Origin of the sequence: Propionibacterium sp. oral taxon 192 str. F0372, from assembly GCF_000413315.1 — a bacterium.
Lineage (GTDB): Bacteria > Actinomycetota > Actinomycetes > Propionibacteriales > Propionibacteriaceae > Brooklawnia.
In genome coordinates this window covers 1,620,581-1,735,923 of sequence record NZ_KE340297.1, presented here as the reverse complement: position 1 = coordinate 1,735,923, position 115,343 = coordinate 1,620,581, and the positions used below count along the sequence as shown (strand labels likewise).

The 115,343-nt window shown below is 61.0% G+C and carries 109 protein-coding genes and 1 riboswitch (1 of these 110 cut by a window edge); of the genes, 59 read left to right on the top strand and 50 right to left on the bottom strand.

The genetic code is table 11. From position 1 onward, the window contains the following. Positions 1–547 carry the 3' portion of a PspC domain-containing protein gene (locus tag HMPREF1531_RS08150; RefSeq protein ID WP_036897564.1) on the top strand. Its footprint begins 494 nt before the window's first position, so the window shows 547 of its 1,041 coding nt (coding positions 495–1,041); its start codon lies off the left edge, out of view; its stop codon occupies positions 545–547. Further along, a complete protein-coding gene (locus HMPREF1531_RS13685; RefSeq protein ID WP_016669467.1) occupies positions 544–729 on the top strand; it encodes a hypothetical protein in 186 nt (61 codons plus the stop codon). The genes HMPREF1531_RS08150 and HMPREF1531_RS13685 overlap by 4 nt, the downstream gene beginning before the upstream one ends. Positions 730–801: 72 nt before the next feature. Here HMPREF1531_RS13685 and HMPREF1531_RS13680 read toward each other — a convergent pair whose 3' ends face one another. Continuing rightward, a complete protein-coding gene (locus tag HMPREF1531_RS13680; protein WP_198011021.1) occupies positions 802–1,968 on the bottom strand; it encodes a hypothetical protein in 1,167 nt (388 codons plus the stop codon). Between the two features lie 179 nt (positions 1,969–2,147). Here HMPREF1531_RS13680 and HMPREF1531_RS08130 point away from each other — a divergent pair, with 179 nt between their 5' ends. The 3 genes from HMPREF1531_RS08130 to HMPREF1531_RS08120 all read left to right on the top strand — a co-directional run bounded on the left by HMPREF1531_RS08130 (position 2,148) and on the right by HMPREF1531_RS08120 (position 5,166). Further along, positions 2,148–3,482 carry an MATE family efflux transporter gene (locus tag HMPREF1531_RS08130; protein ID WP_198011020.1) on the top strand — a complete coding sequence of 445 codons (1,335 nt, stop codon included), beginning with the start codon at positions 2,148–2,150 and terminating at the stop codon, positions 3,480–3,482. A 327-nt stretch (positions 3,483–3,809) separates the two neighbouring features. After that, the gene (locus HMPREF1531_RS13675) at positions 3,810–4,004 is read left to right on the top strand and encodes a hypothetical protein (protein ID WP_016669463.1); all 195 of its coding nucleotides are present in this window, start codon (positions 3,810–3,812) and stop codon (positions 4,002–4,004) included. Positions 4,005–4,131: 127 nt separating this feature from the next. Then, positions 4,132–5,166: a threonine aldolase family protein gene (locus tag HMPREF1531_RS08120; protein WP_016669462.1), complete on the top strand. Its 1,035-nt coding sequence runs from the start codon at positions 4,132–4,134 to the stop codon at positions 5,164–5,166. A 38-nt stretch (positions 5,167–5,204) separates the two neighbouring features. Here HMPREF1531_RS08120 and HMPREF1531_RS08115 read toward each other — a convergent pair whose 3' ends face one another. Continuing rightward, positions 5,205–8,852, bottom strand: coding sequence for a hypothetical protein (locus HMPREF1531_RS08115; protein ID WP_016669461.1), 3,648 nt, complete (start codon positions 8,850–8,852; stop codon positions 5,205–5,207). 199 nt (positions 8,853–9,051) lie between these two features. Here HMPREF1531_RS08115 and HMPREF1531_RS08110 point away from each other — a divergent pair, with 199 nt between their 5' ends. Continuing rightward, positions 9,052–10,725 (top strand): MFS transporter, encoded by a 1,674-nt coding sequence (locus HMPREF1531_RS08110; protein ID WP_016669460.1) that lies wholly within the window; start codon positions 9,052–9,054, stop codon positions 10,723–10,725. An 88-nt stretch (positions 10,726–10,813) separates the two neighbouring features. Here HMPREF1531_RS08110 and HMPREF1531_RS08105 read toward each other — a convergent pair whose 3' ends face one another. Next, positions 10,814–11,275, bottom strand: coding sequence for a zinc ribbon domain-containing protein (locus HMPREF1531_RS08105; protein ID WP_016669459.1), 462 nt, complete (start codon positions 11,273–11,275; stop codon positions 10,814–10,816). A 105-nt stretch (positions 11,276–11,380) separates the two neighbouring features. Then, positions 11,381–12,928, bottom strand: coding sequence for a glutamine-hydrolyzing GMP synthase (gene guaA, locus HMPREF1531_RS08100; protein WP_016669458.1), 1,548 nt, complete (start codon positions 12,926–12,928; stop codon positions 11,381–11,383). A 99-nt stretch (positions 12,929–13,027) separates the two neighbouring features. Between guaA and cysE the strand changes: the two genes are divergently transcribed. From cysE to alr, 3 genes are all read left to right on the top strand, one after another. After that, positions 13,028–13,555 (top strand): serine O-acetyltransferase, encoded by a 528-nt coding sequence (gene cysE / locus HMPREF1531_RS08095; RefSeq protein WP_016669457.1) that lies wholly within the window; start codon positions 13,028–13,030, stop codon positions 13,553–13,555. Positions 13,556–13,785: 230 nt separating this feature from the next. Continuing rightward, the gene (locus HMPREF1531_RS08090; protein WP_016669456.1) at positions 13,786–14,925 is read left to right on the top strand and encodes a YkvI family membrane protein; all 1,140 of its coding nucleotides are present in this window, start codon (positions 13,786–13,788) and stop codon (positions 14,923–14,925) included. A 15-nt stretch (positions 14,926–14,940) separates the two neighbouring features. Beyond that, complete coding sequence (alr, locus tag HMPREF1531_RS08085; RefSeq protein WP_016669455.1) at positions 14,941–16,107, top strand: alanine racemase; 1,167 nt, start codon at positions 14,941–14,943, stop codon at positions 16,105–16,107. Positions 16,108–16,130: 23 nt separating this feature from the next. Here the strand turns inward: alr and HMPREF1531_RS08080 are convergent, their stop codons facing one another. Then, the gene (locus tag HMPREF1531_RS08080; RefSeq protein WP_036897555.1) at positions 16,131–16,457 is read right to left on the bottom strand and encodes a chorismate mutase; all 327 of its coding nucleotides are present in this window, start codon (positions 16,455–16,457) and stop codon (positions 16,131–16,133) included. A gap of 1 nt (position 16,458) precedes the next feature. Continuing rightward, on the bottom strand, positions 16,459–17,562 hold the full coding sequence (locus HMPREF1531_RS08075) for a GuaB3 family IMP dehydrogenase-related protein (RefSeq protein WP_016669453.1): 1,104 nt from the start codon (positions 17,560–17,562) through the stop codon (positions 16,459–16,461). Between the two features lie 496 nt (positions 17,563–18,058). Here HMPREF1531_RS08075 and ald point away from each other — a divergent pair, with 496 nt between their 5' ends. Continuing rightward, positions 18,059–19,177 (top strand): alanine dehydrogenase, encoded by a 1,119-nt coding sequence (gene ald / locus HMPREF1531_RS08070; protein WP_016669452.1) that lies wholly within the window; start codon positions 18,059–18,061, stop codon positions 19,175–19,177. Positions 19,178–19,190: 13 nt separating this feature from the next. After that, on the top strand, positions 19,191–20,621 hold the full coding sequence (locus tag HMPREF1531_RS08065; RefSeq protein WP_016669451.1) for an amino acid permease: 1,431 nt from the start codon (positions 19,191–19,193) through the stop codon (positions 20,619–20,621). A gap of 347 nt (positions 20,622–20,968) precedes the next feature. Here HMPREF1531_RS08065 and guaB read toward each other — a convergent pair whose 3' ends face one another. From guaB to groES, 4 genes are all read right to left on the bottom strand, one after another. Beyond that, a complete protein-coding gene (gene guaB, locus HMPREF1531_RS08060) occupies positions 20,969–22,453 on the bottom strand; it encodes an IMP dehydrogenase (RefSeq protein ID WP_016669450.1) in 1,485 nt (494 codons plus the stop codon). A 47-nt stretch (positions 22,454–22,500) separates the two neighbouring features. After that, positions 22,501–23,901, bottom strand: a complete 1,401-nt coding sequence (gene mptB, locus HMPREF1531_RS08055; protein WP_016669449.1) for a polyprenol phosphomannose-dependent alpha 1,6 mannosyltransferase MptB — start codon at positions 23,899–23,901, stop codon at positions 22,501–22,503. A gap of 280 nt (positions 23,902–24,181) precedes the next feature. After that, positions 24,182–25,774 (bottom strand): chaperonin GroEL, encoded by a 1,593-nt coding sequence (gene groL, locus HMPREF1531_RS08050; RefSeq protein ID WP_016669448.1) that lies wholly within the window; start codon positions 25,772–25,774, stop codon positions 24,182–24,184. Between the two features lie 10 nt (positions 25,775–25,784). After that, entirely contained in the window at positions 25,785–26,081 is a 297-nt protein-coding gene (groES, locus tag HMPREF1531_RS08045; protein WP_016669447.1) for a co-chaperone GroES, read from the bottom strand. A 163-nt stretch (positions 26,082–26,244) separates the two neighbouring features. Here groES and HMPREF1531_RS13670 point away from each other — a divergent pair, with 163 nt between their 5' ends. Continuing rightward, entirely contained in the window at positions 26,245–26,385 is a 141-nt protein-coding gene (locus tag HMPREF1531_RS13670; RefSeq protein WP_156860224.1) for a hypothetical protein, read from the top strand. 81 nt (positions 26,386–26,466) lie between these two features. Here HMPREF1531_RS13670 and HMPREF1531_RS08040 read toward each other — a convergent pair whose 3' ends face one another. From HMPREF1531_RS08040 to HMPREF1531_RS08010, 7 genes are all read right to left on the bottom strand, one after another. Further along, entirely contained in the window at positions 26,467–27,621 is a 1,155-nt protein-coding gene (locus HMPREF1531_RS08040; RefSeq protein ID WP_016669446.1) for a class I SAM-dependent methyltransferase, read from the bottom strand. An 89-nt stretch (positions 27,622–27,710) separates the two neighbouring features. After that, positions 27,711–28,199 (bottom strand): NUDIX hydrolase, encoded by a 489-nt coding sequence (locus tag HMPREF1531_RS08035; RefSeq protein WP_016669445.1) that lies wholly within the window; start codon positions 28,197–28,199, stop codon positions 27,711–27,713. Further along, a complete protein-coding gene (gene tsaD / locus HMPREF1531_RS08030; protein ID WP_016669444.1) occupies positions 28,196–29,239 on the bottom strand; it encodes a tRNA (adenosine(37)-N6)-threonylcarbamoyltransferase complex transferase subunit TsaD in 1,044 nt (347 codons plus the stop codon). Before tsaD ends, HMPREF1531_RS08035 begins: the two co-directional genes overlap by 4 nt. Next, positions 29,236–29,667: a GNAT family N-acetyltransferase gene (locus HMPREF1531_RS08025; RefSeq protein WP_198011019.1), complete on the bottom strand. Its 432-nt coding sequence runs from the start codon at positions 29,665–29,667 to the stop codon at positions 29,236–29,238. The genes tsaD and HMPREF1531_RS08025 overlap by 4 nt, the downstream gene beginning before the upstream one ends. A 2-nt stretch (positions 29,668–29,669) precedes the next feature. Next, positions 29,670–30,356, bottom strand: coding sequence for a tRNA (adenosine(37)-N6)-threonylcarbamoyltransferase complex dimerization subunit type 1 TsaB (gene tsaB, locus HMPREF1531_RS08020; protein ID WP_016669442.1), 687 nt, complete (start codon positions 30,354–30,356; stop codon positions 29,670–29,672). Further along, on the bottom strand, positions 30,353–31,297 hold the full coding sequence (gene tsaE / locus HMPREF1531_RS13320; protein ID WP_016669441.1) for a tRNA (adenosine(37)-N6)-threonylcarbamoyltransferase complex ATPase subunit type 1 TsaE: 945 nt from the start codon (positions 31,295–31,297) through the stop codon (positions 30,353–30,355). Before tsaE ends, tsaB begins: the two co-directional genes overlap by 4 nt. A gap of 11 nt (positions 31,298–31,308) precedes the next feature. After that, entirely contained in the window at positions 31,309–33,297 is a 1,989-nt protein-coding gene (locus HMPREF1531_RS08010) for a DEAD/DEAH box helicase (protein WP_016669440.1), read from the bottom strand. Between the two features lie 150 nt (positions 33,298–33,447). Between HMPREF1531_RS08010 and HMPREF1531_RS08005 the strand changes: the two genes are divergently transcribed. Continuing rightward, the gene (locus HMPREF1531_RS08005; protein WP_036897547.1) at positions 33,448–34,584 is read left to right on the top strand and encodes a glycosyltransferase family 4 protein; all 1,137 of its coding nucleotides are present in this window, start codon (positions 33,448–33,450) and stop codon (positions 34,582–34,584) included. Here the strand turns inward: HMPREF1531_RS08005 and HMPREF1531_RS08000 are convergent. The 3 genes from HMPREF1531_RS08000 to glmS are packed head-to-tail and all read right to left on the bottom strand — an operon-like array spanning position 34,533 to position 38,184. Continuing rightward, positions 34,533–35,984, bottom strand: a complete 1,452-nt coding sequence (locus HMPREF1531_RS08000) for an NAD(P)H-hydrate epimerase (RefSeq protein ID WP_016669438.1) — start codon at positions 35,982–35,984, stop codon at positions 34,533–34,535. The two genes, HMPREF1531_RS08005 and HMPREF1531_RS08000, sit on opposite strands and share 52 nt — an antisense overlap. Next, positions 35,981–36,340: a holo-ACP synthase gene (locus HMPREF1531_RS07995; RefSeq protein ID WP_016669437.1), complete on the bottom strand. Its 360-nt coding sequence runs from the start codon at positions 36,338–36,340 to the stop codon at positions 35,981–35,983. Before HMPREF1531_RS07995 ends, HMPREF1531_RS08000 begins: the two co-directional genes overlap by 4 nt. Continuing rightward, the gene (gene glmS, locus HMPREF1531_RS07990) at positions 36,337–38,184 is read right to left on the bottom strand and encodes a glutamine--fructose-6-phosphate transaminase (isomerizing) (protein ID WP_016669436.1); all 1,848 of its coding nucleotides are present in this window, start codon (positions 38,182–38,184) and stop codon (positions 36,337–36,339) included. Before glmS ends, HMPREF1531_RS07995 begins: the two co-directional genes overlap by 4 nt. A 36-nt stretch (positions 38,185–38,220) precedes the next feature. Here glmS and coaA point away from each other — a divergent pair, with 36 nt between their 5' ends. After that, positions 38,221–39,165, top strand: coding sequence for a type I pantothenate kinase (gene coaA / locus HMPREF1531_RS07985; RefSeq protein ID WP_156860222.1), 945 nt, complete (start codon positions 38,221–38,223; stop codon positions 39,163–39,165). A gap of 44 nt (positions 39,166–39,209) precedes the next feature. On the opposite strand, the gene glmM is transcribed toward coaA, so the two are convergent. From glmM to HMPREF1531_RS07955, 6 genes are all read right to left on the bottom strand, one after another. Continuing rightward, complete coding sequence (glmM, locus tag HMPREF1531_RS07980; RefSeq protein ID WP_016669434.1) at positions 39,210–40,562, bottom strand: phosphoglucosamine mutase; 1,353 nt, start codon at positions 40,560–40,562, stop codon at positions 39,210–39,212. 200 nt (positions 40,563–40,762) lie between these two features. After that, complete coding sequence (gene rpsI, locus HMPREF1531_RS07975) at positions 40,763–41,278, bottom strand: 30S ribosomal protein S9 (RefSeq protein ID WP_036898764.1); 516 nt, start codon at positions 41,276–41,278, stop codon at positions 40,763–40,765. A 26-nt stretch (positions 41,279–41,304) separates the two neighbouring features. Further along, entirely contained in the window at positions 41,305–41,748 is a 444-nt protein-coding gene (gene rplM, locus HMPREF1531_RS07970) for a 50S ribosomal protein L13 (protein ID WP_036897544.1), read from the bottom strand. Positions 41,749–41,918: 170 nt separating this feature from the next. Further along, positions 41,919–42,992 (bottom strand): ABC transporter substrate-binding protein, encoded by a 1,074-nt coding sequence (locus HMPREF1531_RS07965; RefSeq protein ID WP_016669431.1) that lies wholly within the window; start codon positions 42,990–42,992, stop codon positions 41,919–41,921. Positions 42,993–42,996: 4 nt separating this feature from the next. Next, positions 42,997–43,779, bottom strand: coding sequence for an ABC transporter ATP-binding protein (locus HMPREF1531_RS07960; protein ID WP_016669430.1), 783 nt, complete (start codon positions 43,777–43,779; stop codon positions 42,997–42,999). Continuing rightward, positions 43,776–44,828, bottom strand: coding sequence for a FecCD family ABC transporter permease (locus tag HMPREF1531_RS07955; protein WP_016669429.1), 1,053 nt, complete (start codon positions 44,826–44,828; stop codon positions 43,776–43,778). Before HMPREF1531_RS07955 ends, HMPREF1531_RS07960 begins: the two co-directional genes overlap by 4 nt. A 111-nt stretch (positions 44,829–44,939) precedes the next feature. Next, positions 44,940–45,115: riboswitch (cobalamin riboswitch) on the bottom strand. Between the two features lie 182 nt (positions 45,116–45,297). Here HMPREF1531_RS07955 and trmB point away from each other — a divergent pair. The 6 genes from trmB to HMPREF1531_RS07925 all read left to right on the top strand — a co-directional run bounded on the left by trmB (position 45,298) and on the right by HMPREF1531_RS07925 (position 50,603). After that, the gene (gene trmB / locus HMPREF1531_RS07950; RefSeq protein WP_016669428.1) at positions 45,298–45,972 is read left to right on the top strand and encodes a tRNA (guanosine(46)-N7)-methyltransferase TrmB; all 675 of its coding nucleotides are present in this window, start codon (positions 45,298–45,300) and stop codon (positions 45,970–45,972) included. Continuing rightward, entirely contained in the window at positions 45,969–46,796 is an 828-nt protein-coding gene (gene truA, locus HMPREF1531_RS07945) for a tRNA pseudouridine(38-40) synthase TruA (protein ID WP_016669427.1), read from the top strand. Before trmB ends, truA begins: the two co-directional genes overlap by 4 nt. Further along, the gene (locus HMPREF1531_RS07940) at positions 46,793–47,389 is read left to right on the top strand and encodes a class I SAM-dependent methyltransferase (RefSeq protein ID WP_016669426.1); all 597 of its coding nucleotides are present in this window, start codon (positions 46,793–46,795) and stop codon (positions 47,387–47,389) included. Before truA ends, HMPREF1531_RS07940 begins: the two co-directional genes overlap by 4 nt. Positions 47,390–47,514: 125 nt before the next feature. Continuing rightward, positions 47,515–48,111: a superoxide dismutase gene (locus tag HMPREF1531_RS07935; protein ID WP_016669425.1), complete on the top strand. Its 597-nt coding sequence runs from the start codon at positions 47,515–47,517 to the stop codon at positions 48,109–48,111. A 174-nt stretch (positions 48,112–48,285) separates the two neighbouring features. Continuing rightward, positions 48,286–49,401 carry a ubiquitin-like domain-containing protein gene (locus HMPREF1531_RS07930; protein ID WP_016669424.1) on the top strand — a complete coding sequence of 372 codons (1,116 nt, stop codon included), beginning with the start codon at positions 48,286–48,288 and terminating at the stop codon, positions 49,399–49,401. Positions 49,402–49,442: 41 nt separating this feature from the next. Then, positions 49,443–50,603 carry a resuscitation-promoting factor gene (locus HMPREF1531_RS07925; protein WP_016669423.1) on the top strand — a complete coding sequence of 387 codons (1,161 nt, stop codon included), beginning with the start codon at positions 49,443–49,445 and terminating at the stop codon, positions 50,601–50,603. Between the two features lie 79 nt (positions 50,604–50,682). On the opposite strand, the gene HMPREF1531_RS07920 is transcribed toward HMPREF1531_RS07925, so the two are convergent. After that, entirely contained in the window at positions 50,683–51,780 is a 1,098-nt protein-coding gene (locus HMPREF1531_RS07920; protein WP_016669422.1) for a glycosyltransferase, read from the bottom strand. 104 nt (positions 51,781–51,884) lie between these two features. Here HMPREF1531_RS07920 and HMPREF1531_RS07915 point away from each other — a divergent pair, with 104 nt between their 5' ends. The 8 genes from HMPREF1531_RS07915 (at position 51,885) to HMPREF1531_RS07880 (ending at position 58,003) form a co-directional block, all read left to right on the top strand. Continuing rightward, positions 51,885–52,784, top strand: a complete 900-nt coding sequence (locus HMPREF1531_RS07915) for a hypothetical protein (RefSeq protein ID WP_016669421.1) — start codon at positions 51,885–51,887, stop codon at positions 52,782–52,784. Positions 52,785–52,906: 122 nt separating this feature from the next. Continuing rightward, positions 52,907–53,140, top strand: coding sequence for a hypothetical protein (locus HMPREF1531_RS13930; RefSeq protein ID WP_198011018.1), 234 nt, complete (start codon positions 52,907–52,909; stop codon positions 53,138–53,140). Between the two features lie 9 nt (positions 53,141–53,149). Continuing rightward, positions 53,150–54,166 (top strand): WXG100 family type VII secretion target, encoded by a 1,017-nt coding sequence (locus HMPREF1531_RS07905; RefSeq protein WP_016669419.1) that lies wholly within the window; start codon positions 53,150–53,152, stop codon positions 54,164–54,166. A 3-nt stretch (positions 54,167–54,169) separates the two neighbouring features. Next, the gene (locus tag HMPREF1531_RS07900) at positions 54,170–54,790 is read left to right on the top strand and encodes a hypothetical protein (protein ID WP_016669418.1); all 621 of its coding nucleotides are present in this window, start codon (positions 54,170–54,172) and stop codon (positions 54,788–54,790) included. A 147-nt stretch (positions 54,791–54,937) separates the two neighbouring features. Continuing rightward, positions 54,938–55,858: a hypothetical protein gene (locus HMPREF1531_RS07895; protein ID WP_016669417.1), complete on the top strand. Its 921-nt coding sequence runs from the start codon at positions 54,938–54,940 to the stop codon at positions 55,856–55,858. Between the two features lie 8 nt (positions 55,859–55,866). Further along, positions 55,867–56,196 carry a type VII secretion target gene (locus HMPREF1531_RS07890; protein ID WP_016669416.1) on the top strand — a complete coding sequence of 110 codons (330 nt, stop codon included), beginning with the start codon at positions 55,867–55,869 and terminating at the stop codon, positions 56,194–56,196. Positions 56,197–56,209: 13 nt separating this feature from the next. Beyond that, positions 56,210–57,373: a hypothetical protein gene (locus HMPREF1531_RS07885; protein WP_016669415.1), complete on the top strand. Its 1,164-nt coding sequence runs from the start codon at positions 56,210–56,212 to the stop codon at positions 57,371–57,373. Positions 57,374–57,457: 84 nt separating this feature from the next. Then, complete coding sequence (locus HMPREF1531_RS07880) at positions 57,458–58,003, top strand: NAD(P)H-dependent oxidoreductase (RefSeq protein ID WP_016669414.1); 546 nt, start codon at positions 57,458–57,460, stop codon at positions 58,001–58,003. 58 nt (positions 58,004–58,061) lie between these two features. On the opposite strand, the gene HMPREF1531_RS12945 is transcribed toward HMPREF1531_RS07880, so the two are convergent. The 4 genes from HMPREF1531_RS12945 to HMPREF1531_RS07860 all read right to left on the bottom strand — a co-directional run bounded on the left by HMPREF1531_RS12945 (position 58,062) and on the right by HMPREF1531_RS07860 (position 61,707). Next, positions 58,062–58,655 (bottom strand): DUF4230 domain-containing protein, encoded by a 594-nt coding sequence (locus HMPREF1531_RS12945; RefSeq protein WP_016669413.1) that lies wholly within the window; start codon positions 58,653–58,655, stop codon positions 58,062–58,064. A 573-nt stretch (positions 58,656–59,228) separates the two neighbouring features. Continuing rightward, entirely contained in the window at positions 59,229–59,885 is a 657-nt protein-coding gene (locus tag HMPREF1531_RS07870) for a phospholipid scramblase-related protein (protein WP_016669412.1), read from the bottom strand. A 92-nt stretch (positions 59,886–59,977) separates the two neighbouring features. Next, entirely contained in the window at positions 59,978–61,087 is a 1,110-nt protein-coding gene (locus HMPREF1531_RS07865; protein WP_016669411.1) for an ATP-binding protein, read from the bottom strand. 152 nt (positions 61,088–61,239) lie between these two features. Further along, positions 61,240–61,707 (bottom strand): GNAT family N-acetyltransferase, encoded by a 468-nt coding sequence (locus tag HMPREF1531_RS07860; protein WP_016669410.1) that lies wholly within the window; start codon positions 61,705–61,707, stop codon positions 61,240–61,242. 219 nt (positions 61,708–61,926) lie between these two features. On the opposite strand from HMPREF1531_RS07860, the gene HMPREF1531_RS07855 reads away from it, so the two are divergent. From HMPREF1531_RS07855 to HMPREF1531_RS07845, 3 genes are all read left to right on the top strand, one after another. Further along, on the top strand, positions 61,927–63,177 hold the full coding sequence (locus HMPREF1531_RS07855; RefSeq protein WP_016669409.1) for a glycosyltransferase: 1,251 nt from the start codon (positions 61,927–61,929) through the stop codon (positions 63,175–63,177). Positions 63,178–63,327: 150 nt separating this feature from the next. Next, complete coding sequence (locus HMPREF1531_RS07850; protein WP_016669408.1) at positions 63,328–63,528, top strand: hypothetical protein; 201 nt, start codon at positions 63,328–63,330, stop codon at positions 63,526–63,528. After that, positions 63,525–64,055: a DUF1697 domain-containing protein gene (locus HMPREF1531_RS07845; RefSeq protein ID WP_016669407.1), complete on the top strand. Its 531-nt coding sequence runs from the start codon at positions 63,525–63,527 to the stop codon at positions 64,053–64,055. The genes HMPREF1531_RS07850 and HMPREF1531_RS07845 overlap by 4 nt, the downstream gene beginning before the upstream one ends. A 167-nt stretch (positions 64,056–64,222) precedes the next feature. Here HMPREF1531_RS07845 and HMPREF1531_RS07840 read toward each other — a convergent pair whose 3' ends face one another. The 4 genes from HMPREF1531_RS07840 to ychF all read right to left on the bottom strand — a co-directional run bounded on the left by HMPREF1531_RS07840 (position 64,223) and on the right by ychF (position 71,312). Then, entirely contained in the window at positions 64,223–66,469 is a 2,247-nt protein-coding gene (locus HMPREF1531_RS07840) for a DUF5979 domain-containing protein (protein WP_156860218.1), read from the bottom strand. Positions 66,470–66,930: 461 nt separating this feature from the next. Continuing rightward, positions 66,931–68,535: a cation:proton antiporter gene (locus HMPREF1531_RS07835; protein ID WP_016669405.1), complete on the bottom strand. Its 1,605-nt coding sequence runs from the start codon at positions 68,533–68,535 to the stop codon at positions 66,931–66,933. Positions 68,536–69,074: 539 nt separating this feature from the next. Further along, on the bottom strand, positions 69,075–70,223 hold the full coding sequence (locus HMPREF1531_RS07830; RefSeq protein ID WP_016669403.1) for a DNA adenine methylase: 1,149 nt from the start codon (positions 70,221–70,223) through the stop codon (positions 69,075–69,077). A 3-nt stretch (positions 70,224–70,226) separates the two neighbouring features. Continuing rightward, positions 70,227–71,312: a redox-regulated ATPase YchF gene (gene ychF / locus HMPREF1531_RS07825; RefSeq protein ID WP_036897534.1), complete on the bottom strand. Its 1,086-nt coding sequence runs from the start codon at positions 71,310–71,312 to the stop codon at positions 70,227–70,229. 72 nt (positions 71,313–71,384) lie between these two features. Here ychF and HMPREF1531_RS13315 point away from each other — a divergent pair, with 72 nt between their 5' ends. Next, positions 71,385–71,843 (top strand): DUF4190 domain-containing protein, encoded by a 459-nt coding sequence (locus tag HMPREF1531_RS13315; RefSeq protein ID WP_084669296.1) that lies wholly within the window; start codon positions 71,385–71,387, stop codon positions 71,841–71,843. A 105-nt stretch (positions 71,844–71,948) separates the two neighbouring features. Then, positions 71,949–72,434: a DUF4190 domain-containing protein gene (locus tag HMPREF1531_RS07815; protein ID WP_016669400.1), complete on the top strand. Its 486-nt coding sequence runs from the start codon at positions 71,949–71,951 to the stop codon at positions 72,432–72,434. A 64-nt stretch (positions 72,435–72,498) separates the two neighbouring features. Here HMPREF1531_RS07815 and HMPREF1531_RS07810 read toward each other — a convergent pair whose 3' ends face one another. Then, complete coding sequence (locus HMPREF1531_RS07810; RefSeq protein ID WP_036897532.1) at positions 72,499–73,758, bottom strand: M18 family aminopeptidase; 1,260 nt, start codon at positions 73,756–73,758, stop codon at positions 72,499–72,501. 54 nt (positions 73,759–73,812) lie between these two features. Here HMPREF1531_RS07810 and rmuC point away from each other — a divergent pair, with 54 nt between their 5' ends. From rmuC to HMPREF1531_RS07790, 4 genes are read left to right on the top strand one after another with little or no spacing between them, the layout of a single operon-like run. Continuing rightward, on the top strand, positions 73,813–75,174 hold the full coding sequence (gene rmuC, locus HMPREF1531_RS07805) for a DNA recombination protein RmuC (RefSeq protein WP_036897529.1): 1,362 nt from the start codon (positions 73,813–73,815) through the stop codon (positions 75,172–75,174). An 18-nt stretch (positions 75,175–75,192) separates the two neighbouring features. After that, complete coding sequence (locus HMPREF1531_RS07800) at positions 75,193–76,167, top strand: 4-hydroxy-3-methylbut-2-enyl diphosphate reductase (RefSeq protein ID WP_036898744.1); 975 nt, start codon at positions 75,193–75,195, stop codon at positions 76,165–76,167. Continuing rightward, the gene (xseA, locus tag HMPREF1531_RS07795; protein ID WP_016669396.1) at positions 76,167–77,402 is read left to right on the top strand and encodes an exodeoxyribonuclease VII large subunit; all 1,236 of its coding nucleotides are present in this window, start codon (positions 76,167–76,169) and stop codon (positions 77,400–77,402) included. Before HMPREF1531_RS07800 ends, xseA begins: the two co-directional genes overlap by 1 nt. Further along, positions 77,399–77,614 carry an exodeoxyribonuclease VII small subunit gene (locus HMPREF1531_RS07790; protein WP_016669395.1) on the top strand — a complete coding sequence of 72 codons (216 nt, stop codon included), beginning with the start codon at positions 77,399–77,401 and terminating at the stop codon, positions 77,612–77,614. The genes xseA and HMPREF1531_RS07790 overlap by 4 nt, the downstream gene beginning before the upstream one ends. Before the next feature lie 2 nt (positions 77,615–77,616). Here HMPREF1531_RS07790 and trhA read toward each other — a convergent pair whose 3' ends face one another. Next, the gene (gene trhA / locus HMPREF1531_RS07785) at positions 77,617–78,258 is read right to left on the bottom strand and encodes a PAQR family membrane homeostasis protein TrhA (protein ID WP_036898741.1); all 642 of its coding nucleotides are present in this window, start codon (positions 78,256–78,258) and stop codon (positions 77,617–77,619) included. 264 nt (positions 78,259–78,522) lie between these two features. On the opposite strand from trhA, the gene HMPREF1531_RS07780 reads away from it, so the two are divergent. Beyond that, positions 78,523–79,347 (top strand): isoprenyl transferase, encoded by an 825-nt coding sequence (locus tag HMPREF1531_RS07780; protein ID WP_036897525.1) that lies wholly within the window; start codon positions 78,523–78,525, stop codon positions 79,345–79,347. Positions 79,348–79,467: 120 nt separating this feature from the next. On the opposite strand, the gene HMPREF1531_RS07775 is transcribed toward HMPREF1531_RS07780, so the two are convergent. The 4 genes from HMPREF1531_RS07775 to mca form a co-directional block, all read right to left on the bottom strand. Beyond that, a complete protein-coding gene (locus tag HMPREF1531_RS07775; protein ID WP_016669392.1) occupies positions 79,468–81,549 on the bottom strand; it encodes a thioredoxin domain-containing protein in 2,082 nt (693 codons plus the stop codon). A 23-nt stretch (positions 81,550–81,572) separates the two neighbouring features. Continuing rightward, positions 81,573–84,176: an AAA family ATPase gene (locus tag HMPREF1531_RS07770; RefSeq protein ID WP_016669391.1), complete on the bottom strand. Its 2,604-nt coding sequence runs from the start codon at positions 84,174–84,176 to the stop codon at positions 81,573–81,575. Further along, the gene (locus HMPREF1531_RS07765) at positions 84,173–85,297 is read right to left on the bottom strand and encodes a metallophosphoesterase family protein (RefSeq protein ID WP_016669390.1); all 1,125 of its coding nucleotides are present in this window, start codon (positions 85,295–85,297) and stop codon (positions 84,173–84,175) included. Before HMPREF1531_RS07765 ends, HMPREF1531_RS07770 begins: the two co-directional genes overlap by 4 nt. Positions 85,298–85,387: 90 nt before the next feature. Beyond that, positions 85,388–86,332, bottom strand: a complete 945-nt coding sequence (gene mca / locus HMPREF1531_RS07760) for a mycothiol conjugate amidase Mca (RefSeq protein WP_016669389.1) — start codon at positions 86,330–86,332, stop codon at positions 85,388–85,390. Between the two features lie 870 nt (positions 86,333–87,202). Between mca and greA the strand changes: the two genes are divergently transcribed. Beyond that, positions 87,203–87,706, top strand: coding sequence for a transcription elongation factor GreA (gene greA / locus HMPREF1531_RS07755; protein WP_016669388.1), 504 nt, complete (start codon positions 87,203–87,205; stop codon positions 87,704–87,706). A gap of 111 nt (positions 87,707–87,817) precedes the next feature. On the opposite strand, the gene HMPREF1531_RS12940 is transcribed toward greA, so the two are convergent. Next, entirely contained in the window at positions 87,818–89,092 is a 1,275-nt protein-coding gene (locus HMPREF1531_RS12940) for a hypothetical protein (RefSeq protein ID WP_016669387.1), read from the bottom strand. Next, positions 89,089–90,303 carry an AI-2E family transporter gene (locus HMPREF1531_RS07745; protein WP_156860216.1) on the bottom strand — a complete coding sequence of 405 codons (1,215 nt, stop codon included), beginning with the start codon at positions 90,301–90,303 and terminating at the stop codon, positions 89,089–89,091. The genes HMPREF1531_RS12940 and HMPREF1531_RS07745 overlap by 4 nt, the downstream gene beginning before the upstream one ends. A 151-nt stretch (positions 90,304–90,454) precedes the next feature. Between HMPREF1531_RS07745 and HMPREF1531_RS07740 the strand changes: the two genes are divergently transcribed. From HMPREF1531_RS07740 to HMPREF1531_RS07715, 6 genes are all read left to right on the top strand, one after another. After that, on the top strand, positions 90,455–91,633 hold the full coding sequence (locus HMPREF1531_RS07740) for an MFS transporter (RefSeq protein ID WP_036897516.1): 1,179 nt from the start codon (positions 90,455–90,457) through the stop codon (positions 91,631–91,633). An 8-nt stretch (positions 91,634–91,641) separates the two neighbouring features. Beyond that, the gene (locus HMPREF1531_RS07735) at positions 91,642–92,319 is read left to right on the top strand and encodes a uracil-DNA glycosylase (protein ID WP_016669384.1); all 678 of its coding nucleotides are present in this window, start codon (positions 91,642–91,644) and stop codon (positions 92,317–92,319) included. A gap of 13 nt (positions 92,320–92,332) precedes the next feature. Then, positions 92,333–93,256: a patatin-like phospholipase family protein gene (locus HMPREF1531_RS07730; RefSeq protein ID WP_016669383.1), complete on the top strand. Its 924-nt coding sequence runs from the start codon at positions 92,333–92,335 to the stop codon at positions 93,254–93,256. Between the two features lie 115 nt (positions 93,257–93,371). Further along, a complete protein-coding gene (msrA, locus tag HMPREF1531_RS07725; RefSeq protein ID WP_051123351.1) occupies positions 93,372–94,010 on the top strand; it encodes a peptide-methionine (S)-S-oxide reductase MsrA in 639 nt (212 codons plus the stop codon). 84 nt (positions 94,011–94,094) lie between these two features. After that, a complete protein-coding gene (gene brnQ, locus HMPREF1531_RS07720) occupies positions 94,095–95,489 on the top strand; it encodes a branched-chain amino acid transport system II carrier protein (protein ID WP_016669381.1) in 1,395 nt (464 codons plus the stop codon). Positions 95,490–95,702: 213 nt separating this feature from the next. Next, positions 95,703–97,091, top strand: coding sequence for a UTP--glucose-1-phosphate uridylyltransferase (locus HMPREF1531_RS07715; RefSeq protein ID WP_016669380.1), 1,389 nt, complete (start codon positions 95,703–95,705; stop codon positions 97,089–97,091). Between the two features lie 18 nt (positions 97,092–97,109). Here the strand turns inward: HMPREF1531_RS07715 and kduI are convergent, their stop codons facing one another. Then, positions 97,110–97,937 carry a 5-dehydro-4-deoxy-D-glucuronate isomerase gene (gene kduI, locus HMPREF1531_RS07710; RefSeq protein ID WP_016669379.1) on the bottom strand — a complete coding sequence of 276 codons (828 nt, stop codon included), beginning with the start codon at positions 97,935–97,937 and terminating at the stop codon, positions 97,110–97,112. A 166-nt stretch (positions 97,938–98,103) separates the two neighbouring features. On the opposite strand from kduI, the gene HMPREF1531_RS07705 reads away from it, so the two are divergent. Then, positions 98,104–98,565, top strand: coding sequence for a hypothetical protein (locus tag HMPREF1531_RS07705; protein WP_036897508.1), 462 nt, complete (start codon positions 98,104–98,106; stop codon positions 98,563–98,565). A 117-nt stretch (positions 98,566–98,682) separates the two neighbouring features. Here the strand turns inward: HMPREF1531_RS07705 and HMPREF1531_RS13665 are convergent, their stop codons facing one another. After that, on the bottom strand, positions 98,683–99,048 hold the full coding sequence (locus tag HMPREF1531_RS13665; RefSeq protein ID WP_051123350.1) for a hypothetical protein: 366 nt from the start codon (positions 99,046–99,048) through the stop codon (positions 98,683–98,685). Between the two features lie 174 nt (positions 99,049–99,222). On the opposite strand from HMPREF1531_RS13665, the gene HMPREF1531_RS07695 reads away from it, so the two are divergent. Together HMPREF1531_RS07695 and HMPREF1531_RS13305 are read left to right on the top strand one after the other, a co-directional pair. Beyond that, positions 99,223–100,191, top strand: a complete 969-nt coding sequence (locus HMPREF1531_RS07695) for a hypothetical protein (RefSeq protein WP_016669376.1) — start codon at positions 99,223–99,225, stop codon at positions 100,189–100,191. 49 nt (positions 100,192–100,240) lie between these two features. Next, positions 100,241–100,918, top strand: a complete 678-nt coding sequence (locus HMPREF1531_RS13305; RefSeq protein WP_016669375.1) for an NUDIX hydrolase — start codon at positions 100,241–100,243, stop codon at positions 100,916–100,918. 104 nt (positions 100,919–101,022) lie between these two features. On the opposite strand, the gene HMPREF1531_RS07685 is transcribed toward HMPREF1531_RS13305, so the two are convergent. Then, positions 101,023–101,844, bottom strand: a complete 822-nt coding sequence (locus HMPREF1531_RS07685) for a Bax inhibitor-1/YccA family protein (protein WP_016669373.1) — start codon at positions 101,842–101,844, stop codon at positions 101,023–101,025. Positions 101,845–102,083: 239 nt separating this feature from the next. Between HMPREF1531_RS07685 and glpK the strand changes: the two genes are divergently transcribed. From glpK to HMPREF1531_RS07650, 7 genes are all read left to right on the top strand, one after another. Beyond that, positions 102,084–103,607: a glycerol kinase GlpK gene (glpK, locus tag HMPREF1531_RS07680; RefSeq protein ID WP_016669372.1), complete on the top strand. Its 1,524-nt coding sequence runs from the start codon at positions 102,084–102,086 to the stop codon at positions 103,605–103,607. 77 nt (positions 103,608–103,684) lie between these two features. After that, positions 103,685–104,683 carry a lactonase family protein gene (locus HMPREF1531_RS07675; RefSeq protein WP_016669371.1) on the top strand — a complete coding sequence of 333 codons (999 nt, stop codon included), beginning with the start codon at positions 103,685–103,687 and terminating at the stop codon, positions 104,681–104,683. Between the two features lie 91 nt (positions 104,684–104,774). Further along, positions 104,775–106,037: an ABC transporter substrate-binding protein gene (locus HMPREF1531_RS07670; protein ID WP_016669370.1), complete on the top strand. Its 1,263-nt coding sequence runs from the start codon at positions 104,775–104,777 to the stop codon at positions 106,035–106,037. A gap of 4 nt (positions 106,038–106,041) precedes the next feature. After that, positions 106,042–107,013, top strand: coding sequence for a carbohydrate ABC transporter permease (locus HMPREF1531_RS07665; RefSeq protein WP_016669369.1), 972 nt, complete (start codon positions 106,042–106,044; stop codon positions 107,011–107,013). Next, positions 107,010–107,846 (top strand): carbohydrate ABC transporter permease, encoded by an 837-nt coding sequence (locus HMPREF1531_RS07660; RefSeq protein ID WP_016669368.1) that lies wholly within the window; start codon positions 107,010–107,012, stop codon positions 107,844–107,846. Before HMPREF1531_RS07665 ends, HMPREF1531_RS07660 begins: the two co-directional genes overlap by 4 nt. A 110-nt stretch (positions 107,847–107,956) precedes the next feature. Then, positions 107,957–109,060, top strand: coding sequence for a helix-turn-helix domain-containing protein (locus HMPREF1531_RS07655; RefSeq protein ID WP_016669367.1), 1,104 nt, complete (start codon positions 107,957–107,959; stop codon positions 109,058–109,060). Continuing rightward, positions 109,057–109,605, top strand: a complete 549-nt coding sequence (locus tag HMPREF1531_RS07650; protein ID WP_016669366.1) for a hypothetical protein — start codon at positions 109,057–109,059, stop codon at positions 109,603–109,605. The genes HMPREF1531_RS07655 and HMPREF1531_RS07650 overlap by 4 nt, the downstream gene beginning before the upstream one ends. A gap of 167 nt (positions 109,606–109,772) precedes the next feature. Here HMPREF1531_RS07650 and HMPREF1531_RS12925 read toward each other — a convergent pair whose 3' ends face one another. The 4 genes from HMPREF1531_RS12925 to HMPREF1531_RS07630 all read right to left on the bottom strand — a co-directional run bounded on the left by HMPREF1531_RS12925 (position 109,773) and on the right by HMPREF1531_RS07630 (position 113,255). Then, positions 109,773–110,756, bottom strand: coding sequence for an NYN domain-containing protein (locus tag HMPREF1531_RS12925; RefSeq protein WP_016669365.1), 984 nt, complete (start codon positions 110,754–110,756; stop codon positions 109,773–109,775). 162 nt (positions 110,757–110,918) lie between these two features. Further along, positions 110,919–111,929, bottom strand: a complete 1,011-nt coding sequence (locus tag HMPREF1531_RS07640; protein ID WP_016669364.1) for a CPBP family intramembrane glutamic endopeptidase — start codon at positions 111,927–111,929, stop codon at positions 110,919–110,921. Continuing rightward, a complete protein-coding gene (locus HMPREF1531_RS07635; protein ID WP_198011017.1) occupies positions 111,926–112,900 on the bottom strand; it encodes a DUF1648 domain-containing protein in 975 nt (324 codons plus the stop codon). The genes HMPREF1531_RS07640 and HMPREF1531_RS07635 overlap by 4 nt, the downstream gene beginning before the upstream one ends. Continuing rightward, on the bottom strand, positions 112,890–113,255 hold the full coding sequence (locus tag HMPREF1531_RS07630) for a GntR family transcriptional regulator (protein ID WP_016669362.1): 366 nt from the start codon (positions 113,253–113,255) through the stop codon (positions 112,890–112,892). Before HMPREF1531_RS07630 ends, HMPREF1531_RS07635 begins: the two co-directional genes overlap by 11 nt. A gap of 188 nt (positions 113,256–113,443) precedes the next feature. Here HMPREF1531_RS07630 and HMPREF1531_RS07625 point away from each other — a divergent pair, with 188 nt between their 5' ends. Genes HMPREF1531_RS07625 through HMPREF1531_RS13300 form a run of 4 tightly spaced genes read left to right on the top strand, consistent with a single transcriptional unit; the run spans position 113,444 to position 115,253 of the window. After that, positions 113,444–113,836, top strand: coding sequence for a hypothetical protein (locus tag HMPREF1531_RS07625; RefSeq protein WP_016669361.1), 393 nt, complete (start codon positions 113,444–113,446; stop codon positions 113,834–113,836). Positions 113,837–113,839: 3 nt separating this feature from the next. Next, positions 113,840–114,172 (top strand): hypothetical protein, encoded by a 333-nt coding sequence (locus HMPREF1531_RS07620; RefSeq protein WP_016669360.1) that lies wholly within the window; start codon positions 113,840–113,842, stop codon positions 114,170–114,172. 21 nt (positions 114,173–114,193) lie between these two features. Then, on the top strand, positions 114,194–114,778 hold the full coding sequence (locus HMPREF1531_RS07615) for a hypothetical protein (RefSeq protein ID WP_016669359.1): 585 nt from the start codon (positions 114,194–114,196) through the stop codon (positions 114,776–114,778). Then, complete coding sequence (locus HMPREF1531_RS13300; RefSeq protein WP_016669358.1) at positions 114,738–115,253, top strand: DNA/RNA non-specific endonuclease; 516 nt, start codon at positions 114,738–114,740, stop codon at positions 115,251–115,253. Before HMPREF1531_RS07615 ends, HMPREF1531_RS13300 begins: the two co-directional genes overlap by 41 nt. Positions 115,254–115,343: the final 90 nt, after the last annotated feature.

Genomic DNA, 115,343 nt, shown 5'->3' with positions numbered 1-115,343 from the left:
CACAGCGGCCCTGGTGATGGCGGTGCTGCTGGCAAGTGGACTGGACCCCTTCTTGATCTTGGGAATCGGGTTAGCAATCACCGCAATCGGCACCGCGATCACCGCTTGGGTGGGTACCTCACGATTACTCATCGCGACCGGAGTGATTCTAACCTTGCTGACAGCCACGAGTTTCGTCACCATTTATTACACCAGCTCCTCCTCGGTGGTACCCGGCCCCCAACTGGTCGAACAGTCCGAACTACATGACGTCGCCCTGACGGCAACCTCAGTCATCTATGACCTGAGTTCCATGACTGTCACGACCGATTCCACCTGGTCAATCGAGGTGGACAATTCCAATCTGACCTTGGTTCTCCCAACCGAACAAAACATCGATGTGGACGTGAAATACACCGATTCGACGGTAAACCTCCCCTATGCCTTCGTGTTGTACGGCTCCGGTCGGGATGGAACAACAGGCACCGCGCTGCGTGAAGCGGGTGCCCCCCATCTATTGATCCAGATCACCGCAACCAATTCGAGGGTGGTGGTCTCTCAGCCATGAGCCGACGACCGAGGGTTTCGACACTGGCTTGGGCTGCGATGTTCGCCTTGGTGGCACTCGTTGCTCTCTTTCAGGCGATGGGAGCCGCCGAGACAGTCACCGAGTTGGTCCGTACCGGTGTCCCGGTATTGTTGATCGTCCTGGGCTTGCTCGGCCTGTGGAGCAGCAGGACCAACCAGTAACCAGTCCTGACTATAACGTGACCGTGACCGACACCAAAAAGGCATCGGCCACGGAGATAGGTGATGGAAAGCTCAGTAGGTCAACCTTTGTTTCACCGCTTCGGTGCTCTCGTTCTCGGTGGTGCGATAGGCCTGCCCCGTCCCGGACACCGCATCAGCAAAATCCTTGAACTCAAGGCTGCCCTGGGCGCTCCACTTGGTCGACGAACTCTGAGAATCGTGATAACCGGCCTCAGCCGTCTGCACCAGACCGAAATCCCTGCGTTCGGCGGTTGTGCGGGAAAGCACCTTGGAGATGTCCTCCATACGAGCCGCCCATTCCTGCCAGGCTGCGGACCTGGCCTCAATCGCATCGGGTGAGGCCTCAACGGTCCCAGCCCACCCGCCGATACTGCCCGCAGCAGCGGCCCCTCCGGCAGCGGCTCCCCCGGCAGCGACAGCACCACCGGCACCTGCACCGATAGCTCCCCTGCTAGTACCACCGGGTCCTGAGATGAACTCCGCGGTCCCATTGCCACCTGCTCCACCGCGGGCAGGCACTTTCAGGTCCACCAGAGCGTAGGATCCAGCGCGAGGAGCCCCTGTGCCAGGGTTCGTCCCTCTGCCACCAATAATTCTGGAACTGCTGCCACCGGAACCGTCGGAGTCTGATCTACCACCGTCAATTCGACCGTCGGCTGCGATGGTGCCAGCAGAATAACCGGCCACATGGCCGGAAGAACCGGATGCCTGGGTACCCCCGGCTGCCCCGGTAGAACCGGCGCCAGGAGCATATCCGGCCACACTGCCACCCGCGGAAGAACCTGCCGCTGCTGTCATACCGATGGGTGGAGCAGACATCGCTCCGCCGCCCGCAGAGGAACGGGATACGGCCTCTCGGCCAGTCACTCCGCCGAATCCTCCGGATGCCTGAGCAGCCCCTGCGCCGAACCCAGCCTGGCCATTACCGACGCCTACGCCACCGGGCACCTGAACTGCACCAGCTGCCACACCGGGGGCCGTGGTACCAGACGGCATTGTTCCCGCAGAGCCGGACACACCAGAGCCCTGGCCCTGCGCACCGATCATTGGGGGGCGCGCACCGCCGGATCCTTCTTCTTCCTTCTCGTGCCGCTTGCGGTTCAGGTCAACGAGTTCTTCGTAGACCTCAAGATCCTCAAGCTCATCATCGCTGGTGGCGGTGATTCCGTGCACATCGTAGCCCGTGACCCGCCTAGGGGTGTCGTCTGCCGTCATCATGACCTCCTGTTGTGACTCTTCAAGTTTGCCATCCCTGGGGGCCACCCAGGCCAGCGGCAACACCCTGAGATCTCCGCGACTTATCACAACCGGATGCCACGCAACAGATTTGCCTGCCGATTGATCCTCGGGAACCGGCACACATAGGCTTGTCGCCGACATTTTCAAGGCAAAGGGGAATGATGCAGATCAAGATCTCAGACCATTTCACCTTCGCAAAGCTCCTCCGGTTCACCGCCCCGACAGCAGCCATGATGCTGTTTACATCGATCTACGCGATCGTCGACGGGTTGTTCGTCGCCAATTTCGTCGGGAACACTGAGTTCGCGGGACTCAACTTCATCTACCCGATGCTGCAGATGATCTCCTCGCTCGGGATGATGCTCGGTTCGGGAGGCAGTGCCCTGGTGGCCAAGACCCTCGGAGAAGCCCAGCCTGAACGGGCCAACCAACTTTTCTCGTTGATCATCCGGGCGACCATCGTATTGGGTGTAGTAGCCTCCGCTATTGGGGCCTGGCTCGTCCCGGATGTGGCACGAGGACTCGGAGCGACCGGTCAGTTGTTGGAAGCATCAACCCTGTACGGCAGAATCTTCCTCGTCGGGCTAACCACCATGATGCTCCAGGCCGTGTTCCAGTCCTTTTTCACCGCAGGAGGCCGTCCGCACACCGGGCTGTGGTTCGTGATCGGCACCGGGATCACCAATATGGCGCTGGACTGGTTGTTGATCGTTCCGCTGGACATGGGGTTGGCCGGGGCGGCCTGGGCAACGGTCATCGCGTCTTTGGCCGGAGGTTTGCTGCCCCTGATTTGGTTTTTGCGTCCCAATCCTTCCATGCTGCAACTGGGGAAAGCGGTTCGTGACTGGCGTGCCCTAGGCAAGGCATGTACCAATGGCTCCTCCGAGATGATGGCGAATATCGCGATGGCTGTTGTCGGAATGCTGTACAATTATCAACTACTCAAGTACACCGGGGCCGACGGGGTCGCCGCCTACGGGATCATCATGTACGCAGGCTTCGGGTTCGCGGCAATCCTATTGGGCTTCGCCTTCGGAGTTTCCCCGCTGATCGCCTACAACCATGGCGCCCGTCGCACCGACGAACTGCGCAGCCTCTTCACCAAGTCGGTGACTCTGGTAACGATCTTCGACTTGGTGATGACCATCACCATCTTTCTTGTAGTTCGCCCGGTTGCCGGGCTGTTCGCCGCCGGGAACCAGAATCTACTGGATCTCACTGTCCAGGGAGGCCGGATCTATGCCCTGGCCTTCCTTCTGATCGGCTTCAACATCTTGGGCGGTATCCTATTCACCGCCCTAAACAACGGGCTGCTGTCTGCGGTCATCGCCTTCTGCCGGACTCTGGTCTTCGAATGCTTGTGCGTACTAGTGCTTCCCGGATTCTTCGGGGTACCCGGGATCTGGGCATCCGCAGTGGTGGCCGAGGTGTTGGCCTTCTTGGTGACCCTTTCCATCGTGCTGGGCGCCCGTCGTCACTACGGTTATCTCTGAGCACCGGCGCTGCCCTGAATGGCTCCCACATCGTTTGCCGACTTCGGTGTTCACGATGGATATGAACGTATTCTCTTTTCCATCGAGTTGGGGTTGTTGTCCATCGAGCAGTGATCTGGCTGATGGGAGTCATCTAAGCGGTAAAACCTCAATGTTGTTGCATCGTCTCCGGAAGAAAGAGCCGTACCATGCGCAACAGTGACCGGCAGCAGTTCGAGTCAGCGAATGTTTTTGACACAAGCGAACCGAACCTTGCCCACAACGAATTCTTCACCGGGTAATCCTTCCTGAGCCTGTTGGCCGACCCGCAGGCCGGAGAGCTCTCATATGACGTTCGAACCGGGGTACCGCAACAGTTGGCAGATCCACCACGCCGCCACGGGTATTGGCCAAGTTCTCATCTGTACTGCCGGATCCGGTTGCTATCAGCAGGAGGGCAGTCCTGCTGTCTCGCTGAGACCAGGTTCGGTCGTCGTCATCCTGGCCGGTATCAAGCACTGGCACGGGGAGAGGGATTCCTGATTCTCCCGCATCGCAAGCGTCCCGGACAGCACCGAGATGTCACGATCAACGGCTGGAACTGGTCAGCGACAAGCGCTAGGCGGCCCTGGAAAACTGATTACCCCACCGAAGACAATCGAGGCCCTCAATGATCCTGTTCAACAATGATTATGACCGAGGCGCTCATCCAAACGTCCTGGCCGCCTTGACCGCCGCCAACGAAGATTCCCATCCGGGCTATGGCCACGACACTTGGTGTGCCCGTGCCCGAGAGCTGATCTCCGCCCATCTCGGCGGGGTCGCCGCCGAAATCCACTTCCTGGTGGGCGGCACACAGGTGAACTCCACCCTGATCGCTGCCGCGTTACGTCCCTGGCAGTCGGTACTCAGCGCCGATTCCGGGCACATCGCTGTCCATGAGACCGGAGCCGTCGAGGCCACCGGACACAAGGTGGAGGCACTGCCGACCAGCAACGGGAAGCTGGCAGCAACTCAGATCGAAGATGCGGCCACAAGGTGGGCCAGATCGACAGTGCCCGAACACGTCACCCAGCCCCGGGTGGTCTACATCTCCTTTCCCACCGAATTTGGAACCCTCTACTCACTGTCCGAGCTGACCGAAATCTCCGAGGCCTGCCGTCGTCACAAGCTCTTCCTGATGATCGACGGGGCACGTCTCGGCTATGGGCTGGGGTCATCTGCCAATGACGTGACAATCGCGGACATCGCCAGGCTAAGTGATGTCTTCACCATCGGTGGCACCAAATGCGGTTTGCTGTTCGGGGAAGCCGCAGTGATCATCAATCCGGTCATCGCCGACGGGTTCCGGTCGATGATGAAGCGCAGCGGGGCCCTACTGGCCAAAGGATGGTTGCTCGGTATCCAATTTGCCACGATCTTCACCGATGACCTGTACTTCCGAATCACCGCACGGGCCGATGAACAGGCACAACGGATCAAACAGATCTTCAACTCCCACGGGATCGCATCCCACATGGATTCACCAACCAACCAGCAATTCATCGTGGTAACCACTGCCCAGATGGAAGCCCTGGGGTCGCACTTTGGTTTCGAGTACTGGGAGGCACTGGGCGACGACCGGCATTGTGTCCGGTTCTGCGCATCTTGGTCAACCACCGATTCACAGATCGATCATCTCGCCGAGGTTATCGCTGCCCTGTGACCCGTCGATCCTGATCAGGCCTCAACATTCGCATCGCGTCAGTCGGTTGCCGCCCTGCGAGGATGGCCGACTGGGCTGCGGGGTGCCATCCACCGGTTGACGACCGCCAACCCACAGGGTGTGGCGAAGACCGCCACGAGGAGCGTCATTCCCGCAGCAAGCGTGGCGCCGCGACACACCACAGCGGTCGTCACATCACCCGCAGCCGCCCCCACGATCCCAGCAAGGCCGATGAGTGCCGCGGATGCCACCAGAATCGCGCGGAAAGAGTCCTCGTGGGCCGCGCGCAAGGATTCTTGTGTTCCCCGCACGGCTGCCTCACGACGCAGCCGGGTGACAAAGACGGATCCGTGTGCGATGACCAGAACCGTCACGATGGCATGGATGATGGGGATCTCCACCAGGTGGACGCGGTCTCCGCCTGCGGCGAGCAATGCCAAGCTTCCCCAGATTCCACAATAGGTAGACAGGAGACTCACCAATGCCCCGGAGATGGATTGGCATCCGATGACCATGACGGCCAAGGCGCACAGCCCGGCGACGGCCATTGCGCTGACCCATCGTCCATCGAAGGCATCGGCGAGCTGGTGGGCCAGCACCTGCTGACCCACTAGATAGTGCTCTGCAGCAAGGGTGTCCGAACGCGCTTCCACATCATTGATGAAGTCCGTTGTCTCATCGGATTCCACCGGCAGATGGGTGTTGATGACCACTCGGGAGAATCTCATTCCCGTGAGCGTCGTGCGCGCACCGTCCACCTTATCTAGAGTCTCCCTCACCCGGTAACGCGAGTCACTGGTGGTCAACGACGCAAATCTGGGGTCGTCGAGGACCTTGGTGCGAATGTGCATAAGAAGCTCATCCATGGAAACCCGCCAGGTCTCATCGAAGGCAATCCTGGTCGCATGGATCAAGTGAATTAGCTGAATCGCGGGGACACCGGTATCCATACCCATCGCCCCCAATAGCTCGGCCATCCGCGTCGGGGAAACCCGAGCCTGGGAGACGACGGAGTCGACGAGGCTTCGCAAGGCTTTCAGCGACGTCACTGCGGCCTGGTCGAACTGGGCGGCTCGTCCCGGATCCGCGAAAACCTCATCGGTGACCATGATCAGGAAGTCGGCGGGGCTCATCACCCAGGTCTGGGTAGTGCCGGTACGTAACTGGCGCAGCAGGAAAATCTGGTTCATCTGCTGGACTCGAGCACCAAATCTGGAGGCCATCCCTGAGGGGGTGAACCGGGTTCCTTCGATAACCCCGGTGATGAATGGTGATAATTGCTGCATGGCGACCGCCTTGTCGCCGAGCAAAGGAACGAAGCGTTGGGGATCTGTGGCGACATAGTTGATCAACTGGCTGGGAGTATAGGACCAGAACCCTGACTCGCCCTCGGCAGCCTGCAATGCCAGGGCCAACTGCACCTGTTCAGCAGGCATCTGCAGCAGCGAGGTGAGGGTGGATACGTCCAGTTGAGTTTCCTGGATGCTCGCGGTCATGGCAGCAGAGGCATCCCGAATTCTCGCCACTGCCGAAGGATCGAGCCCAACCGACAACACCGGGTCCACGACTGCGCTGCCAAGCACGAAGGCAGCGAAGTCCTTCATTGAAGTCGTCGTCGATCTCCCCTTAGTAGCCGCTGTGACAAGGTGTGAGACCTGATTGATATCCATCGAGAAAGTCTCCGCCAAGGCCTGCGCATTCATCGGGACGGTGATGGCCGTCGTATCGGTGAAGCGGGCCACGGCCTCAACTTTGGAACGTTGCTGATCATCCATGAGGCCCAAGGCCCAAGGCTGGTCGTTGATAGTTCTCAGGAAGGAGATGATCTCCGGCAGTGAGCAGGTTGTCTGAGCATAGCTGCCATCATCGACCTGGTGGCGGGCATAGACCCCCAGCATCCGTGACTGGTCCACGTCGAGCAGAGAGGACATTGCCCCGTGGCTGATAGGGGTCTGCAGCACCCGGGCATCGGTGTAACGCCTCAGCCCGCGCAGTTCTTCCATGGTGTTTGCATCCAAGGTGCCTGACATCGACGGATCCACGCTCACGTGGTCAACGATGAAATCAATGAACTCGCGTAAGGTGAGAGCCCCGGGATCAACCCCTCCTTTTGCAGCATAGTGCTCCAGCATCATCTGCTCTACGCGGGCGCTGTCCAGGCCAAAGCGTTCGGCGAGAGCGGAGGACGGAACCGCAGCAACCATCGCCGCCCGGTCTGCGTAGGGCAGTAGACCACGCAACCGGACGGCGTTTGCAGCCCCGGCGCCTTTGGCAATCAGCGGGTCACCGGCGGCCTGCGAGGTCACGAAGGTGATGAACTCCCCGGCACTCATCTCGGGCACCTCACCGAACATGTCCTGGTACACCAAACGCAGCACATCTGGGTCGAGGCCTTCCCCTGGAACCAGGGTATCCATGGCTGTGGCCATCTGACCGGCACTTTGAGGAATGGTTGTCACCGTCGGAACCGCGGTAACCTGATCCACCCTCGGATCGGCAGCCAACTGGTTGACCAGCGCAGAAGCCTGCGCGGTGTCGCTGCTGGAATGCAGCAGCACCACCTGGTTGCGTTTAGGGAAGATTGGTGAGACCTGATCACGAGGCCCCTCAATGTGCACCATCCCGGAGTTTCCCGCCATGATGCAGCACCCCACGGTGACCACCAGCAGAGCGACAGCCACCAGCCCACGGCAGCGGTATTGGAGATCTGCCAATCGCCCGGCATCCGGTTTCCAGCTGGTTTTCGCGGTCGCCGCCAATATCTTGTGAGTGACGAGCAGCAGCGGAACCAGCACCATGAAGACGGTGATCGCGCTGGTCACCACGGCTGTGGCCAATCCAGCGCCCAGTTGAATACGTAGCGGGACTCCCATGCCCCACAACACCGCGAGCGCCACGAGGGTGGCCAATGTGGTGGTGATTACCGGTGGCAGAGTCGCGATGAGTGCGGCACCCATCGCATCAGAGGGTTGGTCGTTCCTGTTCTCCTCCCGATGGTAACGATCCAACAGGGTGATCGAATGGTGGACCGTCAACGCCACCTGCACCACCACGATCAAGGCGCCCAGGGGTGGCATCGTTTTGTAGACCGCGCCGCTACCCCAGGTGATGAGTGTCCCCGATGCGCATGCCAAAAGCACCAGAACTGGTTCACTCCATGATGCGCTCACCGCCAGCAGCAAGATCAGCACTAGCGCAGCCGCAACGGTAAGCACTCCTGCCGACGGTATTCCCGGAGCCCTGGCCTGCTCGGGTGTCCAGACGATGTTGTCATCAGTAAAATCCTTGTCCAGGGTTTCCTCGACGGCAGCTTCATCGAGAGATGCGGGTTCGCAGTCGAGGTGGAGCACGAACAGGCTGTGTTCACCTGAGGTGTACTCACCAGAAGCTAGATCATGATCGACAGAAATGACGTGCTCAATCTGCCGCAACCTATCTGCCAACACCCGGGCCTCGGATACATCGAGTCCGGTGCCCATCACCCTGATCGATGTCCGCTTGGTGGGGGTGGGGAATTCTTCAGCCATCACCTGCTGCCCCGCCTGTGATGCGGCAGGCAGAGCCGTGATCGGTTCCGTGGTCACGTGGAGCCGGGATGTGAGGAAGGCACCAACTACCGTCACCATGGTCATGAGGCCGAGCACCACAAGGTGCCTGCCGACCAGGAATGATGCGATTTTCTGCATGCGGTCTCCTAGAAGCAGTGACCACGCTAATCACCTGGGGGGGTCGCCAACAACTGCAGATGGCAGGTCAGTCTTGCCTGGAGGACATCAATCTGCTGCCCTCGTAGTCCGAGTGTTGCCCCAGAAGACGTGATCGCTGATGGAACCGGTAACCTTGATTCACTGTCCAGTGCAGTCCTGCACCGGGAAAGGAACACAGATGCGCGCCTCCGCCTCGGATGCCATCTCCCGCAGGCTCCCTTCCGAGCCCGATCGTCAGCAGATGGCCCAGGCCGTCGTCGGCACTCCCGCTGCGGGACCACGTCGCAGCGTGGTGGCCGTCGCGGGTGTGGCCACCCTCGGTTCCCTGCTCTTCGGCTACGACACCGGGGTGATCTCCCAAGCCCTTCCATTCATGCACATGCCGCTGGCCGCACGCGGGTTAGGGCTCACCAGTTTCGAAGAGGGAGCCATCGGCGGCACCCTGCTCATCGGCGCCGCTATCGGGGCACTGGTCGGCGGTTATCTATCCGACAAGTACGGGCGTCGCCATAACCTCACCCTTCTGGCCATCATCTTCATCATCGGGGCCATCGGCACCGCAGCCGCACCCAATGTGTGGGTGATGTATCCCTTTCGGATCATCCTCGGCATGGCGGTGGGCGGCGCAAGTGCAACCGTCCCGGTCTATTTGTCCGAAACCGCCCCCAAGGCGGTACGCGGGTCGATCGTCGCTGTGGATCAGTTGATGATAGTCACCGGTCAGTTGTTGGCCTTCGCGATGAATGCTGCGATCTCGGCGCTACACGGCGGTCCGCAGTTAACCATTTCCGTCGATCCGTCTGGGCACTTCGCCCCCGGCACCTACTCCTATGACGCGATCAGTGCCCTGCAACTCGCCAAGGGTGGAACCATGAGCACAGAGGAATTCCGTTCCTTCTGTGACCAACTGGTCATCGCATCGGGTAATGGCGAGGCCTGGCGCTACATGCTCGTACTGTGCTCGGTACCGGCCATTGCCTTGTGGATTGGTATCCGCCAGATGCCCGAGTCCTCCCGGTGGTACATCTCGGTTAACCGTCTGCACGAGGCCATCGGGGCCCTCAAGCAGGTGCGCAATGACGACGCTGATCCCTTGGTCGACGAACTGCTGGAGATGACCCGCGCCCACGACGCGGAGATGAACGAGGCCTCCCATCGGGCGAAATTCGTCAGGGTGATGCGTACCCCATGGCTGCGTCGGCTCCTGGGAGTCGGCATCTTCCTGGCGATCGTGAACCAGACCACCGGGGTGAATACCGTCATGTATTACGCCCCCAAGGTGCTCGACCTGGCGGGCATGTCGACCTCTGCCGCGATCACCGCTCAGGTCGCCAATGGCGTGATGAGTGTCTTCGGTGCGGCCCTCGGCCTGTGGCTGATCCGCAAATTTTCCCGTCGCGGGCTATTGATCGCTGACGTGGTGGGGGTTGGTGTATGCCTGCTTGCCATCGCCGCTGTCTTCGCGACAATCATCTCACCGGCAATCAGGACTGGTACCCCTGCCCCGGGCTGGGCTGCCTGGGGCGTGCTCGGGTTAATGAGCGTGTTCATGGTGATCGTCCAGTCTTCAAACGGCACCGTGGTGTGGACAATGCTCGGCGAGGTCTTCCCCTCCCAGGTACGCGGGGTGATGAACGGCACAGCAATCTTCTGCCACTGGATCGCCAACGCGACCATCACATGGACCTTCCCATCGATGATTGAGGCCCTAGGTGGTGCGGCCACCTACGCCGTCTACGGGGTGGCGAACCTGGTCATCGGCACGATCCTGTTCAAGGTGATGCCCGAGACCAAGGGGCGTTCCCTTGAGGAGATTGAGCTCGACATGATGGAGCGCTACTCCCGGGACTGATCAAGTCTCACAAGGTCTAGCCTGCCTTTGGCCTGGGAGCTGGGATGAATCCCTGGTGAATGAGTTGAGGCCGGGGAAGATTCGTGTGTCACGATTTCATTCCCGCAACACGCCACCGGTCCAGATGGGGCAGCACCGCGCCAAGCAACGAAACAGCTTCGTCCAAGCTGAACCCTCCGTGCTCGACCATGCGAGGGGCGCAGTCCTCAATCATAGACTCCATGTCCACCTCCTGAAGGAAACGCCCCTCGTCATAGCACCACACACAGTAGGCATCCGAGATGGACCCATCTGCCTCATGACCACGTTCCGCCTGGTCGGCCAGGATCATTCCGCAGCTATTGCAGCATGAGCCCGGCATTTCGAGAAGGCGCGTGACCGGTACGTCGAGCGCGATGGCGAGTAGCTTCATCATGTCGATCCCTGGCGTCGTTTCACCGGTCTCCCACCGTGACACCGCTTGCCGCGTCACGTACAGCCGTTCAGCAAGTTCTTGTTGAGTCAGATCCTTCTGTCTGCGAAGCTCCGCAAGGGTCTCTCCGAATGCCATGATGCCGCTCCTTCAATGTCGTCTTGCACTTGATCCAAGCAGAGGGAATACCAGTCGTCGAGAAACAATCTGTTGCGGGCCCAGGAAACCTGGCATGCAAGGAGATCACTCCCACTCGATGGTGCCCGGCGGCTTGGAGGTCACGTCGATGACGACGCGGTTGACCTCACGCACCTCGTTTGTGATCCGGGTAGAGATCTTCTCGATGAGATCGTAGGGAAGCCTCGACCAGTCAGCGGTCATGGCATCCTCCGAAGACACCGGCCGCAACACAATGGGATGACCGTAGGTACGCCCATCACCTTGGACACCGACTGAACGAACGTCGGCGAGCAGCACTACCGGCATCTGCCAGACCTCACGGTCCAACCCGGAAGCGGTGAGTTCGGCGCGGGCGATGGCGTCTGCCTCACGCAGCACGTCGAGGCGCTCACGAGTGACCTCACCGATGACCCGGATAGCTAACCCCGGCCCGGGGAAGGGCTGACGCCACACGATGTGGTCGGGCAGACCCAACTCTGTGCCGACCGCCCGTACTTCATCCTTGAACAGAACGCGCAGCGGTTCGATGAGGGTGAACTGCAGATCGTCGGGCAGCCCCCCAACATTGTGGTGGGATTTGATGTTTGATGCTCCCTCACCACCGCCAGATTCCACGACATCGGGGTAAAGAGTTCCTTGGACCAAGTAGTCGACTCCTTGCTCGCCGGCAATCTTCCGGGCGGCATCCTCGAAGGCACGGATGAACTCTCGGCCGATGGTTTTGCGCTTGATCTCGGGATCATTCACCCCCGCCAGTGCACTAAGGAAGCGATCCTTCTCGTCGGCAACCACCAAACGCACCCCAGTGGATGCGACGAAATCCTTCTCGACCTGCTCGGCCTCACCCTTGCGCAGCAGACCATGGTCGATAAACACACAAGTCAGCTGCTCACCGATGGCCTTTTGTACCAGGGCGGCCGCGACCGCGGAATCAACCCCACCGGACAGCCCGCACAGCACCTTGCGGTCCCCTACTTGTTCCCGGATCCGGGCCACCTGCTCGGCGACGATGCCGGCTGAAGTCCACTCCGGGGTGATCCTGGCGATCCTGTACAGGAAATTCTCCAATACCTTCTGCCCGTACTCGCAGTGCTGCACTTCGGGATGCCACTGAACTCCGGCCAGCTTCCGATCGAGAGCCTCGAAGGCTGCTACCGGAGCACCAACGGTCTGCGCCAGACAAGCGAAACCATCCGGAGCGACAGTCACTGCATCACCATGGGACATCCAGATCCGCGCATCGGCAGGAACCCCTGCGGTGAGCACCCCACTGGGAGCGATTCTCACCTGGGTGCGTCCGAACTCCGAGGTGGAGGTACGAGATACCTCACCGCCCAAGGCACTGGCCATGGTTTGGAAACCGTAGCAAATGCCGAATACCGGGACCCCTGCATCGAGCAGCCCCGGATCGACCTGGGGCGCTGCCTCAGCGTAGACCGATTGTGGTCCACCGGACAGGATGATCGCCTGCGGCTGGCGGGCAAGCACCTCGGCAGCGCTGGCAGTGTGCGGCATGATCTCTGAGTAGACCCGAGCCTCGCGCACACGGCGGGCGATCAACTGGGCGTACTGGGCGCCGAAGTCGATGACAATGACAGGACGAGAAGCCATGGCGGCATTCTAAACGCATGCCACGCGGCACCCATGACCATGTCGGACTGGTTCCTCGGCAGCGGAGGATGGTTTGATGGAAGAGTGAGTTTGCGCATCATGTTCCACCGCATTAACGAAGACCTTGCCACTGCGCAGCGGGAGGACCCTGCAGCACGCTCCAAGTTCGAGGTCGCCATCCTCTACTCAGGTCTTCACGCTATCTGGGCCCACCGGGTCGCCCACTGGTTGTGGAGCCGTCCATGCGGGCGCTTCCCGGCACGGTTCCTCTCCCAGTTCGCCCGCTTCTGGACGGGCATTGAGATCCACCCGGGAGCAACGATCGGGCGTCGATTCTTCATCGACCACGGTATGGGTGTGGTGATCGGCGAGACCGCGATCGTCGGTGACGATGTGCTCATATATCACCAGGTCACCTTGGGAGGACGTGCCAGAGGCAGGTTCAAGCGTCATCCGACCATCGGTGATCGGGTTCTCATCGGGGCTGGCGCCAAGGTAGTCGGCGACATAGTCATCGGGAACGATGCGAAAATCGGTTCTAATGCCCTAGTGGTCAAGGATGTCGAACCAGGAGCGGTCGTCGTGGGCATCCCCTCCAACGTGCGGCGGGGCGACGTCATCGCCTGAGCCAGACCGGCACAAGCTCTCCCGGTGGCACCTGCTGGATTGCCGCTCCTACAACTGTCTTCGTACCCAATGTGGCCAATTTGCTGACACGACTGCATTCATGGAACACAATGAGACCGTTGTGGCGACCCGACAACCGGTGCCCTCAATGCCGAGAGCATCCCGCCACCAACACCGACCACAGGATCCGGGCCCATCCAACTCCCGGACCCATTCACAGGAGGGTTTTCGTGTCTTCCAATCTCAAATCGGTCAATGTGCTGGGCATTGCCGCCACCTTCGTCGGCACCGTGATCGGTGCCGGTTACGCATCCGGGCAGGAGATCCTGCAGTACTTCGTCTACTTCGGGCCATGGGGCATCGGAGCGATCCTGATCGCCGGTGTCCTGTTCTTCCTGACCGGCTACTTCGCCATGGCCCTGGGCCGCAAGCTGCAGACCAGCGACTACCAGCATGTCGTCAATCCGCTGAAGAATCCGATTCCCCAGTATTTCTGCGACATCATGATCCTGTTCTCGCTGGTGGGGACCTTCGTCATCATGATCGCGGGTAACGCGGCCAACTTCCAGCGGCAGTTCGGCCTACCCCTGGCAGCCGGGGGGATCTTCCTCGTCGTGCTGTGCGTGATCAACTTGCTATTCGGCATGCGTGGGTTGGTACTCATCCAATCGTTGATCGTCCCGATCATGGTCGTGGTGGCCATCGGCGTATCGCTGTATGCCATCGCCAATCCCATCTCTGCCGCGGCCACCGAGTACGAGGTCAACTCCTCCCCAATGATCAAGAACTGGATCATGTCGGGGATTCTCTACGTTTCCTTCAATGCCCAGTTGGCGATCGCCGTTCTGGTACCCATCGGCCATGAGGGCAGGATGAAGCGCAGCACTCTGTTCTGGGGCACCTTCATCGGTGGTTTCCTGCTGGGACTTGGCGCACTGGTGGAGTACTTCGCCCTCATCCGCAACGCCTCAATCATCGGCACGACGACCCTACCAATGGTTGAGCTAGCGGCGAACATCTCGCCAATCATGCAGGGCGTCTACACCCTCGTGCTGTTCTTTGGTCTCTACTCGACGGCGATCTCCTGCTTCTTCGGCACCTACGAACGCTTCGCCGATATCCCGGCTCTTGAGAAATTCGGCAAGGTTCCGCTGCTCATCGGCATCGCGGTGGTCTGCTTCATCGCATCCTTCGTCGGCTTCAAGGACCTCGTCGGTTATGTCTACCCGGCGCTGGGCTATGGCGGCATGATCATCATGGTGCTCATGAGTTGGATGTACTTCAAGAAGGTCGGGGCAACCGGAAGCATCAACCCGGATCCCGGCACCCTGCGGCAGGCCGCCGACGCCCCAGAACCGGACGAAGCCTGAACAGGAAGGAATCAGATGATCGACATCAGCGGCCTGCGTCCTGTGTGGGCCGAAATAGACCTTGATGCCGTGGCTCACAACATCCGGGAGATCCGTCAGCTGGTGGGCCCCAGCGTTGAGGTGACCGGCGTGGTCAAGGCCAATGCCTACGGCCACGGCTCTCCCCAGTTCGCCCGCTGCTTACTGGCCAACGGAGCCACCAGGCTGGCCGTCGCCACCCTGGATGAAGCCTTGGAACTGCGGGATGCGGGCATTGATGCGCGCATCCTGATCCTCGGCTGGACACGTCCACAGCAGGCAGCCACCGTCGTGGCGAGCGGGATCGACCAATGCGTGTACTCCATGGATCTGGCCCGTGCATTGTCGCAGGCGGCGGTTGACCAAGGCCGTGAGGCTATGGTGCACATCAAGATCGACTCGGGGATGGGCCGCATCGGCCTACGGCCCGACGAGAACCCAGTTGACGAGATCGTGGCCATGCTGCAACTGCCGGGCATCAGTTTCGAGGGCATCTTCACCCATTTCGCGGTGGCGGACACACTCGACAAGACCTACACCCGCGGCCAGTTCGAGGCCTTCACCGCACTCATTGATGAGATCGCCGCCCACGGTCATGTGCCACGCATCAGGCACTGCGCCAACAGCGCGACGATCATCGACCTGCCCGAGATGCATTTGGACATGGTCCGGCCCGGCATCATCCTCTACGGAGTCCTACCTTCGGACGAAGTGATGGCCGAACGGATCGACCTGCATCCGACGATGCGGCTAAAAGCCATGGTGAGCCATGTAAAGCAGTTGGCAGCGGGCGAAACGGTGAGTTATGGGCGCAAATTCACTGCCGAGCGACCGTCGGTGATCGCATCCCTACCTCTTGGCTACGCCGACGGCTACCACCGGATACTGTCCGGCCGGGCCGAGGTCGTCATCCGAGGCCGCCGCGCTCCGGTAGTTGGGCGGGTGTGCATGGACCAGTTCATGATCGACGTCACCGACGTCCCCGGGGTCAGTGTGGGCGACGAGGTCCTGCTCTGGGGCACCGACGACCTGCGGTGTGAGGAAGTGGCCGATTGGGCAGAGACCATCGGTTACGAACTGCTCACCTCGGTAGCTCGTCGGGTTCCGCGGGTCTTCTTGGAAGGCGGCAAGGTCGTGGAGGTAGTCAATCTGCTGCTGGAGTGATGTGACGAATCACCGGGGGCGCGTCAATTGTTGGCGTGCCCCCGTCCAGCGCCCGGGCACCGGATGGCAATCTCGGTGTGGTGTCGGACCACCTCGGAGACGATGAAATTCAGTAACTTCTCCGCGAACTCCGGGTCCAGTTCCGCCTCATCAGCCAAGCACCGTAACCGTTCGATTTGTTGCGCCTCGCGTCCCGGATCAGCCGGGGGCAGGCCACAAGCGGCCTTCAGATGTCCGACCTGCTGGGTAATCTTGAACCGTTCCGCCATGATGTGAATGATCGCGGCGTCGAGGTTGTCAATCGACCCGCGCATCCGTGCTAGTTCCTCGGGAATCATCTGATCAGCCATGTCAGCGGATAATCAGATCGATGCGCTGGAAGGACTTCACGTCGGTGTACCCGGTGGTGGCCAGCGCACGGCGCAAGGCTCCGGCGAAATTCATCTCGCCATCGGGCGAATGGGAAGGCCCTGCGATGATCTCAGCCAAGGAGCCGACCTGTTCCATGTGCACCCGGCGTCCCCGAGGCAGGCTCTGGTGCCATGCCTCGGGGCCCCAGTGCCACCCCTTGCCAGGGGCATCGGTAGCTCTAGCAAGCGGAGTGCCGAGCATCGCGGCGTCGGCACCGCAGGCCAGCGCTTTGACCACATCACCGCAGTAGCCCATAGAGCCGTCGGCGATGACGTGGACGTAGCGGCCCCCAGATTCATCCAGGTAGTCGCGGCGTGCCTCGGCAGCATCGGAGATCGCCGTGGCCATCGGTACCTCGATGCCCAAAGTCTGGGCATTCGTGGACATCGCCGCACCCCCGAAACCGACCAATACCCCGGCGGCGCCGGTGCGCATCAGGTGAAGAGCGGTCTGATAGGTGGCACACCCGCCGACGATGACCGGGACCTCCATCTCATGGATAAATTTTGCCAGATCGAGCGGCTCGTGGTCCCGGGCGACGTGCTGGGCCGAGACTGCGGTGCCTCGGATAACGAAGAAATCACAGCCGACACCCTCAATCACCTCGGCGAATTCCTGGGCGTTCTGAGGCGACAGCGCGCCGGCGACGGGTACATCGGCCTCCCTGATCTGCCGGAGCCGCTCGGTGATCAGTTCCGCTCGGATGGGGGCAGCGTAGATCTCCTGCAACCTGGCGGTAACCCCGGCATCCGCTCCCATTCCTGCCAGTTCCTCAAGAACCGGCAGCGGATCCTCGTAACGGGTCCACAACCCTTCGAGGTTGAGCACTCCCAAACCTCCGAGGCGACCGAATTCGATTGCTGTTCGTGGACTCATCACCGAATCCATCGGGGCTGCGAGCAGAGGAAAGCTGAAGGTGATGGCATCGCACTTCCACTCAAGATCAACAGTCTCCATGGCGCGGGTACGTCGAGTGGGCATGATCGCCACGTCGTCGAGCGAGAAGGCCCGCTCAGCTCGCTTGGAGCGTCCGATGTCATCCATGATTCTCCGATCGTTGGCCCAGCACTCGTCCTGCCCGGATCAACCGGGTACACGCACGTCTGCAAATCTACCGGTTTCACCCTCTTGGTTCTCATTTGCCCGAGACCCAAACCGTCTGCCTCCCCCACAACCGGTCCTGCCCAGCGCGCAAACATCACCGAACGCATATGCGAGGCACTCCACCTCGCAGTGAATGGCCTTCTACAGGGCAGATCACAGGAAGATGATCTTGATATGCGGGCGAATGGCGAGGCAGTGTACCGCGTCGCGCCTACAGCCCTCCACTCACCCCCATGTTCAAATTTACGAATTTGGTTCAGCATGCTGAACAATGACTAAATGGTCTTGACAAGGGATTTTATCCAAGTTCAGAACTTGATCGAACACGTTCAGACCATTCTTTCGATTCAGCGGACAGAACGAATAATCCGGCGATACCGTGAAAACAACCTCACAATCCCTGAGGGAACCTGAACTCAACGAGGAGTTGTCGCTCATGCGCATTGCAGTACCGAGTGAAGTCAAGAACAACGAGTTCCGCGTCGGCATCACGCCCGTCGGCGTCCACGAACTCGTGCGCCGAGGCCACGAGGTCTTCGTCCAGGCAGGGGCCGGCACTGGCTCTTCCATCACCGATGAGGAATACGCCGCACAAGGAGCAAAGATCGTCGAAGGCGCCCAGGCCACCTGGGAGGCCGGCGAGATGATCATCAAGGTGAAGGAGCCAATCGAACAGGAGTACGGCTTCTTGCGCGATGACATGACGCTGTTCACTTACCTGCACCTCGCGGCCGACCGCCCCCAGACCGACGCCCTGCTGAAGGCAGGAACTCACGCGATCGCCTACGAAACCGTCCAGTTGCCCAACCGCATGCTCCCCCTGCTCTATCCGATGTCCGAGGTTGCCGGCTGCCTGGCGCCCCAGGTCGGTGCCCACCACCTGATGAAGGCCTCCGGCGGACGTGGCGTGCTGATGGGCTGCGTCGGCGGCGTGCAGCAGGCCAAGGTCGTCGTCCTCGGCGGCGGCACCGCAGGTCAGAACGCGGCCAACATCGCCCTCGGCATGGGTGCCGATGTCACCGTCCTCGACACCGACCTTGAGAAGCTGCGCGCTACCTTCTGGCGTTTCAACAACCGGGTGCACGCCCTAGCGTCCTCGGCGTTGACCGTTCGCGAACAGGTACTCCAGGCCGATCTGGTTGTCGGCACCGTGCTCATTCCGGGAGCCAAGGCCCCGAAGCTGGTCACCAACGAGATGGTCTCCCAGATGAAGCCGGGCTCGGTGCTCGTCGACGTCGCCATCGATCAAGGCGGCTGTTTCGAAGACTCCCACCCGACGACCCATGATGCCCCGACCTTCCAGGTGCACAACTCGGTGTTCTACTGCGTGGCCAACATGCCTGGTGCGGTTCCCAACACCTCGACTTGGGCGTTGACCAATGCAACTCTCCCCTACGCCTGCGCCCTGGCGGACAAGGGATGGAAGAAGGCTCTGCAAGATGACCCGGCCCTCGCGCTTGGTCTGAACACCACCGCCGGCAAGCTGACCTTCAAGGGTGTCTCCGAGGCCTTCACCGATCTCGAATACACCCCGCTGGAATCCGTGTTGGGCTGACTAAGGACCATCCATGTCCACAACCGCCAACAATCTCGAGTCGGCGGATGACACCGCTCATCCGCCGACTGACGAGGACCACCTGAAGCGGAATCTGTCCAACCGTCATATCCAACTCATTGCGCTGGGTGGAGCGATTGGTACCGGGCTGTTCATGGGCTCAGGCAAGACGATCCACATCGCAGGTCCCTCGATCATGGTTGTCTACCTGATCTTGGGAACGGTGATGTTCTTGGTCCTGCGGGCGATGGGCGAGATGCTGCTGCACAACCTGAGGTACAAGTCCTTCATGGACTTCTCCCACGATCTCGTGGGGCCATGGGCCGGCTACTTCGCGGGCTGGACGTACTGGGTGTTGTGGGTGATCATCGCCGTGGGCGACATGATCGTCGTCACCGGCTATTTCAACCATTGGGTGAAGAACCTGCACGTCTCCATGATGTGCACGGTCGTCCTGCTCGCCGCGCTGCTCGTCTCCAACATGCTCACCGTCCGGCTGTTCGGTGAAATCGAGTTCTGGTTCGCCATCATCAAGATCCTCGCCATCGTGGTGTTGATCCTGGTCGGTACCGGGATGGTCGTCGGGGGTTTCACCTCCCCCGACGGGACCCAAGCTTCCTTCGCCCATATCTGGGACCATGGGGGCATCTTCCCCATGGGCGTCGGGGGCTTCCTGGCAGCCTTCCCCGTAGCCATCTACTCGTTCATCGGTTCGGAGTTGATCGGTACCACGGCTGCTGAGACCCAGGATCCGTACAAGACCATCCCGAAGGCGATCAATGCGGTTCCCGTCCGCATCATGATCTTCTACGTGCTGGCTCTTGCGGTGATCATGGCCATCACCCCGTGGGACCAGGTCGATCCGAGTCAGAGCCCATTCGTGAACGTCTTCAGCCTGGTCGGTCTGGTGGCTGCGGCATCCGTGATGAACTTCGTGGTGCTGACCTCAGCCTCCTCCTCCGCCAACTCCGGCATCTACTCCTCGTCGAGGATGCTATTCGGGCTGGCGGACCAGGAACAGGCACACCCCACGTTCAAACAGCTCTCCAGCCGGCACGTTCCGGCTAGGGCGCTGCTGCTATCGGGGGGTATCGGCTTCCTGTTCGTTCCAATGCTGCTCATCGGCGGTTCGGTGATGGAGGGCTTCATCTTTATCGCGGACGTGGCGGCGATGCTCATCCTATTCATGTGGTCGCTGATCATGGTGGCGTACATCAAGTACTACCGGAACCATCGTGAGGCCCATGAGAAGTCCATCTACAAGTTGCCCTTCCCGCAGGTCACACCATGGGTGGTGTTGGCATTCTTTGCCTTTATCCTCATCGTGACGGCCTTCCAGGAGGGGCAGTTGATCAAGTTGGCACTCACCTCGGTGTGGTTCGTCATCCTGTTCATCGGCTGGCAAGTCCAGAAGAGACGCAGGGGAATCCGCGAATTCCACTGATCAGCAACTCCTCGCGTGTGAGGGGTGAGTGGCACAGTCGTGTCACTCACCCCTCACACCGCGTGTACCGCTCAGTCGCGGAAGCCGTTATTACCTGCCACGAATCCAATCAGCATGATTGCCAGAACGCTCGCTGCCGCAGTCATTGGGACCCTCCTCATTAATCTACCCAGGAAGCCGATGCTCCAGGTTCTCACGAACCCGGACCAATGGTAGGACCTTTCTGCCTTGGTCTACCATCGCCGCGGCAACCAGCTTTCAGCAAACGCATCTACCCCCGACCCGCCCGGGTATGAACAAGTCCCGGCGATCACTCATCCGGCCACCGGGCCCGATCAATGCTGGTTTCAGCCCTTGACCGAGTAGTTCGGTGCCTCCACGGTCATCTGAATGTCATGCGGGTGGGATTCCTTCAGACCGGCTGCGGTGATCCGCACGAACCGACCGTTGGTCTGCAACTCGGCGATGGTGCGAGCACCGGAATAGAACATGGACTGGTGTAATCCCCCGGTCAGCTGGTACAGCACCTGGCTCAAGGGCCCGCGATAGGGAACCTGACCCTCAATGCCTTCAGGGATGATCTTGTCGTTCGATGTGACGTCGGCTTGGAAGTAGCGGTCCTTGGAGTAGGACATATGGCGTCCGCGGGTGGCCATGGCCCCCAACGACCCCATGCCGCGGTACTGCTTGAACTGCTTTCCGTTGATGAACACCAGCTCACCTGGGGATTCATCACACCCAGCCAACAAGGAACCCAGCATCACCGTATCAGCCCCGGCGACGATCGCCTTCGCCGTGTCACCGGAGTACTGCAGACCACCGTCGCCGATCACCGGGACCCCGGCTGGCTTCGCGGCCCGGGCTGCCTCGTGGATGGCGGTGATCTGCGGCACGCCAACACCTGCGACAACCCTGGTGGTGCAGATCGAACCCGGCCCGATACCCACCTTGATGCCGTCAGCCCCCGCATCGATTAGCATCTTGGCACCCTCATAGGTGCCGACATTGCCACCGATCACATCCACCGTGGCTGCAGCTCTCTCGGCCTTAAGACGCTTGATGAACTCGGATTCGGCCCTGGAGTGCCCGTGGGCGGTGTCAACGACGATCACGTCAACCCCTGCCTCAATGATGGTCATGGCTCGCTCCCAAGCGTCGCCGAAGACCCCGACCCCGGCTCCCACGCGCAGGCGTCCCTGCTCGTCCTTGGCCGCATTCGGGTACTGGTCGGTCTTAACGAAGTCTTTCAGAGTGATCAGGCCCTTGAGGCGTCCATTCTCGTCGATGAGCGGCAGTTTCTCGATCTTGTTTCGGGCCAGCAGCCCCAGAGCATCGTCGTTCGAGATTCCGACCGGGGCGGTGACCAGCGGCATCGGGGTCATCACCTCACCGACCAAGCGTGTCGGGTCGGATTCGAAGCGCATGTCGCGGTTGGTGATGATGCCGACCAAGGATGTGTCGCTTTCAACAACAGGGATCCCAGAGATCCGGTAGGTGGCACACAATTCCTCCGCGTCGGCCAAGGTGGCCTGCGGAGAGATGGTGATCGGTTGATCGACCATGCCTGCCTCGGAGCGCTTCACCCGGTCCACCATCTTGGCCTGGTCATCGATGGACAGATTGCGGTGGAGGACCCCCATGCCTCCCTCACGGGCCATGGCAATGGCCATGCGGTGCTCGGTGACGGTATCCATCGCCGCTGACAGGAAGGGCACATTCAAAGTGACATTCCTGGTCAGCCTGGAGCAGGTGGAGACTTCGGATGGGATCACATCGGATTCACGTGGCTGGAGCAAGACATCGTCGAATGTCAGCCCCAAAGCCTCGAACATGGGCGGAACTCCGGCAGGGGTCAGGTCCGGCACAGTGCTTCCCTTCGTCAGATTCTTGTGGCCTCAATTCTAGTGGCCAGCAGCCAGCACAGACCCAGTGCCAACACCTGGGCGACAGGAATCGGCCATCCCGCATAGTCCAGGCTCACCGAGGTGACCAAGAAGCCAGCCACGGCGCCAATCACCCACCTAATGGCGTGTTCCCCCAACATCACGGCCCCCAGTAAGACCCCACCCCACAACATGTACCAAGGTTGCAGGCTCGGATAGGCCAGGGCAAAGACGATCAGCCCCCAAGCCCCAAAGCCGACAGGTTCGGCCAGAGCTAGTGACCAGCCCAAGCGGGCGATCACCACCATGCCCGCTAACAGGATGAGTGGCTCGACGAAGGATTTCGCCCCAGGAAGGGAAACCGGGAATACGGTATGCACCACCTCCGAGAGGGTATGAGCCAGTGACTGGGACCCGGCAGACTGGGGTGAGCCGGAGCCCGCCGCCCAGCCGATACCCCAGCCTGAGGTGATGGTGGGGACAGCGAATCCGATGATCACCCCACCCAGTCCGATAGCTAACCGCCCCAAGGCAGGGGCCCAGTTGTCGGCCCACATCTGGCGTGGTTCAATGTCTTCCGTTTTCATTCCGATCAACGCAACGGGCACCAGCCACAACCCCAAGGGCTGTTTGATGGCCATGGCCAGCCCGACCATCACGCAGCCCAGGACCCAAGCACGTGGGCGGGCGACGGCGATCCACAGCCCGGTCACGGCCAAAGCGATTCCCCAGGCGTCGTTGTGTGCCCCGCCGATGAAATGCACCAGCACCAACGGGTTGAGCAGGCCGAGCCACAATGTCCTGCCCTCGTCCATGCCGACAGCACGAGCGATCCTCGGTAACATCAATCCGATAGCGACAACAGCTATCACCCCGGGCACCCGCATGCCCAGCAGGGCCATCCACCGGTGGGAGTGGGTGAGGGCCACGACCAGTCCCTGGATCTGCAACGCCAGTGGCGGATAAACGGTGGTGGTGTACTGCCAGTAGGAATCGACAAACACCCCGAAAGGTCCGCCAATAGAGGTAAGGGCCACCTCGTAGGGGTTGTATCCCCGGAACACGATCCACCCCTGCTCCAAGTAGGCCCACACATCCTTGGACAACAGCGGCGGACACGCCACCAGTGGCATCGTCCAGATGGTGAACCGGCGCCAGATCGCCTTCACATCGCATTTCGCCGACATGATCCATGCGACGAGCAGCAATGCCGCGCCCAAACCTGCGGGTCCGGCATGGGCCCAACGCACCGGCACCGGATTGCCGCGACCCGCGAAACCCAGCCCCCAAGGCTGGGGAGTAGCCAACCAAGCCGACACGCACAGCAACGCTGCCCCAGTGAACCCTATGAGGATGGGTGTCGAGCGCTGCACCCGATGATGGTAACCGGTGTTCATGGTAACTCATCACGGTTGGTCACTGTTTGGAGTTTGCCCGTGTCCGAATCGAGACCATTCGACTCGACCTTCCGGCACCACCACGGGACACGCCACCCACGCCGTCTTGCGGTATCTCTCACACAGCCTTGCCACTGCGAGTTTTGCAGCAGTGCGCAATTCCCGGATGACAAGCATGCCCACACAGAAATTTCCCATCGCACCGCGAACGTGTCCACATTGGCCAATGAATACGGCAAGGGGCCGCCGACTAACCGGCGACCCCTTCCGTTCACTGATCTCAGGCGTTGGCTTCCTCGTCGTCCTTCTTCTCCACCACCAAGGTCTCGGTGGTGAGCAGCAGGGATGCGATGGATGCAGCATTGGCGAGAGCCGAGCGGGTGACCTTAACCGGGTCGATGACCCCGGCTGACACCAGGTTCGCGTACTCGTCAGTCTTCGCGTTGTAGCCTTCCTCGGGGCCCAAATCGGCGACCTTGGAAACGATCACGTAACCAGGCTGGCCGCCGTTCTCGGCGATCCAGCGCAGCGGCTCGTTGAGAGCCTTGCGGACGATTGACACGCCCTGGGCCTCATCGGCGTCGACCGCTTCGAGGCTGTCCAGCGCCTTGGCTGCGTGAACCAGGGCGGCTCCGCCACCAGCGACGATGCCCTCCTCGATGGCCGCGCGGGTGGCTGAGACAGCATCCTCAATGCGATGCTTCTTCTCGTTGAGCTCGACCTCGGTCGCAGCACCAACCTTAATCACACACACGCCACCGGCAAGCTTGGCGATCCGCTCGGCGAGCTTCTCGCGATCCCACTCGGAGTCGGTCTGCGCAGCCTCAGCGCGCAGCTGTTCGACCCGGCCGGTCACGGCTGCTGCGTCACCCGCACCGTCGACGATCGTGGTGTGATCCTTGCCAATGACGACACGACGGGCGCGACCCAGCACATCGAGATCAACTTGATCCAGCTTGAGCCCGACCTCTGCGGCCACGACTTCGCCACCAGTGAGGATGGCGATGTCCTGCAGCATGGCCTTGCGCCGGTCGCCAAAGGCGGGGGCTTTGACCGCAACCGAGGTGAAAGTACCCCGGATCTTGTTGACCACCAAGGTGGACAGCGCTTCGCCGTCGACATCCTCAGCGATGATGACCAACTGGCCGTGGGCCCCGATAACCTTCTCGAGTAGCGGGAGCAGCTCGTTCATGTTCGAGATCTTGCCCTGGTGCAGCAAGATGTAGGGGTCGTCGAGGACGGCCTCCATCCGATCCTGGTCGGTGACGAAGTAGGGCGAGATGTAACCCTTGTCGAACTGCATGCCCTCGGTGAAATCAAGCTCAATGCCGAAGGCATTAGACTCCTCCACGGTGATGACGCCATCCTTGCCGACCTTGTCGAAGGCCTGGGCAATGATGCCACCAATCTCCTCGTCACGCGAGGAAATGGTCGCCACCGAGGCCATAGCATCGGTGGAGTCCACCTCGCGAGCCACGGAGTGCAACTCATCGACCACGACCTGCACGGCCTTGTCGATGCCGCGCTTCAACCCGACCGGGTTGGCTCCAGCGGCCACGGCGCGCAGGCCCTCATGAACCAGCGCCTGGGCCAGCACGGTGGCGGTGGTGGTTCCGTCGCCAGCGACATCATTGGTCTTGGTCGCGACCTCCTTGGCAAGCTGTGCGCCGAGGTTCTCGTAGGGATCGGTGAGTTCCACATCCTTGGCGACGGACACGCCGTCATTGGTGATGGTGGGAGCACCGAACTTCTTGTCGAGGACGACGTAACGACCCTTGGGGCCGAGAGTCACCTTGACGGTATTGGCGAGGATGTCGACACCGCGCTCCAGGGAGCGACGGGCTTCCTCATCGAACTGGAGTTGCTTGGCCATCCAGGGTTCCTCACTTCACCACAACGGCGAGTACGTCGCGGGAGTTCAGCAGCAGGTAGTCCTTGCCGTTGTAGCGCACCTCGGTGCCGCCGTACTTAGAGAAAATGACGACGTCGTCGACGGCGACATCCATGGGCACGCGGTTTCCCTTCTCATCGACGCGCCCCGGTCCAGCGGCGACGACCTTGCCCTCCTGCGGCTTCTCTTTGGCGGTGTCCGGAATCACCAGCCCCGAAGCGGTGGTGGTCTCAGCCTCAAGAGGCTCGACGAGGATGCGGTCTTCGAGCGGCTTGATCGTGGTTGCCACGTCAAACCCCTTTCTGTGTTGACTACGTTCTTGCAGGTCCGAGCGGGACGTCGTCGCGGTGCCGTTCCGTTCGTTGGCACCCGAACCCGTCGAGTGCCAATGCCCACAGTAGTAGCGGGTTGGCACTCACACAAGCGGAGTGCCAGCCGAGTCGGCGATATCCATGGGTGAAGCCACCCTACGGGCACAGGCGAATGCTTTGGATACCGGCATGCGGGAGCCACGATGCTCCCTGCTCCCAGAACGCCCCGACCACACCCGAGGGCAGACATCCGACGTCGTCCTTGGCCAATTCGTGATCTGATCACAGCTCCCCGGTGGACCACAGGTATGCTTCGATTGTTATCAAGAGGCAGCTCAATGGCGAGCTGCCTCGACAGTTTCCTCAGCCGATTCGCCTGACTACCAATGCCCTGAGTCCGTCAACCGTTCGGGTGAGCACCAGCGTCGCATGGTTGGGCCCCTTTGGCCGCAGCCTGCGACGCAGCTGGGCCGGGTCAATATCCACAGCGCGTTTCTTGATCTCCAGGATTCCGATCCGGTTGTCACGCACCCATGCCCGCAGCTGTTTCTCCCCCGCATCAAGCACCTCGCAGATCTCGTAGCACACGGCCAACGGCGTGGTCACCGGCTCATCGACGGTCAGATAGGCGACCGATGGGGCCAGCGGGCGGGCGTCGGGATGGACCGCTGCAAGCGCTCGGGCCCTGATCACCGCACCGTCGGGTTCCAGGAGGAAACTGCCCGGAGCACTGACCGGCCGGTCATCGTCGAAGCCCGTCACATCAATGTCCGCGGGCAATAAATGGGCCGTGCTGTGGAATCTTCCGGCAGCAGTTCCAGGGGTGTGAGTGGCAGAGACGCCCCGCCACAGCCCGACCTCAACAACATCTCCGGCATCGGACACCCAGCAGGCCTCGACACCGTCGGGGATGATTTCCCGGGGCAGTCCGGGGCCGAGCTTCACACAGACCGGATTCGGGCGGGCTAGCAGGCCCGTCACAAAATCCCAACTGGGGCACAGATCCTTGATATTCCAGGAACGGCCTCGGCCATCCCGGCGAGCCGGGTCGATAAAAACCAGTGTCTGCGAATCGGCGGCCAGCTCATCCACGAGCCCGGTCGCATCTCCGGCGACGACCCGGGCCATGGCTGCACCAGCTCCCCCGGCCCCCTCAATCACCTGCTGCTGACCGCCATTGAGCAATTCGACCCGCGAAGCCACCAGGGCCAGATTCCGGGCAGCAAAGGCCGCGGTCACCGGATCAAGCTCGGCGCAGACCACCTCCAGGCCGCGTGCGCACATCTCCATCGCATCGGCGCCGATCCCGCAGCACAGGTCCACGACCCGGCGCACCCGCTGGTCGGTAAATCGTCGCGCACGCCAAGCAGCCACCGCGGGGCGCGAGGCCTGCTCCATCCCATCGTGGGTGAACCACATCTTCTCTGACCGTTCGGCGAATTTCCGGTGTGCCCGGCGACGCAGGCTTACCTGGTCCAAGGCTGCGGCCGCCATATCTGGGGAAAACTGCTTGCGCATCGCCGTCACCGCTGCCAAGGATCCGGGATCAGCCTGGACAGCGGCTAGTTCGAGGGCAGCTGCACCCTCGTCGCCAAACAGGATGGTGCTCAGCGGACTACTCCGTGATGGCCCACCGGTTGCCCATCCCGATAGGGGATCACCAAGTGAAACTGATCAACCGCGGGGTCGAAGACCTGGGGAACAAACCATTTGTCGCCCTCCCACATGGGCAACTGACCGATCTGCGACACCGGCTGCCACACCAAGGGTCCCTCCTCATTGGATTCGAAGGGTTCCCCACACCAGCCGTCGATCAGGAAGACGAAGCCGAAGACATCCGAGCCGTCGGAGTGGAAACCGGGCCAAGACACCGTTCCGCGTAGCCGCATTGAGGTCACCTCGATACCTGCCTCCTCGTGGATTTCCCGGGCCATGCCGCTCCAGATATCCTCGGTGGGTTCTACCTTGCCGCCGAGCCCGTTCCACTTGCCGAGTTGTTCGTCTGCCTCGCGAGCGACGCGGTGCACCATGAGTACCTGCTCGCCGTCAGCGCGGAGCACGAATCCCAAGGTGGTCAGTTCAGGGCAGTAGCTCATGCCATCACCTTGGTGACCGGCATCCCCGGATCGGCGGAGATATCCAGTGAGCTGGGACCATACCCGGCAGTGATCACTTGGGCGCCGAGGACCGCGATCATCGCCCCATTATCGGTGCACAGCCCGGGGCTGGGGCGGCGCAGTTCGATACCTGCGGCCTGGGTACGTTCGGTCATCAGCCCCCGCAGACGTAAATTGGCGGCGACCCCGCCGCCCAGGACGATGGTTCCCGAACCGAAATGCTGGGCCGCATCGACAGCCTTGCGGGTGAGCACATCGGCTACCGCTTCTTGGAACGAAGCTGCGACATCGGTGACCGAGATCGTCTGCTGATCCCGTTCGGCGCGTTCCACGTAGCGGGCGACGGCGGTCTTCAACCCAGAGAAGGAGTAGTCGAAACGGTGCTTCTCCAAATCGTGGCGTGCGGTGAGCCCCCGCGGGAAAGCGATGGCTCTTGGGTCCCCCCCGGCTGCGATCCGGTCTATCACCGGCCCTCCCGGGTAAGGCAGTCCGAGGAGACGAGCTACCTTGTCATAGGCCTCTCCAGCGGCGTCATCAATGGTGGTGCCGACCTCGGCGATATCACTGGTGATGTCGTTAACCAGCAGTAATTGGGTGTGTCCGCCCGACACCAGCAGCGCCAAGGTGGGACGAGGAAACAGTCCGTGCTCACAGATGTCGACGGCCACGTGCCCGACCAGATGGTTGAGCCCGTACAACGGCTTGTTGAGCACCGAGGCCAGGGCTTTGGCAGCCGACAGGCCCACGACCAGCGACCCCATCAGCCCGGGGCCCGCGGTCACACTGATCGCATCCACCTCACCCAGGTCGATGCCAGCATCGGCCAGCGCGCGTTCCAGGGTAGGGATCATGGCCTCCAGATGTGCCCGAGAAGCCACCTCGGGAACCACGCCACCGAAACGGGCGTGTAACTCCACCGAAGATGCCGTCTGGTTGGCGAGCAGTTCGGTGCCCCGGACGATACCGACGCTGGTCTCATCGCAACTGGACTCAATGCCCAGAACAAGAGGTCCACTCATATCTCGCACTCCATCACGACCGCGTGACGGCCAGTTCCGTAGTAGTCCTTGCGGCGGGCGATCGGCTGGAAACCAGTCGCCCGGTACACCGCGAGGGCTGGTTCGTTGTCGGGACGCACCTCAAGCAACATCCGCCGGGCTCCCCGGGCCTGTGCCCAATCCTTCCCGGCACCCACCAGCCGCCGCGCTGTCCCGCGCCCCCGGCAATCGGGGGCGACGACGACCCTCAGCAGTTCGGCTGTCTCGTCAAGCACCGAGAAACAGGCGACGGCACCGACCCGTCCAGCTTCACGGGAGACCACGACCAGCCGTTGATCGGCATCCAATTCGGCAGCCCAGGAATCCCGGGACCACCTCTCCGGGGCATCGAACCCGGCCGATTCGAGACCAAGCAGGGATTCGAGGTCATCAACTGTCGCCGGGGCCATGATCATCCCAGCGCTCCCTCCGGTAGCCTGAGCCTTCCCGGGGCCAGGGTGGATTTGCGAGTTCTAGGAATCTCAGCATCCGGAGAACGCAAGTACTGGGGCTCCAGCCCCTCGTCGACGAGTTCACCGAGCCGCGCCGCAATAAGAGCCGCGTCAAGATGGTGGCGGGCATCAAGCACAGCCCGGTGGGCGAAGACCTCGGGGAACGCCTCAATGCCGGGACCGATCACCGGCAGATCCGGTATATGGCCGGGGGCACTCACCTTCGGGCCGCTCGTCCGTACACCCTCGGCGGTATAGGTGGCCCAGTATAGCTCCCTACGACGAGCATCAGTGATCACGGCGAACTCTCCCCCATTCACCCTGCCCGCAGCCCGGGCGGTGAGGGCGATGGCGTCGAGGGTCACGAACCCCCGCACCGCGACACCCGCGACCAGTCCTAGAGTGCGGGCAGTAACGATTCCAATGCGCAGCCCGGTGAACGGCCCAGGCCCCACACCCACCCCGATGCTTCCCAGATCAGAGGCGGTGATAGCGTGGGCGGCCAGTAACCCAGCGATCATTGGTTGAAGACGCTCCACGTGACGTCGTGAATCAGTATCAGTACGCGCATCGACGCCGACACCATCGTGAGCCAACCCGATGTTGATTCCGGTGGCGGTGTCGATGACCAGGGTCCATGTGCTCACAGTTCCTCCGAGAACAGGGCGTGCAGGTCTACGTCAGCCCAGCGGGAACCGACGGCGCGAATGGTGACGGTGCGTGTGTTGTCGTCGATGTCTGGGCTGCGTTCAATGTCTATCTCCAGACGATCCGCCGACAGTTGCTCGACGAGTCCGGCGCCCCATTCGATGAAGGTCACCGAACCGGTCAGCGAGTCGTCGAGGTCCAAGTCATCAATCTCGGCCGCCGAGGCCAGCCGGTAGGCATCAACATGGACCAGCTGCGGGCCAGTCCGCGAGGGATGGATGCGGCTGATCACGAAGGTGGGTGAGGTAATTGGTCCGCTGACCGACAACCCTTGCCCCAGCCCTTGGGCTAAGGTCGTCTTCCCGGCACCGAGGTCCCCGTTTGCAACGATGACATCTCCCCCACGCAGCACCCCGGCGAGTTTGTTCCCCAAGGAGGCCATGGCCTCGCTAGTGGGGACCTTGATCCGCGCTGGAAGCTCAATGCCGAGGAGCAGGTTGTGCTCATCGATCTGCGAGATCGTCCGGAAACCGTGAGTGCCCCACCAGCCGATAACTTCGGGGAGTTCCCGTCGGGCGACCAGTTGCAGAGAGGTCATCTCGGCATCGACCGCGAGTTCTGCTGCCGCTGTGGCCAAGTGGGTGGCGACCCCGTGACGCCGTGTCTCCGGGAGCACACTCACCCGATGCATAGTCCCGATGCGTCGTTTCCGGTCCAGCGCCAGGAACAAACAACCAACCGCGGTATCCTCGACGCTGGCAATGATGCCGAGTTGACCGTCGAGACGAGCCCGCACCACCTCGACAGTGTCCGACAGCGCATCCGTCGGCGGGTCCAGCACCCGGCGGGTAGAGAAGGCCGAGACGATGATGCCGAGCATCAGCCCTGCATCATCCCGATTGGCCAGTCGCAGGTGCACCTGCGATTGTGAATCGTTCACGACCCGAAATCCTACGCCCGGCGATTGCGGCGACCGAATTCCTGACCCCGGGTGTGCGGCGGTGCACTCTTACCACGTTCTCTACCGCCGCTAGCCTTTCCGCCACGCAACGAACCCCGGGATTCCCGGTCCTTGGTCCCGCGATCACGATCGAAGCGATCCCGGCCTTCAAAGCCCTGGTCATCACGCCGCCGGAACCGCCAATCGCTGCCCAAGTCGTCGTAGCGCCTCTCGCGCCCGCCCGGTCGGTAACTGCGAGTCTTGCGTTGCCGCGCCCGGTCACGTCCACGTTCCTGTGGAGTCCATTCAGTCTCCCGGTCCGCGGACCATCCGCGGCGATCCCGCAGTCCCCGCCCACGCAATCCACTACGTTCTGCCGAGTCAGAGCGTTTTCCCCGGCCTCGATCCTGTTCATTGGTGTTGCGGCGGCGATCGCCCCAGCGGCGGGAGCGGGAGACGGCAGCATAGCGATCATGATGTGACCCCCGCTGGCGAGCTTCGGGGTCCCGCAGGCTGCGATCATACTCAAGGAGTTCGTCGGCGAGGTCCTTGCCAGAACTACGCCGGGGAGCCACCGAGGCCTGTTCGATCACCGGATCAATGCTCGGTCCCATCCCATCGCAGCGAGAGTCCCCGCTCCGGGGACGCCGCGCCCTGCGCAACTCACCGTGATCGGCCTCCCGGTTGATTTCCCGTCGAGCCCGCCGCGTTTCCTCCCGTGATCCCCGGCGCCCGGATCCCCTGCCGCTACGACCTCGGCGTCCCGGGCGCGGGGGCCACAACACAGCCTCGTAACTGTCGTCAGCGATCGGCTCCCCACTAGGAGCTTCGAAATCCGCCAAGGTTTCATCTCCGAGCCGGACCCGGACATTTTTCGAAGTCAGGCCAACCTGTCGGGAGATCTGATCCATGCGTCGGCGCTGTCGTGGGGCGACGAAGGAGATCACCTGTCCGTCAGTTCCGGCGCGGGCCGTGCGCCCAGCCCGGTGCAAGTAGTCCTTCGCATCGTGGGCGATGTCGGCCTGAAGCACCAAGGAGACATCGTTGACATCAATGCCGCGGGCCGCGACATCGGTTGCCACCAGAACCGGCAGGTCGCCGCGCCGGAAGGCATCCATTACCCGCGACCGGGCCCCCTGGCGCATTCCGCCGTGCAGGGCACCGGCCATCAACCCGTGTCGGCGCAGGTATTGGCCCATCTTCTCCGCATCCATCTGAGTACGTACAAAGACCAAGGTTCGGCCTTCACGGTTGGCCACCATTGATGCGATCTCGAATTTGTCGAGAGGATGCACGACCCAGATGCGATGCTCCATCGTCGTGACCGTTGCCTTGCCCGGATCAACGCCGTGTTCCACTGGGTCATCCAGGTATTTCTCGGCGATCTGCTGCACCTCGTCGTCGAGGGTGGCGGAGAACAGCAGATGCTGGGCCTTTGCGGGAATCCGATCCCAGATGGCGGTGACTTCCTCGAAGAAGCCCATGTCGCACATCTCGTCGGCCTCGTCGAGCACAGCCACCTCGACCGATGACAGATCGGCTGCACCCCGCTCAATGAGATCGATCATCCGGCCGGGGGTGGCCACGATGATGTCCACCCCTCGCTCCAGCATCTTCAGCTGGGGACCATATTTCATACCCCCGGCAACCAGCACAGAGAACAACCCCATCCGACGGGCCAGGGGCTGGATGACATCGGCAATCTGCATGGCAAGTTCCCGGGTCGGTGACAGGATCACCGCACGCGGGGAACGACCGGGACGAGTTCCTGCACTGAGACGGGCAAGGGTCGGAAGGGCGAAAGCCAAAGTCTTGCCCGATCCGGTCTGGCCTCTGCCCAATAGGTCATGTCCGGCCAAGGAATCGGGAATCGTCGCGGACTGGATCGGGAATGGCTCGGTGATCTGTTGCGCATCAAGGGCAGCAACGAGTTCCCCAGGCAGGCCAAGGGCTGCAAAGGTCTGATCGGAATGGACATCTGGGCTCGGCACGTCGGCCATGAAGCTCCCCTGGAAAGACTGTGGGGCCACCGTTTGAGCCCTAACCCGGACACGGTACCTTGCCCCCCACAAACCTGTCCACGTAACTTGTTGACCATGTTGCCATCGTTGCAACCAGGAGTCGGTTCCCGAACCGCGTACCATTGCCATGTGCGTGTCGCGTTTGTGGCAGAGTGCTTCCTGCCTTCTCTCAACGGTGTCACGAATTCCGTTCTGCGGGTCTTGGAGCACTTGGGCCATGAGGGCCATCAGGCTCTGGTGATTGCCCCGGACGACCCTCGCGGGGTTCCCACCCAGTACGCAGGCTTCCCCGTGGTCACCACCCCCTCGTTCACCCTTCCCTGGTACCCGGACCTGCGAGTGTCGATGACCTCCAAGCACCATCTGACCACCCAGTTGAAGGTGTTCGCCCCCGACGTCGTCCACCTGGCTGCCCCGGTGGTCCTCGGCCACAAGGGCGTGTTGGCCGCCGCAGCCCTGGGCATCCCGTCGATTGCTCTTTACCAGACCGACATCCCAAATTACTTGGGCCAGTACGGTTACTCGCTCACCGAACCGCTGTTCTGGCACCACCTGCGTTCGCTGCACAACATGGCGACGATCAACCTTGCTCCCTCAACCTGGACCCACGATGAACTGATGGGCCACGGCTTTTCCCGTTTGGCGATCTGGGGTCGCGGTGTGGACACCGTCCGGTTCACCCCGGCCAAACGCGACGAACGGTTGCATGCTGCTTGGGCCCCCAATGGGGAGATCGTAGTCGGTTATATGGGCCGGTTGGGCAGCGAGAAGCAGGTCAGCGACCTGACTGCGCTGTCCGGGATTCCCGGAGTGCGCATGGTCATCGTCGGTGACGGACCGGAGCGCGCCAAACTAGAGAAAGCGATACCTCAGGCCGTATTCACCGGAGTGCGCACCGGTGAGGATTTGCCCCGTCATCTGGCCTCAATGGACCTGTTCGTCCACCCTGGCGAAATGGAGACCTTCGGCCAGGCGATCCAAGAGGCGCAGGCCAGTGGGCTACCAGTGATCGCCCCACGGCGAGGTGGCCCGGTCGATCTGGTCTCCCCCTCGCACAATGGATGGCTGTATGCCCCCGGTGACCTCACCGATATGCGGGCCAAGGTCATCGACCTAGTAGGTGACGGCTACAAGCGCGCTGCTTTCGGCCGCACGGCACGTTCAATGGTGCAACATCGCAGTTGGCCGCAGGTCTGCGACCAACTGCTCGACCACTACGCGACGGCGATCGAGTTGGGAGTGAGATTACCCGCCAGAATCGCCTGATCCCCGATCACCCCCGCCAAATGCGCGAGCACTTCGGGAATCACCTCGGCCTGCCGTTCGGGCGGATAAGGGCCGGGGCGATGGGTTGCGGCCATTGCCTGCACCGAGGCTCCCATTGATGCGGCCTTCCAAGCAGGCAGTCCGGCGGCCATGAGGGTACCGCAGATGCCGGCGAGCACGTCACCGGAACCGGCTTGGGCAGTCCATGCCGGGCCGGGGATGGCCAAGGTGACCCTGCCGTTTTCCTCGGCGATGTACTGGGTGGCGCCCTTCAGCAGGACAGTGGTTTTCCATCGCTTTGCGGCCTCGCGGGCATGCCTGATCGGATCGGCCACAACCTCGGCGCGCTTGACCCCCATAATTGTCGCCAACTCACCGGCGTGCGGGGTCATCAGCCACCCCTCGGGAAGGGCAGCAGGTATGTGCACTAGGGCTTCCGCGTCGACGACTGCCGGAATGCCCGCCTCCAGGACGTGGTCGAGACGGTGCTCGTTCTCCGGTCCGTCGCCCCACCCGCAGCCAACCAGCCAAGCTTGGACGCGTCCCCGTCCGATGGTCACCGAGGGCTGGCGACGTACCACCATGTCCGCGCACGAAGGAGGACCGCTGAACCGCAGGATACCCGCCCCGGAGAAGACGGCACCAGTGACCGACAGGATCGCAGCACCCGGGTAGCGGTCCGAGCCGGTGTCGATACCCAGGCCGCCACGAGAATACTTGTCGGCGTACTGGGTTGGCCATGGCCACCACCTAGCGACGTCGACCCGCTGCATCTGCTGGATGTCGGTGTCAGGTAGCTCACAACCCAGATCAATGATCTCGACATCGCCACAATAGGATGCCGCCGGCTGAGCTAGGTGACACAGTTGGGGAGCGGAAAAGACCACTGTCCAGTTCGCGTGGACGGCGTGCTCAGGGGCCAGATGGGAATCCGGATCCAGGCCAGAAGGAATATCCACGGCGAGTACTGGAATGGATAGGGTGCGCACCTCCTCGGCGAAAATGATCATCTCTTCCGACAGCCCCCTGTGGGAGCCCAGCCCGACAACAGCGTCGATGACCAGAGAGATCTCCGGCAACTGACGCATCACTGCGAGGGTGTTCATGAACCGTGCACCAAGTTGACGTGCTGCGATGACCCCACCGGGGTGGGCCTTGTCCGTCACTTGCCACACCAGCACGTGGCGGCCCATCTTCATCAACTCGCGCACGGCGTAGAGACCGTCGCCGCCGTTGTTTCCCGGGCCCACGGCAACCAAGATGGTGCCTTTGGGCGCCATCTGCATCGCACGCTCGGCCACCTTGAGGGCCGCACGCTGCATCAGGCTGATGTCAGGGTTGCGGGACTCAAACTCGACTTCGGCAGCCCTGATTTGCTGGACACTGTGGATTCCGATCACTGATGTTCCTCACAAACTACAAATGCCGTGGCCAGACCACCGTCATGGCTCATCGAAAGATGGACTCTGCCGATCCGCAACTGCGCGGCTCGTGCGGCAACGCCACCGCTCAGCACCATGGTAGGCGCTCCATCGTCCCCCGTCATAACCTTGACCTCGTGCCAACCCAGGCCTGCGGGGGCACCCAAGGCCTTGGCGAGGGCTTCCTTGGCCGCGAACCGGGCGGCCAGCTGTTCGGTAGTGCGCCCTTCAGATTCGGCCGGGGTGAACAGTCGCGCCACGATGCCCGGATGCCTGGTGATCATCGCCGCCATTCGGTCCACCGAACAGATGTCCACCCCGACTCCGGCGATCATTCGACCGTCACCGACTTGGCCAGGTTGCGGGGCTGATCGACGTCGTGGCCCAAGGTTGCGGCCAGCTCGCAGGCGAACAGCTGAAGCGGGACCGTAGCCACCAAGGGTTGCAGCAGCGTGGATACGTGCGGCAATTCGATCAGTTGGTCAGCACGATTCGCGGCCTCCTGGTCGCCCGCTTCGACCAGGACGATCGCCCGCCCGCCCCGGGCCTGAACCTCCTGGATATTGGAAAGTACCTTGTCTCGCAGCTGATCGCGACCGCTGGGTGGGACAATGATGAACACCGGCATGCCCGGCTCAATGATCGCGATTGGCCCGTGTTTCAACTCACCGGCTGCGAATCCCTCGGCGTGCTGGTAGGCGATTTCTTTCAACTTCAGCGCGCCCTCCAGGGCTACCGGGTAGCCGACGTGGCGTCCCAGGAAGATGAAATGCTTCTGTCCAGCCAGCTGATGGGCCAGGTCGTAGATCTCCTCGGCCCGGTCGAGCAGTTCCTGCACTAGTCCGGGCACCCGCTCTAGTTCGTTGGTGATGGTGAAGATCTCGTCGGAATACTTCATGCCTCGCACCTGGGCCAGATAGAGACCCAGCAGGTAACAGGCGGCGACCTGGGTGAGGAAGCCCTTCGTGGATGCAACACCGATCTCCGGGCCAGCGTGAGTGTAGATCACCGCATCTGATTCCCGCGGGATCGTCGAACCATTGGTGTTACAGATGGCGATCACCTTGGCGCCCTGCTCCCGGGCATGCCGGATGGCCATCAAAGTATCTGCAGTTTCACCTGACTGAGAGATGGTCACGCACAGGGTCTGTGGGTCGATGATCGGATCACGGTAGCGGAACTCGGAGGCCACCTCCACCTCACAGGGCACCCTGGTCCAATGCTCCACAGCATATTTGGCGACCATTCCTGCGTAGTAGGCGGTGCCGCAGGCGACGATCACGATCTTGTTGATCCGGCGCAAGTCTTCCGGGGAGATACCGCGCATCTCGTCGAGCACCAGTTCCCTACGAGCGTTGTAGCGCCCCAGCAGGGTATCGGCCACAGCCTTGGGCTGTTCGAAGATCTCCTTGCGCATGAACCAGTCGTAGCCGCCCTTCTCGGCGGCAGAAGTGTCCCAGTCGACGTGGTAGGTGTTTGTCTCGGCCGGGGTCCCGTCGAAGTTGGTAACGGTGATCCGCGTGGGGGTGATGAGCACAGCCTGATCCTGCCCGAGTTCGATTACCTCACGAGTGTGCGCAATGAAAGCTAGTACATCGGATGCGAGAAAGTTTTCTCCCTGCCCCACACCGACGACCAAGGGCGAGTTACGACGGGCAGCGACGACCTCGCCAGGTTTGTCTGCAGTTATTCCGACCAAGGTGAATGCGCCGGAGAGCAGATCTGCCACCGCGCAGATGGCGGGCAGCAGTTCTCCGGTACGGGCGAGTTCCCGCGACAGGAGGTGGGCCGCCACTTCGGAGTCGGTCTCGGATGTGAAGGTGACGCCGGAGGCCTCAAGCTCAGCACGCAGTTCGGCGAAGTTCTCAATGATCCCATTGTGCACGATGGCGACAGCAGCATCATTCGACACGTGTGGATGGGCGTTCACATCGACGGGAGCGCCATGGGTGGCCCAGCGGGTGTGCCCGATGCCCTGGTGGGCCTTGGGGATCGGGGCTATTTCAAGTTCACTGCGCAGATTAGCTAGTTTGCCAGCTTTCTTCGCCCAGGCCAGCCGTCCATCAGCCACCACGGCCACCCCAGCCGAGTCGTAGCCTCGGTACTCCATTCTTGCCAGGCCATCGAGGATCACCTGCTGGGCATCCTGGGGGCCGACGTATCCGATGATTCCGCACATATCACAAGAGTCTAAGGGGTGGGCTACGCTGATGCGGTGACTACGGCCGCCGAGAACCGAGCTACACCATGGGTGACCTTGCCACGCGAGGCATGGGCGACCCTCGCCAGAGATTCGGAAATGTCCCTTGATGCGGGAACACTCGACCGGTTGCGTTCTTTGCAGGATCCGACCAATGAACGCGATGTCGCCGAGGTTTATCTCCCGCTGGTCGAGATGATCAACCTTCATCGGCGGCATCACAAGGGAATGTATCGCGACCTCAATGACTATCTGGACATTTCCGCCACCTCGACGCCTTTCGTGATCGCCGTCGCGGGTTCGGTGGCGGTGGGAAAGTCGACGGCTGCCCGCCTGCTTCGTGAGCTGATCTCCCGGGCGCCAGACCATCCCCGAGTGGAATTGCTACCCACCGACGGGTTTCTGTTACCCAACGCCGAGTTGGAAGCCCGTGGGTTGATGACGCGGAAAGGTTTTCCAGAGACCTATGACCGCGAAGGCCTATTAAATTTTCTCATCCGGGTGAAATCGGGAGTAGACCGCGTCGAAACTCCAGTCTACTCCCACGTCCGCTCGGATGTGGTGCCCGGGGAGCGCCAGGTGATGGAGAAACCAGATGTACTGATCATCGAGGGGTTGAACGTCCTTCAACAGGCACCGCTGGGCACCGATTCCTTGGCGATCAGCGATTTCCTCGACTACTCGGTGTATGTCGACGCCAACGTCGAGCACATCAGGTCATGGTTCATGTCCCGCTTCGCAGCCCTTCGGGAATCGGCTTTCCGTGATCCAGATTCAGCGTTCCGGTCGGTCGCCGAGATGCCCGACGAACAGGCGATGGCGATAGCCGAGGGATTCTGGTCGAACACCAATGAGCCGAACCTGCGACTCAACATCAAACCGTCCAGAGAACGGGCAACCGCCATCTTGCACAAAGGTGCCGACCACGTGATCTCCGAGATCCGCATCCGCAAAATCTGAAGCCTGGCCCAGCATCGCCCGGACCGAGGCAAGTCATCTCATGGTCACAGGGCCAGGCGGTGTGCCACTAGCCCAGCAAGCCGTTCGGCGATCTCCCGGGCCTGTTCGTCAGTGGTGGCCTCCACCATGACACGCACTAGCGGTTCGGTACCCGAAGGGCGCAGCACGACGCGTCCCCCGTTGCCCAGTTCCTTGTTGGCCGCGGTCACGGCCTGGGTGATCTCCGGATCGACTCCAGCCCGCATCTTGTCAACATTCGGGACGTTGATCATCACCTGTGGCAAGGAGGTCATGATCGAAGCGAGCTCGGCAACAGATTTCCCGGAGGTCGCCATCGCGGCAGCCAAATGGAGAGCAGTCAGCACCCCGTCGCCGGTATTGGCGTACTCCGAGATGATGACGTGTCCGGATTGTTCCCCGCCGAGGGTGAATCCATCGGCCCCCATGGCTTCCAGCACGTAACGGTCGCCGACCCGGGTCTGTTCGACGTGGATTCCATGTTCCCGCATGGCGTTGATCAGGCCGAGATTGGACATGATCGTCGCCACCAGGGTGTCGTTGTGCAGCTTGCCCTGAGCCTTCAACTCGACCGCAAGAATGGCCATAATCTTGTCACCGTCGACCAGATTCCCGGAGGCATCAACAGCCAGGCAACGATCGGCATCCCCGTCAAGGGCGACGCCAAGCATCGCACCATGCTCGACGACCGCAGCCTGCAACCCATCCATGTGGGTGGAACCGGCCTTGTCGTTGATGTTGAGGCCGGTGGGGGTGATGTTCATGCCGATGACCTCGGCCCCCGCTGCGGTGAAGGCGGGCACGGCGGTCAACGCAGCCGCTCCGTTGGCTCCGTCGACGACGATCTTCAGTCCGGCGAGAGAGATTCCCCCCAAGGAGGCCACCAAGTAGTCGACGTAGCGGTGCAGAAGGGTGCCGTCGTCGGCGGTGACATGGCCGACATCCGCTCCAGTCGGTCGTTCCCAAGGACTTTCCAGGCGCTCCTCGATCTGGTCCTCCAAGAAGTCGTCGAGCTTCACCCCGCCTCGCTGGAAGAATTTGATGCCGTTGTCTGGCATCGGGTTGTGGGATGCGGACAGCATGACGCCCAGGTCGGCTCCTTCGGTGTTGACCAGGTAGGCGAGCCCGGGGGTGGGCACCACGCCGACATCCACGACATCGACTCCAGCGCTGGCCAATCCGGCGCACACGGCTGCCGCCAGGAACTCGCCCGAAATGCGAGTGTCGCGACCGACTAAGGCCACCGGTCGCCGTTCCCGGAAGGCACCGGTCTCCCCCAGTACCCGGGCGGCTGCGATGGATAGCTCCAGCGCAAGTTCTGCAGTCAGTTCACGGTTCGCGATGCCACGAACCCCATCGGTACCAAAAAGTCTCGCCATGGTGGGGAAGTCTATCGCCCATAGGCTCTCTCCCGACCCGGTATTCCATCCCGATCCCGGATCAGAAACACCCGGAACAATAGCGTCCGCTCCGGCCAGTTTGCCTCGTCGCGAATGATCGCATCCGCCGATAGAAGGCTACGGAAAGGGGGTGACCTGACCGAACTGGCCTGGCCACCCCCTTGCACAAGGTCGAAGGGTCAGCGCTTCGAGTATTGGGGGGCCTTGCGGGCCTTCTTCAAACCGGCCTTCTTGCGTTCCTTGACTCGGGCATCGCGGGTCAGCAAGCCAGCCTTTTTCAACGCGGGGCGAGAGGCCTCACGGTCGATGGCGTTCAACGCGCGGGCAATGCCCAACTGGAGAGCACCGGCCTGGCCGGTGACGCCACCGCCGCCAATGCGGGCGATGACATCGTAGGCGTCAACAACCCCGGCGGTCGTCAGCGGCCCGTTGATCAGTTGTTGGTGTACCTTGTTGGGGAAGTATTCCTCAAGAGTACGACCGTTGATCTGCCACTTGCCCGAACCGGGCACCAAGCGCACCCTGGCAACAGCTTCCTTGCGGCGGCCGGTTCCCTGCCCTGCGGCGATGACGGCGGATCGCTCGGCGGATGCGGCGCTGCCGACGGCCTCGGAACGGTAGGCAATTTCGCGGTTCTGCTCATCGACGAACGGCGTGGTGCCGGTCTCTTCGATTTCGGTCACGTTCTCGGTCACGTTCAAATCCTCGATCTTGTCGGCGCTCACTGTGCGATCTGGGTGATCTCGTAGGGCTGCGGCTTCTGTGCAGCGTGCGGGTGCTCGGGTCCGGAATAGACCTTGAGCTTGGTCATCTGCTGACGCGATAGCTTGTTCTTGGGCATCATGCCCCACACAGCACGCTCGACAAGCTTGCGGGCGTCATTTTCACGCAGCTCACCGGCAGTGCGCACCCGCATGCCGCCGGGGCGACCGGAGACGGTGTAGCGCAGAGAATCAGTGGCTTTTTTGCCGGTCAGGGCAACCTTGCCAGCGTTCACGACGATGACGAAGTCGCCGCCGTCCATGTGCGGCGCGTAGGTCGGCTTGTTCTTGCCACGCAGGAGGCTGGCCACGGTGGTGGCCAGACGTCCGAGTACGACATCGGTGGCGTCGATCACGAGCCAATTCCTAGTGAGATCACCAGGCTTCGGGCTGTAGGTAGTCACGGTGTGTCCGTCTTCCGTTGTTGAAACACGACTGAAAGGACGCCCCCATTCTTCCTGGGACCCGAAGCTGCAAGCCTCGCGCGGGGACGACCGGCGTCAAGGTTATCCCACAAGCTGCTGGATCGCCAAACCTAGCGCGCGGCAACCGGTCGTCTCCCACGTTCATCTGCTCAACGCAGCCACTCGTTGCCCGGCAGATCACTCAACTTGGTGATGTCCACGCCGGGCTTAATGTCGCTGGCGGGCTGGAGATTCCAGTGCTCCAAGGCTTGGCGGATGTACTCCGCTCCATCGACGTTCAGCGGGCCGGAGGTCCACATCGCGTAGGGCAAATTCACGTAGCGCTTCTCCTTGACGGCCTTCAAGTTCTGGGATGCCGGGTTGGACTCCAGCGCGTTGATTTTCTCCTCGTAGCTTTGTCCCGGGTAGTCGACGAAGAAAATGATGTCAGGGTCTGAATTAGCAAGCCGCTCCCAACTCACGGAGGTCCAGGTGTCGTCCACGTCTGACAGCACATTACTCACCCCGGCACTGTTCATCATGGCCTGTGGCGCCCCGAAACGTCCCGAAGAGAAGATAGTCTCCGAGGCTGAATCGAATAGGAAGGCCTTCGGCATCTGCTCGGCACGTTGAGCGGATTCCAGAGCCTTGACGCGGGCCTCAATGTCGGCGACGGTATCCTGCGCGGTCTGCTTGTTGCCGGTTATCTCACCGATGTTGCTGATGTCGGTGGTCAAGGCATTCCACGGTTCCATGGTGCCGCGGTTACCGTCGGCCTGTCGGCAGGTCTCGCTGAGCAGGTAGGTCTTGATGCCCTTCTCGGCGAGTTGATCAGGTGTCAGCCCGTCGGATTCCTTGAAGCCGTATCCCCAGCCTGCGAACATCACCTGAGGGTCGGCTGCGATCACGTTCTCAAGACTCGGGTACTTCTCCGCAACCTGCTTCAGTTCACCGACGGCATCCCCGTACTTGAGACTCAGCACATCCTTGTCACGCTGCAGGGAGCTGACCGCGGTGATCTGGTCGGCGGCACCGGCGGCCAGCGCGATGGAGATGATGTTCCCGTCGTTCACGAACAGCTTGGTCACCGGGTAGTTGTAGGTGACCTGCTCACCGCAGTTTTCCACGGTCACGCTGGCCGCCGATGTGCTCGAATCCTTGCCCGCACCACCGGAGCAGCCAGTGGCCAACAAAGCCAGGGCAAGTGCCCCTGCCGCGCCGATGGCGGCCTTATTCCTTTTCACGTTGTCATTCCTTCCTGCTGACGAGTAGATGATTGGCGTCAGTCAATGGGTGAGCGACCTGCACAGCAGACACACCGAAGGCTCCAGCCATCAGTTCGGTCGTAATGACCTCGACCGGAGGTCCAAAGGCCAGCAGCCGGTGATCGTGCAGGACTGCGACGAGATCGAAATGCCGCAGCACCAGATCGAGGTCGTGGATGACTGCGATCACTGTCGCATCAAACTCAGACAGTGCATCAAGCACCCGGATCGTCCAGGCAATGTCCAGATGGTTAGTGGGTTCGTCCAACATGAGGACCGGGCATCGTTGGGCCAGGCCACGCGCGATCATCGCCCTGCGCCGTTCTCCGCCAGAGAGCCGATCACACGACACATCGAGTCTGTCCGCCATACCCACCACTTCCAGGGCGAATGTGACGATGTCCTTCTCCCGTCCGGCGTCGACGGCCCACGGCGGACGGTGCGGGAGCCTGCCCAAGGAGACCATCTCGGCCAAGGTGAGATCGGCCGGCGGCCCCTCCTCCTGGCTGACGAAGGAGATCGTCTTGGCTCGTTGACGATGCTTCATGCGGGCGATGTCCTCACCGCCAACCAGTACCGTCCCACTGGTGGGTGGGTTGATCGCGGCCATGGCGCGCAACAGCGTCGACTTGCCCGCTCCATTGGTGCCGACGATTGCCGCCTTGCATCCAGCCGGTACCTCGAAGCTGACCCCGGACACGACCATGTGGGAGCCGATCGAGGCAGTGACATCCCGCAAACGCACATCGGGGACGTGTCCATTCATGAGTCGCGGCCTCCGAAGGCATAAGACCTACGGCCCATGAGGAACAGGAACATGGGAGCGCCGATGACCCCGGTGACCACGCCCAAGGGGATCTCCTGGGGCGCCACCACGACACGGGCGATGATGTCCACGAGCACCATAAACAGCGCTCCCCCCACCGCCGAGACAGGCAGCACGTTTCGGTGCAGGGCACCGACAACCATCCGGGCTGCGTGGGGAACGATCAGCCCAACGAAGCCAATACCGCCACTCACCGCGACAAGAGCACCGACCAGAACACCCATGGCCACGAACAAACCGTTGCGCGTTGCGATCACTGGAACCCCTAGCGCGGTGGCAGTCGCCGGTCCGGCAGCCATGGCATCCAGCCACCCGCTGAACACCATCATCAAGATCCCCACCACGACCAGCACCACCACCGGGAAGATCAACTTAACCCACGTGGCCCCGGCCACCGATCCAAGGCTCCAGAACATCACCGAGGTCGCTGCCCGGTTGTCGTCGGAGAGAAAGACCATCAGCGCAGAAATCGCGTTGAACGCGGCACTCATCACGACCCCGGAAAGCACCAGTCGCAGGGGCGTCAAGCCACCTTGGGCCTGCGCCACCAGGTAGACAGCAACTGCGGCACCCAGGGCACCGATCAGCGCGCCCACCGATAGGGCCCACACGCCGAAGGCGGAGAATGTGCCGATCACAATCACCGAAGTCGCCCCCACCGATGCCCCCGCAGACAGACCCAGCAGGTATGGATCAGCCAAGGGATTGCGGACCAAAGTCTGCATGCCTGCTCCGGCCAGGGACAGGCCTGCCCCGGCGATCGCCGCCAACAGACTCCGCGGGATGCGCAACTCCCAGATGATGGTGTCGTAGCCGGAGCCGAGGGGATGCCCGGTGAATCTGCCGTGCAATACCTCCAGCACCTCTTCCAAGGAAATCGATTCCGACCCGAAGACAAGAGACACCACCAACGCCGCCACAAGCATGAGCGCGAGCGCCCCGGTCAACAACACGGTGGAGGGGCGCTTCCGCACACCGTGGCCGTTCATTGCTGCCGACGCCCCGATGCCCGGCTGCCGGACAAATCGCGCGATGGAACACCAGAAGAGAACTTGGCCATGGGCAACATCCTCATTTCGGGCCCTGTGCGCGGGGCCTTCCAACGAAACGACGAATTGACAGGTCTTCGGGCTTGGTTCGTCCGGTCCCGACCCTTCCCGGTACACACCAGTGGTTGTGTCGGAATCGTCCCCATCACCGCTGCGCGTCAGCTCCGGATTCTCACCGGATTCCCACGCATCCGTGTCTGGATACGGTCAATTCGCCCGTTAATGTACCCTATTACCCGATCCAATCACTCGGAGCGTGCTTCGTGTTGCCAACTAACGCTGCATTTGTTGCCATCAGACCTTGTCCGCAAGCTCCTGATCGCGACCTCGCGGGGTACGCCGTTACCCTATTGCCATGCCGGATCAACCACACCGCGGGATCGTCTCCTATGTGAGGAGAAGTTCGCGCATGAACCGATCCCAGGCCAGTGGGATGCGGCGATTAGCCGAGCGTTATTTCATCCAGCTACCAACCGGCGACCTGCGAACCTCGCTGGCTAAGGATGCCACCGTCGACTGGGACAAAGAGTTCTTCCGCACCGAATCGCCTGACGATGAGCACTCACTGATGGTGGAGATCGGTTCAGGCACCGGCGAGGCCCTGCTCGCCCGGGCACAGGCCAATCCGATGGCGCGTCTGATCGCTTTTGAGGTCTATGAGGCCGCAGTCGCATCGACCCTCTTGAAACTGGAGGCAGCAAATATCGGCAATGTGCGCATCCTCATGGTCGATGGCGTGCAGGGGTTACGTCAGCTGTTCTCACCAGGCAGTATCGACGAGATCTGCGTCTACTTCCCCGACCCCTGGCACAAGAAGCGCCACCACAAGCGTCGCCTGATCAACCCAGAATTCGCGGCGCTGGTCGCATCCCGGCTCGCTCCCGGCGGGGTATGGCGGATGGCCACCGATTGGCCCGACTATGCCAACCAGATGCTGAAAGTGGCGAGCAATACCCCCGGACTGGGCAATGAGCACCCGGACTGGGCGCCACGTCCGCCCTCCCGGCCCCTGACCCGTTTCGAGAAACGCGGAATCACCGCGGGGCGCCCGGTACGCGACCTCACCTTCCAGAGGATCCCATGACCAAGCGCTGGCGGATCGATCTGGCCTACGACGGCACCGGCTTCCATGGCTGGGCCACACAACCCGGGCTGCGCACCGTGCAGGGAGAATTGGAAACTTGGATCGCCCGAATATCGCGTTCCCCCGAGCCGGTGGCGCTCACCGTCGCAGGGCGCACCGATGCCGGGGTTCACGCCCGCGGGCAGGTGGCCCACGTCGATCTGCCCGATGATCATGACGGTGAACACCTAGCATGCGCCTTGATCAAGGCACTGCCACCAGACATCGTTATCTCGGGTTTTGCACCGGCCGCAGCGGGTTTCGATGCCCGTTTCTCTGCACTGTGGCGACGTTATGCCTACCGGCTGTGGGATGACCTCTCACGTCCCGATCCCCTGCTACGCCACTTAGTGACCAAGGTCTCGGGCGAGTTGGACCTGGATGCAATGAACCAAGGGGCCGCCACTTTGCTCGGGTTACGCGATTTCGCCCCCTTCGCCAAATATCGCGAGGGCGCCACGACTATCCGCGATCTCAAGACCTTCCATTTAAAACGCCTCGACGACGAATGCGGCACCATCATGGTGACGGTGAGCGCAGATGCCTTCTGTCACTCGATGGTGCGTTCCCTGGTGGGGGCGATCACCGCGGTCGGCAGCGGGCGTCGCGATCTGGACTGGCTGGCTCGCACCGCGGTGATGAGCACCCGCTGTGGAGAGATTCATGTGATGCCCGCCAAGGGCCTGTGTCTGGAGGAGGTCGGCTACCCCGGCGACGATGGACTCGCCGAGCGGGCGGCAGCCTCACGGGTCCGGCGTCTTCGCAGTGAATTGGAGCAACGATGAGCCATTACTTCACCACCTCCAGCGACGATGGGACCCGCCATGAGGTGCGGGCCACCATTTGGGGGGTCGATCATCACTTCACTTCAGCCCCTGGGGTGTTCTCAGCTCACCGGCTCGACCTAGGCACCCTCGTTCTGTTCAAGCAGACCCACCCACCCACCGGCAACCTGGCACGGCTTCTCGACCTGGGGTGCGGCTTCGGACCGATCGCCGTCGCCTTGGCCACTCACTGCCCCACCGCCCATGTGGATGCCGTCGATGTGAACCTCCTAGCCTTGCAACTGACCACGGAGAATGCCCAACGTGCCGGGGTCGGCGACCGGGTGCATGCACTGGAACCCGCTCAGGTGGCTCCCGAGATCCGCTACGACGAAATCTGGTCGAATCCCCCGATCAGGATCGGCAAACAGGCCCTCCATGACCTACTCACGACCTGGTTGCCCCGCCTCACCGATGACGGCATTGCCCGTCTAGTGGTGGGCAGGAACCTGGGCGCTGATTCGCTCACCAAGTGGCTCGTGGGGCAAGGCTGGCAGGCCATCAAGGTCGCGTCGGCCAAGGGATTCCGGGTTCTGGAAGTTAGTCGCGGCTGACGCTTCGGCATCAGTGAACCGTCAGCTGGCGGGCAATCACCCATTGGGGCTCTTTTCACCGTGGGAATAATCGGATCAACAGTGTTGTTCGACTCAATGCCCATCCGACCAGAAGGAGCATCCAGATGGCCATCTACACCCTGCCCGAACTCGACTACGATTACGGTGCTCTCGAGCCGCACATCTCCGGTGAAATCATGCAGCTCCACCACGACAAGCACCACGCGGCCTACGTCGCCGGCGCCAACACCGCCCTCGAGAAACTTGCCGAGGCCCGGGAGAAGGGCGACTTCGGTGCGATCTCCAAGCTGGAGAAGGACCTGGCCTTCAACCTCGGCGGCCACACCAACCACTCCGTCTTCTGGAAGAATCTCGCACCCAACGCCCCCGAGCGCCCGCAGGGCGAACTCGCTGCGGCCATCGACGAGTTCTTTGGCTCCTTCGACGCCTTCAGGGCCCAGTTCTCCGAGGCCGCCAAGTCCATCCAGGGCTCTGGCTGGGGCGCACTGGTCTACGATCCGCTCGGCCAGCGGCTGAACACCCTCGCCTTCTACGATCAGCAGGGCAACATACCGGTCGGCCAGGTGCCGCTGCTGCTGCTTGACATGTGGGAGCACGCCTTCTACCTGCAGTACAAGAACGTCAAGGCTGACTACGTGACCGCCTTCTGGAACATCATCAACTGGACAGATGTCGCAGAGCGCTTCGCCGCTGCCCGCTGAGACGATGCCGTATCGATTGCCCCCGCCATGATTGGCGGGGGCAATCCACTTCAATCGGAGCGACAAGGCATTTTAATACGTTTCTCAATTTCTTCTTGGAAGATTCTCAGATTTCGCATAGACTTTTTACCACTGGCCAAAGCGGCCGTCAGGGGAACCCGACCACGGAGAAGCATGAAGAAGTCGACAGCACTGGTGGCAGCGGGCATCACAGCTGCCACCTCCATCGGCCTCGGAGGGGCAGCATCCGCCTTCGACAAGTCCGTACTGCTCACCGTCGATGGCCAGAGCACCCAGGTGAATTTCTGGGGAACCACGGTCGCCGACGCCGTCAAGTCGCAGAACATCGAACTCGGCGACCACGACGAGCTCTATCCGTCATCGAATACGCAGGTTTCGGACGGCGACACCATTGAGGTGCGTTACGCCCGTCAACTGAAGATCACCATCGACGGCGTCGAATCGAGAACCTGGACCACAGCAACCACCCTCGACGAAGCACTCAAAGAAGTCGGTCTGCACGATATTGACGCCCGGCTATCTGTTGACCGCTCCACCCCGCTGGGCCGCGAAGGCCTCACCTTCGACGCCACCTTACCTAAGGGCGTCCGGGTCACCGTCGACGGTCAAAACCTCACCTCCACCTCCTCGGCGAAAACAGTTGCCAACGTGCTCGCCGAATCCGGGATCACCGTGAACCCGTCCGACCGGGTCACTCCAGCCTTGGACTCCGAGGTAACCAATGGCGTGACGATCACCGTCCAACGCGTGTCGGTCGTCGAACAGACAGTTGACGAGGTCATCCCGCACGAGGTGAAGAAGACCGAGGATGCAAACCTGACAAAGGGCATTGAGAAAGTCACCGCCTCGGGCACCGATGGTGCACGAACCGTCACATGGCAAATCACCTACGTCGACGGGGTCGAGGAATCCCGCACTGCCCTGGCCGAGAATGTCACTGCCCAGCCGGTCACCGAGGAAGTGACCGTAGGCATCAAGGAACCCTCTGCATCCGGATCGAAGAAGGACTGGATGGAGGCCGCAGGCATCGCCCAGTCCGACTGGGATGCCGTCGACAAGCTGATCACCCGCGAATCCACGTGGAATCCCAATGCAGTCAACGCATCCTCCGGAGCGTGCGGACTCGTTCAGGCACTTCCCTGCTCCAAGCTCGGCCCGAACTGGAACGATCCCATCGTCGCACTCAAGTGGGGAGACAATTACGTGAAGACCGTCTACGGTGGGTGGCAGCAGGCGCTTGCGCACTCCAACGCCACCGGTTGGTACTGACATCCCGATCCCTGCCTGAACCCACCCGAAAGGTTCGACACATGAAGAAGTCACTTGTTGCAGCCATCGCCGGAGGCGTGGCCGCCACATCGCTCGGCCTCGGGGCCGTCGCATCCGCAGTCAACAAGGATGTCACCCTCACCGTCGACGGAGTTTCTTCCGAGGTGGATGTCTGGGGCTCCACGGTCTCCGATGTCCTGGCATCTCAGAAGGTCGAGCTCGGTGCTCGCGACGAGGTCTCACCCCACGCCGATGAAAAGATCGACGACGGCGATGTCATTGAGGTGCGCTACGCCCGGCTGGTGAAGGTGACCCTGGACGGCGAGGAGAAGTCGTTCTGGACCACCAGGACCAGCCTCGACGAAGCCCTCAACGAGTTCGGGCTCCGGGCCGATGCCGCGAAGCTCTCCGTCGATCGCTCCATGAAACTGGGACGTGAGGGACTATCGTTGACCGCGACGACCAACAAGGATGTCACCGTGACCGTCGACGGGCAGACCATCACCCCGAAGTCCACTGCCGACACGGTGGGTGCCCTGCTCGCCGAGTTGAATATCACCCTCGGCGAATTTGACCGGGTGAACCCGGCAGCGGACACCCCGATCACCGCTGGTCTGGCAATCAGCGTGCAGCGGGTGGCCAAGACTCAGACCACCGAGAGCCAAGTGATGGACTATCAAGTCATTGAGACCAAAGATGACACCAAGCCCGCAGGCACGAAGGAGGTCACCACTCCTGGTGTCGAGGGTGAGAAGAAAGTCACCTTAGAGATCGTGACCGTCGACGGGGTCGAGGAATCACGCACCGTGATCTCCGAGGAGGTTATCAAGGCTCCGGTCGACAAGAAGGTCACCGTCGGCACCAAGCAGGCTGCTGCCAACTCCGGTGGCGGCAATTCCTCGGGTGGCGGCAACAGTGGCGGCAACACCGGTGCCCCGGCTCCGGCCGTCGGCGACGGCTCGGTGTGGGATGCCATCGCCCAGTGCGAGTCGGGCGGCAACTGGGCCATCAACACCGGCAACGGCTTCTATGGTGGTCTCCAGTTCACCACGCAGACTTGGCTCGGTTTCGGTGGCGGCGCCTATGCGCCGTCTGCTCACCTGGCCACCCGCGAGCAGCAGATCGCCATCGCCACCAAGGTACAGGCCGCCCAGGGTTGGGGTGCCTGGCCCGCATGCACCTCGCGTCTTGGTCTTCGCTAGGAGATATAATCCCTCATCACCCAACAGGGGTGGCACCACAGTGGTGCCACCCCTGTTGCATTGCCAATATCGTGCGCCCTCAATAGGTCACGGTCGCATGGATGTCGAGCATCCGCTCCACGCTCGCCGACCAAGGATACTGCTCGGCGCGGCTCCGGGCCGCGTGCCGCAGGCTGCGGCTGCGCCTGGCGATGAGGTTTTCCACGGCATCGGCAATGGAAATTGCATCTGGGCTCCCCCACCCTGCGCAGCTCTCATCGACGAGTTCCCGGGCCCCTCCACGGTCGGCGGTGATGACGGGAGTCCCGCAGGCGAGTGCTTCGAGCAGCGCCAGCCCGAAGGTTTCGGTGGGGCACACCGACAGCGAAATGTCGCTTGCGGCGAGCCTGCGCGCCACCTCCGCACGATCTGCGATCAGCCCATGAAACTTGACGGGTGCATCGCCAGCCAGCTTGCGTAGGGAGTCAATGTCCGGACCGGTTCCGTACATGTTCAATTGGAAGCCGACTCCTCTTCGGTGCAATTCGACCGCAGAGGCCACCGCCAATTGCGGGTATTTCTCGTGGGACATGCGCCCGACGTGGACGAGCTGCACCGGGCCGATGCCGGGAGGATGCCCCTTCGAGGGATGGAAATTGTCCAGATCCACGCCGAGTGGCACCAAGTGGGGGTGGGCACCGATCCGCTCGAACTCCACCCCTGAGTACCGGGAGGTCACCACGACGATATCGAAGCGATCGGCCAGTCGCCGGTTCCAGGCACGCACCGCGGAACGCACCACTGCACCGTGCCCAACCCAATCGGTGGCCATCTCCTCAAGCCGCTCGTGGCTGAGCAATACCGTTCCAACCCTGTGCTGGGCAGCCCAGGTCGACAGCCGAGTGAGCGACCATTTGTCGGAACACTCGATGGAAGTGGGCCCGAAGGATTCCAAGGCAGCACGAGCGGCCTTGAGATCAAGGATCATCCGGTACGAAGAGGAGATCTTCGGCGCCCCCACCTCAACGATCGTCCCGGCATCGGTAACGGTGGTCCGATCGGTCTCGCCGGGGATGAGCAGCAGCCGCTCAGCACCCGCGGCGGCATACCCCCGGCCTAGTTGATCAATGGCGACCTTCATCCCCCCCGAGGTCGGTGAGACAAAATTGGCCACTTGAGCGATGCGCAGCGCCGGCATTTGTCCTCCTGGTGATCGGCTGTCGAGGCTGGCTGTTCGTGTCCGGAAGGAATCAGTGCTCCCGCGAAGGATCAGTGCACCCTCTGAACCCTAGGATAACGCGCATGATTTCCGAGCCTGATTTCCGCACGATCGTCCAAGAACTTGCTGGTCTGACTAGGGAATGGACCATCCGAGCGCAGGAGATGCAGGAGGCTCTCACCTCTAACGGTGGCATTCACGAGTGCCCCGAGTTCACACTGCGCATGACCGGTACCTCCCAAATCGCTGAACTCAAGTTCACCACCAAGGCTCAGCGTCTCAGTGCAGCGGTTCTACGGAGCAAGGTTCTCAAGGCCCACGCAGAACTGATCGCCAGCGCAAACGCTGCTATGTCCCAACAGGTCGCCACGATTATGGAAGCTCCTGGGATCGCACAGGGCATCCGGTCATCGTTGCCGACCGAGGTTACGGACCTGGCCACAGTCGAGGAGACACCCGAGTCGTCCAGAACCGTCTCCTCCCCGACCCGGCAGCCACCCACGGTAGCCGATCTGGAAGCTGACGATGTCCTCGAGTGGATCGAGCAAACACTGGGTGACACCGCTGAACTCGACGTGGACGAGTTGTTCGCCGATGTCCCGGAGTGGGACCCGTCTCGTCCACTTGATCCCGACAACACCCAGCACGAATTCGAGAAAGAGATCGCTCAAGCCGTCGAACAAGGAACACAGCTGGCCGCGAACTTGGACAGGATCGTCGCCGAGGCCACGTCTCGGACGGTGGACATGGTTGTCAACGGAGCGGGCCGACTTGTGGACATCAATTTTCACCAACCCTTCAACTCCCTCAGCATCGATATTCTCAACCATGATGCCGAAGTCGTCCATGCGCAAGCCTGCGAGGAAGCGTCACGGCTAGCCATCGAGCGGCTGACTGAGTCCGATCCAGAGGCTGATGATCCGACAGTCTCCTTATTTTCCACAGTCACAGAAAACGCTCAGAAAGCGCTCGACACTGAATAACCAGATACAAAAGAGAGGTTCAACAACAAATGAACGATATACAAGTCGATGTTTCACAGCTACGTTGTCACAATTCGAGCTTGGGTGCTCGAGCAAATGAGATGAATTTGATTGCAGATGCCATGTCTATAAAGAGCGTTGGGTCTTTCTCTATGTACGGACTCCTGGTTGGTTCAGTCACCTATCCGATCCTCAAATTGGTGGGGAATAGCGGCGTGTCATCCATCAAGGGTCTGGGCGAACTCGCCAACGCCACTGCTTACAACTTGGACGCGACTGCCACCGACTACGAAACCACAGAAACCGACAATGCGGCGATAGCCCAGCAGATACGCAGCATGCTCGACGCGAAATGAGAAGACGAGATGACCAACAACGAGGATCAAAAACCGAACACACTCTCGAACCCCTCCCTCGGTGGAACGGAGTTCAAGATTCCCATCTACAAGGACTTGGTCTCCATCACCAAGGAGTTCACTAACGGAAAATTTAACGCAACCGATGTCGCTTCCATTGCGAATCTGCACATGGGACTGCTGGGCACCCTTCTCGATCCTTTGGGTACCCTCATCGGCTCCGCTCTCGATTATCTCAAAGATTGGCTTCTGGCACACTGCAAACCTTTGGCCGACGTTGTTAACTCATTGCTGGGCGACCCGAAACAGATCACCGAGGCGGCGAAATCCTGGTCCGAAGCTGCACAGAACGTCGCAAATTCTGCTAACAGTTTCATTGACTCATTGGGTGAAGTCAGTTCTTGGGAATCCCCAGCCGCTGAGGCCTATCGGCAATCGGTGCGGCAAATTCACAGCGCATACGAGGCAGCTAGCGTCTCTTCCTCTTCGGTCGCTCAGGCAATAACCCTCGTGGGAGGCTTGGTGAGCGTCACAAGAGAAACCTTGTGGGCCATTCTCAAGACCTTCTTGAGCGAGGTGGTCAAAGCAGGCATCATTGCCCTGGCCTCCGCGATACCGACTGCTGGCGCATCCATCGGCGGCTTCTGCGCGTGGTTCGGAGGCAGAATGGCCGTCATTTGCGGGAAGTTCACAAAGATCATTTCCAAGCTACTCACCAAGGTGAGCTTCGTTATGCGCAAACTAGGAATGAGCGGTAAATCGTTCATGCGTGCAGCCCAACAGCTTAAGCAACTATCATCACGCATGGGGCAAACCGCATCAAAGGCCTTCGCCAAATCAGGCCAGGGCTTCAAGGCGCCAAAACTAAAATTTGACTCAACAGGAGACTTGTCAGGCTGGAGCGAATTCAAGAAAACTTACACCAAAGCTGAACGCTATGGCACAGCTGCCGGCGACACCGCCGTAGACATGTACAAAGCAGGTGAGGCGCCGAGGACGATTAAGGACCTCCCCGAGGGATACTGACTCATGGCCTCAAAGCGCTCCCCCAGAATCGCTCTCACCCCGCAGCAGCAGCGGGCGGTCGGCATCGTGAGTGTGCTGATTGTCATAATGCTGGTGCTGGGCGTGGTGATTTTGGCATGGGCGAGCGACTGGGCTGGGATGTACGCGCATCCGGAGATCAACTCCCGGGGCAGTGCACAGATCATCAGTTGCCATTCGAGCCCGGCGCACCTCAGCGTTTGCGATGCCATGGTGACCTCTTGGCAGGACGACTCCCACGAGGAAAAGGAATCCATCGTCGTGATCGCCTACGGTCACCCGGTGGGTCCCGTCGAAGTGGTTTCCCGAGAGCGCACCATCTCCACCTACCTTGGAGATAACAGGCCCTATTTTTACAATGAAGAAGTCATCACACCAGCCGATCAGTGGGTGATGCCGAATTGGATGCGCCCGATCTGGGTGATCGGCAATGTGGCGGTCTGGTTCTTGGCTGTACTAGCCATGGCGAAGCTGGTATACCGGCTGGTGCCGGGTGCCTCAACGCGACGGGAGCATCCCATCCGCGAGCCAAAGCCAAGGGTGCGAGCCACAGCCCGAGGTAGTGCCTCAGCACCGCAAGAGCGTCCCACACGCAAGACCTCCTGAGCGCACGGCTATCGCATGGGCATGGGCCCCGGATGCGGAGGCTCCAGATTCCTCCGCATCCGGGGCCATAACTTTTGGATGGCAACTGTCATCGCAGTGTCGTCCACGAGGTGATCATGGCCCTCTCCTGCCCCTAGGATGGCGCTCATGGCACCAGCCCCTGACTTCCGAAGCATCGTCGAGGACCTCACATCACTGGCCGCCCAATGGCAGCGCACTCATGAAGAGGTGAACTCTTTCTTGGCGACAGCCGGCGGAGTTATCACCTGCGAGGAGTTCGCCATGCGCACCACCCCGAGTGCACAGATCGCTGAACTCGTCTTCACCCCCAGGGCCCAGGCGATCACCGGCGCTCAACTACGCGAGTTGGTGCTCACCAGTTATGCGAACCTGCTGACCAGTGCCAATGCAGGTCTAGCCGACAGGATGGCATCAATGCTCGGCATCCCCGACCTAATGACCGGTATCCGATCGACCGCACCCGAGGACATCGCTGAACGGGCGACTATCCCTGCACCTGAACCAGAGCAGACCACCGAGCCAACCCCTGAGCCCGAGACTAGTCCGGGCGAGGCTCCCCGGCTCAGCCTGGCCGAGGTAGAAGAATGGGTGGAAGCGAATGTCGACCCGGACCAGGATCTGGACGTCGACACCTTCCTCTACGAGGATCTCCGCTGGGATCCAAACGCCCAGACCGACCCGACACTGGCCGACAAGCGTCTGAAGAAGCAGGCCGCAACGATGTCGGAGCGCTCAACGGAACTGGCAAGAAATTTGGAGCAGATTCGCGCCGAATCCAGCTCCACCAAGTTGATCATCACGGTCAACGGGGGCGGACGACTGATCGATGTCGAGTTCCGCCCCGCATTCTCGGTGGTCAGCGCCGACGAGCTGACCGAGGACTTCCGCCGGGTTTATGCGGATGCCTGTGAACAGGCATCCGCCCAGGCCCTGCAAGTCTTCGACGAAGGAGATACCCAGGGCGAGGACCCCACCCGCTCGCTGTTCAACCACGTGCATGAAGACGCACTCCGTATCACGGCTTCCCCTGAGCCGGACGACGACTAGGAAACCACATGAACCAGGACATAGAGATCGCCTACGAACAGTTGCGTGGGCAAGTAAATGAACTGCGTACCCGCGCGGACGAGGTGAACTCCGTCGCCACTGATATGGCCGCTGTGGGCGCAGGAAAGTTCAAGATGTACGGCGTGCTCGTCGGAGCGCTGGCCTACCCCATGCTCTCTTCGGCTGCCGATCAGGGTGAGCAGGCTCTGCGTAGCCTCGCGGACATGGCGACCGCGATGAGCGACAACCTCACCAACAGTGCCAACGAGTATGAGGCCATCGAAGAGAACAACGCGCAGATCTCGGAGCAGATCAGCAAGATCTTGGGCGAGATGTGAGGAGAAGAAGACAATGAGCGAAAGCACCCTGACCGCCGCATTTGACACCAAAGACTCGAACAATTCCTCCCTCGATCGCCTATCGGCGATCGCCGACATCTTCGCCAAGGGCGACCTCAACGGTTCCTCGCTGTCCTCGCTGTGCAATCTCGACATGAGTGCTCTCGGAAACGGCTCCAACCCCCTCGATGCCGTCATGGGGGCCGCTCTCGACTACCTGATGGATCTCATCCTCAAGGGTTGCAAGCCACTGGCCGACGTGGTGGACTCCCTGCTGGGCAGCCCCGAGGAGATTAAGGGAGTGGCCCAGAAATGGACTCAGACCGCCAACCAGGTGGCTTCCTCCGCGAATGCCTTCGTGGATTCCCTGCCTCAGGTCCGGGCATGGCAGAGCAACGCGGCCGAGACCTATCGCACCTCGGTGCGCCGGACTCACGAGCTGTACAAGGCCGCCGCGGCCTCTGCGGCCAGCGTCGCCCAGTGGGTCACCGCAGTCGGAGGCTTGGTCTCCACGGTTCGTCAGACCCTATGGTCGTGGCTTCGTGAGTTCTTGATGCAGGTTATCCAGTCCGCTCTGTCGGCACTGGCCGCCGCGGTTCCCACCTATGGCGGATCGATCACCTCTTTCATCTCGTGGTTCACCGGCAAGCTCTCGGCCATGTGCTCGAAGTTCGCATCCACCATCTCCAAGCTGATGTCGAAGGTTGGCACCTTGGTTCAGAAGCTCGGGGTCAGTGCCAAATCCTTCACCAAGGCCATCCAGTTGCTGCGCCAGGTCTCCGAGATTATGGGCGCTGTCAAATCGTCCACCGGCCGTGAAAGCAGTGGGTCCGGCAACTTCACGCAGAGCCGCATCAACGATGGCCGCACCGCGCACAGCACTACCCACAATGGCACCATCCGCTCCGGTGGCGGCTATGGCGGCACAGTGGGGGTGGGCAGCAGCGGCGTGGGACACGGTAGCGGCGGTACCACGGCCTCTGGCAGTAATTCCGGTTACAGCAATGTGCAACACGGCAGCACCGGTTCCGTCTCGTCCGCAAGTAGTGCCCCGCAGTCTGGCTCATCGGCCTCGACGACCCTCGGTCACCTCACGGATGGACTGAAGCAGACCCTTGATGAGGTGAAGAAGGCGGGTCAGGTTCCGGACATCAAGGATCTGCCCACGGGATACTGACAGCATGCAGTCCATACATGATGACGCGTCCGGTTTGGCCGGGCGCGTCATCATGTATGGAGATCACCTACGAAAGGGGAACTCGTGACCACAACCGTTCTGGTATTCCACCCTGACATCAGCACGTCCAGGGTCAATGCCGCGCTGGCGAAAGCAGCCGAGGCGACCACCGGCGTCGAGGTGCGCGATCTCTACAAGCTGTACCCAGACTTCACGATCGACATCGGCACCGAGCAGAAAACCCTGGAAGCCGCAGATCGCATCGTCTTCCAGTTCCCGATGTACTGGTACTCCACTCCCCCACTGCTCAAGAAATGGCAGGATGACGTCCTGACCTACGGCTGGGCCTATGGCAGCACCGGTAAGGCCCTGAATGGCAAAGAACTCGGTATCGCGGTTTCCCCCGGCTCACCTGGTGAGAAGTATCAACGCGATGGTTCGTACCATTACACGGTCACCGAGTTGCTCCGCCCCCTGCAAGCAGTCAGCAACCTCATCGGAACTCGATATGTGACTCCCTTCATCACGGCAGGTTCCATGTCGCTGGGCACTGATGATCTCACAGCGCAAGCAGCTGCCTACCAGACGTGGTTGACCTCTGAGTTAGGGACAGTCGGCGAGCTCGAGTGAGCAAACACTTCGCCCTTGGCGAGCCTGCGAGCTCATGTGGAGCCGCAGGCTCGCCATGTCAGGAGTCGGCGGCCCAGGTGACCGACACTGAGACATCTGGACCGGCGATGGCTCTGACCTGAGCGGTAAGAATGCTCTCAGTTTGTGCCTTCGCCCGCTCGAGCAGGCCACCGGAGATGGCCTCCTCTGCTGCCCGGTCGGCTTCTGCGGTTAGGAAATTTGCCACATCACCGGGACCAATCTGATTGAACGGGTTGAAGGACTGATCGTAGGTTTCGATTGTTGAAGGGTCGATCGTCGAATCGAGCACCTTAACCTCGGGGACTGTGACCACAACGTTTTTCCCATCGATTTTGGCATCGATCTTGGAGAGATCCGGCACCCCAGCCTTGACTTTCCCCTTGTAAACGACGAGGAATGTGGCTTTCCCGAAACCCCACAGCCCAGACTCATCGGAGTATTTCCCGACGGCCTTAAAATTGTATTCCTCAGTGGTCAGTTCCGCGACATCATGGAAGGACGTCTCCAAAGTTGAAGAGTCGATTTTACCATGCTTCGTACCGAGCAATCCAAAGTAGGATACACCGAACCCGACAGCCAACGCGACGACGACCGCAACTACTCCCACCAAGATCATTTGGATCTTTTGCATGACTCCCCCTGTACAGAACAGCTCCGACGATTTCCTGCACAATCGCCGATCGATGAAGCCGAACCTACCGGAGATCTCCGGCGAATTCCCACTACCGACTCCAGTTCCCGCCCAGAGCGCAGACCCGACGCTATCTCCCGCCGCCGGATGGTTTGATGAGACTCCCAGCGACCCAGCACGTATTCCAGGAGGCACTAGGATGTGTGCAGGTCAGCACAGGTAGGCCAACACGTCAGTGCGCATCACCAGCGCCTGCACCAAGCCCTCATTCTCGCCATCGTGTAAAGCTACGGGGTGGACTCGGATATGCTCTCGACATCGGTGAACAGGATGAACAGCACACCGGCCGCGATGGTGTCGGCGTTGAAGTTGCCAAGAATCTGACGCATCTACTCACCAGCACCCCCGCCGACGGCACCATAGGTAACGGTGCGACGGCCTTATGGGCAAGGGATATGAGGTCAGGTAGTCGATAGCGTTTTCAACACACCAAGCACCAAGTGGTTGTACTCGAAGGAGACAAAGATCACGGCATCGGCATCAGAGATGGCTTTATACGAGAAAGTACACTTCTCAGTCAGACTCCTGTTTTTTCAGGAAGGCAACCACCAGAGGGCAAACTAACAACAACGGTCTCAAAGGATCACTCACCGGCCGTGGCGTAACCAGCACATGGGTTTCGGTATTGGTGAAAAGTTCTCGAGCGAACCCGTCCCAGACGTCTAAAACAGAGGCTACCAGGTTATCGTTTTGGTCTAAGATGTGGAAGTCGTGGGAGAAGGCTTCGGTACGCCGCATTACCCCGATGGGGAGACCTCCGTTGGTGATGAAGATTTCCTGCGCGCCAAGAATGCCAGGCCCCTGCTGCTCGAGTCTGCCGATCTCCTCACCGTCAGGACGATAGGCCTTCACCCGCAACTTCATCGAAAGTTCTCGTGACACAACCAGCAGCGTGCGGTCATCGGCGTCTTTTATCTCGGCCACATAGCAGTTGGGCTTGAAGACCTCGGTCGGCAGCACCTCGTCGACCTGTATTATCCGGCCGACGAACCCGCTATCTGGGCTGAACAGAGAGAACTTGGCGCATATCCTTCCGAACTCGAACTCCTCCCGGAAGATCAACTCAGGAGCGAGGAAAAACTGCGCGATGTCCCTGAGCGCCGATTCATTTGACGTGGCTCTGGCCCGGTTCGCCAACCGCCATTGGTCAGGAGCGGTGGGATCACTCATGAAATCATTCTATGGGGCTCTTGGGTTCGAATCGGCTCCGATACTTCCGGTAGCAGCGCCAAGACCGCCTCAGGCTTTTGCTCTCGATGAAGTCAATCTGCAAGCCCGACGAGGCCAGCCAGGTATTCCCTGAGATAGGGCATGGCGAAGTCGACTTGCCCGTGCCCTACCGGTCGGATCATCCCGGCTGCCATCAGCCTGGCCCGGTAGACCCCGACATATTTGGAATCACGCCCGATGGCTCGTGCGATGTCGGCGGTGCGCGAGGGCCCATCCGTGCAAGCCATAGCCGATAAAACGGTGCGGTCCATCCGCGACAGATCTGCCAGGGCCGCCGCGATGACCATCGTCCCGAGCCGCTGCCGCGCCGCTTCGATACCCTCGGTTACTGCCTCGTGGTTCAAATGACCCTGGTCATCAGCACGTCGCCACAGGTGATAACCGACAAGTTGGATCATGAACGGATAACCTTGAGTCGCTGCGACGGCCTCGGCCAGGTCCTCTTCGGAAATCCGCAGACCTCCGTCCTCGAAGATCTCCTTAAGGCTGTCAGCGATCATCCGGAGAGGAACGTTGTCCAACTGCATCCGCTCTGCCCGCCGTAAAAAGGTGGACACATCGCCGTTGAGCAGGTCATTCACGGCACTGGGTAGGCCAGCCATGACGAGTGAGATCGCACGACCGTCGCGGATCAAATGCTGGACGCACGCTGCCAGTTCCGCAAGCTCTCCGGTATCCATGCCGTGAATCTCGTCGATGGTGACCACCAGCCCGGTCTCATGCCCGGCCAGCACGTCAAGCAACGCCCCAACTCGTTGTCGCCAGGACTTCACCGGCCGCTCAGGGGTATCCAGGTCGATGCTAATGACGGAGCCGATCGACCCACCGACGACACGAGCGCGATCGGGAGAGCCCAGTTCCGAGCGGTGCCGATCGGCTTGAGCTGCTATCCGCTCCATCACACCACTGGTTGCGGTCTCGTCAATCACCACCCAGCCTTTAGCGCGAGCCACATCGCCCAGCTCGGTCAGCATGACCGTCTTGCCGACACCCCGGGCACCGGTCACCAAGGTAAGCAGCCACGGAGCACCGGGGCCATCGTCGATCGATTCGGCATACTGCTCAAGGAGGCCATGGCGTCCGACAAGGATCGGCGGTGTGGCCCCTGCGGTGGGCCGGAAGGGGTTTCGGCGAGCTGGCATCGGAGGGTCCTTTGTTCGCTTGGGATCCTTTGTCTCCTTTAGATTTCTAGAATCCTACAACCACTCCGGACCAGGCGTGACCGTATCCCCGAGCCCAGCCAATTCGCTCGTATTGCCAGGATCGCACCTGCAGCATGCGGCTCAACTGACTGTCACAAGGAACGTTTCATCGCCGGGCACCGGGTCATGACGAATCCCAGAGATGTGTACAGAGGCTGTCCTTGATCTGTCGCATTGAGCTTGGCCCGAACGGCGCCGCGGTCACGAGCCCAGTTGAGCAGGGCTGTCATCACGGCTCTGGCACACCCGCTTCCCCTGGCCCATTCCGATGTATACACATTGCTGATCTCGACGTCCAGCAGACCATCAACGTCGGGCCCGGGAATACATGCATGCAGAACTCCCACGGCACAGCTAGCGGCCTTGCCCTCACGTTCTGCGATGAACACACCGACCGATCCGTCATCCAGATGATTCTCGAACCAGTCAGCTGCAGCCTCCCGCCATGCCATGACTTGGTCAACGACTCCCATAGATGAGAACATCTCAGCCCTGGCCTCCACCAGGAACCGGATGTCACCTGTCCCAGCATGACGAACTCGCATCTCCTCCGGGATCATCTGGCATCTTCTCCTTCAACTGGCATCCGGGTGAAACCAGTGAGCGGCTGCTCCTGATTTCATTCCTACCCCGCGACGTCATCGACGGCAACATCTCCGGGTGCCGTCAGGAAGTGACCATCCCTCTGGGAAGATAGTGGCAATGGGCCCATGCCCGCCACTAAATGGTGGGCGCCAGATCGGCATCGCTGCGATCGGTCGGGTCCGGGGAAGGAAAACGTGGAGCACCTGCGCATTTTGCTCGCAAACCTCGGCACGGAGGGCGACACTGCGCCCATCATCGCCTTGGCCTCTGGCCTCATCGCGGCCGGGCACCAGGCCGTGATCGCCTGTGACGGCGCCTACACGGAAGCCGCCGAACGAGCAGGCATTGAGCTGCGAATACTCAGCGTTCCGGATGCAATGCGCTGGGAACCCGGCACCACCGCTTTCGATGCCTTCGAGCGGGGCCGCTACGCGATGTCCTCGCTGCCCGGGCTCATCGTCCCCGATCGCGCTTGGCTGGAGGAACTGACCGACGCCGCCAAAGGCGCCGACCTCGTGCTCGGCGGGCCCATCATCTACCACCATGCGATGTCAGTGGCCCGCAGCCTGGGGATTCCGGGAGTGCTCGCCCACCTGCAACCGATGTCTCCTTCACGGGAGCACTTCCCGACCGGGGTCGGGCGGGTGCGCCGGTCCCCATGGGCGAACCTTGCCGGCGGTCATCTGATCCGCACCGGTCACTGGGCGATGACCTCTCATGGATTGAACCGGGCCCGACATGAGTTGGGGCTGCCCCGTACCGGCAATCCGACGCGGCACGTGCCTGCCCTAGGGGCGTGGTCCCCCACATTATCGCCTGCTCCTCGCGATTGGGGACCCGAGGTGTGCAGGGTCGTCGGACAGTGGCGCAACAAGACCCCCGATTTCGTGCCTGACGAGGAACTGACCGGTTTTCTCGCCGCCGGCGAGGCCCCGATCTACGTCGGTTTCGGGTCAATGCCTGCGGTGAACTGGCTTCCCCGGCTGCGCCGCACCCTGCTGGATGCTCTGCGCGGACGTCGTATCCTGCTGTCGGCGGGATGGGCGGGCCTTGATGACGAGCCGCTGCCCGGCAATGTGTTACCCATCGGCCATGTGCCACACGACTGGCTCTTCCCTAGATGTGCAGCGGTCATTCATCATTGCGGGGCCGGTACCTCCCATGCAGCAGCCCGTGCTGGGACACCGACGATCCCCCTCCCTTTCGCTCTCGACCAGCCGTTCTGGGCCCACCGGCTGCACCGCCTCGGTGTGGCATCCCGTCCGCTGGACCCACGCCGTGCAACCACATCGGATATCAACGCAGCCGTGCGCGAAATCGAGACGGATTCCATGGCGATGATCTGTACCAAGGTCGCGCGGGCGATGGCCGCCGAGAATGGTGTCGGCAGCACGATCCCGATCCTGGAGCAGCTTGCCTGCGAAGAGATCCCCTGCCAGAGCTGAGCCGTGCTGGGCAACCTTCACGGCCCCGTGCCATCACATCGCCGGTACTCTTGGTCTCGGAACACGATGTTTCAAGCAGGTTCACAATGTTCCAGGCGGGTTCTCAGCGCCGTCGCAGATCCGCCATCACTCCAACTCAATGAGGAAAAAATGACCGTTTTTCGTAAGCCGTCCAAGATCGGCACGAACAGTAAGTCCCCATTCCAGGAACAAAAAGAGCTGGTGCTCAGCCGAGATACCGTGCATAGGACCTTCTCCTGGGCGATCCCCGGAACATCACAGGCACAACTGGCCACAGCGCGGGCCCTCGACCTGAGCTCGGCAGCCTACGTTATGACCGAGCTGCCATGACTCGCTGGCTTATCATGCCGCGTGGCATCAACGTCGGTAAGAGCAATCGAGTTCCAATGGCTGGGATACGCACCGAACTCGGCAAAGCTGGGTTCGAGAACATTGTCACCATCGGTCAAAGCGGCAATATCGCCGCCGACCGAGAGGCTTCCGAACAGCAGGTTTGTTTCTCGGTCCAATCAATGATGCACGACACCTTCGGCGTGGACGTGCCTGTCGTGGTGCGCTGCGCCGACGAAATCCGCGAGGCACTCTGCGCCAACCCGCTAAAGACGATCGCCACCGACGGGTCGCGGTACCTGGTCATCTTTTTGTCTGCATCCCCGACGAAGGCGCGGGCAGCGGCTTTGGCTGCTGAGGACTTCAGCCCCGAGGTAGTGCGGCTGATCGGACGCACGGCGTTCGTATGGACCCCTGACGGCGTGAAGGCCATGAAGGTCTCCCACACGGCATTGGAGAAGCGCTTCGGGATCACCGCCACTGCACGGAACTGGAACACACTCGAGAAGATCGCAACCAAACTCTGACCAGCCAACCCCAGCAATCACCGGGCGCCCGAGATAGTGGGGCGCCTGACTAAGGAAATGGCAATCACAAGAGCACGGAAACTGAGGGGCGGAACTCTCAGGTTCCGCCCCTCAGTTGTGGTTGTGGTGGTGGACGCGACCAATGATCACATCCACCGCATTGGAGATCAGTTGCCGGTCTTTGGCAGCTTCTTCTTCGGGGTGACCGGAGCCGACTGCTCTGGCTGGGATGGCGGAGTCGTTCCTGGCTCGCAGGTCGCCTGATCACCACTCCAGGTGTAGGTGGCAGTTCCATCGGCATTCTTTGTCCAGCCTTGGGGGAGATCACCAATGACATGACCAGCCTGCGGGGTTACCACCACGGTAACGGTCACCTTGCCATCCTTGGTCATGATCTTCGGAGTCCCGTAGTCCAGTCCAGACACCGACGGGGTCTCCACTACCGGCTCGCTCGGCGTCGACGACCCAGCTTGGCACACACCAGCCTTGACCACCGGGTTAGACGGGGTCACCGTCGTCGTGCCGCACGGCGGCGTGGGAGCCGTCGCCATGAAGGTCGCCTCAGAATCACTCACCCTGGTCCAACCCTCACCCAACTGAGCCGGGAAAACCTTGCCAGCCTCGGTCTTCGCGGTCATGGTCACTTTTTCGGTACCACTCTCGGAACTCACCACCGGATTGGTGTAGGTGATACCAGCAGTGGTCGGAGCCTGAGCGGTCGTCGGCACCGGTGTCTTGCTGCCCACTGGACAAGTTGACCACGTGATCTGAGGCGCAACCGGGCTGACCTCCTCGACCGCACAATTCGGCTGGGTCACCTCACCACTGAACGTTGCAGTCCCATCGGCATTCTTGGTCCAGCCCTGCGGCAGATCGGCATCGTCGATGTAGCGACCGGCAGCCGGAGTCGCGGTCAGCGATACCTTCACCACATTCCCCTCAGTCTTGAGGACCGGGGTCGAATAGGTAATCCCATCAGTGCTCGGAACGTTCACCGTCGGTTCGGTCGGAGTCGTCGACCCGACCTCACACACGCCGGGAGTGATCTTGGGAGATACCGGAACTACCTTGCTGCGATTCGGGGTCGCCGGATTGTTCAGTTCTACCGCGACAGTGGTGAACTCGGTGATCTTCACGGTTGCCGACGCATCGTTCGCGCCACCGTCAGTCACTCCGTTACCAGAGAACACCGGATCACCGAAAGTCACATCTGCAGCAGCAGCCGGATCCTCGGTCAACGTCACCACGGTGCCATTGGGGATGTTATTCAGTTCAACCGGAGTGCCGTCGTTCTTGACCTTCAGCTCACCGCTCTTCAGCGTTCCATCAACGGTGTAGGAGTACTTCACGGTGAACTCGGTGGCAGCCGGAACAGCAGCACCCGACACGGTCTTCGCCAACGACAAATGCCCCACACCATCGCCAGAGCCGGTACCGCCACCGGCAGCGTTACGCTTGGCCTCGGCGTTGACTTCGACTCCGTCAACGTTGGCCTTGTTGACGTACTTCGCACCCACCTGGATCTTGGAGGTGGTCTGCAGGCGCAGCGCCACGACGTAGATCTTGTTCGGGTCGAAGTTCTGACCGTTGTTGTTGAGCTCTGCGGTGAAAGAGGTGTCGGCCTCGTTCACTTTGATAACGGCCTTCGGGCTGGTCGTTTCATCCAACTGAGTCCGGCAGTTAGGGATATACTCCTCGTTCCAGCACTCAGCCGTGTTATTGACGGTGTATGCATGCGGGTAACCCGGAGTAACGGTGAAGGGAAGGCCATCAAGGGTGTAATCATCGGCGATGTTCACCACAGAGCGATCAGCAATCTTCGAGCCGGGGATGATGACGCGCCACACGAGGGCGTTGTCGTTCTCAACCCAGCCTTCCTTCAGGATATCCCAGGGAACGAAGGAGTCGATACCCACGCCCGGCTCGCCGTTCGGCCACGACACGTTCACGATCTGGTTGCCGCGCACGGTGACCGGCACGGTGGCCTGGTCGCTCTTCTTCACGATCTGGGAACGCAACCAGAAAGTACCGTGAACGTTGGCACGATTTTCCACGTTCTCGTTGAGCGTGCAGGTCAGCTTCTGTCCATTGACGGCACAGTCTCCGAAGGAAGTCCCATCGGCACCTTCGAAGCCAAACCCGCCGGGCAGCGGCGCAAGCATATCGGGGATGGCCACCGAGAAGGTGTCACCCTTCTTCGCAGAGAAGTCGGCAACTCTCCACTCGCCCGTCAGCTTCACCTCTGACCAGAGGTGGACAGGATCGGTCAAGTTGTCAACCCTGGTCATCTTGAGGCTGCCGGGAACCACCGCGTCGATCTCGTTCGCGTGGGCGGGGGTCGTCCCCAGCACTCCCATCAGTCCCAGTACCAAGGCGGCGACCATTGCGGTTACGCGGCCCTTGAATCTCACCACTTTTCTCTCCCAAACTTCCTCGGTCACGTGGAGCCCGGCCGCGGCAAGACGCACCGCGAGCACACTCCCTGCTCCGGGCAGGTTAACCCTCCCAGAGGGTCATTCCTCATAGTCGATGCGAAGCTGTATCTAGGATACAGGATTGTATGCACGCTTCCTCCTGATCAGTTTCGCTACACATCTGCATCTGATCATGTCGATGGCTTCGGGATGTTCTGTGAAGCCACTGCTCGGGTCGGCAGCGCACAGCCAGGATAGATTTTTGGCAACTTCCTGCAACTCGTAACGTCGGATCTCTACCTGACGGCCTCGCTCCGATGAGGAGCATCCATCTTTCGACTCGGCTGACTTACCGCCTCGGACCCGAACGCCACGCAGTTCACGAGCTTCGCGCCACTGCTGTCGATGACATGGATGGGCGTCAGGAGGACAGGCACTGGGCACACGCATGTGAGTCAGAATTACTCGACGTCAATGGGGCCGCTGATGTGGAGTGTCTCGACGTCGAGGCGCCTGATGACGTTAGATGCGGTGGAATCGTCGATGATGCCCGCGAAACGCAGATCACGCACGCGTTCACGCAGGTGGTCAATGATTGCGAGCCGCAGAGTGCTCTCCGGACCACTGTAAATCCGCACTTCCTCTTCGGCGTCGGCATCGCGTACGGAACTGTAGCGGCGCTCATAGTCGGTGCGTACGGCATCAATGGCTTCGTCATCATCGACGCCGGCACGGTTGGCAATCGCTTCGATCTGGGCGACAGCGTCGCTGAGAACGCCGGCGAGAGCATCGGTCTCCTGCGATTCAGTCGCCTGCGCGGTCTGCACACCGACCGAAGGCCTCTCGTTGGCCCAGCGGACCACGTAGGGTAGGGCGACCCCTTGGACGATGAGAGACAGAAGCGTCACGCCTGCGACGACAAGAATGACGAGGTCGCGTTCAATGTATTCGGCGCCATCGAATGCGACCGGGATGGACAGTGCCATCGCCAAGGAAATTGCACCGCGGAATCCCGCAACCAAGGAGACAAAGTGCCCCCGGAGATTGGTGCGGCGAAGACGTTGCTGCGGGCGACGATCAAGGGCACGAATGGAGTAGATGAGAAGGTGATGGCCGCCAAACCGTCCCACGACCATGGCGACATAGACCATGGGGATGAGGATGAATCCTCGAACGAGGTCGGGACGCGGGAGGCCGTTCACGATACCGGGAAGCGCCACCCCCACCATGATGAAGAGAATGGTGTTGAGAATGTAGGTGAGGATCGTCCAGAAAGGGATCCCGAAGACGCGCGATCCCAAGGACATGTGCGGTGCAGCAAACCGGGAAATGATGATGCCGCACGTGACGACGGCGAGGACGCCTGAACCTCCGATCTCCTCGGCGAGGAAAAAAGTGACGAGTGGAGTCGCCAAGGCGGTGATCGTCGCCAGCATGGGGTCATCGGTGATGATGCGGACACGAATGCCGATCTTGGTGACGGCAGTACCGAGAAGGGCTCCCACCCCGATTCCTCCACCGAATGCCAAGAGGAGATCCTTGGCGACGAAGCCGACCGTGACACCGGAGGAATCCTGCGCAGTCTGAAGAGCAATAGCGAAGATGGCCAGGGCCGTGCCGTCGTTGAGGAGGGATTCTGCTTGAAGGATGGTATGGCCATTCGGGTTGATGTCGCGTCCCAAGCTGGAGACGGCGGTGGCGTCGGTGGGACCAAGACAAGCCCCGATCAGAAGAGCTGCTCCCAGCCCCAACCCCATGAGGACGCCGATCACTGCGATGAGGGCCGCAGTGATGGCAACGAGGACCGTGGCGCTGAGGACGATGCCGCGCAAGCTCCGCCGCATGCGGTTGAGGGAGACCGACAGCGCTTCCCAGTACAGGAGGATGGGCAGGAAGATCGTCAGGACCACCGTGCTCGGGAGCCCCATCTCTTTCCCGGGCGGGAGGAAGGCCACCGCCACGCCCGCAGCGATGAGAAGCACCGGGGCGATGAGTTGAAACCTGTCGGCGATCACGTAGGCGATGATCGACACGACAATGAGCACAACAATCATCTCGATGGTCATGAGGCTACCGAATTCCTTTCACTGCACTAGGCGTCGCTGACAAGATGAGGAGACATGGAACCCATCGCTCATCGCTCAATCAAGTCAAGCGGCCGCGAGTCGCGCGTTGGCACGAACAGCGTATGCGAACTGGTCAAGTTCAATCCTTGCATAGCCATTCTGGAGACTCCGTTCCTTGCGCATCCAACTCATGAAGTTTCAACTCCATCGGCTTGCCAGGAACCAGACGTGGCTTGGCGTGGTTATTCCAGGAGCATAGAGACACTGTGACCTCACGAGTTGAGGGGTTCTTGAGGTATATATAACATACCAATGTACTTGAATGGCAAGTCAAGAGGCGATCATCTTGAATGCATCGTCGTCGAACTTTGAAAAATAGAGTGAATCGCGCAATCCCCGACATTGAACATGATATTCGATATTCACTTAATGGCAATTCTTGCCTGATTCTTCATTTTCACAATCAGCACAGGAAAAGTACGTTCACCGTCCGCCGAAACGATAGAGAGGATTCCCCTATCAGAACTCATGCTCTTATTTTAGCCCTCTCGATCGAGCAAAAAAAGGTGCTCATTCACATAAATCGATCGATCACGCAAATTCCTGCTAGCGCGATAAGTATTGTATTTCAGGATCTCCTCATCGACACGACCACGAGCCTCCAGTTCGCCTCTGATATCTTCTGTGGACACGTAGCCCTCGGAGTTGAAAGATACTAGAAGGAATCGGGATGGAATCTTATCAAATAGATCAGTGAGGAGCGATAGGGAACGCTTCTTGACGTTATACCCCGAGCGGTTCCAGTCCATGGGAATACCCGACACCCGACTCACTCTTTCTGGTCGTTCGTAGTTCGCAAGAAGGTTGAGCATGAAATAATTCGAGCCATAGGGGTGCTGATTATATGGCGGATCGATGTAGACGAGATCGAAGGTATCTAGTTCCGGCGCGAGATCGTTGGCATATCTCCTGAAAACCTCGTGCTCAGACTTGAAAATGCTCTGAACAGGAACGTCGAGGGTGATCGGTGCAAGGATCCGGCTCGTAGCATCACCCGCCGCCGCCCCAAACTTGCCGACGCCTGTGTTCTTGTCTTTGTAGAACCCCTTAAAAACGCCTCCGGTATTCGCGTGGATCGATGCGCTCGAAAGCAGCGGCCCTAGGAGAAGACGACGAATCTCATCGGGGAGATGCACCAACTCCTGGACATAGAAATCAAGGCGGCGTGCATTATCATTCGAATAGAAAACACGCTCACCCACCTGGATGTTCTGGTCATCTACTGGGGAGTAGAGCTTCCGGATAAACCCATCGTGCGACGCTCCATCGGACGCTGCTCGGTTGAGACGATCGGCATGCTGTGCAGCCTCGGCCAGCAGTATTTCGTTACGGTCGGCGAGGAAGCACTCACCGATCGCCTGCGCGTATAGCTCCAGATCGTTTGAAGCTACAAGTGATGAGTGTTTCTTCATCAGTCGAGCGACGAAGCCTGAGCCGGAGAATAGGTCAATCGACCTCAGCTTTCGTCCGCCGAGTCGATTGCGGACGTCGACGATAGCTTGCCCGATTGGCCCGGCCAGCCCACGCTTGTTGCCGATATAAGTGATGAGTTGACGCGTCAGGAACGAAGGATCTTCTCCGGACTCGACCCAGTCGTCAAGCCCGAGGTCGAAGGTCGCCTGACTCACCCCCTAGCCCCCAGACGTTAGCCCCGTGCGGAACTCAACCACGTCGCCGGGCGCCATAACATAGTCCTTGCCCTCCAGACGCATCTTTCCCGCAGCCTTCACCGCGTTCTCCGAACCAAAGGAAACCAGGTCGTCGTAGTCAACGACCTGGGCCTTGATGAAGCCCTTCTGAAAATCAGTGTGGATAACGCCGGCGGCCTCGGGTGCGGTCGCGCCCTGTTTGATGGTCCAAGCACGCACTTCTTTAGGCCCAGCGGTGAGGAAGGACTGCAATCCGAGCGTCGCGTAACCGACCCGGGCGAGCTTGTCGAGGCCAGTTTCCCCGATGCCAGCCTCCGCCAGGAACTCGCGGGCCTCCTCCTCGGTCATCTCCACCAGCTCAGATTCAAATTTGGCATCAAGGAAGATCGCCTCGGCTGGGGCAACGATCTCGGTCAGCTGATCGAGCAGTATTTGATCGGCCAACTGGTCTTGGTCAAGGTTGAACACATAGATGTAAGGCTTAGCGGTCAGCAGGAATAGATCGCGCAGCGGCTCCGGATCCAGCCCCGCCTGAAAAACCCCCATGCCCTCCTCCAGTTTCGCCTTCGCATCCACCCAAGCCTCGTATTTGGGACGTGACTCCTTCTTGATCCGGGCTTCCTTCTCCAACCGTGGCATCGCCTTCTCCATCGTTTGGAGATCAGCGAGGATCAACTCGGTTCGGATGGTGTCGATGTCGGAGGCCGGATTCACCCTGCCGTCAACATGGGTGACGTCCTCGTCGGTGAACACGCGAGTCACCTGGCAGATGGCGTCGGCCTCACGGATGTTGGCCAGGAAGGCGTTGCCCATGCCCTCTCCCTGGGATGCCCCCTTGACGATGCCCGCAATGTCGACGAACGACACCGTCGCCGGGACGATCCGTTCCGAGTCATGGATCTTCGCCAATTCAGTCAACCGGTGGTCGGGAACTCCGACCACACCGACATTGGGTTCAATGGTCGCAAACGGATAGTTCGCAGCCAGAACGGTGTTCCGGGTCAAAGCATTGAACAGGGTCGACTTTCCTGCATTCGGGAGTCCGACGATTCCGATCGTGAGTGCCACAGCACCCCACAGTACCCCTGATTCCCTCCTTCGAGCACTGTTGGTGCCCCCTGACGATGCCAGCATGTTGGCATGAGCACGAACACGTCCCCGGTCGGTACCGATACACCCACCGACAGCGCGCCAACGGGTTACGAGTTCTACGGGCAGCGCATCACCACACCGGTCCCTGCGCCAGTGTGGAATCAACCAGCCGTTGTCCCCACACCTGCCACTCGGATACCACTAGCCAATCGATGCGCCACGGCACCCATGAACCACCCTTGGCCACGCAATCTTCCCGTCGACCACCCCAACAACATCACGGGACTGATCTGCGGGATCATCGGCGTTGCCGGGTTTCCCCCTGTCGGAATCATCGCACTGATGCTGGGTATCAAGGCCAACAACGACATTCACCGCAATCCGATGAAGTACCGGGGTTACGGCACAGCAACGGCAAACATCATCCTCGGTTCCTTCAGTACAGTCCTCACCCTGCTGGCAGCGCTGTTCTTTTTCATGATGCTCATGTATGCGACGACGTACTGACGAGGCCAACAAACCGGGGAACATGCAGGCCCCGCTCGGGCAGGATAGGTAACAGCCACGGGCGTGGGTCTTTCTTGCCCCTTTGATAGGGTAACTTGGCTTGTCATGAGCAGCGACTGGCAACAGGAACAGGCATCTCCGGGCCCCGATTTTGTCGCGACCTCCCAGGTACCCCCGATGGGATTCGGAGCACCCCAGATCTTCCCCGGTCAACAACCCTTTCCAGCGCAATTCGCCTCACCGTACCCGCAGCAGTACCAGCAGCCACCGTACCCGCAGCAGCTCCAGCCCGGGATGGCACCGATGCACCAGCCGATGCTGCCGCCCGGCGTCACACCGATCCAGGTGCAAACCATCCCCAATCATCCGCTGGCCATCAGCGCTCTGATCACATCGGTGATCTTCCTCGTCAACTTGCTTCTCCCGCTGGGTTTCATTCCGCTCATCCTGGGAATCATCGCCCACGTGCTGATATCCAAGAACCCCACGAGGTGGCGTGGTAAAGGCCTGGCGAAGGCATCCATCATCATCGGCGCGCTCAGCACGCTGATCAGCGCGATCGTCATTACCGCGATGATCTTCTATAGTTGACTGTCGCCCTGGACTGCTGCTGCGGCACCGCCGTACGATCGACCCTGGCCGAAAAGAAGCCCGCTCATCCGGCCAAGAAGAACTCCACAGCCCTGGCGAAAAGCTTCTGGTCACCAATTCCACACAGTTCCCTCACCGAATGCATGCCGAGCACCGGCACCCCGACGTCGACTGTGCGCACACCCAACCGCATCGCCATGAGCGGGCCAAGACTCGATCCACCGAGGATATTCGAATTGTTGGCATAGGTCTGTACCGGAACCTTCGCATCACGGCATGCGATGGTCCACGCGGCCGCAGTGGTCGCATCGGTGGCATAGCGCTGCTGCGCATTCACCTTGAGCACTGGTCCCCCGTTGAGCACCGCATGAGCCATCGGATCATGAACATCGGGGCGCGAAGGGTGGATGCCATGGGCGACATCGGCCGAGACCGCCACTCCCCTGGCCAACCAGGCCAGATGGGCATCCATGCTGGCACCGAAACCGGCCGACAGCCGACGCAACACGTGTTCAAGCAACGAGCCACTAGCCCCGGTAACCGTCCCGGAACCAATCTCCTCATGGTCGAAAGCCGCGTAGACCTGAACAGCATCGGACCGTTCAGCAGCGAGGAAACCGAGCAGCCCTGCGTGTACCGACAACAGATTGTCCTGCCGATAGGATGCCAAATATTCTGCGCCCAGCCCCAGGACCGCCGGAGCCTCAGAAGGCACGAAGAATAGGTCGTGTCCTGCGATGCGATCCGGTTCGACCCCGGATGCGACCGATTCGATCGGGCCGTTCTCGGCAGTCACCTGGGAGATCAGCACGTTGATGTCCCTGGCCACATCGATGTGGAAGTTCTCACGCTGACCGCGATCCAGGTGGATCGCCAGGCCGGGCACCCGGGCGAAGGCCTGGGTGTGCACCATGTGCACCTGCCCGTCGATGTCAACCACTCGTCCGGCGAGGCACAGATCCCGGTCGATCCACGTGTGCAGTTGCGGGCCCCCGTAGACCTCCACACCCACTTGATGGGAGTCGAACCGGTCGAAGCCTGCATTGGGCTTCACCTTGAGAGCCGGGGAATCAGTATGCGAAGCGATGACCCGCAGCCCAGTCGACGCCGACGACCACCGCCTGGGGGTCCGCCATGCGATGACGCTGCCGTCGACCACCACGAAACCTTGTGCGGGCAGTTCCTCCCACGGATCGGTCATCAACAGCCTGGTGAATCCCCGGGTCTCCAATCTCTCGGTGAGGCTCACGGTGGCGTGGAAGGAGGTGGGTGAGGCACCGATAAAACGGATCAGGTCCTGGACACGGGCATCAAGATTGGACATAACCCCAAGGGTAGTGCCCGAAAAAATGTCAGTGCCTTCTGACAAGCTGAACGTATGGATAGCCATTCAGTGTGGTGGATCATCGTAGCCCTGGGACTGGGCGCCATCGTGGGTGCGTTGTGGACTCGCGTTCGCACCCAGAGCCAGCTGATCACGGCCCAAGCCCAACGCGACACTCTGAAAGAACGCCTCGACACTCTGCTGGCCGATCGCAAAGCCGTGGTCAATGAATTCAAAGTGTTGGCCGACGAATCCTTGGTCGCCCAGCAGGCTAGAGCCGATCAGCAGGCAGCCGAGCGTCTCGAACACACCCAAACCCTACTCGACCCAGTGCGCGACGGTCTCAACGCACTCAACCAGCAAATCACCAAGATGGCAGCCGAACGCGCAGCTATGACCGCCCAGCTGCGGGAACAAGTCGGCATGGTGCTGACCACCTCAACCGAACTGCGCAATGAGACAAATGCCCTATCAACAGCGTTGAGAAAGCCGCAGGTGCGCGGGGCCTGGGGCGAGATGCAGCTGCGCAGGGTGGTCGAGATCGCCGGAATGGTGGAACACTGCTCCTTTGTCGAGCAGGCCTCGTCGGTAACCGCTGCCGACACCAGGGTGCGCCCCGACATGACGGTGCTGCTCGGCGATGGCAAGTGCATCCACGTCGATTCGAAGGTGCCCTTGGCAGCCTTCCTTGATGCCCAGCACACTGACGATCCCGGGTTGCAGGCCCAGCACATGGCCCGTTTCGCCGAGAATGTGAAGGCCCACATTGACGCGCTGTCAGCAAAGAAGTATTGGACCACCAACACCAGCTCCCCCGAATTTGTGGTGCTGTTCATACCCTCAGAGACCCTCGGCGCCGAGGCCCTGGCCCACTTCCCGGAACTCCACGAGTACGCGGCACAGCGCAACATTGTCGTCGCCACCCCTACTACCCTCATCGGACTGCTGCGAGCCGTCGCCTACGGGTGGCGACAATCAGCCCTAGCCGAATCCGCCGCCGAGGTATTCGCTCTGGGTCGAGAACTGTACGAACGGCTGACCACCCTGGGAGCCAATCTCGGCAAGTTGGGCAGATCCCTGCATGCCAGCGTCAACGCCTACAACGCCACCATCGGCACGGTGGAGCACCGGGTCATGGTGACAGCCCGGCGATTCCGGGATCTCAAGGTCACTGAGGCGGAGTTGGCCCCAATGAGCGGGGTTGACCAGTTGCCCAGGGGGCTGTCGGCCCCTGAACTCATTGACGCCGAGCAGCAGGAGTCGATCATCGGCGTGTCCAAGAGCCCAACTCACTCGGTCACTGTCTCGTCTCCGAACTCAGGCGATAAGCTGCCCGCACTCAGTTCCGAGGAACCCCTAAACCGACCTGTTCATCGACGAACGTCCCACTCGGGGCGATCCGGGCCCACCAGGTAAGCACCTATGCTTGAGTCCATGAGTTCTCCCGAATCCGCATCGCGTCGCGTCGTCGTCGCAGCTCCTCGTGGCTACTGCGCCGGGGTCGATCGCGCCGTGGTCACCGTCGAGAAGGCGTTGCAGCAGTTCGGGGCTCCCATCTACGTTCGCAAGCAGATCGTGCACAACAAGCATGTCGTGAAGGGCCTGGAGGCCAAGGGGGCCGTCTTTGTTGAGGAACTCGACGAGGTACCCGCCGATTCCCTGGTCATTTTCTCTGCCCATGGAATTTCCCCGGCCGTGCGGGCAGAAGCCAAGCAACGCGGGCTGCGCACCATCGACGCCACCTGCCCATTGGTCACCAAGGTGCACCATGAAGCGAAAAGGTTCGCCGCCCAGCAACTTCCGATCCTGCTCATTGGGCATGCCGGCCACGAGGAGGTCGAGGGGACCACGGGCGAGGCACCTGACAACATCATCCTCATCCAGCATCCCGACGACGTCGACGATTTGGACATGCCAGCCAATCAGCCCGTCGCCTGGTTGTCACAGACCACCTTGTCTGTGAACGAGACCGAGGAGACCGTCCTGCGACTCAAGCAGAGATTCCCGAAACTGGTCGCCCCGCCCTCCGACGACATCTGCTACGCCACGCAGAACCGCCAGGATGCGGTGCGACAGATCGCATCCCATTCCGATCTGATGATCGTCGTGGGGTCCCGTAACTCCTCCAACTCGGTGCGCCTGTTGGAGGTCGCCAAGGAGGCCGGGGCCAAGGCCGCCTATCGTGTGGACGATGCCTCCGAACTCGAGGAATCCTGGTTTGCTGGTGTCGACACCATCGGGGTCACCTCCGGAGCCTCAGTTCCCGAGGCCTTGGTCGACGGGGTACTCGACCGGCTGGTCGAACTCGGTTACCCCCGGGCCGTGGAGGAACGACTCATTGAGGAATCCCTGTCATTTTCTCTTCCGCCCCAGTTGCGACGCCACGACACCCGCGATCGTAAACGCTGATGGTCAAAGCCCAGCCGTCGACGGCGAAGAATACCCCCGACACCCCGCACCAACTCGGGGACGTCGTCGACCAGGTCGCCGGATGGGTCGATCGTCTCGGGTGGGTATGGGTCACTGCCCAGGTCATCGAGTTGCGTCGTCGCGCGGCATCAATGCAATTCCTCACTCTGCGCGATATCACCGCGGAACGCTCCGCGACCGTCACATGCTCCACCACCGTTCTGGATTCGGCCGGTCCACTCGCCGAGGGCATGACAGTGCTCGCCCTGATCACCCCGACCGTATGGCAGAAGACATCACGGTTGTCCTTTCAGTGCACCGATCTACGCATCGCCGGTGAGGGCAGGCTACTGGCAGCCATTGAGGCGCTCAAGCAGAAACTGCGCGCCGAAGGCCTGTTCGACCCGATCCGCAAGAAATCCCTGCCTTTTTTGCCGAGCCGGATCGGTCTGATCACCGGAGCCGGATCCGCTGCGGAACGCGACGTTCTGACCAACATCACTCGACGCTGGCCGGGAGCAGATATTGAGGTGCGTCACAGCCTGGTCCAGGGTCCGCAGGCCGCCGCCGAGGTGATGACCACCCTCGCCGATCTCGACGCAAATCCATCAATCAAGGTAATCATCATCGCTCGTGGCGGTGGATCTCTCGAAGATCTCCTGCCATTCAGCGACGAGGGGCTAGTACGCGCCGTCGCGGCGGCCCGCACCCCAGTCGTTTCGGCTATCGGCCACGAACCCGACAACCCATTGATCGATCTTGCTGCAGATGTCCGGGCATCCACCCCGACCAAGGCAGCAGAGATCGTCGTCCCCGATGTGCTGGCCGAGCGCACTCACCTCGATACCGCCATCACCCGGCTTCGTCAACTGATTTCCTCGGTACTACGCGAGGAACATTCCTGGTTACAGATGATGCGCTCCCGCCCTGCTTTACGCGACCCGCTCACCAATGTGAGGGCCCATCAAGAATGGCTGAGCATCCACCAGGCACGATTAAACCGGGCCATCGATCAGCGCATCGCGTTGGAATCCACCGAACTCGGCCATGCCCTGCGAACAATGCGGGCCATGTCACCGAAGGCGACCCTGGAACGCGGTTACGCAATCATCGCCGATACCGAGGGCGAATCCATCACCTCGGCCCATGAGGTAACAGCCGGGAAGAAACTTCTCATCCACCTGCATGACGGGCGGATCCAAGTCGAGGTCAGCAACCAGAAGGATGACCAGTGAGTGAACCCGAACTCAGCTACGAACAGGCCAGAGAGCAACTCGTCGAGGTAGTTACTCGCCTCGAATCCGGAGGCGTACCATTGGCCGAATCCATGACCTTGTGGGAACGAGGCGAACAGCTGGCGAAGATCTGCCAGAGTTGGCTTGATGGCGCTACCGCGAAGATCGAAGCCGCCCGTGCCACCGACGGAATGGGGGACGGCGAGGCCTGAACTCAGCCCAGCACAGCCAGCAGGATCGCCACCCAATGGCATAGGGCGCCAAGCACCGTTCCGGCGTGGAACAGCTCGTGAAAACCAAACCAGGTCGGTGAGGGGTTGGGGGCCTTGCGTGCATAGATCACCGCGCCCACCGAGTAAAAGACCCCACCTAAGGCAATCATGATGACGATGGCGGCACCACCGGTAGCCCAGAACTGAGGAAGCCACAGCAGCGAGGCCCACCCCATCACCAAATAGAGCCCCACGTACAGGGCTCGCGGTGCTCCCATCCACAATGTCCGGAACAACACCTCGCCCAGTGCACAGACCCAGATGATTGACAGCAACGCCACCCGAGACCCGCCACCGAGCAGGGAGATCGCCAACGGGGTGTAGGTTCCAGCGATGAAGATCGCAATATTGGAGTGGTCGATGCGGCGTAGCACCGCCTTCACCCTGTCGCTCCACCGGCCCCGGTGATAGACCGCCGAATTACCGAACAACATCAAGGCAGTGAGGGTCCACACGGACACCCCGACACGGTCAGGCATCCGCTCGGCCAACACCAGCAGCACCAACCCGCCGATCAAACAAACCGGGACGTTGATCATGTGTAGCAGCCCCCGCAGCTTCGGCACCACAGTCTCGGCATGCATCGTCGATTGGATGTCGCCGTCTATGGTGTCCTCACTCAGCAGACCGGAGTCCAGGGTCTCAATGTGGTACTCGACATTCACATAACCTACGGTACCGTAGGTTATGTGTTCAGGAAAGAAGGCCACCGCACAGGGCAGCGCGGCAGACCAACCTTCTTTCTACCGCCACACAGAACCACGCAATGACAAGACAACCAACCCACGGACTCGGCAGAGAACTCCCATCTCGTGGTGTCTTAGCATCACTGCGGTTAGATTTGCCCCATGCGAACGGATGAGTTGCAGAGCCGGGTGATGGCGGCCTTGGATAGGTTCTCGCCCGGCAATCTGAGCTGGCTGTACCGCATCTACGAATCCCAGCTTCGCAAACAGATCCATCCCGGTATGCTGCCCGCCCACGTGGCCGTACTCGCCGACGGGAACCGACGGTGGGCCCGTACCAATGCCCCCGGCGAACCGTTGAAGATCGGCTACTGGGCTGGCGCCAACAAGCTGCGCCAGTTCGCCAGGTGGTGCGACGACATCGGCATCAAGGTGGTCACCTTGTGGGTGTTGTCCACCGACAATCTCAACCGTGCCGAATCCGACGAACTGCTTCCCCTGCTCGACGTCATCGTCGATCTGGTACGTGACCTGGCGGATTCCCGGCGCTACCAGGTGATGATTGTTGGCGACCTGCGGCTATTGCCCGGCCAAGTGGCTGCAGATCTGCAGGAGGCTGCCGAACGGACCTCCGGCATTGAGGGTATGCACATCAACATCGCCGTTTCCTATGGCGGGCGCCACGAGTTGACCGATGCCGTGCGTTCCCTGCTGACCGAGGAGGCTGGGAAAGGCACCACCCTGGCCGAACTCGCGGAACGCCTAGACATCGATCAGATCTCCGAGCATCTTTACACTAAGGGCCAGCCCGATCCAGATCTGATCATCCGGACCTCGGGCGAACAGCGCCTGTCCGGTTTCCTCATGTGGCAATCGGCTCATTCCGAGTTCTACTTCTGCGAGGCGCTGTGGCCCGATTTCCGCCGGGTTGATTTCTTCCGCGCCCTACGCGACTACGAGCACCGCGAGCGTCGCTTCGGTAAATGACGCATCATTGCGGCGCACCGCTCCTTCATCCCACTGCCGCGCACGACAAGATGCGTCAGAACCGGATCGGCATCCCATCGACGAGGTACCAACGGCGATGCGGTTCAGGCCGGGCGCGACTCAATGCTGGTGCGGCCAGAGGATCTCTCGCAGGTCGGCCCACTGGGTTATCGGCGCGACACACACCTGATCACGGCAGATATAGGCCGTGGGACCGTCAATCTCGGTGCGATTGTCGAACAACGTCCCGAATCCCGTTGCCCCGGCCGGACCTCGGACGACTAGTGAGCCCCAGGGGGCCAGGCGCCAAGCGGCCCGGTTAAGTTCGCCCATGACATCACCAGAGTCGTCGACCACGACGATCTGCGCCGGGCCAGTCCCCTTGGCAGCCTCAGAACGCGACAGCAGATCGGCGAGACCCCAGCCCGAATGCACCGGGTTGGCCACCAGCACGTGACGCAGCCGCATGGCCGCAGCATCCGCCCGCTCCGCCAGTTCCCTGCGCCCGGTTAGTTCCGCGACCTGACGCAGAGCGACGACCATCATTGAGGTTGCCGAGGGCATCGCATCGTCCTCGTAACGACGCGGGCGCTCGAAAAGGGTCTCGTCGGGCATCGAATCGTGGAAGCCACCGTCACCAGAATGGAACAGCTCGACCGCCCGGTCCATCAACTCCACGGCCCGCTCAATCCACACTGCATCACCCAGTGCACCGCCCAAGGCCAGGAAGCCGATCACTGCGGACGCGTAGTCCCCCGCCCCGCCATCGGAGCCGATCAGGAATTCACCGGCGCGCTCGACCGAAGAACGAGCCAGAAGACGTTCTTGCCCATCCCAGTGCACCTGCCACAGGTATCCGGCGATGCCGGTGGCCAATTCCAGCCATTGCGGATGACCGAAAACGATCGCGGCACGCACCAGAGATTCGACGGCCAACCCATTCCAAGCGGTAATCACCTTGTCATCAACAGCCGGGGCTGGGCGCTGAGATCGGGCCTCGCGCAAGGTGGCGAGAATTCGTTCCATTCGTCCGGGGTGCGGCAGTCCGTGATACTGGAGGGTCGATCGGCCACTGCCGTCGGTGGGTGCATGCGCGCCAGACGGCATGTTCCCGTTGAAAGTGACGTGGAAGACACCTTGGGCGAACCGGGAATCCTTGCCGAGGACCTCATCAAGCTGAGCCGGGGTCCACAGGTAATAGGCGCCCTCGACGCTGTTGCCCTGCTCGTCGAGGGATTCGGCCGATTGGGAGGATGCGAGCGCACCCGAGGGAAGTTGCATCTGCTGCATCCAGCCGACGATTCCGCTGGCTACCTTGGTGAAGAGTTCGTGCTGTTCGGTTCCGTCGTCCGGGGTGGCTCGCAGGAAACCGCGGGTGTAGGTGCCCAACAGCAGTGCATTGTCGCTGAGCATCTTCTCGAAATGCGGTACCTCCCATCCGGCATCGACCGCGTAACGGTGGAATCCACCGCCAACCCAGTCATGGATGCCGCCTCGGGCCATGCAATCCAAAGTGTAAAGCGCCCGGTCATTGGCCATCTGGTCACTGCGGACAAACAACGCATCGAGCAGGGCTGGTTGCGGAAACTTCGGGGCACCCAGCATGAAGCCCCCATGCTCGGAGTCGTACTGGGTGTGCACGTCGGTGACCAGGCGAGTCGGTGCCACTTTACGATCCTCAACATCGCGAATCGGGGGGTGATCCATGCCCTGGAGCCGCAACACGATGGTGTCCGCAGATTCGAGGACCTCAGCACGGCGGCTCTCCCAGGCGCTAGCGAGCGCATCAATGAACTGAGTGAAGGAAGGTTGTCCATCGCGGGGCTCGGGCGGGAAATAGGTTCCAGCGAAGAAGGGCTGCGCATCAGGGGTAAGGATGACGGTCATCGGCCATCCGCCTTGGCCAGTGAGAGCCTGGGTGACCCGCATCAATGCCTGGTCCACGTCGGGGCGTTCTTCACGATCGACCTTGATAGCGACGTAGTGCTCATTGAGTTCGGCGGCAACCTTCGGATCGCTGAAAGTTTCACGGGCCATCACGTGGCACCAGTGGCAGGCCAAGTATCCGACACTGACCAGCACCGGGACGTCGCGGCGGCGGGCTTCCTCGAAGGCCTCCGGCCCCCATTCGAACCAATCGACCGGGTTGTCCGCATGCAACTGCAAGTAGGGACTGGATGACTGGACGAGACGATTGGCCATGGGGGCAAGGCTACCGGCTCAGTTCACAACTCGACGTACATCGCTCCGCACAGCCCTGCATACCTGTCCGGATTCGCCGTCAGCACGATCACCTGCACCTTGTCACCGGCCACCGTCAGCGCATTCCACATCCGCCGTAGCCGCCGCTGGTCGGCGTGACCGAGGGCATCGTCGAGTACCACTGGCATCGGTTCCCCAGGCGCAACCAGACATGCGGCGGCAAGCCTCGCCAGAATGACAAGTTGTTCCTTGGCTCCGGTGGACAACGCGTCGAAACCCAGCCAGCAGCCGCCCAGATGACGTTCGGCAATCACGAGATTGGTGTCGATCCGCACATCAAATCCGGGGTCAGCGTGCAGTGCCCGGCCCAGTTCCACAATCTCGTGGCGGAAGGGTTCGACATAGCGGGCCTGGGCCTGTTCACGGTGGGCGAGCAAGGTTTCCTCTAGGAGCTTCGCCCGCTCGGCGCGCAGTTGCCAGGAATCTGCCTCGTCTCGTGCAGCCTCAGCCCTGGTGGCAGCCTCATCAAGGGCTGTTTGCAATTCGTCGGGAGCAAGTGCTGCCAACCGAGACTTCGCCTCAATACGGCGCCTGTCGGCCTCCCGGAGACGCTCGGTGAGCCCCTTGAGATTGTCTTCAGCCGATGTTGCATCAGCCTGCACCGCATCGGCTCCCAATTCGACGAGATGGGCCTCGGCCACCTGGTTACGTTCCTGTGCCACCTGCAGGTTTGCAGCCGCCCGCTGCTTTGCCGCTTGCAGGTCGTCGTCGCGGGTTTCCTGCCGGGCGGCATTGAGTTCGCTGACCCGTGACGCCAGTTCCTGATCGAGAATCTGCTGACGGCCTTGGAGATCGGCCAGCTCCCGGCACCGGAAGTTGGCCTTGGCTTCGGCGGCTTCCCGTGCGATGCGAGCCAAGTCCACGGCATCAGCACACCGGGCTCTTTCCTCGTCGAGGCAGGCCAGAGCCGCATCACAGTCAGGTAGATCGCTCGGGCTGGGTTCCCCGGACCAGGAATTGACCTGCGCAGTGAGATTCTCCAGTCTGTCCCGCAGTTGGGCCTCGGTGTCCCCATCCAGCAGGTCTTCTCGCTGCCGACTCAGTATCTTCCATTCAATACGCGCGTTGTCGAGCTCGGCCTTCAATCTCAAGGCAGCATCCATGTCGGGGGCTTTGATGATGGCTAGCATCTCGGCGAGTTCCTCATCGGCTTTCTCAGCTGCTGATCGCAGATCCTCGAAGGAAGCTGCCCGGATGGTGAGACGCACGATGCCGGGCACCTCGATCATCATGTTCGTGGTGACCGGACGTTCCAGGTCATTGGAGATCGGGGCTCCGTCGACCAGGATGGTGTCACTGCCCAGCATCTCAACACCTAGCCGGGCGCTGGCAGCCTCCAGTTTCCACTGCGCCTCGGCTGCAGTGACGCGGGCCTTCTCCAAGCGGGTGAAGAAGGCCTCGTCACAATCTTGGATCTGCTTGGCCTCCAGCAGGGCCATCTGCTGACGCAGTTCCTCGAACGAGGCAAGCCGCGAGGCGAGACGCTGTTTGTCTGCCAGTTTGACCAGATGATCGCGGCGTGAGCGAACCCTCTCGATACTCCTGGTGAGTTCACCCAATCGCCGGAATTCAGCCTCGTATTCCGCACGTCGCTGTGCAACGCCCTGCTCCAAGGCATCGACGTCCTGCTGGGCTTCCCGGATCGCAGACATGCTGTCGGTAATCTGCTGGCGGCGCTCATCAACCTGTTCGGTGAGTCGGAAGCGTTCCCGCCACGCGGTATCGGCCCGTTCTGCCTCCAATCCAGCTGACCTCACCGATTCCCCAGCGCTACGAGCGACCTCGACGGCATCGGTAACCCCGGCCAGGCGTTGATGCCATACCTCGACCTCCCGGCGGGCCCCGGCAACGGCCAAGTTCAGCTGCTCGTATCGTTGCTCTGCCTCGTCGACGGCCTGGCGCGCATCCTCCAGACCGGCGACGGCTTCCTCGGCCGCTCGCCATTCCGATGCGCTGCGCTCCACCTCGGTAAGCACCGATTGGTAGTCCTTGTTGGGTTTGCGGGTGGGAGTGAAGTACCGATTGACCTCCTCGGAAACCTTCGTCAATAGTTGCTGGGCGTCGTCGGAGATATCGTCACCTCCAGAGGCTGCATCGAGGGCACCGGACAGCACCCGGGAATCACCGAGGTGCCACGGGCCGGAACCGGCCACCTGCAGCAGTTGGAGGGCTCGCCACAACACCTCATCGTTTCGCGACCAAAGCTCGTCGAAGGCATTATTCGCCTGATCCCCAGCTAGTTTCTCCCCGGCGCGCGGACCCTCGACGAAACTCAGCGTGGTGGTGGGTTTGCGCAGCCACGTGCGAGACAGCACGACCCGGTGACCAGTGAGGGAGAACTCCACCTCGACGCTGACCCCAACATCCCGGCCCACTGGTTGTGCGACCCTGATCACCCGGCTTCCGGAGGTGTGTTTGTACCCAACAACCATACCGAGGGCCTCCACCAGGGAGGTCTTGCCCACCTCGTTGTCCCCAGAGATGATCACCACCCCGGTGTCGGGGAACTCCACTTCACGCTCGGCGACGCCCTTATAGTTGATCAATCGAATGCGGTGCAGCCTCATCGCACACCTCCCGCCAGCCGATACATCAGTTTGAGGGCACCAACTGCGGTGTCATCCCCAGCAGCAGCCCGAGCCGCGAGTTCATCGGCGGCCGTCTTGGCGAAACCACCAACCGGAAGGCCCGCAAAATCGTCGCCACCCGGGATGACCACCAGGTCGCTGTGCCGGGCCCAAGCTGTGAGGGAAGCGAAGACTTCCTTGTGCCGGTCGAGGATCTCATCCAGCCGGGCGGACTGGGCCATGTCGAGACTGCCCCGCAGGACGTGCTTGACGATGGTGCGCTCCCGATCAGACATGGCCGACAGCTGCGCATCAAGGACATTGAGATCGGCATCGGATTCCAGGTCGGCATCAACCAAGACATGTTCCCAGCGACCAACGACATGAGGTGTAACGGTGAGTGTTTCATCGCCAAGCTCGACTTCGAGGACCTTGCCAGGGCCTTTTTCCCGGAAGCTCGTCGATTCATGAGCACCGGGATAGTGAATGCGCCCGGAGTTGTCGGGCGGCCACATGATGTGCCGATCGCCCAAGGCTGCGTAGTGGATCACCCCGGCGTTCAGAGCCTGGTGTAGGGGTTCGGGGCGTACCACTGAGCCATCGGAGTCATCGGTGAAAGTGACCCCGCCCAGCATGCCATGTCCGACGAGAATCCGTATCGATCCTCCCGGAGCCAGGCCGCCGAGAGCCCCGGCGACGGGGTCGGCCTCGGGGTGTTTTCCCGTCCACGGGGCGGCAACGAGCTCGATGCTCTCACTTACCCGGTGGATGCCGGGGGTATCGAGAACATGGACCGAGCCGGGAAGACCCTTGGTGAAGGCATCGCGGCTCCATACCGATCCCGGACCCAAGTGGTCGTGGTTGCCCGGCAGCAAATACACCGGAACCCCCATCTCGCCCAGTGCCCCGGCTGCTCGTGCGAGATGGGCATCGGGCAGGTTGGAGTGCTCGAAGACATCGCCTGCCACCACCACAAACTCGGCACCGAGACGACGAGCCAGCTCACCAATGCGCCGCACAGCGTCAACGCGGTCGGCAGTGAACCTCGCCTGAGCCTCGGGTGGCAGGTAGTGCCTGGTCATGCCCAGCTGCCAATCGGATGTGTGGATGAAACGAACCATGGTCACCTTCCTGGGCTCCTCGGCGAAAACCTAGCCGCATCCACCGACAATTCCGCTGGTACCACGCACCGGAATTGTCGCAAACCACGCTTAGGGCTCCCAGAGTCGTGCAGGATCGGGAGCCTGTGGTGGATCCGGGCGCAGCCCGGCGAACAGATCGTCCTCAGGAATAACCGTGGGCACCGCTGAATAGACCAGCTGCCAGTCCTCGGTAGGCCAAACGGCCCGCTGGATCTCCAGAGGTACCGCAAACCACATACCATCGGGATCAACCTGGGATGCGTGGGCCCGCAGGGCATCGTCGCGCACCTCGAAGAACTCCCCGCACTCCACCCGGGTAGTGATGCGGTGCTCATAATTGCGGTCCTGCCACATCTGGAGCCGCTCGCCGTAGGGAGACTCTAGGTCGTTGGCACGCATCCCCGCGTCGAGGGCCGCAAACCGGCGTCGGTGGAAACCGAACTGGTAGTACATCTTGGGCACCCGCCACGCATCCCCCAACTCTTGGGCATGCCCAGGATCGGCGGCCTGACCAAGAGCTGCGATAGTAATCCGGTTGCACTGCACATGATCGGGATGCGGATAGCCACCGGATTCGTCATAGGTGGTGATGACATGAGGCCGGAATCTCCTGATCACCTCAACCAAGGGCCGGGCAGCCTCCTGCGGATCCAAGGTCGCGAAACAGCCCGCGGGCAGCGGGGGAAGAGGGTCTCCCTCGGGAAGCCCGGAATCTTCAAAGCCCAGCGCGACATGCCTGACCCCCAGGATCTCCCGGGCAAGATGCATCTCTTGCTCCCGGATCGAGGTAATGTTCTCCCACACATCAGGGCGATCCATCTTCGGGTTGAGAACCGATCCGCGCTCCCCGCCGGTGCAGGTGGCAACCATCACCTCGATACCCTCACTGACGTAGCGAGCGGTCGTCGCGGCCCCCTTCGACGACTCGTCATCAGGATGGGCATGCACGTGCAGCAGCCGCAGCCTCGACCCATCGGCAGCACGCGCAGAACTGGAAATGGTCATACCCACCATTGTGCCCACCCCGACCGCACCAGCAACAAACGACCACGCACAATCACGGCCCCGGGACAGGACGGCTCCCATCGGCACATGAGGCACGCCGAACAGCAGACGACACGAGCGCGGCACAGTGGTGCATGTTGCTCAGAGAGTGTGATCAGAAAACAGCATTCGATACGACCAAACATCAAAACTTGCCACCAAGCCACGCCAGGAACGAGGATCTCGGCTCCCATTCTGGTAACGTCGGCACGACCTTCCATCGGCGGGCACAAAGAATCTGCCGACTATTTAATGCAGGATCATTCGAGCGATCACTGCCAGATCACGACCACCAGAATTCTTTTCTCCGTGATTTTGACCGCTCCACAATGAAATATTATCAGCATCAAGTTACCAACAAATCTTCCACACCTGCGACAAATCGGCGACCCTTGTCTTCGAAGGGCAGAACCTGAAGAACATGGCGAGCTGCTTAGCAAACAGTTTCTCCGTCGTCTTAATCAATTTCTCCGAGAATGAAAGATATCAAGGAAGTGGCCGACAAGTCGTTGCTTTCCGACGGCTACTGCACCAAAAAGATCGGCTCAGCAACAAAGAGAACCTCGAAGGTAGCATCCCGAAACCCTAATACACAACCACTCACGCGAAACGGGAATGATTTTCTTGTGTCACACGAATCATTTCGTCGCATAATCTCCCAGGTTTAATGTCACGATCACGCCCGTCGGAATTTCCCTGGGCCGTGTCGACGGCAGGCTTGATGGGCACCCTAAATGAGACAGGCACGACCGCCATACCAGCGGCACCTTCCGCAACGGAACCCGGCGAAGACATTGGCCGCTGGTCTTCCCCTGACCGCCCGCAGGTTAGACTGGAGCAATGGCTGAACACGAGACCATCTGGCTGACCCAGGACGCCTTCGACAAGCTGAACGCAGAACTCGAAGACCTCAAGGAGAACGGGCGTCCTGGCATCGCCGCGAAGATCGCAGCCGCCCGTGAGGAGGGCGACCTGTCCGAGAACGGTGGCTACCACGCCGCCCGCGAAGAGCAGGGCCAGATGGAAGGACGCATCCGCCAACTCGAACAGATGCTGCGCAACGCCGAGGTCGGAGAAATCGCCGAGGATTCCGACCAAGTGAGCACCGGCACATTGGTGACCATCGCCTATTTCGACGATGCCGACGACACCGAAACCTTCCTGCTCGGTTCACGCGAGATGCTGGGGCTCGACAACGACATCGAGACATCCGTGTTCTCCCCCCAGTCACCACTAGGTGCTGCGGTACTTGGAGCTAAGAAAGGCGAATCGGTCACCTACACCGCCCCCAACGGCAAGGACATCAAGGTGACCATCCTGGAAGTCGATCCCTTCCGGGGCTGATCCAGGCGACGATTCTCGGACGGCACAGAAACCGGAGCGTATAGTACGGATCAGAAACGCGAAGAGGCCGTGGCTGCTGTCAGCCCGAATGCGCCACGGCCTCGCTTTCGTTCAGTTCTCCACGCGCACCGAGGCACGTCCCAGCACCACGTCGAGCTGCAAGTTAGCGGCACCATCCCCGACGACAAATTCATCGAGCGCTCCCCCCACCCCGCCAGGCCAGGCCACCCGGGCCAGCTGGGTGATGGCACGAGCCGTCACATTCGAATCGGGCGAGATTTTCAAGGTCAGATTGCCCGATTCGACCTTGACCCGGGATTTTCCGGAGGTCCACATTCCCTGAACGGTCGCATTGCAAGCCTGGATAAGCGCGTCACCAATCTCATGGACGCCGATCAGCTTGGCCCCGCCGACGGTCACCCTGACACGTCCAATGTGGGGTACATTCATGGTGATCAACCGCGAGCCGACCACCTCGGCTTCGACGGTAATCTCCGGATTGACGCGCACCTCTAGCTCCGGACCGAAACCAAGGGAGCGCAGGTCCTCTGCTGAACGCGGCGGATTGACCATGGTCATGAAATCAAAGTTCAGACCTATCTCCCCCTCGGTGAGCACCTCCAAGGTGGTCTGCGAGCGGCGCAACTTGTGCGGGCCCTTCACCTTGATGGTGGCGACAGTCGGATCAGCAACGATCCGCACCCGGCGTCCCACCGAGCGGACCACCACCTTGCGGGTGTCCCCAGGGAGCCTTGGTGAGGGAACCACCACTTGAGATGCGGCCTGAGCGGCGGGGGTGACGATATCGGTCCGCACGTCGTTGAGCACCCCACCTGCGAGTCGACCGAGCCGCCCCAAGGTGTGTGCCGCAAGCCCACCCGCCTCACGCAGCATGGCACCCGCACTGTTCGCGACATCAGTCAGGCTGGATGGTGACTCCACTGCGGTAACCACGCGATCAGGTTCGATGACGACCTCCTCGGCCTCGGGGTCAGGATCGTCGAAGCCAATGATTTCGACCACCGGTTCCTCCGCAGCCTCCTCTACAACCGGCCCGGAGGACGGAACCACGTGTCCCTCCTCTGCCCTAGCTTCCTCCGAGTGCGCACGGTCGACCTGTTCCCGATGGGATTCCTCGCTCGACGTCGGCGGTTCTCCGGAAGCCGGATCTTTCTCCCCAGGGCGGGGTCCGATAGGTTCGGTGACATCACCCGTGGCGGACACCTGGAAGGCCGGGGCATCCGCAGAGGAGGCAGAATCAGGATCGGGGACTTGCACCTGCACGTTGGACTGGCTGAGCTTGTCGATGGCGATCCGAGCAGTCTCGGCATCGATCTGACCGGCAGCCAGGGCCGTGAGAACGGCGGCGATCGAATCGTTGGTCATGACTCAATGGTGCTCTGTCCTTCGCCCTCGCCGGGAATCGTTGAGGGCGAAGTGGGGGTCTTTCCGGTCCTGCGACCCCCGTAGCGGACCCGCGGCAGGTGGGCCTTACGCCGACCACGATCGTCGTCAATGAAGATACCTTCCGCGCCACGTACGCACCCGGTGACGAAGGCAACGGCCGGGATCGCCAGCAGGGCACCCGGGATTCCGGCGAGAATCGTGCCTGCGGTGATACCCAGCAGAATCAGCAACGGGTGGATCTCGACTGCCCGGCCCAGCAGCAGCGGTTGCAGGACATTGGCCTCAATGTTCATCACGGCGATGAAGACCACCACCATGATGACTGCCTTCACTGGCCCAAGAGTCACCAGCACGACGACCGCCGACAAAGTGGCCGCCGTGATCGCCCCGATGATCGGCACGAAAGAGCAGATGAAGGTCATCGCGATGATGGCAACCCACAAATTCGATCCGAGCGCCAAGGCACCAATGCCGGCGCCAACACCGTCGATCGCGGCAACAGTGACCGCGGCACGTACATAGGAGGCCAGGGCCGTCCAACCGCCACGTGCCATGGGCTCGACCTTCACCAGCACGTGATCCGGGATCACCTTACCGAAGGCGGCAGCCATCCGAGAACCGTCCTTGAGGAAGAAAAAAGCTGCTGTGAGACAGGTCAACAGCCCGGCCACGAAGGCACCGATCCGTCCGCCTGCCGAGGTCAACGCGCCCGCGATCTGGCTCTGGTACTGCCTCACCAGCGAGGTCGCCTGATTGATCCAGCCGTTCACCTGTTCCTGGGAGATATTGAGCGGACCGGTGAACAGCCAGTTGACCAAGGAACTAACACCCGATGTTGCAGTCGAAACCAGTTCATCCCACTGAGATGCGATCTGCGCACCGACGATAGCCAGCAGCCCGAGAACCGCGAACACCAGCAAGAGCAGCGAGACCGCCGACGATGCCCATCTCGGCCACCGGTGCTGCCCCAGGAAGTCGGTCAGCGGGGAGAAACCCGCGGCAATGAGCAAGGCGATAAGCAGGGGGACGGTCAGCTGAGACAGCTTGGTTCCGATATTCCAGACGATGACCATCACGCCGCACAAGACGATGAGCCGCCACCCCCAGCTCGCAGTCACGCGTAGCCAAATTGGGGTGAGAGCGATATCGTCCGAGACGGACTGGGGATCGGTTTGCTCAATTGCGGACATGTCTTCCCATCTATGGTGGTCGATCCTTTCAGCATACGGGTAGATGGGGACATAGCAGACAATCATGAGTTCAAGACCTGCAGCACCGGTCAGTACACGGGTGGGCAGACAGGTACCGGCACACGACCGGGCGGGAAACTAGTCTGGACCGGTGAGACTTCACCGGACCGATGGCATGCCCCATGACGTATGGGTGCTGTCCCTGGTCGCCTTCCTGGTGGCAGTCGGTTTCGGGGTGGTGGTGCCGGTATTGCCGGTGTTCGCACGCTCCTTCCATGCCTCCCAGTTCCAGGTGGGGGCCGTTGTCGCGGCCTTCGCCCTGATGCGTTTCGTCACATCCCCGTTCTGTGGGCGGATCACCAATGCGATCGGTGAACGCTGGACACTGGGGCTGGGCATCGGGATCGTCGCAGCATCCTCGGCTGCAACAGGTGCAGCGCAGAATTACTGGCAAATGCTCGTGGTACGCGGGCTGGGCGGCATCGGTTCGGCGATGTTCTCGGTCTCGGCGATGATCCTGCTGCTGGCCGCGGTGGATTCCCAGCACCGGGGCCGGGCATCGGCATTATTCTCCGGCGGCTTCCTACTCGGAGGCATGGCTGGCCCGGCCATCGGCGGGGTACTGGCAATGATCTCGATCCGGGCCCCATTCTTCTTCTACACATTCACACTGGTGGTTTCGGGAATTGTCGCCATGACTCTGTTGCGTATCCGCCCGGTCCATGACCACTCCCCCGGCGAAACCGCAGAGGCCACGTCCATGGCCCACGCGTGGTCACAGGCCCGCTACCGGGTGGCTTCATTCGTCAATTTCACCGCCGGGTGGCAGGCCCAGGGTGCCCGTTCAACTCTGGTGCCGCTGCTGGTTGTCGAGGTGCTACAACACGACACCACGGCTGCGGGAACAGCCTTTGCCATCGCTGCGGTGGCCCAGACTGTGGCCCTGCAACCGATGGGGCATCTGGTGGACACTGTGGGGCGCCGACCGGTACTCGTCACCGGGCTCGGTCTGTGCGGTGTGTCATCGGTGTTCATCCCCTTCGCCCCGTCAATCGTCGCGCTAACCGCCTTGTTGTGCGTCTTCGGGGTGGGGGCAGCAGCCTTATCAACGGCCCCGACCGCGATCCTCGGCGATGTCGCATCCGGCGGCACACCGGTCGCAGCCTTCCAGATGGCAACCGACTCCGGCTCCATCATCGGCCCGCTAGCCGTCGGATGGATGGCCGACGCCTGGTCGCTGGCCGTCGCATTCTGGCTCGGGGCCGTGCTGATGGCCGTCGTCGCCGTCACCGCCCTGTTAACCCACCTCGAACGACACGATGATTCATAGGAGACCTAATGCCCCGACCCCTTACCCAGCTGATGGCCGATGATTGGGCCCAAGCCCTGGCCGGACAAGAGGACCGCATCCACAAGATGGGGGACTTCCTGCGTGCCGAGAATGCCGCCGGACGCGGCTATCTACCCGCCGGTAACAAGGTATTGCGTGCGTTTTCTCGCCCCCTGTCACAGGTGCGGGTACTTATCGTGGGCCAAGACCCCTACCCCACCCCTGGACACCCGGTAGGGTTGAGTTTCTCGGTGGACCCAACGGTGCGTCCACTGCCGAAATCTTTGGTGAACATTTACCGGGAATTGTCCGACGATCTGGGTATTGCACCGGCGCCCCACGGTGACCTTACCGCCTGGTTCGAGCAGGGGGTTCTGCTGCTCAACCGATGCCTCACGGTACAGCCCGGGCGTTCCGCCGCGCACCGGGGCAAGGGTTGGGAACAGGTGACTCAGGCGGCTATTGAGGCCCTCGTTGCGCGGGGCGGCCCGCTGGTGGCGATTCTGTGGGGTCGCGATGCCCAGTCACTCACCCCGATGCTCGGCGAAGTTCCGGTCATCGCATCCGCCCACCCATCACCGCTGTCGGCCCACGCTGGTTTTTTCGGCTCCCGTCCCTTCTCCCGCACCAATGAGGCCCTCGTCGCCCAAGGAGCTGCACCCATAGACTGGAACTTGATGGACTGAATCAGGAGCGGACATGAAGATCTCCCTGGTACTCGGCTCTGGCGGAGCCCGTGGATACGCCCACGTCGGGGTCATCGAAGAGCTGGAGGAGCGAGGGCACGAGATTGTCGCCGTCGCCGGAGCCTCCATGGGTGCCTTGGTGGGTGGCGCCTACGCGGCAGGACGCTTGGATGCCTTGGTCGAGATGGCCCGGAAGCTGTCACGAACCGATGTGTTCATGATGATGCGTCCTACCCTGGGACGCCCGGGGTTAGTCAAGGGCGAGGCGATCATGTCGATGTTCTCCAGGATCATCGGAGATGCGCGCATTGAGGATCTACCAGTCTCCTACGCAGCGGTGGCCACTGATCTGATGGCCCGACGCGAGATCTGGTTCCACGAGGGTCCGCTGCTCGCCGCGATCCGCGCATCAATCGCAATCCCCACGGTGTTCACCCCGGTCATGATGCACGGAAGATTGCTGGTTGACGGTGGACTGGTCAATCCTCTTCCGATGGAGTCATCGCTACGCTTCGACGCCGACCTGACGGTGGCGGTCTCCTTGTTCGGCAAGAACCATGGATTGAACGCCCAGTCGGCGACCCGAGAAACCTCGGATGCCGGAACAGACGTCGCCACGGTTGTTTCCCCCCGCTCCAATCCCCTGTCATGGATTCCCGAACGACTCGGTGAGGCCCTGTCCCGGCCTCGTCATCTCGAGATGGACGATCTCTTCGAGCCACTACCCGACGATCTGGACATCACCGATGTGATGATGATCTCCCTCGACGTGATGCAGGCCCGCATCCAAGCATCTCGGGTCGCGCAGAACCCACCCGATGTCCACATCGAAGTGCCGACCTCCACCGCCAATGTGCTCGACATGTGGCAAGCCGCCCCAGTCATTGAGCTGGGTAGACGGCTGGCCATCAAGGAATTCGACCGGCTCGGGTTGTGAGGCCAGACTGCCGCCTGCGGACACACCAGCGATGCCTGGGCCCCATCCCCAGCAGATCCTCAACTGCTGACGGGCATGGATGGCCTATTCCACCAGTTCACATAATCTTGGTTCCATGTTCGGCTTTTCACGTTATCCGCAGATGGTTACCGCGGACCAAGCCCTGCCCGGGCGTGAGACCCCGATTCTGAATCCGATCCCGGTGCACGAGGTGCTGGGGTTGCGGTTGGATGCCGAGCCGGAAGGAAGCAGCGTCGGCTATTTCGCGCTGGGTTGTTACTGGGGCGAAGAGAAAAGGTTCTGGCAGGTGCCCGGCGTACTCAATACAGCCGTCGGCTTCATGGGAGGGTTCACCCGTAACCCAACCTACACCGAATGCTGCACCGGGCTGACTGGTCACACCGAAACTGTGAAGGTTGTCTTCGACCCTCTCCGGGTTAGCTACGCCGAGTTGCTCACCATTTTCTGGGAGGCCCACGACCCGACCCAGGGCTTCAGGCAGGGAAACGACGTCGGTACCCAGTACCGTTCGGCGCTGTTTCCCCTCGATGAACAGCAGATGACCGAGGCCCGCGCTTCCCGGAGGAATTTCCAGGCCCGGATGTCCGAGGCCGGGTACGGCGAGATCACCACACAGATCACCCCCGCGGAACAGTTCTGGTTCGCCGAGGCCGAGCACCAGCAGTACTTGTTCAAGAATCCCCACGGTTATTGCCCGGTGCATGCCACCGGAGTGCGTTGCAATCCATCTTGAGCAGCGCGATCGGACAGTGATGGAGGTGGGGCTGCGCACGCGTAGACTGCGACAGTCCGAATCATCAATCATACGAGAGTTGAGATGTCCGAAACCGAGGCCGGAGCGGCCAAACGCAAGGTTGGCATGGTCTCCATGTCACTCATGTTGTTTTCCATGTTCTTTGGGGCAGGGAACCTGATATTCCCGCCCATGCTCGCCGCCTCCGCGGGCACCAATTTCACTCCCGCATTCTCCGGATTCCTCATGGGAGCCGTCGGGCTGCCGGTGATCGCAATGCTCGCCGTCGCAGTGAAGGGATCGGACGTCCTCGATCTGTCAGCCCGAGGCGGCAAGGCCTTCGCCATCATCTTCTCGGCGGCCTGCTACCTGTCCATCGGCGCGCTCTATGCACTGCCGCGCACCGGGGCGGTGTCCTTCCTCACCGCAGCTCAGCCGGTCTTCGGATGGCATTCGACGACTGCTTCGGTGTTGTTCAATTTAGTCTTCTTTGGCGTCGGCCTGGCGCTGTCGATCAACCCAAACACCCTGGTTGACAAGCTGGGCAAGGTGATGACCCCGGCCTTGTTGGTGCTGCTGGTGGTGTTGGTGTGGTTGTCGGTGAGCAAGCTTGAAGGCCAAACTCTGGCCCCGGCCGATGCCTTTGCCGAGCACCCGCTGGCTCAAGGTCTGTTGGCGGGCTACACGACCATGGACTCAATCGCATCCTTGGCCTTCGGCATCATCATCATCTCCTCGCTGCGTTACCGGGGGGTCACCTCCCGTCGCGAACTGCTTACCAAGACTTCCTTAGCCGGAGTCAGCGCAGGCGGGCTGCTCGCGGTGATCTACATCGGGCTGGGCATGGTGGGCCGCTCAATGCCCAACCCGCGTTCCTATTCCGACGGTGCGGCGATGATCGCCGACGCGGCGAATCTCACGATGGGGTTCCCCGGCCGGATCGTGCTCGGGGTCATCGTCCTACTCGCCTGCATGACCACCGCCGTCGGACTGCTCGCATCAACCTCGGAGTTTTTCCACCGGCTGATGCCCGGGATCTCCTACCGGGTGTGGCTGTTCATTTTCGCGATCTCTTCCTTCGTCATCGCATCCGCAGGCCTATCGACGGTGCTCGGCTTCGCAGGTCCGATCATTGGCTTCCTCTACCCGGTGGCGATCACCGTGGTGGCCTGCACGCTGCTCGATCCGCTGCTGCATTCGGTGACGCTGCTGTGGGGATTCCGGCTGTCGGTGTGGACCGCGGTCGTATGGTCGGGCATGGTGACCGCCGCCGACACCTGGCAGGTTGGCGCCCTGCAGCAGGCCGTCGCCTGGGCCCCCCTGCACGGCGCAGGCATGGGCTGGATCGTGCCAACCGCGGTAATGCTGCTGATCGGTCTCGGTATCGACCTCACCAGGCGCACCCAAGCAGCTGACGCCGGGGAAAGGCACACCACCATGGTTTCTTCCGGCGATGAACAACTCGGTCGAAGCTCTTGAGGGCCAACATCGGAAAGACCCCGTACAGATCCACTACCCCTGTTGAGCACCATCTGGGTTTCCACGAGGCCACCAATGAGGTTCACGGCGCCCATCACCAACCAGCAGTTCCCCGTGGATTGCGTAAACCACAAAGATGCAGTGCCGGTGAACACCGCCGATGGCTAGGCTCATGAACAGCCTGGAAAATCTTGGCGTGATGAAGGGAGAACCATGTCCGAGCAGGCACTTGAAGCCAATGTGGCAACGCTTAAGGCCGACGGTGCAGCACCGTCAGTGATCGCTGCCTTCGTCGACCGATTCCAGCGCCTGACCGGTGGCGACTCCGGTTTCATCGCGGAATCCGAGATCACCCCGGTCACCGATCTGCCCAATTTCGATGACACCATCTTGGACGACGCGGCAGTAGAGGCTTTGTCTGCCACCGCGGTGATCCGGCTCAACGGTGGGCTGGGCACCTCGATGGGGCTTGCCAGTCCGAAATGCCTGATCCCGGTTCGCGACGGGCGCAGCTTCTTGGACATCGTCGTCGGCCAAGTGATGGCCCTGCGACGCGAGACCGGGGCACGGCTGCCGCTGACCCTGATGCATTCCTACAACACCTCGGAGGCGACGATGGCCGCCCTGAAGGATTATCCCGGGCTGATGGTCGATGGGATTCCCCTGGAATTCCTGCAGTCCCGACAGCCGAAGATCGAGGCCAGCAGTCGGATGCCCGTAGCATGGCCCGCCAACCCCGAGATGCAGTGGTGTCCTCCGGGACACGGCGATTTTTACCCCTCGATGCTTGCCGCCGGGCTTCTTGACACTCTGCTCAATATGGGATTCCGGCAACTATTCGTCGCCAATTCCGACAATCTGGGTGCTATCCCCGAGGCCCGGCTTGCTGGCTGGTTCGCCGCGTCTGGAGCGCCCTTCGCCATGGAGGTCACTGCACGCACCATCATGGACCGCAAGGGCGGGCATCTGGCGGCGCGTGCCGCGGATGGACGACTGGTGCTGCGCGAATCGACCCAAGTGTCCCCTGAGGAGACCGACTCCTTCATGGACATCACCAAACACGGGTGGATGAACACCAACAACTTGTGGATGAACCTCCAGGCCCTAAAGCAGATCCTTGATGCGAACCAGGGCACCGTTCCGCTGCCGCTCATCGTCAACCGCAAGACGGTTGACCCGGCCGATTCCTCAACCCCCGCGGTCATCCATCTCGAATGCGCACTGGGAGCCGCCATTGAGGTCTTCGATGGGGCGACGGCCATCACCGTGCCACGCTCCCGCTTCCTTCCGGTGAAATCTACCGCCGAGCTGGCCCTGCTCCGCTCGGATGTCTACAAGTTTGCCGACGATGACCGGCTCGTCGCACGAAGTAATGCGCCCATCGTCGCACTCGACCAGAAGCACTACCGAGTCATCAACGATTTCGAGGCCCGCTTCCCTCACGGGGTGCCATCGCTGGTGGAGGCTTCCTCATTCACGGTCGAGGGCGATTGGACTTTCGGCCGCGGGATCGTGGCCCACGGGGCGGCCCATCTGGGTGACCCGGGCAAACCGAGCCTGGTTCCCGATGGCGTAACCGTCGATGAGAACGGCATCAGCTGAAGCCAAGACTGCGGCGGTTCACAGCAGAGTGTCGATGGGTTGGTGATCCATGTCATCGAAGTCCTGATTCTCACCGGCCATCGCCCACACGAAGGAATAGGCCTGAGTACCCACCCCGGAATGGATCGACCAGGACGGGGAGATGATCGCCTGCTGATCAGCAACGATCATGTGCCGGGTTTCGCTGGGATCTCCCATCAGGTGAATCACGCGGGCGTCGTGGGCCAAGTCGAGGTAGAGGTAGGCCTCCATACGACGGTCGTGGGTGTGGGCTGGCATCGTGTTCCATATTGAGCCGGAGTGCAACACCGTATGACCCATCGCGATCTGGCAGGACTGGATGCCATCGGCGTGGATATAACGGTTGAGGGTACGGCGGTTCGCATGCTCCTGGTCACCCAATTCACGAATGTCTCCATCTCCCGGGAACACGGCGCGGGTGGGATGAGTGGCATGGGCCACTGCAGAGAACAGGTAGAAACGGGCAGGCACCTCACCGATACCATCGAAGGTGACCTCGCGGGTACCACGCCCGATGTACAGGCAACTGCGTGCGGGCAATTCGAAGAACTCACCATCGGCGGTAACGCGCCCAGTGCCCGAAACGACGAAGACACCGAGTTCCCTGCGCTGCAGGAAGTACTCGGCCCGCAGCTCGCTGGGGGCCTCAAGAGTGAGCGGACCGTCGACGGGGCTTGCTCCCCCGATGACCACGCGATCCTCATGGGTGTGTACCAACCTCACCTCACCGGGCGCAAAGAGATCGGGTACCAAAAAGTTGTCACGCAACTCCTGGGTGTTCATCGATGCGACCTCGCGCTTGCTGACGGTGTGCCGGTTTTCCATTGTTCATCCTCGTGATTGGCATGTGGTGACCAGCAGTTCATGGTACTCAGGGAATCCCCATGCTTCCACGGGTGGTCTGTGCCCCATGGTGGCCGTATATTTGAGGAGAACCACATCCTGCCCTGGCACGGATGTAATCAATCAAGGCAGCGAGTCTGGAGTTCAGTTGACCGAGAAGAGCAAGTCAACCGCTGACGCGGGGGCCACGGGTGTGCAGAGTTCTGCGCGCACCAGCGCCAACCGTCCGATGGGGATCACCTCCCGGCCGGCCAGTTCCAACAGCGGTTTCATCATGACACTCATCGTCGGCGCTCTGGCCTTGGTATTCGCCTTCGCTGCGGTGATCATCGCCCTGGGCCGGGCTCCACAACCTGCTGCGCAAGCAGCGGCAAAGGCCTCAGCCGAATCCGCTGCCCCGGGGACCACCTACTCCTCACCGAACCAGACTGGGGAGCGTTATACCGCGGAACCGATCCAAACCAATGGCACCGCCGCATCGGTCTACGAGCCGCCGGTGGAGACTCCTTCCCACACACCCTCCGCAAGCCACCACAGCCCCTCCCCATCCGATGACGGGGAGGAAGAGGAAGAGGAGGATCCCCCGGTTTCCCATCCCACCAACCGGTGATCCCCATTCCGAGGAAGAGGAGGATCCCGGTTTCCCATCCCACACAATCGGTGATCCTCATTCCAACAAGAGCGGCCTACACGTAATCGTGTGGGCCGCTCTTGGTTTCATTGAGCATCAAGCGGTCGGCGTCGGGGGCTCCGGGTTCGGCTGGATAACCGAAGACTCGGGCACCGATGCCCCGTGAAAGCCCTGAGCTTCGGCATCAGAGATGGCTTCAGCCTTGCGGGCATCAGCATAACGGGCCTTGAAACCACGCGAGGGGGTGGCTATTCCCAAGCCGAGCAGAAGACCGGCAGCCAGCCCAAGGCCGGAGCCGATCAGCATCATGTTGCGTGGATTATCGAACCCCGCGCTGCGGTTGGCGATGGCGACAGCGTGGAGCTGGTTCACCTCGATCACGTTGTAAACCATGATGCCGATAAAGGCGACCAGGACGATCAAGCCGAGCACGAGAAGCATGGTTTTCCAGAACCTCATCATGGTGCGGAGCTTATCCTCAACCAAGTTCCACGGCACTTCTACGGCCAGTACGACCCAGAGATTGATGACCGTCGCGCTGCTTCGTCGGCCCCGGCGCTAGGTTGTACACCATGCGTTGCCGCTGCGAGCGATGGGAAAGTGGGAAGCGAGCCCTTGGACAGGTAGCCTTCAACCATGGATCGCCGACCTACCCCCGCATCACTGGGTGCTGCATGTCTGGCATTCCTGTTGCTCACCGGTTGCCATTTCCATGCCAGTCCGACGCCGACGCCCACACCCTCAGCCCCTGGGAATTCGGCAACACCCTCTCGGTCCACGACCTTGAGCATCGACCCTGCACACGATCTGTTTACCCCCGGACTTGCTGCCCAGGTGGTAGCCGAGTTGGCGGGGAAGGCTAGGGGACCAATCGTTCGGGTTGTCATCGACCGCACCCAGGTACGGCTGACCTACGTTGCGAGTGGGGACCGTCCTGCCACACTGAAGTGGACCAAGGGCGAGACCACCGAATCGAATGACGGAACCGATCTGGTCACCGCCACCCCCTTCGACCCGGCTGCCTTCAATCTCACCGACATCGCCGCATTGTTCGCCCAGGCATCCGAAATCGCCGGTGATGACACGCGTCAAGAATTGCAGATCAACGAGTACAACTTGGGCCAGATCCTCATGACGGTGACGACCAATCCGGAGACCACGACTGTCTTCTTCAATGCCGATGGAACTCTCATCCCCCGCCTGGACCTCACCGATAACGAGGCCCTTGCCACGGCGATCGCCGATGCCACCGCTGGTCAAGCACCGGACGCTGTGGTGATCGACCGTGATCAGCAGGTTGCCGCCGACTATCGCAGGCCCAACGGGATCGTGGAGCGGCGCATCCGCCCGATGACCGGCCCCGTGTATATAACCCGTCGCAAGGAGACACTGTCGACTATCGCCTTCGACCCGGCACAGATCGACGTGGCTGTAGTTGGCCGGATCCTGCGCACTTATCCGGGAATGCTGTCGAATAGTAGTGCCTCGCCGATCACCATCACCATCAGTCGTGAGGCTGAGGACCCACAACCCCGGTTGCGCGTCGCGGTGGGTAACCAAGTGGAGGTCCTCGACCTCACCGGTGTACCGGTTGACGAGGGCTGATCACCCGGACCAGAGGCGGGGCGCTTGTTCGCGTGAGAAGATGGGCTCCATGCGAATCGTCGGAGTGCCTGCCCCCGGAGCGGGTACCTGTGTCGACGTGGAGCTCCTACACGGCCAAGATCCACGGATGCTGCTGTGGCAGCGCGGTTGGATGCTCACCCAGCCGCTGTCGGTACGGCTGGACGATGAGGAAATCGTGCTCACCGCCCAAGTGCGCCGCAGGTCCCAGGCCTCACGACCACCCAAGGTGAAATCCCGGGGACTGGATCCCGGTCTGGTGGTCGCCCCCAACGAAGTGGCTATTCCCCATCAGCGGGTCGCCGCCTACGCCATCGTACGTTCCGCGCTGGGGGTGCTCGGTACCCAGTGCTCCGACCTCACAGCGATACCGGGGTTGTGGCAGTTGCCGGGCGGGGGCGTGGAGCCTGGTGAGACCCCCAGCGAATCGGTGGTGCGGGAGATCACCGAAGAGACCAACCAAGTGGTTCGGATCGGTCGGCTGATCGATGTCCAGTCAGAACACTGGGTGGGCAGGGCCCCGAACGGGGTATTGGAGGATTTCCAAGCGCTGCGGCTCATCTACACCGCAGCCTGCAATGCCCCAACCACGCCGATCGTCAACGACGTTGACGGCACGACGCGTTCGGCAAGCTGGGTACCGCTGCGCAGATGGCGCTCATTGCCCTGGACCTCGGGTGCTAGGTCACTGCTCGATCGCTATCTGTGAGCGCCCGTCGCACGCATCAAACGTCGTCGTGTGCTCGCCGGGAACCGCTCCGGGCATGCATATGGCCCGGTCACCGACCGGGCCATATCCCTCACCGACGTGGGTCATCTGCGGAAATAGCTTAGGATCCGCAGCAAGTTGGTGTACATCCACAGCATGGTGACTGTGAGCCCAAAAGCGGCACGCCAGGACTCGGATTCGGGGGCCTGGTTGCGAACGCCGTTCTCGACGACTTCGAAATCGGAGATCAGCGAAGCCGCTGCCAATACGACACCGACCCCAGAGAACAGCCAGGCCATGGGGCCTGCATCGGCGCCGATGGCTCCTAGCCCCAGGCCATGGCCGAACAGGGTCAGCACCAAGTTGAGCAGGGCCACCACCGCATAGGCGATGATCGAGACGGCAACGATCTTGCCGATGCGCCCGTTGACCCTGACGCCCAAGAATTTGTAGCAGGCCATTACGACCATGGCCGTGATACCAGTGGCAACGACTGCAGAGATCACGATGCCCGGGTAACGCAGCTCGAAGATCAGCGAGAAGGCACCGATAAAGGCTCCCTCGACGAGCGCATAGACGAACAGTCCGGCGACCGGCAGCACCCTGCGCGTAGAAACGAACATGACGGTGAGGAAGGACACCAGCCCGCTGATAAGAGCCACCGGGGCGATCAGCCAGATTGGCAGCAAGAACATCGTCAGCCCGCCAGCAGCAATGACGCCGAGCAGCAGCATTGAGGTTTTGAGGATGACGTCGTCGATGGTCATCCGGCCCGCACCGGGTTGCGGGATGGCTTGGAAACTCTGCGGGGTCTCGTAGCCACCAGACTGCGGGTTGTAGTAGGCGTCGGGCTGGAAGCCCTGCGGGTAACCGGCATTCGGCCTGAAGGTCTCGGAACGCGCAAGCACGGGATTGGTGGTTGCCACCGCTACATCCTCCTGATCGTAAACACTCCGCAGTCACCGGGAACGGTGCCTGTCGGGAACACCGACAACAATATGTGATTGATAGCCCACACCCAATGGTCATCTCCCCCGGCATAACCCGGGATATGCATTCCGCTCATTCCATGGTGATCACTGGTGCAGCATCGTAAGGGGTGGCACGATGGTTCAATGACAGCTCGACGTTGAGTTCGTCCACATAAAGAAAGTGCAAGGATGCCATGACCTCTGGAACCTACGTATTGGCCATCGACCAGGGCACCACCAGTTCGCGTGCCATCATCTTCGATCACGCCGGCAAGAGCATCGCCATCGGCCAGTTGGAACACGAGCAGATCTTCCCCCGGCCAGGATGGGTCGAGCACAATCCCGCCGAGATCATCGAGAATGTGAACGCGGTGGTCGGGCAGGCGCTGGGACGTGCATCCATTAACCGGCACCAACTCGTCGCGGTCGGCATCACCAACCAGCGTGAATCCACGGTGGTCTGGGATAAGACCACCGGCAAGGCCATCCACAACGTCATCGTCTGGCAAGACACCCGCACCCAGAAATTCTGCGACGAGCTGGCCACCAGAATCTCCCCTGATGAGTTGCGGCGGCGCTCGGGCATGGCCCTGACCCCGTATATGGCGGGCCCGAGGATCAGCTGGATCCTGGACAACGTGGAGGGTGCCCGGGAGCGAGCGGCCAAGGGGGATCTGCTGTTCGGCACGATGGACACCTGGGTGCTGTGGAATCTGACCGGCGGGTTGAACGGTGGGGTACATGCCACCGATGTGACCAATGCCTCACGCACCGGCCTGATGGATCTGCGCACCTTGCAGTGGGATCCACAGCTGTGTGAGTTGATGAATGTCCCGATGAGCGTGCTGCCCGAGATACGCCCGTCGTCGTACCGGTACGGCAATGGGGCGGGCAATTCCCTACTCATCGATACCCCGATCACCGGCATGATGGGAGACCAGCAGGCCGCTACCTTTGGTCAGGCCTGTTTCAAGCCAGGCATGGTGAAGAACACCTACGGCACCGGTTGCTTCCTGCTGATGAACACCGGCTCCGATGTGGTCTTCTCCGAGCATGGCCTGCTCACCACGGTCTGCTACCAATTGGAGGGCCAGGAGCCGGTCTACGCCCTGGAGGGTTCGATCGCCGTCGCAGGTTCGCTGGTGCAGTGGCTACGCGACAATCTGAAGCTGGTGTCCTCGGCCCCCGAGACCGAGGAATTGGCTGCCCAGGTGAAAGACAACGGTGGCGCTTACATCGTGCCCGCATTCTCTGGGCTGTTCGCACCCTATTGGCGTGGTGACGCCCGGGGCGTTTTCACTGGTCTGACCAGGTTTATCAACCGTAACCACATCGCCCGCGCGGCCCTGGAGGCCACCGCCTACCAGACCCGTGACGTGGTGGATGCCATGAACGGCGATTCGGGCGTTCCGCTCACCGAGTTGCGGGTCGATGGCGGCATGACCGTGAACAACGTCTTGATGCAGTTCCAAGCCGATCAGCTCGGCGTGAAGGTGGTGCTGCCGGAGGTAGCCGAGACCACCGCCCTGGGCGCTGCCTATGCCGCTGGCCTATCCACCGGCTACTGGGATTCGCTGAACGACATCGTCAACAACTGGGCCATCGCCAAGGCCTGGGAACCCTCGATGGATCCTGCTGAACGCGATCGCCTCTACCACAACTGGGGCAAGGCCATCCGGCGCTCCATGGAATGGGTGGACGAAGACGTCGTGGAGTGAACAAGGAATGAACGACCGCGCAGTGGCCCGTGGAAACCTGCGGGCCACTGTCATGCCTGCGGCAATAAAATGGAGCAATGAGCAGACTCCTGGTGGGCGCCAGCGACGGCACGCTGACCCTATTGAATCTCACTGCGGATGCCCTCACCAAGGTTGATTCCGCCAGGCTCGCAGCGGTCGGTCCGTTGGCGATTCACCCTAGCGGGAGCGTGTTGTTCGCTGCTAGTTCGCCCCATCGGGTCGGAGTAGTGCACATCGAACAACGGGACGGGTCATTGGTCACAGGTGCCAGCATTGAGGTCGCAGGTAAGCCTGCTCATCTGTCCATCAGCCCTGATGGCACCTGGGCAGTGACGGCCTCCTATCACGGCGGAGTCGCGCAGTTGATCCGGCTGGATGCCAATGGGGCGCCGATCCAGGTAACCGATGCGGTGTATGCCCCGAATCTGCATTCTTCGGTAATCACCGCTGATGGTTGCGTCCACGTCGTCTGCCTACACGACGATGTGATCCTGGGCTTGCGCATCATAGATGGCAGGCTTCTCCCCCTGGGCAGGGATTTCCACCTTCCCCCAGGTTCCGGGCCACGCCACATCATCCCTACGCACAGCGGGAATCTACTGGTCAACACCGAGTTCACCGGTGAGGTACACTGCCTGCACCCTCGCTTGGACGGCACCTTGGAACATATCGGGATGGCCCGGATTCTCGACGACACCGATCTGGGGATCTCACGGTTTGGCGCCGACCCCAAGACCGAGCACCTCATCTGGGTCTCCGATTTGCAGCTGGATGCGAGCGAGGCCCGGTTGTTTTGCGCAGAGCGAACCAATGCCACCATCTCGACCCTGGAGGTGGACGGCGACGGTATCCCGGTGCGGCTGCTCGCGGTTTCTCCGGTGCTCGAGCAACCGCGCGGATTTACCCTGGCCAGCGACGGGAGACTCGTCGTGGCATCGGAAACATCTGGAATGGCAACGGTATACACCGTCATGAACGATGGCACTCTGGTTCCGGGGCCCTCGGCGGAGGTCGGTGCCGGTGCCCTGTGGGTGAGCGAGCTGACCGAAAGCTGAGACCAGGAGCTCAAGTTGATTCAGCAATCAACCTTCCAGATTTCGAACTTCCATTTCTGGATGATGTGCTCGCGGGCATAGCATCCCGATCATGAACATCTCACGACGTGGACTCCTGAGCTTCGCCGGAGGCGCCGCTGCCATCGCAGGCTTGAACGCGTGCGGGGGAAACTCCGGTGGGCTCACCTCCGGTTCCTCGGCATCCAATGGAGCAGCCTTGACCCAGTGGTACCACGAGTATGGCGAACAAGGCGTCGAGGCCGCGGTGCGAAAATACGCTTCTGCCTACCCCAACGCCACCGTCGAGGTGAAGTGGAACCCTGGCGAATACATGAAACTGCTCAACTCGCAGTTACTCACCGGCGATGTCCCCGACATCTTCGAGTCGGAAAACGGCGCCACTGTGGACATGATCAATGCGGGCCAGGTGGAGGATCTCACCGAACTCATCAAGCCCTATGTTGATCAGTTCGCCCCCTCGGTCATTGAGCGTTTCACGTTCAAGGACGCCATCTGGTCGATTCCCCAGACGATCGATTGCCGGGTGCTCTACTACCGCCCGTCACTGCTCGCGACCGCAGGACTGAGCGCCCCCACTACCCTCACCGAGCTACTGACCACCGCCGATGCCTTGACCACCGATACCCGCGGCGGTTTCTTCGGAGGCAATGACGGTGGGGTGACTGTGATGGCTCCGTTGTTCATCTGGGCCTCCGGCCACAAGGAACTCAACGGCGAACGCACCGAACTCGGTTTCCTTGATGACTCCTTCTACGGCGTGGTGAGCGAATATGCCGAGTGGTACAAATCCGGCAAGGGGCTACTGAAGGCGGCTTCCGCCGAATGGTCCAGCGCAGCCCCGTTCATCAACGAGGAATGCGCCATGCAGTGGACCGGGTTGTGGAATCTTCCCGAGGTGCTGGCCGCCCACGGTGATGACGTCGCCGTAATGGCCATGCCTGCGATGGGATCGAGCGGTACCCAAGCGATCCATTTCGGCGCCTACGGTTCCTGCGCCGCAGTCAAGGGAAAGGATCCCGCCGCGGCCAAGGAGTTCATCAAGTGGCTGTGGATCGACCAAGAAGATTACCAAGTCGAGTTCGCCGATTCTTTTGGCACCCACATCCCGGCAAAACCTGCCCTCGCGGCCAAGGCCACCAAGTTGGCCAGCGGCCCGGGCGCGACGGCCGCCCAGCTGGTGGCCGAGCATGGGTTCACCGCCGACATCATGTGGTCGGGTGCGCTGGGCACCGCCTACACCGATGCCGTCTCCGAGGTGGTCGTCAAGGGGGTAGACCCCAAGCAGGCATTCCAAGCCCTCGCGGAAACCGCGAAGACCGAGCTGGCTTCCTGAAACGATGCCGACACCGGTTGACCCGGAATCCCGCTCCCCGACTCGTCCGGGACCGGGATTCCGGTCACGTCTGGCCGGGCGTCACAACCAAAACCTGTGGCAGGCTGCGTTCGTCACCCCGTTCTTCTGCGGGCTGGCAGTCTTCGTTTATATCCCCATTGTGTGGAGCGCGGTGTTGTCCCTCTTCGAGGCGCGCAACACCATCACCCCAACCAAATTTGTGGGGTTCGCCAACTACGGTCGGCTGCTGAATGACGAGGCATTCCGCTCATCGGTGGGCACATTCATCGTCTTCGCGTTGTTCATCGTCCCATTGACCTTCGTCTGTTCCCTGGGACTGGCCCTACTACTCAACGGCATGCCGAGATTCCAGGCCTTCTTCCGTTCGGCCTTCTTCCTGCCGGCTGCCTGCTCCTACGTGGTGGCCGCAATGGTGTGGCGATTCACCTTCTTCTCCGGGGCCCGTTTCGGCATGATCAACTCGGTGCTCTCCGGGTTCGGTTCCCAGCCGGTGCACTGGCTGGGTGGGGAGAATTCCTGGTACTGGGTGGCGTTGGTGACCCTGCGGCTGTGGCTGCAAACCGGTTTCTACATGATTCTATTCATCGCCGGGCTCAACCGGATTCCGGCCTCGACCTATGAGGCCGCAGCCCTCGACGGCGCAACAGGGTGGCGGCTGACCCGCTACATCACCATTCCCCAGCTCAAGGCAACGTCGGCCGCAGTGACGATGCTGCTGGTGATCAACGCCTTCCAGGCCTTCGACGAGTTCTACAATCTGCTGGGCTCCATCGGTTCCTACCCGAGCCATGCCCGGCCCCCGCTGGTCTTCCTCTACTTGATCTCGCTGGGAGGCTCCCAGCTGGATCTGGGGGTCGGATCTGCCGGAACGATGATTGTGACGGCGATTATCGTGGTCTTCGGATTGGTGCAGAACTGGGTGAACCATCGCAGTGGGGCAGAGGAACGGTCATGAAACGGTTCCCGGTGTGGCGTTACGTGCTGGCGACAGCGTTAGCCCTGGTCTTCCTGCTGCCCTTCTACATGATCGTGCGCAATGCCTTCTCCACGGATGCCGGTTTTACCTCGCCGCACTTCCACTGGGCCGGTGATCTGTTCACCGATCCCTCCCAGCCGTGGTATGCGAATCTGGCGTCGGTGTTCACGAATCAATCGGTCAATCTGGCTGGTTCGCTACTCAACTCCGTCGTGGTGTCGGTGTTGCAGACTCTCGGGACCGTCGTGGTATCGATGCTCGCCGCCTATGGGCTGGCCCGCTACGACGGGCGCGCATCACGGATACTTCTCGGGCTGACATTGTTCACCCTCATGGTGCCGGCTGCGGTAACTTTCATCCCCACCTACATCATGACCGCCAGATTGCAGTGGATCGATTCCTACCAGGGTCTGGTGGTGCCACCGATGTTCTCGGCCCTGGCCACCTACCTGTTCCGCTCCCATTTCCTGGGTTTCCCCCACGAGCTGGAGGAGGCTGCGCGTCTCGATGGAGCAAACCCGTGGCAGGTCTTCTGGCGGATCGTGTTTCCCAATTCGGGTGGCATCATCGCCGCGGTGGGCACGATCACCTTCATGGGTTCGTGGAACGCCTTCCTGTGGCCGATGTTGGTTGCCCGCGACAACACCCGGACCCTGCAGGTGTCGCTGTCTCGGTTCATGACCTCCCAGGGTGTTGAGTACCCGGAGCTGTTCACCGGGGCGATGATCTCACTGATCCCGGTGCTGATCGTATTCGTCGTTCTGCAGCGCTGGCTGGTCCAGGGCATGGAGTTGTCCGGGATGAGTTCCTGAGCGAACAGTCACCAACGCATCAGGAAACTGATCGCCACGGTCATGGATCACGACAACTCAATTGCCGACAGCGGTAGTATCAGACCCGTCGATGTGACAAAATCGCACACATGGACAATGTGGACCTTGGCCGACGAATCCACGAAGCCCGGACGGCGAAGCAATGGAACCAGTCACAGCTGGCGCAGGCATTGGGGATGGATCGGACCACTCTGGCCAAGATCGAGGCTGGGCAGCGGAAGGTCTCGGCGCTGGACCTCATCGCCTTGTCCCGGGAGCTGGATCGCAGAATCGACTGGTTCTTGTCAGCCCCGTCCCCAGCCATAGCCCAGCACCGGGGTGCCAGCGAGGAGGAACTCCTCCTGCTGCCCATTGACCACCATCTCGACCTCCTAGAGCGGAACGTTCGTTTCCTCAGCGATCTCGGTGCACTAAGGGTTGCTGCGCGGCCGCAGGTTCTTCGGAGGCCCGGGAACTCGGATGAGTCGGAGGAATTGGGGCAAAAGGTGCGCAAGCTCGCGAGGCTGGGCAAGGAGGATCCCGTCACCGATCTCGTCGAAGTGTGCGAGAAGCTCGGTCTGCTCGTATTCGCACGGAATCTTGGTGGCGACGACGCAGACGCCGCGTCGGTGGTCGATGCCGGTCATGGGGTGGCGCTGGTCAACAGTGATCGGGCCGTTGGTCGTCGTCGGCTGTCTGCGGCCCATGAACTCATGCACCACATGGTAGATGACCGGTACCAGAATGATTTCATGATCTACGATCATGCTTCCCAGCACGAAATACGCATCGATCATGCGGCGCGGGCCTTCCTCCTTCCAGCTGATCCGGTACACAAGATGTGGCAGAAGTACTTCGAAGAGGATGGGACACGCTCAGCTGCTGTTCGCACCGCCAGCGCTTTTCGCGTAGACATGACGACTTTGGCTTCCCGTCTGCTCGAACTAGGCCACATCTCGGCTGATACCGCCGATGACATCAGGGACGTGCGGACTCGCAAGGGTGACATCATGCAGTTCGGCCTGGTCGTCCCGCATGACATGGAGGAAACGGTCTCCCCGCCCTCGTATGAGATGGCCGTTATCAAGGCCTACCTCAGCGAGGACATCACGGCAGATCGCGCTGTCGATCTGCTGGAAGGACGGCTAACGACCGAGGACCTCCCACCCCGCCCAACCCTAGATCCGTCGACGCTCTGGTCGGTTCTGCAGTGAGCTGGGTCGCCGATACCGGGCCACTGGTCCACTTCGCGAAGGCCGGCTGGTTGGGCGTGCTGAAGATGCTTGCGCCCAGCCACAGAATCATGATCCCGGATGTTGTGGAGCAGGAGCTAAAAAACCATGTCTCGCAGTATTCCTATCTCCAGTCTGTTCTTGATGCTGAGTGGATCACCATCGTCACACTTGAGCCCAGAGATCTAAACGCCTTTGGACTCTACACCCAGCGCCTTGTCGGCACGGATGGTCGCAACATGGGCGAGTGCGGAGTACTTGCCTTAGCTGAGAACCGCTCCTGGGTTGCGATCCTCGACGATAACGAAGCCTCAAAGGCAGCCAAAGAGATTCCTGCCACCCCCATTGAGGTACGCAGAACGCTCAGTCTTCTCTGCGATGCCATCAATGATGGTCATCTCACCCGCGAACTAGTCAGCGCGCTCTGTGACGACTTAGCTGATTCCAAATATCGCGTCCCCTTTAAACCGGGAGGCTTTATCCAATGGGCTGAGGAGAATGGCAGGATCCAGCAATCACCGTCCTGAGGAACCGTGATTGCTGATCCCGAAGGTCCAGGAATCAAAAGCTGCTCACCAAAACGACAACCTCGCTGATCTTGATGCTGATGAAAATTATGCACAACGAGATATGTCTCAGCGAATCAATCAGTCAACTCGTAATTGGTGATGCCTGCAGACAATCCTCATCGCGGTCATTGCTCCGCAGTGTCACCTGTCCCGGGAATGAGGTCACCAGGGATAAGTTTTCCCGATTTATTTCCTTGACTTTTCTGAATGACCTCGGTAAAGACCCCACGAATTTCTTCGCGTTCCTCACTAGTGAGATACCCGCCACCACGGGCCTTGCTGACCGTGGCGATCAGGCGGCCATCATATTTTGCCGGAATACTTGATGTCACTTCGAGTTGGGCACGCAGTTCGTCGAGATCACGTTGATCGCAGTGAGACACGAGTTCCTCGCTCACTCGAACTGTGGTCTCACGAAGGGATTCACCAGCCACATGGTCGACTTGTAGGTATTGCACGGCTGGCCCATCGTGCGGCATCATCGGGGCCAACTCCGCTTCTGCAGCTGAAGCTGGCCCCGGCATCCTGCTCTGGAAGAACCCTTCGAACCACGTCGCCCCCAACACCTGAAGCGTATCAACCTCACGCCTGAGGAGATGACTGACGTTTCCGGAGACATCACCCACAGCGAGAAGGTGCACTCGCAGGCCGTATGACTGGGCAACCTGAACACCGATGCGCACATCTTCGTCACCCGACAAGACGACGGCGTCGCTTATGGCCCGGTTCCTTGCCAACTCGATGAGGTCGGTCACTATGAGAGCATCAACGCCCTTCTGCTGACCCGCCTCGTTGAGGATTCCCAGACGAAGTTTGAGGGAGTCCAGAAGTGCGAGTTCGGCCTGATCCTGCGAAAGCTCATTGCCCAGCATCGCATCGTACCAGTAAGTACGAAGAAGCGGGATACCACCACAGCTCTGCTGCGAGCGTTTCACCAAATCATCAATAGCATCCCGAGGATTTGTCAAGTAAATATCTCGCCGCTGAGCCCAATCACCAAAAGTAATTTTGGCGCCAGCCGCGTAAAAATATCCGGCATCCACCAAGAGAGCGAAGCGATCCATACCGACCTCCATATGCGAGAAATAAAAGACCACCAAAGCGGTCATGAACTAATACATAAAATGCTCAAATTCCAGCAAAAAATTTTACGCCATCTCGTCTCATTTTGCAAGAGCGGCACCTGCCGACCCAGGATGCCTGGAGTCTGGCACCCAATATCGGAGCGAATCTCTCACGATCAGACGATGCGCACTGCTAGTCTTTCTTCTTCAGGCTCCAGACTTTCGCCCCGGGCGCATCATCGACCAACATACGAGGCCCGCGACGGGAAGCAGCACCAGCCACCCACCCCAACCCATAATGGTCCCGGCGAGGGCGTCCGGCTCGAAGTCGGCGTCACCGAACATGGCGATGAAGCTGCTCATTGCCGCGTTCAGCGTCCCGTGCCCGAGGGCCGCTGGCCACACAGACCCGCCTTTTTGCGACACCCAGGCCAGCACCGCACCGATCCCGGTGCACAGCACACACATCGCCGCTACCCCAAGCCGTGGATTCGACGGATAGTTATAGCCAAGCAGGATGAGCGGAGCATGCCACAACCCCCAGATAACACCGACCGTTACAACCGCACCGAGGATCCCCAGCCTGTTGGACAGGGCCGGGAAAAGATATCCCCGCCAGCCGATCTCCTCACCGGCAGCGACCACGGTGTTAACCGCCGCCGCCGTGGCAATGTTGAAAAACTGCAGCAGCCACAGAACCCGCAGGGGCAGACCCACCTCATCAAGGCTCTTGCCGAGGTGTTCCAGCTGCGCTCTGAATGTTTGTTCGAAACCAGACATGCCTACCACGTCAAACTGGTAAGTACCAACGACAGCCGAGCTCACCAAACTCAGGAAACACAGACCGAGCACCGTCGCGAAAGCGATCGCCAGCCAAGTAACGGTTCGTTTGGCAGACCCCCGGGGACGCAGACCCAGTGCATCAAGAATGCGACGGTGTTCCACGAATCGAACGACGATCAGGGCAGCGGTCGCCGGGGTGAGCATCGTCGCGGTTGCAACCGGCAAGAAAAGAGGCGAGTTGATGCCCTGGCCCAACCACAGCGGCAGCGCAAGGATCCAGGCGAGGGCCACCGCCAAGATGACGAATATCACCACTCCTTTGGTGCTTGCCGTTGTGGCCGCCATCGCTGTGTCGGATTCCGCTATGACGCGAGCATCTGTGGTTGTCCGGGGTTCGCTCACGGCTCCGGAAGCGGGGATTGGTTCATTGCTCATGCTGGTGTCCTTGCCAAAAGAGTGTTCAGTGCAGTGAGGGCTTCATCGGGTTTGTCCACGGTGATGGTCACCGGGGGCAGGCCGTTTCGGCCGATTCGCAGGCCTGGACCGCGCCGGGTCAGGTAGGCAATCTCGTCACCGGTGCTGCGCATGCCGTATCCACCGAAATGCTTGGGATCGACCTCGACCACTTCGCCGTCCGAGATCTGGCCGAGGGGGATGGTCACCCAGCGGATGACTCGCAGTCCCCGCACCCGCACGCCTTGCCGGTCGATCATCACCGACGCCTGCGTCGCGCAGTACAGCAGACCCAATAGGACGAGCAGCACCGCCACCGTCGCGCCCATCGCGATATTGCCATTGCGCAGCAACATGAATGCCGACACAACCAGACTCACGACGCCCACCAAAGCTATGGCCATGACACCCCATGAGGTCGGGGTACGCCCACTCCAGGCAATGCGGGCCGCCCTTCCCACCTCCAAACGAGGCCCTACGAGGTTCATTGCAACCGGGCCACCAGGTGATCGGCGCCGGAACACCATATGAAGTCCCACGCCCACTGCGATGGCGCAAGCGAGGGAGACCCACAGACCCAACACCTGGGCAGTTCCGGCATCGGCCTCCTGCCCCACCCGCTGCGCCCGGGTGAAGAGATGGAATAGCAGCGAGCAGAAGACCGCGGTACCAGCACCCACGAGAGCCAACTGCTGCCCCCGCCGCATGAGGAAACCGACCCCGATCACAGCCATGGGAGCCAAGACGCCGATCAGAAAGGGTTCGACGATAGCCGCGTCGGCATCAACGAACCGGTCAGGCGTACCGTCAGCACCCCAGTGGACCGCGATCCGACTCGGGAGTTCGTCGCGTATCAGCCAGGTAGCAAGGCCGCCAAGAATCCCCGCGAGGAAGATCACGGTGATGCTCGCCACGATCACCCCACGGCGGTACTGACCATTCTCAGTTTTCATGTCCATTCCCCATCCGTTCAACGAGCAACGCCATCAGTTGCATGTCGGGTATTCCCATGGCTCGCGCCGAACGCACGAGCTCACTGATCAACTCGCCGATGTCCGGCGCATCGGGTTTCTTGGCGATGATCACTGCCCCGCGGCCACGACGCAGTTCCAAGCAGCCCTCGTCACGAAGCACCTGGTAGGCCTTGAGCACGGTGTGCAGATTCACTTCAAGGCTTGCGGCAAGGTGCTTCGCTGGAGGCAGGCGCTCACCGTCGGTGAGTTCTCCCTCGGCGACGGCACGCCGGACACTCGATGCGATCTGCTCGTACAGCGGCGCCGCATCCGTGGGATCAACCTGCCACAACATAGTTCTATAATAACTAGAACAAGTTAGCTGTCAAGTCTCGTGACGCTGCCGAGCACGCGCTGCAGGTGCTGTGATCACCGAGACCGAAGCACCAGACAAGCCGGTGACCGATTCTTGAGTAACGGTGCCCGATTCTTGAGTAGCAATGCTCATTCCTTATCTCACAATGCCGTCGGTAAACTACTGGTATGGAGTTGTCTGGTTTTGATGATGCATTCACTTCGATTGCTGACGTGGTGAAGAAAGCTGCCACGTTGCCGGACCACCGGGAACGCGATGTTGAACCACTTGAGGTCGAAGCGGTTTCATCTCGCGGTGAAGTCAGAGTGCGTGTGTGCGATGCGCGGGTCGCATGGCTCGGACTGGATGAGATCTGGCACGATGCAGCCGATACGGGGGAAGTCTCAGAAATGATCATTGACACCTTGAACCAGGCACTGGACGACTACAACCGGCAGTATCTGGCTCAGATGAGCGACCAGCTACCAGAGCTCAACGAGCTCGGTGCCGCGTTCCAGGCGGCAAACGACAAATTGGATCGGGCATGGGCGCAGACCCTGGCACAAGCGAAAGTGGAGTGACCGATGAATGATATTGAGTTCAGCCCAGAGTCTTGGCGCAAAGCAGCGACCGGATTCAGTGAAGTTGCCGACGATTCCTCTCACATGGTATCTGAGCTGGTTACCGCGACAACAGATGCCGCAGCATGCGGCGCCGCGGGAGGTCTATCGACCGTCGATGGCGCACTAACGATGATGCTCCAAGTGTTTGGGCAAGTCATGCAGGAAAACGTCATCACACCATATTGCGAGGGAGTGGCCAGCGAAGCCGAAGTCATGTGTGCCACAGCCAACGACTATGTAATAACCGAAGCTGACAACACCAGCCAGGCCCAGTCGCTCCAGATAAGCCCCTAGACCCCGAAGGGAGATGTAGAAGTGGAAATTTCCTTTCTCGGAATGGATGTCACCATCCCGGACGATCCGATAGCTTTTATCAAGACCAAGGCCATCGAGCTGCTGAACCACTTGGGTTATGAGTGGCCAACCGCCAAGGAGGATGTGCTCGACCAGTGGGCCGAGTTGTGGGGAAATGCCCCACAGCGATTGCAGACCTACATCGACCAGTACCAAGGCGCAATCAATCACATCCGCTCAAACAATACCGGGCCAGGGGCAGATTCATTTGTCACCTACTTGGGCTCCGATCAAGCAAATATGGCCACATTGGTGTCGATCAGGGACGCTGCTGGGGTGGCGTCCGCCTCGTACAGTGGCGCAGCCTTGCTGGTGCGAGGCCTGCGCGCCTACGTGATAGGAAAGCTGCTGCTCGACGCAGTGATGCTGGCAGCAGCGATCATATCCGGTGGCGCATCGGCGCAGCGATCTCCATCGCGATCGACCAAGCAATCAATGCTTTGCTGGGTGGGTGACGATGGGAAACGTTCCAACCAAGGCCGGTTCGAAAATCGTCCGGGATTTTGTGGAGAAGCTGATCGTCAACGGCAAAAAATACGTCGATAGTCCGCTCATTCCTGGTTCAAACCATTTGGCGAAGGATGCCGTGTACACAGCGGGTCGGCGTGAAACGGTGGATGCCGCAGGAAAACCGATTCGCTACGTGTACACAACGGATAGGCTCGGCCGGATTTCTTCGGCACATGCCCGCCCCTTGAAGTTACCCAAACAGAAATTCCGTCCATCGCACCAAGGGAACCCCGTTGGAAAAGTGCCCGGCGACCATGCAGGGCACCTGTTCGCCAATATCTTCGGCGGATCAGAAAAACTAGATAACATCGTGGCCCAGCTCGACAATGTCAACCTCTCAAAAATGAAGAAGATTGAGAATCGTTGGTTGAAGAAACTGGAAGCAGGAGAAGTGTTTGATGTGGATATCAAAGTCCTCTACGATGGAAGCGGCCTACGCCCAACAGGATTCAAGATCACCGAAATCCTACCAGACGGAAAAAGGTTAAGGCTTGATGAAATCGTCAATTAGTGAAGGGGAATTGACATGAGATTTGAAGAAGCATTCGAGCAAGCAGTACCCGAACTCATCGCCGCAGCCTGGGACTACGCCGACAGATCC

Bases quoted from the DNA above. Each gene is read 5' to 3' on its own strand.
- HMPREF1531_RS13685 (WP_016669467.1), top strand. From the start codon at position 544: ATGAGCCGACGACCGAGGGTTTCGACACTGGCTTGGGCTGCGATGTTC.
- HMPREF1531_RS13680 (WP_198011021.1), bottom strand. From the start codon at position 1,968: ATGATGACGGCAGACGACACCCCTAGGCGGGTCACGGGCTACGATGTG.
- HMPREF1531_RS08130 (WP_198011020.1), top strand. From the start codon at position 2,148: ATGATGCAGATCAAGATCTCAGACCATTTCACCTTCGCAAAGCTCCTC.
- HMPREF1531_RS13675 (WP_016669463.1), top strand. From the start codon at position 3,810: ATGACGTTCGAACCGGGGTACCGCAACAGTTGGCAGATCCACCACGCC.
- HMPREF1531_RS08120 (WP_016669462.1), top strand. From the start codon at position 4,132: ATGATCCTGTTCAACAATGATTATGACCGAGGCGCTCATCCAAACGTC.
- HMPREF1531_RS08115 (WP_016669461.1), bottom strand. From the start codon at position 8,852: ATGCAGAAAATCGCATCATTCCTGGTCGGCAGGCACCTTGTGGTGCTC.
- HMPREF1531_RS08110 (WP_016669460.1), top strand. From the start codon at position 9,052: ATGCGCGCCTCCGCCTCGGATGCCATCTCCCGCAGGCTCCCTTCCGAG.
- HMPREF1531_RS08105 (WP_016669459.1), bottom strand. From the start codon at position 11,275: ATGGCATTCGGAGAGACCCTTGCGGAGCTTCGCAGACAGAAGGATCTG.
- guaA (WP_016669458.1), bottom strand. From the start codon at position 12,928: ATGGCTTCTCGTCCTGTCATTGTCATCGACTTCGGCGCCCAGTACGCC.
- cysE (WP_016669457.1), top strand. From the start codon at position 13,028: ATGTTCCACCGCATTAACGAAGACCTTGCCACTGCGCAGCGGGAGGAC.
- alr (WP_016669455.1), top strand. From the start codon at position 14,941: ATGATCGACATCAGCGGCCTGCGTCCTGTGTGGGCCGAAATAGACCTT.
- HMPREF1531_RS08080 (WP_036897555.1), bottom strand. From the start codon at position 16,457: ATGGCTGATCAGATGATTCCCGAGGAACTAGCACGGATGCGCGGGTCG.
- HMPREF1531_RS08075 (WP_016669453.1), bottom strand. From the start codon at position 17,562: ATGGATGACATCGGACGCTCCAAGCGAGCTGAGCGGGCCTTCTCGCTC.
- ald (WP_016669452.1), top strand. From the start codon at position 18,059: ATGCGCATTGCAGTACCGAGTGAAGTCAAGAACAACGAGTTCCGCGTC.
- HMPREF1531_RS08065 (WP_016669451.1), top strand. From the start codon at position 19,191: ATGTCCACAACCGCCAACAATCTCGAGTCGGCGGATGACACCGCTCAT.
- guaB (WP_016669450.1), bottom strand. From the start codon at position 22,453: ATGTTCGAGGCTTTGGGGCTGACATTCGACGATGTCTTGCTCCAGCCA.
- mptB (WP_016669449.1), bottom strand. From the start codon at position 23,901: ATGAACACCGGTTACCATCATCGGGTGCAGCGCTCGACACCCATCCTC.
- groL (WP_016669448.1), bottom strand. From the start codon at position 25,774: ATGGCCAAGCAACTCCAGTTCGATGAGGAAGCCCGTCGCTCCCTGGAG.
- HMPREF1531_RS13670 (WP_156860224.1), top strand. From the start codon at position 26,245: ATGGGTGAAGCCACCCTACGGGCACAGGCGAATGCTTTGGATACCGGC.
- HMPREF1531_RS08040 (WP_016669446.1), bottom strand. From the start codon at position 27,621: ATGCGCAAGCAGTTTTCCCCAGATATGGCGGCCGCAGCCTTGGACCAG.
- HMPREF1531_RS08035 (WP_016669445.1), bottom strand. From the start codon at position 28,199: ATGAGCTACTGCCCTGAACTGACCACCTTGGGATTCGTGCTCCGCGCT.
- tsaD (WP_016669444.1), bottom strand. From the start codon at position 29,239: ATGAGTGGACCTCTTGTTCTGGGCATTGAGTCCAGTTGCGATGAGACC.
- HMPREF1531_RS08025 (WP_198011019.1), bottom strand. From the start codon at position 29,667: ATGGCCCCGGCGACAGTTGATGACCTCGAATCCCTGCTTGGTCTCGAA.
- HMPREF1531_RS08010 (WP_016669440.1), bottom strand. From the start codon at position 33,297: ATGGCCGACGTGCCGAGCCCAGATGTCCATTCCGATCAGACCTTTGCA.
- HMPREF1531_RS07995 (WP_016669437.1), bottom strand. From the start codon at position 36,340: ATGATCGCCGGAGTCGGGGTGGACATCTGTTCGGTGGACCGAATGGCG.
- glmS (WP_016669436.1), bottom strand. From the start codon at position 38,184: ATGTGCGGAATCATCGGATACGTCGGCCCCCAGGATGCCCAGCAGGTG.
- glmM (WP_016669434.1), bottom strand. From the start codon at position 40,562: ATGGCGAGACTTTTTGGTACCGATGGGGTTCGTGGCATCGCGAACCGT.
- HMPREF1531_RS07960 (WP_016669430.1), bottom strand. From the start codon at position 43,779: ATGAATGGACACGTCCCCGATGTGCGTTTGCGGGATGTCACTGCCTCG.
- HMPREF1531_RS07955 (WP_016669429.1), bottom strand. From the start codon at position 44,828: ATGAACGGCCACGGTGTGCGGAAGCGCCCCTCCACCGTGTTGTTGACC.
- trmB (WP_016669428.1), top strand. From the start codon at position 45,298: ATGAACCGATCCCAGGCCAGTGGGATGCGGCGATTAGCCGAGCGTTAT.
- truA (WP_016669427.1), top strand. From the start codon at position 45,969: ATGACCAAGCGCTGGCGGATCGATCTGGCCTACGACGGCACCGGCTTC.
- HMPREF1531_RS07940 (WP_016669426.1), top strand. From the start codon at position 46,793: ATGAGCCATTACTTCACCACCTCCAGCGACGATGGGACCCGCCATGAG.
- HMPREF1531_RS07935 (WP_016669425.1), top strand. From the start codon at position 47,515: ATGGCCATCTACACCCTGCCCGAACTCGACTACGATTACGGTGCTCTC.
- HMPREF1531_RS07930 (WP_016669424.1), top strand. From the start codon at position 48,286: ATGAAGAAGTCGACAGCACTGGTGGCAGCGGGCATCACAGCTGCCACC.
- HMPREF1531_RS07925 (WP_016669423.1), top strand. From the start codon at position 49,443: ATGAAGAAGTCACTTGTTGCAGCCATCGCCGGAGGCGTGGCCGCCACA.
- HMPREF1531_RS07920 (WP_016669422.1), bottom strand. From the start codon at position 51,780: ATGCCGGCGCTGCGCATCGCTCAAGTGGCCAATTTTGTCTCACCGACC.
- HMPREF1531_RS07915 (WP_016669421.1), top strand. From the start codon at position 51,885: ATGATTTCCGAGCCTGATTTCCGCACGATCGTCCAAGAACTTGCTGGT.
- HMPREF1531_RS13930 (WP_198011018.1), top strand. From the start codon at position 52,907: ATGTCTATAAAGAGCGTTGGGTCTTTCTCTATGTACGGACTCCTGGTT.
- HMPREF1531_RS07905 (WP_016669419.1), top strand. From the start codon at position 53,150: ATGACCAACAACGAGGATCAAAAACCGAACACACTCTCGAACCCCTCC.
- HMPREF1531_RS07900 (WP_016669418.1), top strand. From the start codon at position 54,170: ATGGCCTCAAAGCGCTCCCCCAGAATCGCTCTCACCCCGCAGCAGCAG.
- HMPREF1531_RS07895 (WP_016669417.1), top strand. From the start codon at position 54,938: ATGGCACCAGCCCCTGACTTCCGAAGCATCGTCGAGGACCTCACATCA.
- HMPREF1531_RS07890 (WP_016669416.1), top strand. From the start codon at position 55,867: ATGAACCAGGACATAGAGATCGCCTACGAACAGTTGCGTGGGCAAGTA.
- HMPREF1531_RS07885 (WP_016669415.1), top strand. From the start codon at position 56,210: ATGAGCGAAAGCACCCTGACCGCCGCATTTGACACCAAAGACTCGAAC.
- HMPREF1531_RS12945 (WP_016669413.1), bottom strand. From the start codon at position 58,655: ATGCAAAAGATCCAAATGATCTTGGTGGGAGTAGTTGCGGTCGTCGTC.
- HMPREF1531_RS07870 (WP_016669412.1), bottom strand. From the start codon at position 59,885: ATGAGTGATCCCACCGCTCCTGACCAATGGCGGTTGGCGAACCGGGCC.
- HMPREF1531_RS07865 (WP_016669411.1), bottom strand. From the start codon at position 61,087: ATGCCAGCTCGCCGAAACCCCTTCCGGCCCACCGCAGGGGCCACACCG.
- HMPREF1531_RS07860 (WP_016669410.1), bottom strand. From the start codon at position 61,707: ATGATCCCGGAGGAGATGCGAGTTCGTCATGCTGGGACAGGTGACATC.
- HMPREF1531_RS07850 (WP_016669408.1), top strand. From the start codon at position 63,328: ATGACCGTTTTTCGTAAGCCGTCCAAGATCGGCACGAACAGTAAGTCC.
- HMPREF1531_RS07845 (WP_016669407.1), top strand. From the start codon at position 63,525: ATGACTCGCTGGCTTATCATGCCGCGTGGCATCAACGTCGGTAAGAGC.
- HMPREF1531_RS07835 (WP_016669405.1), bottom strand. From the start codon at position 68,535: ATGACCATCGAGATGATTGTTGTGCTCATTGTCGTGTCGATCATCGCC.
- HMPREF1531_RS13315 (WP_084669296.1), top strand. From the start codon at position 71,385: ATGAGCACGAACACGTCCCCGGTCGGTACCGATACACCCACCGACAGC.
- HMPREF1531_RS07815 (WP_016669400.1), top strand. From the start codon at position 71,949: ATGAGCAGCGACTGGCAACAGGAACAGGCATCTCCGGGCCCCGATTTT.
- HMPREF1531_RS07810 (WP_036897532.1), bottom strand. From the start codon at position 73,758: ATGTCCAATCTTGATGCCCGTGTCCAGGACCTGATCCGTTTTATCGGT.
- rmuC (WP_036897529.1), top strand. From the start codon at position 73,813: ATGGATAGCCATTCAGTGTGGTGGATCATCGTAGCCCTGGGACTGGGC.
- HMPREF1531_RS07800 (WP_036898744.1), top strand. From the start codon at position 75,193: ATGAGTTCTCCCGAATCCGCATCGCGTCGCGTCGTCGTCGCAGCTCCT.
- xseA (WP_016669396.1), top strand. From the start codon at position 76,167: ATGGTCAAAGCCCAGCCGTCGACGGCGAAGAATACCCCCGACACCCCG.
- trhA (WP_036898741.1), bottom strand. From the start codon at position 78,258: ATGCATGCCGAGACTGTGGTGCCGAAGCTGCGGGGGCTGCTACACATG.
- HMPREF1531_RS07780 (WP_036897525.1), top strand. From the start codon at position 78,523: ATGCGAACGGATGAGTTGCAGAGCCGGGTGATGGCGGCCTTGGATAGG.
- HMPREF1531_RS07775 (WP_016669392.1), bottom strand. From the start codon at position 81,549: ATGGCCAATCGTCTCGTCCAGTCATCCAGTCCCTACTTGCAGTTGCAT.
- HMPREF1531_RS07770 (WP_016669391.1), bottom strand. From the start codon at position 84,176: ATGAGGCTGCACCGCATTCGATTGATCAACTATAAGGGCGTCGCCGAG.
- HMPREF1531_RS07765 (WP_016669390.1), bottom strand. From the start codon at position 85,297: ATGGTTCGTTTCATCCACACATCCGATTGGCAGCTGGGCATGACCAGG.
- mca (WP_016669389.1), bottom strand. From the start codon at position 86,332: ATGGTGGGTATGACCATTTCCAGTTCTGCGCGTGCTGCCGATGGGTCG.
- greA (WP_016669388.1), top strand. From the start codon at position 87,203: ATGGCTGAACACGAGACCATCTGGCTGACCCAGGACGCCTTCGACAAG.
- HMPREF1531_RS12940 (WP_016669387.1), bottom strand. From the start codon at position 89,092: ATGACCAACGATTCGATCGCCGCCGTTCTCACGGCCCTGGCTGCCGGT.
- HMPREF1531_RS07745 (WP_156860216.1), bottom strand. From the start codon at position 90,303: ATGTCCGCAATTGAGCAAACCGATCCCCAGTCCGTCTCGGACGATATC.
- HMPREF1531_RS07735 (WP_016669384.1), top strand. From the start codon at position 91,642: ATGCCCCGACCCCTTACCCAGCTGATGGCCGATGATTGGGCCCAAGCC.
- HMPREF1531_RS07730 (WP_016669383.1), top strand. From the start codon at position 92,333: ATGAAGATCTCCCTGGTACTCGGCTCTGGCGGAGCCCGTGGATACGCC.
- msrA (WP_051123351.1), top strand. From the start codon at position 93,372: ATGTTCGGCTTTTCACGTTATCCGCAGATGGTTACCGCGGACCAAGCC.
- brnQ (WP_016669381.1), top strand. From the start codon at position 94,095: ATGTCCGAAACCGAGGCCGGAGCGGCCAAACGCAAGGTTGGCATGGTC.
- HMPREF1531_RS07715 (WP_016669380.1), top strand. From the start codon at position 95,703: ATGTCCGAGCAGGCACTTGAAGCCAATGTGGCAACGCTTAAGGCCGAC.
- kduI (WP_016669379.1), bottom strand. From the start codon at position 97,937: ATGGAAAACCGGCACACCGTCAGCAAGCGCGAGGTCGCATCGATGAAC.
- HMPREF1531_RS13665 (WP_051123350.1), bottom strand. From the start codon at position 99,048: ATGATGAGGTTCTGGAAAACCATGCTTCTCGTGCTCGGCTTGATCGTC.
- HMPREF1531_RS07695 (WP_016669376.1), top strand. From the start codon at position 99,223: ATGGATCGCCGACCTACCCCCGCATCACTGGGTGCTGCATGTCTGGCA.
- HMPREF1531_RS13305 (WP_016669375.1), top strand. From the start codon at position 100,241: ATGCGAATCGTCGGAGTGCCTGCCCCCGGAGCGGGTACCTGTGTCGAC.
- glpK (WP_016669372.1), top strand. From the start codon at position 102,084: ATGACCTCTGGAACCTACGTATTGGCCATCGACCAGGGCACCACCAGT.
- HMPREF1531_RS07675 (WP_016669371.1), top strand. From the start codon at position 103,685: ATGAGCAGACTCCTGGTGGGCGCCAGCGACGGCACGCTGACCCTATTG.
- HMPREF1531_RS07670 (WP_016669370.1), top strand. From the start codon at position 104,775: ATGAACATCTCACGACGTGGACTCCTGAGCTTCGCCGGAGGCGCCGCT.
- HMPREF1531_RS07665 (WP_016669369.1), top strand. From the start codon at position 106,042: ATGCCGACACCGGTTGACCCGGAATCCCGCTCCCCGACTCGTCCGGGA.
- HMPREF1531_RS07660 (WP_016669368.1), top strand. From the start codon at position 107,010: ATGAAACGGTTCCCGGTGTGGCGTTACGTGCTGGCGACAGCGTTAGCC.
- HMPREF1531_RS07655 (WP_016669367.1), top strand. From the start codon at position 107,957: ATGGACAATGTGGACCTTGGCCGACGAATCCACGAAGCCCGGACGGCG.
- HMPREF1531_RS12925 (WP_016669365.1), bottom strand. From the start codon at position 110,756: ATGACCGCTTTGGTGGTCTTTTATTTCTCGCATATGGAGGTCGGTATG.
- HMPREF1531_RS07640 (WP_016669364.1), bottom strand. From the start codon at position 111,929: ATGAGCAATGAACCAATCCCCGCTTCCGGAGCCGTGAGCGAACCCCGG.
- HMPREF1531_RS07635 (WP_198011017.1), bottom strand. From the start codon at position 112,900: ATGAAAACTGAGAATGGTCAGTACCGCCGTGGGGTGATCGTGGCGAGC.
- HMPREF1531_RS07630 (WP_016669362.1), bottom strand. From the start codon at position 113,255: ATGTTGTGGCAGGTTGATCCCACGGATGCGGCGCCGCTGTACGAGCAG.
- HMPREF1531_RS07625 (WP_016669361.1), top strand. From the start codon at position 113,444: ATGGAGTTGTCTGGTTTTGATGATGCATTCACTTCGATTGCTGACGTG.
- HMPREF1531_RS07620 (WP_016669360.1), top strand. From the start codon at position 113,840: ATGAATGATATTGAGTTCAGCCCAGAGTCTTGGCGCAAAGCAGCGACC.